Source organism: Kitasatospora sp. NPDC114501 (assembly GCF_055633695.1).
The window spans coordinates 616779-732121 of record NZ_JBVKDS010000001.1 but is presented as its reverse complement, the minus strand read 5'-3'; the positions used below and the strand labels follow the sequence as shown (position 1 = coordinate 732121).

100 protein-coding genes, 1 tRNA gene and 2 pseudogenes (1 of these 103 only partly in view) are annotated in these 115343 nt (G+C 72.6%); 33 read left to right on the top strand and 70 right to left on the bottom strand.

What is annotated here, in order from left to right:
* Positions 1–1607, top strand: the 3' portion of a protein-coding gene (hrpB, locus tag ACZ7RU_RS03400) for an ATP-dependent helicase HrpB (protein WP_470339252.1). Its footprint begins 904 nt before the window's first position; only the last 1607 of its 2511 coding nucleotides appear in the window; its start codon lies off the left edge, out of view; its stop codon occupies positions 1605–1607.
* A 61-nt stretch (positions 1608–1668) separates the two neighbouring features.
* On the opposite strand, the gene ACZ7RU_RS03395 is transcribed toward hrpB, so the two are convergent.
* Together ACZ7RU_RS03395 and ACZ7RU_RS03390 are read right to left on the bottom strand one after the other, a co-directional pair.
* Positions 1669–1872: a DUF397 domain-containing protein gene (locus ACZ7RU_RS03395; RefSeq protein ID WP_470339251.1), complete on the bottom strand. Its 204-nt coding sequence runs from the start codon at positions 1870–1872 to the stop codon at positions 1669–1671.
* On the bottom strand, positions 1865–2698 hold the full coding sequence (locus ACZ7RU_RS03390) for a helix-turn-helix domain-containing protein (RefSeq protein WP_470339250.1): 834 nt from the start codon (positions 2696–2698) through the stop codon (positions 1865–1867). The genes ACZ7RU_RS03395 and ACZ7RU_RS03390 overlap by 8 nt, the downstream gene beginning before the upstream one ends.
* 201 nt (positions 2699–2899) lie before the next feature.
* Between ACZ7RU_RS03390 and ACZ7RU_RS03385 the strand changes: the two genes are divergently transcribed.
* The 3 genes and pseudogenes from ACZ7RU_RS03385 (at position 2900) to ACZ7RU_RS03375 (ending at position 4543) form a co-directional block, all read left to right on the top strand.
* Positions 2900–3331, top strand: coding sequence for an ATP-binding protein (locus ACZ7RU_RS03385; protein ID WP_470339249.1), 432 nt, complete (start codon positions 2900–2902; stop codon positions 3329–3331).
* 16 nt (positions 3332–3347) lie between these two features.
* The gene (locus ACZ7RU_RS03380; protein WP_470339248.1) at positions 3348–4040 is read left to right on the top strand and encodes a hypothetical protein; all 693 of its coding nucleotides are present in this window, start codon (positions 3348–3350) and stop codon (positions 4038–4040) included.
* Between the two features lie 36 nt (positions 4041–4076).
* Positions 4077–4543 (top strand): annotated as a pseudogene (locus ACZ7RU_RS03375) (NADAR family protein).
* Between the two features lie 25 nt (positions 4544–4568).
* Here ACZ7RU_RS03375 and ACZ7RU_RS03370 read toward each other — a convergent pair.
* On the bottom strand, positions 4569–5558 hold the full coding sequence (locus ACZ7RU_RS03370) for a helix-turn-helix transcriptional regulator (protein WP_470339247.1): 990 nt from the start codon (positions 5556–5558) through the stop codon (positions 4569–4571).
* A gap of 91 nt (positions 5559–5649) precedes the next feature.
* Here ACZ7RU_RS03370 and ACZ7RU_RS03365 point away from each other — a divergent pair, with 91 nt between their 5' ends.
* The gene (locus ACZ7RU_RS03365; protein ID WP_470339246.1) at positions 5650–6048 is read left to right on the top strand and encodes a VOC family protein; all 399 of its coding nucleotides are present in this window, start codon (positions 5650–5652) and stop codon (positions 6046–6048) included.
* Positions 6049–6168: 120 nt separating this feature from the next.
* Here ACZ7RU_RS03365 and ACZ7RU_RS03360 read toward each other — a convergent pair whose 3' ends face one another.
* Complete coding sequence (locus ACZ7RU_RS03360; protein ID WP_470339245.1) at positions 6169–6948, bottom strand: GNAT family N-acetyltransferase; 780 nt, start codon at positions 6946–6948, stop codon at positions 6169–6171.
* Positions 6949–7079: 131 nt separating this feature from the next.
* Complete coding sequence (gene polA, locus ACZ7RU_RS03355) at positions 7080–9767, bottom strand: DNA polymerase I (protein WP_470339314.1); 2688 nt, start codon at positions 9765–9767, stop codon at positions 7080–7082.
* A 254-nt stretch (positions 9768–10021) separates the two neighbouring features.
* Between polA and ACZ7RU_RS03350 the strand changes: the two genes are divergently transcribed.
* The 6 genes from ACZ7RU_RS03350 (at position 10022) to ACZ7RU_RS03325 (ending at position 16874) form a co-directional block, all read left to right on the top strand.
* The gene (locus ACZ7RU_RS03350) at positions 10022–10498 is read left to right on the top strand and encodes a PaaI family thioesterase (RefSeq protein ID WP_470339244.1); all 477 of its coding nucleotides are present in this window, start codon (positions 10022–10024) and stop codon (positions 10496–10498) included.
* A gap of 603 nt (positions 10499–11101) precedes the next feature.
* Complete coding sequence (locus ACZ7RU_RS03345; protein ID WP_470339243.1) at positions 11102–12328, top strand: branched-chain amino acid ABC transporter substrate-binding protein; 1227 nt, start codon at positions 11102–11104, stop codon at positions 12326–12328.
* A 133-nt stretch (positions 12329–12461) separates the two neighbouring features.
* Positions 12462–13391: a branched-chain amino acid ABC transporter permease gene (locus tag ACZ7RU_RS03340; protein ID WP_470339242.1), complete on the top strand. Its 930-nt coding sequence runs from the start codon at positions 12462–12464 to the stop codon at positions 13389–13391.
* A gap of 5 nt (positions 13392–13396) precedes the next feature.
* Positions 13397–15331: a branched-chain amino acid ABC transporter permease gene (locus ACZ7RU_RS03335; protein WP_470339241.1), complete on the top strand. Its 1935-nt coding sequence runs from the start codon at positions 13397–13399 to the stop codon at positions 15329–15331.
* 8 nt (positions 15332–15339) lie between these two features.
* Positions 15340–16161: an ABC transporter ATP-binding protein gene (locus ACZ7RU_RS03330; RefSeq protein WP_470339313.1), complete on the top strand. Its 822-nt coding sequence runs from the start codon at positions 15340–15342 to the stop codon at positions 16159–16161.
* Complete coding sequence (locus tag ACZ7RU_RS03325) at positions 16158–16874, top strand: ABC transporter ATP-binding protein (RefSeq protein WP_470339240.1); 717 nt, start codon at positions 16158–16160, stop codon at positions 16872–16874. The genes ACZ7RU_RS03330 and ACZ7RU_RS03325 overlap by 4 nt, the downstream gene beginning before the upstream one ends.
* A 60-nt stretch (positions 16875–16934) precedes the next feature.
* Here the strand turns inward: ACZ7RU_RS03325 and ACZ7RU_RS03320 are convergent, their stop codons facing one another.
* A complete protein-coding gene (locus ACZ7RU_RS03320; RefSeq protein ID WP_470339312.1) occupies positions 16935–17549 on the bottom strand; it encodes an ANTAR domain-containing response regulator in 615 nt (204 codons plus the stop codon).
* A 138-nt stretch (positions 17550–17687) separates the two neighbouring features.
* On the opposite strand from ACZ7RU_RS03320, the gene ACZ7RU_RS03315 reads away from it, so the two are divergent.
* From ACZ7RU_RS03315 to ACZ7RU_RS03305, 3 genes and pseudogenes are all read left to right on the top strand, one after another.
* Positions 17688–17762, top strand: a tRNA-Leu gene (locus tag ACZ7RU_RS03315).
* A gap of 152 nt (positions 17763–17914) precedes the next feature.
* Positions 17915–18376: pseudogene (locus ACZ7RU_RS03310) on the top strand (helix-turn-helix domain-containing protein); the annotation flags it as partial.
* Between the two features lie 9 nt (positions 18377–18385).
* The gene (locus ACZ7RU_RS03305; RefSeq protein ID WP_470339239.1) at positions 18386–19159 is read left to right on the top strand and encodes a transcriptional regulator; all 774 of its coding nucleotides are present in this window, start codon (positions 18386–18388) and stop codon (positions 19157–19159) included.
* Positions 19160–19203: 44 nt separating this feature from the next.
* Here the strand turns inward: ACZ7RU_RS03305 and pyk are convergent, their stop codons facing one another.
* Entirely contained in the window at positions 19204–20634 is a 1431-nt protein-coding gene (pyk, locus tag ACZ7RU_RS03300) for a pyruvate kinase (protein ID WP_470339238.1), read from the bottom strand.
* 324 nt (positions 20635–20958) lie between these two features.
* On the opposite strand from pyk, the gene ACZ7RU_RS03295 reads away from it, so the two are divergent.
* The 4 genes from ACZ7RU_RS03295 to ACZ7RU_RS03280 all read left to right on the top strand — a co-directional run bounded on the left by ACZ7RU_RS03295 (position 20959) and on the right by ACZ7RU_RS03280 (position 26444).
* Positions 20959–22047 (top strand): substrate-binding domain-containing protein, encoded by a 1089-nt coding sequence (locus ACZ7RU_RS03295; protein ID WP_470339237.1) that lies wholly within the window; start codon positions 20959–20961, stop codon positions 22045–22047.
* The gene (locus ACZ7RU_RS03290; RefSeq protein ID WP_470339236.1) at positions 22044–23750 is read left to right on the top strand and encodes a VWA domain-containing protein; all 1707 of its coding nucleotides are present in this window, start codon (positions 22044–22046) and stop codon (positions 23748–23750) included. The genes ACZ7RU_RS03295 and ACZ7RU_RS03290 overlap by 4 nt, the downstream gene beginning before the upstream one ends.
* Entirely contained in the window at positions 23737–24378 is a 642-nt protein-coding gene (locus ACZ7RU_RS03285) for a hypothetical protein (RefSeq protein ID WP_470339235.1), read from the top strand. The genes ACZ7RU_RS03290 and ACZ7RU_RS03285 overlap by 14 nt, the downstream gene beginning before the upstream one ends.
* 236 nt (positions 24379–24614) lie before the next feature.
* Complete coding sequence (locus ACZ7RU_RS03280; protein WP_470339234.1) at positions 24615–26444, top strand: bifunctional metallophosphatase/5'-nucleotidase; 1830 nt, start codon at positions 24615–24617, stop codon at positions 26442–26444.
* 206 nt (positions 26445–26650) lie between these two features.
* Here the strand turns inward: ACZ7RU_RS03280 and ACZ7RU_RS03275 are convergent, their stop codons facing one another.
* The 21 genes from ACZ7RU_RS03275 to ACZ7RU_RS03175 all read right to left on the bottom strand — a co-directional run bounded on the left by ACZ7RU_RS03275 (position 26651) and on the right by ACZ7RU_RS03175 (position 48823).
* Entirely contained in the window at positions 26651–28108 is a 1458-nt protein-coding gene (locus ACZ7RU_RS03275; RefSeq protein ID WP_470339233.1) for an aldehyde dehydrogenase family protein, read from the bottom strand.
* 49 nt (positions 28109–28157) lie between these two features.
* Complete coding sequence (locus tag ACZ7RU_RS03270) at positions 28158–29024, bottom strand: helix-turn-helix domain-containing protein (RefSeq protein ID WP_470339232.1); 867 nt, start codon at positions 29022–29024, stop codon at positions 28158–28160.
* 274 nt (positions 29025–29298) lie between these two features.
* Positions 29299–30759, bottom strand: coding sequence for a glutamate synthase subunit beta (locus ACZ7RU_RS03265; protein ID WP_470339231.1), 1461 nt, complete (start codon positions 30757–30759; stop codon positions 29299–29301).
* Entirely contained in the window at positions 30752–35338 is a 4587-nt protein-coding gene (gene gltB / locus ACZ7RU_RS03260; RefSeq protein ID WP_470339311.1) for a glutamate synthase large subunit, read from the bottom strand. The genes ACZ7RU_RS03265 and gltB overlap by 8 nt, the downstream gene beginning before the upstream one ends.
* A gap of 417 nt (positions 35339–35755) precedes the next feature.
* Positions 35756–36493 carry a VIT1/CCC1 transporter family protein gene (locus ACZ7RU_RS03255; protein ID WP_470339230.1) on the bottom strand — a complete coding sequence of 246 codons (738 nt, stop codon included), beginning with the start codon at positions 36491–36493 and terminating at the stop codon, positions 35756–35758.
* Between the two features lie 146 nt (positions 36494–36639).
* Positions 36640–37605 carry a prolipoprotein diacylglyceryl transferase gene (gene lgt / locus ACZ7RU_RS03250; RefSeq protein ID WP_470339229.1) on the bottom strand — a complete coding sequence of 322 codons (966 nt, stop codon included), beginning with the start codon at positions 37603–37605 and terminating at the stop codon, positions 36640–36642.
* Between the two features lie 119 nt (positions 37606–37724).
* A complete protein-coding gene (locus tag ACZ7RU_RS03245) occupies positions 37725–38588 on the bottom strand; it encodes a DsbA family protein (RefSeq protein WP_470339228.1) in 864 nt (287 codons plus the stop codon).
* 51 nt (positions 38589–38639) lie between these two features.
* The gene (locus tag ACZ7RU_RS03240) at positions 38640–39152 is read right to left on the bottom strand and encodes a MauE/DoxX family redox-associated membrane protein (protein ID WP_470339227.1); all 513 of its coding nucleotides are present in this window, start codon (positions 39150–39152) and stop codon (positions 38640–38642) included.
* Positions 39153–39290: 138 nt separating this feature from the next.
* The gene (locus ACZ7RU_RS03235; protein ID WP_470339226.1) at positions 39291–39494 is read right to left on the bottom strand and encodes a hypothetical protein; all 204 of its coding nucleotides are present in this window, start codon (positions 39492–39494) and stop codon (positions 39291–39293) included.
* Positions 39495–39790: 296 nt separating this feature from the next.
* Entirely contained in the window at positions 39791–40600 is an 810-nt protein-coding gene (gene trpA / locus ACZ7RU_RS03230; protein ID WP_470339225.1) for a tryptophan synthase subunit alpha, read from the bottom strand.
* Between the two features lie 2 nt (positions 40601–40602).
* A complete protein-coding gene (gene trpB / locus ACZ7RU_RS03225) occupies positions 40603–41877 on the bottom strand; it encodes a tryptophan synthase subunit beta (RefSeq protein WP_470339224.1) in 1275 nt (424 codons plus the stop codon).
* 71 nt (positions 41878–41948) lie between these two features.
* Positions 41949–42098, bottom strand: a complete 150-nt coding sequence (trpM, locus tag ACZ7RU_RS03220; protein ID WP_188296911.1) for a tryptophan biosynthesis modulator TrpM — start codon at positions 42096–42098, stop codon at positions 41949–41951.
* A 9-nt stretch (positions 42099–42107) separates the two neighbouring features.
* Positions 42108–42914 (bottom strand): indole-3-glycerol phosphate synthase TrpC, encoded by an 807-nt coding sequence (gene trpC, locus ACZ7RU_RS03215; RefSeq protein WP_470339223.1) that lies wholly within the window; start codon positions 42912–42914, stop codon positions 42108–42110.
* 287 nt (positions 42915–43201) lie between these two features.
* Positions 43202–43642, bottom strand: coding sequence for a DUF2752 domain-containing protein (locus ACZ7RU_RS03210; RefSeq protein ID WP_470339222.1), 441 nt, complete (start codon positions 43640–43642; stop codon positions 43202–43204).
* A 100-nt stretch (positions 43643–43742) separates the two neighbouring features.
* Positions 43743–44003: an HGxxPAAW family protein gene (locus ACZ7RU_RS03205; protein ID WP_470339221.1), complete on the bottom strand. Its 261-nt coding sequence runs from the start codon at positions 44001–44003 to the stop codon at positions 43743–43745.
* A 136-nt stretch (positions 44004–44139) separates the two neighbouring features.
* The gene (locus ACZ7RU_RS03200) at positions 44140–44727 is read right to left on the bottom strand and encodes a TIGR02234 family membrane protein (protein WP_470339220.1); all 588 of its coding nucleotides are present in this window, start codon (positions 44725–44727) and stop codon (positions 44140–44142) included.
* A 69-nt stretch (positions 44728–44796) separates the two neighbouring features.
* The gene (locus ACZ7RU_RS03195; protein ID WP_470339219.1) at positions 44797–45333 is read right to left on the bottom strand and encodes a Uma2 family endonuclease; all 537 of its coding nucleotides are present in this window, start codon (positions 45331–45333) and stop codon (positions 44797–44799) included.
* Positions 45334–45353: 20 nt separating this feature from the next.
* Positions 45354–46877, bottom strand: coding sequence for an anthranilate synthase component I (locus ACZ7RU_RS03190; RefSeq protein WP_470339218.1), 1524 nt, complete (start codon positions 46875–46877; stop codon positions 45354–45356).
* Between the two features lie 38 nt (positions 46878–46915).
* Complete coding sequence (hisI, locus tag ACZ7RU_RS03185; protein ID WP_387749058.1) at positions 46916–47287, bottom strand: phosphoribosyl-AMP cyclohydrolase; 372 nt, start codon at positions 47285–47287, stop codon at positions 46916–46918.
* A 74-nt stretch (positions 47288–47361) separates the two neighbouring features.
* Positions 47362–47928 carry a hypothetical protein gene (locus ACZ7RU_RS03180; RefSeq protein ID WP_470339217.1) on the bottom strand — a complete coding sequence of 189 codons (567 nt, stop codon included), beginning with the start codon at positions 47926–47928 and terminating at the stop codon, positions 47362–47364.
* 226 nt (positions 47929–48154) lie between these two features.
* The gene (locus ACZ7RU_RS03175) at positions 48155–48823 is read right to left on the bottom strand and encodes a hypothetical protein (protein ID WP_470339216.1); all 669 of its coding nucleotides are present in this window, start codon (positions 48821–48823) and stop codon (positions 48155–48157) included.
* A gap of 112 nt (positions 48824–48935) precedes the next feature.
* Between ACZ7RU_RS03175 and ACZ7RU_RS03170 the strand changes: the two genes are divergently transcribed.
* The 3 genes from ACZ7RU_RS03170 to ACZ7RU_RS03160 all read left to right on the top strand — a co-directional run bounded on the left by ACZ7RU_RS03170 (position 48936) and on the right by ACZ7RU_RS03160 (position 51167).
* On the top strand, positions 48936–49589 hold the full coding sequence (locus tag ACZ7RU_RS03170) for a TetR/AcrR family transcriptional regulator (protein ID WP_401106954.1): 654 nt from the start codon (positions 48936–48938) through the stop codon (positions 49587–49589).
* 4 nt (positions 49590–49593) lie between these two features.
* Positions 49594–50238, top strand: a complete 645-nt coding sequence (locus ACZ7RU_RS03165; protein WP_470339215.1) for a TIGR03085 family metal-binding protein — start codon at positions 49594–49596, stop codon at positions 50236–50238.
* A 149-nt stretch (positions 50239–50387) separates the two neighbouring features.
* The gene (locus ACZ7RU_RS03160) at positions 50388–51167 is read left to right on the top strand and encodes a VOC family protein (RefSeq protein WP_470339214.1); all 780 of its coding nucleotides are present in this window, start codon (positions 50388–50390) and stop codon (positions 51165–51167) included.
* Positions 51168–51276: 109 nt separating this feature from the next.
* On the opposite strand, the gene hisF is transcribed toward ACZ7RU_RS03160, so the two are convergent.
* The 8 genes from hisF to hisD are packed head-to-tail and all read right to left on the bottom strand — an operon-like array spanning position 51277 to position 57132.
* On the bottom strand, positions 51277–52047 hold the full coding sequence (gene hisF, locus ACZ7RU_RS03155; RefSeq protein WP_470339213.1) for an imidazole glycerol phosphate synthase subunit HisF: 771 nt from the start codon (positions 52045–52047) through the stop codon (positions 51277–51279).
* Entirely contained in the window at positions 52044–52493 is a 450-nt protein-coding gene (locus tag ACZ7RU_RS03150; RefSeq protein ID WP_387749040.1) for a RidA family protein, read from the bottom strand. Before ACZ7RU_RS03150 ends, hisF begins: the two co-directional genes overlap by 4 nt.
* A complete protein-coding gene (gene priA / locus ACZ7RU_RS03145; RefSeq protein WP_387749303.1) occupies positions 52490–53215 on the bottom strand; it encodes a bifunctional 1-(5-phosphoribosyl)-5-((5-phosphoribosylamino)methylideneamino)imidazole-4-carboxamide isomerase/phosphoribosylanthranilate isomerase PriA in 726 nt (241 codons plus the stop codon). The genes ACZ7RU_RS03150 and priA overlap by 4 nt, the downstream gene beginning before the upstream one ends.
* 16 nt (positions 53216–53231) lie before the next feature.
* Positions 53232–53867, bottom strand: coding sequence for an imidazole glycerol phosphate synthase subunit HisH (hisH, locus tag ACZ7RU_RS03140; RefSeq protein WP_470339212.1), 636 nt, complete (start codon positions 53865–53867; stop codon positions 53232–53234).
* A 37-nt stretch (positions 53868–53904) separates the two neighbouring features.
* Positions 53905–54057 carry a hypothetical protein gene (locus ACZ7RU_RS03135; RefSeq protein WP_359908297.1) on the bottom strand — a complete coding sequence of 51 codons (153 nt, stop codon included), beginning with the start codon at positions 54055–54057 and terminating at the stop codon, positions 53905–53907.
* The gene (gene hisB / locus ACZ7RU_RS03130) at positions 54054–54647 is read right to left on the bottom strand and encodes an imidazoleglycerol-phosphate dehydratase HisB (RefSeq protein ID WP_049650368.1); all 594 of its coding nucleotides are present in this window, start codon (positions 54645–54647) and stop codon (positions 54054–54056) included. Before hisB ends, ACZ7RU_RS03135 begins: the two co-directional genes overlap by 4 nt.
* 5 nt (positions 54648–54652) lie before the next feature.
* Positions 54653–55801, bottom strand: coding sequence for a histidinol-phosphate transaminase (locus tag ACZ7RU_RS03125; RefSeq protein WP_470339211.1), 1149 nt, complete (start codon positions 55799–55801; stop codon positions 54653–54655).
* A 23-nt stretch (positions 55802–55824) separates the two neighbouring features.
* Positions 55825–57132, bottom strand: a complete 1308-nt coding sequence (gene hisD / locus ACZ7RU_RS03120; protein ID WP_470339210.1) for a histidinol dehydrogenase — start codon at positions 57130–57132, stop codon at positions 55825–55827.
* Positions 57133–57222: 90 nt separating this feature from the next.
* On the opposite strand from hisD, the gene ACZ7RU_RS03115 reads away from it, so the two are divergent.
* The 3 genes from ACZ7RU_RS03115 to ybaK all read left to right on the top strand — a co-directional run bounded on the left by ACZ7RU_RS03115 (position 57223) and on the right by ybaK (position 60129).
* A complete protein-coding gene (locus ACZ7RU_RS03115; protein ID WP_470339209.1) occupies positions 57223–58803 on the top strand; it encodes an oxidoreductase in 1581 nt (526 codons plus the stop codon).
* 88 nt (positions 58804–58891) lie between these two features.
* Positions 58892–59620 (top strand): LON peptidase substrate-binding domain-containing protein, encoded by a 729-nt coding sequence (locus ACZ7RU_RS03110; RefSeq protein ID WP_470339208.1) that lies wholly within the window; start codon positions 58892–58894, stop codon positions 59618–59620.
* A 14-nt stretch (positions 59621–59634) separates the two neighbouring features.
* On the top strand, positions 59635–60129 hold the full coding sequence (gene ybaK, locus ACZ7RU_RS03105; RefSeq protein ID WP_470339207.1) for a Cys-tRNA(Pro) deacylase: 495 nt from the start codon (positions 59635–59637) through the stop codon (positions 60127–60129).
* Between the two features lie 28 nt (positions 60130–60157).
* Here the strand turns inward: ybaK and ACZ7RU_RS03100 are convergent, their stop codons facing one another.
* The 6 genes from ACZ7RU_RS03100 to ACZ7RU_RS03075 form a co-directional block, all read right to left on the bottom strand.
* The gene (locus tag ACZ7RU_RS03100; RefSeq protein WP_470339206.1) at positions 60158–60895 is read right to left on the bottom strand and encodes a hypothetical protein; all 738 of its coding nucleotides are present in this window, start codon (positions 60893–60895) and stop codon (positions 60158–60160) included.
* A gap of 102 nt (positions 60896–60997) precedes the next feature.
* A complete protein-coding gene (locus tag ACZ7RU_RS03095; RefSeq protein ID WP_470339205.1) occupies positions 60998–61807 on the bottom strand; it encodes an ABC transporter permease in 810 nt (269 codons plus the stop codon).
* Positions 61804–62802, bottom strand: a complete 999-nt coding sequence (locus ACZ7RU_RS03090; RefSeq protein ID WP_470339204.1) for an ABC transporter ATP-binding protein — start codon at positions 62800–62802, stop codon at positions 61804–61806. Before ACZ7RU_RS03090 ends, ACZ7RU_RS03095 begins: the two co-directional genes overlap by 4 nt.
* A gap of 67 nt (positions 62803–62869) precedes the next feature.
* Positions 62870–64183 (bottom strand): NYN domain-containing protein, encoded by a 1314-nt coding sequence (locus tag ACZ7RU_RS03085; protein WP_470339203.1) that lies wholly within the window; start codon positions 64181–64183, stop codon positions 62870–62872.
* Positions 64184–64502: 319 nt separating this feature from the next.
* Positions 64503–65531, bottom strand: coding sequence for an aspartate-semialdehyde dehydrogenase (locus ACZ7RU_RS03080; protein ID WP_470339202.1), 1029 nt, complete (start codon positions 65529–65531; stop codon positions 64503–64505).
* A 114-nt stretch (positions 65532–65645) separates the two neighbouring features.
* Positions 65646–66533: a dihydrodipicolinate synthase family protein gene (locus ACZ7RU_RS03075; RefSeq protein ID WP_470339201.1), complete on the bottom strand. Its 888-nt coding sequence runs from the start codon at positions 66531–66533 to the stop codon at positions 65646–65648.
* Positions 66534–66649: 116 nt separating this feature from the next.
* On the opposite strand from ACZ7RU_RS03075, the gene ACZ7RU_RS03070 reads away from it, so the two are divergent.
* On the top strand, positions 66650–67537 hold the full coding sequence (locus ACZ7RU_RS03070) for a LysR family transcriptional regulator (protein ID WP_470339200.1): 888 nt from the start codon (positions 66650–66652) through the stop codon (positions 67535–67537).
* 56 nt (positions 67538–67593) lie between these two features.
* Here the strand turns inward: ACZ7RU_RS03070 and dnaE are convergent, their stop codons facing one another.
* Positions 67594–71127 carry a DNA polymerase III subunit alpha gene (gene dnaE / locus ACZ7RU_RS03065; RefSeq protein WP_470339199.1) on the bottom strand — a complete coding sequence of 1178 codons (3534 nt, stop codon included), beginning with the start codon at positions 71125–71127 and terminating at the stop codon, positions 67594–67596.
* A gap of 155 nt (positions 71128–71282) precedes the next feature.
* Positions 71283–72071 carry a hypothetical protein gene (locus ACZ7RU_RS03060; protein WP_470339198.1) on the bottom strand — a complete coding sequence of 263 codons (789 nt, stop codon included), beginning with the start codon at positions 72069–72071 and terminating at the stop codon, positions 71283–71285.
* Between the two features lie 162 nt (positions 72072–72233).
* Between ACZ7RU_RS03060 and ACZ7RU_RS03055 the strand changes: the two genes are divergently transcribed.
* On the top strand, positions 72234–72653 hold the full coding sequence (locus ACZ7RU_RS03055; protein WP_470339197.1) for an I66 family serine proteinase inhibitor: 420 nt from the start codon (positions 72234–72236) through the stop codon (positions 72651–72653).
* Between the two features lie 284 nt (positions 72654–72937).
* A complete protein-coding gene (locus ACZ7RU_RS03050) occupies positions 72938–73717 on the top strand; it encodes a VOC family protein (protein WP_470339196.1) in 780 nt (259 codons plus the stop codon).
* Positions 73718–73800: 83 nt separating this feature from the next.
* On the opposite strand, the gene ACZ7RU_RS03045 is transcribed toward ACZ7RU_RS03050, so the two are convergent.
* The 6 genes from ACZ7RU_RS03045 to ACZ7RU_RS03020 all read right to left on the bottom strand — a co-directional run bounded on the left by ACZ7RU_RS03045 (position 73801) and on the right by ACZ7RU_RS03020 (position 82343).
* Entirely contained in the window at positions 73801–74928 is a 1128-nt protein-coding gene (locus tag ACZ7RU_RS03045) for an MFS transporter (protein WP_470339195.1), read from the bottom strand.
* A gap of 115 nt (positions 74929–75043) precedes the next feature.
* Positions 75044–75769, bottom strand: a complete 726-nt coding sequence (locus ACZ7RU_RS03040; RefSeq protein WP_470339194.1) for an HAD family hydrolase — start codon at positions 75767–75769, stop codon at positions 75044–75046.
* Positions 75770–75905: 136 nt separating this feature from the next.
* The gene (locus ACZ7RU_RS03035) at positions 75906–77633 is read right to left on the bottom strand and encodes a carbamoyltransferase family protein (protein ID WP_470339193.1); all 1728 of its coding nucleotides are present in this window, start codon (positions 77631–77633) and stop codon (positions 75906–75908) included.
* 386 nt (positions 77634–78019) lie between these two features.
* Positions 78020–78598, bottom strand: coding sequence for a dienelactone hydrolase family protein (locus ACZ7RU_RS03030; protein WP_470339192.1), 579 nt, complete (start codon positions 78596–78598; stop codon positions 78020–78022).
* An 80-nt stretch (positions 78599–78678) separates the two neighbouring features.
* Positions 78679–79569, bottom strand: coding sequence for an ABC transporter permease (locus ACZ7RU_RS03025; RefSeq protein WP_470339191.1), 891 nt, complete (start codon positions 79567–79569; stop codon positions 78679–78681).
* The gene (locus tag ACZ7RU_RS03020; protein WP_470339190.1) at positions 79566–82343 is read right to left on the bottom strand and encodes an alpha/beta fold hydrolase; all 2778 of its coding nucleotides are present in this window, start codon (positions 82341–82343) and stop codon (positions 79566–79568) included. The genes ACZ7RU_RS03025 and ACZ7RU_RS03020 overlap by 4 nt, the downstream gene beginning before the upstream one ends.
* 96 nt (positions 82344–82439) lie before the next feature.
* Between ACZ7RU_RS03020 and ACZ7RU_RS03015 the strand changes: the two genes are divergently transcribed.
* A complete protein-coding gene (locus ACZ7RU_RS03015) occupies positions 82440–83459 on the top strand; it encodes a mechanosensitive ion channel family protein (protein WP_470339189.1) in 1020 nt (339 codons plus the stop codon).
* A gap of 68 nt (positions 83460–83527) precedes the next feature.
* On the opposite strand, the gene ACZ7RU_RS03010 is transcribed toward ACZ7RU_RS03015, so the two are convergent.
* The 4 genes from ACZ7RU_RS03010 to ACZ7RU_RS02995 form a co-directional block, all read right to left on the bottom strand.
* Positions 83528–83998 carry a GNAT family N-acetyltransferase gene (locus ACZ7RU_RS03010; protein WP_470339188.1) on the bottom strand — a complete coding sequence of 157 codons (471 nt, stop codon included), beginning with the start codon at positions 83996–83998 and terminating at the stop codon, positions 83528–83530.
* Between the two features lies 1 nt (position 83999).
* A complete protein-coding gene (locus ACZ7RU_RS03005; protein ID WP_470339187.1) occupies positions 84000–84938 on the bottom strand; it encodes an RluA family pseudouridine synthase in 939 nt (312 codons plus the stop codon).
* A gap of 74 nt (positions 84939–85012) precedes the next feature.
* A complete protein-coding gene (gene lspA / locus ACZ7RU_RS03000) occupies positions 85013–85615 on the bottom strand; it encodes a signal peptidase II (RefSeq protein WP_470339186.1) in 603 nt (200 codons plus the stop codon).
* A 241-nt stretch (positions 85616–85856) separates the two neighbouring features.
* Positions 85857–86321 carry a TraR/DksA family transcriptional regulator gene (locus ACZ7RU_RS02995; protein ID WP_470339185.1) on the bottom strand — a complete coding sequence of 155 codons (465 nt, stop codon included), beginning with the start codon at positions 86319–86321 and terminating at the stop codon, positions 85857–85859.
* A 665-nt stretch (positions 86322–86986) separates the two neighbouring features.
* Here ACZ7RU_RS02995 and ileS point away from each other — a divergent pair.
* A complete protein-coding gene (gene ileS / locus ACZ7RU_RS02990) occupies positions 86987–90172 on the top strand; it encodes an isoleucine--tRNA ligase (protein ID WP_470339184.1) in 3186 nt (1061 codons plus the stop codon).
* A gap of 237 nt (positions 90173–90409) precedes the next feature.
* Here the strand turns inward: ileS and ACZ7RU_RS02985 are convergent, their stop codons facing one another.
* From ACZ7RU_RS02985 to rsmH, 16 genes are all read right to left on the bottom strand, one after another.
* Complete coding sequence (locus ACZ7RU_RS02985; protein ID WP_470339183.1) at positions 90410–91768, bottom strand: DivIVA domain-containing protein; 1359 nt, start codon at positions 91766–91768, stop codon at positions 90410–90412.
* Positions 91769–91827: 59 nt separating this feature from the next.
* Positions 91828–92109, bottom strand: coding sequence for a YggT family protein (locus ACZ7RU_RS02980; protein WP_030060143.1), 282 nt, complete (start codon positions 92107–92109; stop codon positions 91828–91830).
* Between the two features lie 99 nt (positions 92110–92208).
* Positions 92209–92826: a cell division protein SepF gene (locus tag ACZ7RU_RS02975; RefSeq protein WP_224276937.1), complete on the bottom strand. Its 618-nt coding sequence runs from the start codon at positions 92824–92826 to the stop codon at positions 92209–92211.
* Positions 92827–93123: 297 nt separating this feature from the next.
* Complete coding sequence (locus tag ACZ7RU_RS02970; RefSeq protein ID WP_387748959.1) at positions 93124–93912, bottom strand: YggS family pyridoxal phosphate-dependent enzyme; 789 nt, start codon at positions 93910–93912, stop codon at positions 93124–93126.
* Complete coding sequence (gene pgeF, locus ACZ7RU_RS02965; protein WP_470339182.1) at positions 93912–94643, bottom strand: peptidoglycan editing factor PgeF; 732 nt, start codon at positions 94641–94643, stop codon at positions 93912–93914. The genes ACZ7RU_RS02970 and pgeF overlap by 1 nt, the downstream gene beginning before the upstream one ends.
* Positions 94640–95872, bottom strand: a complete 1233-nt coding sequence (gene ftsZ / locus ACZ7RU_RS02960; RefSeq protein ID WP_470339181.1) for a cell division protein FtsZ — start codon at positions 95870–95872, stop codon at positions 94640–94642. Before ftsZ ends, pgeF begins: the two co-directional genes overlap by 4 nt.
* 364 nt (positions 95873–96236) lie before the next feature.
* Complete coding sequence (locus ACZ7RU_RS02955) at positions 96237–97013, bottom strand: cell division protein FtsQ/DivIB (RefSeq protein WP_470339180.1); 777 nt, start codon at positions 97011–97013, stop codon at positions 96237–96239.
* Positions 97006–98112 (bottom strand): undecaprenyldiphospho-muramoylpentapeptide beta-N-acetylglucosaminyltransferase, encoded by a 1107-nt coding sequence (gene murG, locus ACZ7RU_RS02950; protein WP_470339179.1) that lies wholly within the window; start codon positions 98110–98112, stop codon positions 97006–97008. Before murG ends, ACZ7RU_RS02955 begins: the two co-directional genes overlap by 8 nt.
* A gap of 6 nt (positions 98113–98118) precedes the next feature.
* Positions 98119–99432, bottom strand: coding sequence for a putative lipid II flippase FtsW (gene ftsW / locus ACZ7RU_RS02945; RefSeq protein ID WP_470339178.1), 1314 nt, complete (start codon positions 99430–99432; stop codon positions 98119–98121).
* 116 nt (positions 99433–99548) lie between these two features.
* Positions 99549–101012 carry a UDP-N-acetylmuramoyl-L-alanine--D-glutamate ligase gene (gene murD, locus ACZ7RU_RS02940; RefSeq protein WP_470339177.1) on the bottom strand — a complete coding sequence of 488 codons (1464 nt, stop codon included), beginning with the start codon at positions 101010–101012 and terminating at the stop codon, positions 99549–99551.
* Positions 101009–102070, bottom strand: coding sequence for a phospho-N-acetylmuramoyl-pentapeptide-transferase (gene mraY, locus ACZ7RU_RS02935; protein ID WP_470339176.1), 1062 nt, complete (start codon positions 102068–102070; stop codon positions 101009–101011). The genes murD and mraY overlap by 4 nt, the downstream gene beginning before the upstream one ends.
* Positions 102070–103473 carry a UDP-N-acetylmuramoyl-tripeptide--D-alanyl-D-alanine ligase gene (locus ACZ7RU_RS02930; protein WP_470339175.1) on the bottom strand — a complete coding sequence of 468 codons (1404 nt, stop codon included), beginning with the start codon at positions 103471–103473 and terminating at the stop codon, positions 102070–102072. Before ACZ7RU_RS02930 ends, mraY begins: the two co-directional genes overlap by 1 nt.
* The gene (locus ACZ7RU_RS02925) at positions 103470–105035 is read right to left on the bottom strand and encodes a UDP-N-acetylmuramoyl-L-alanyl-D-glutamate--2,6-diaminopimelate ligase (RefSeq protein ID WP_470339174.1); all 1566 of its coding nucleotides are present in this window, start codon (positions 105033–105035) and stop codon (positions 103470–103472) included. The genes ACZ7RU_RS02930 and ACZ7RU_RS02925 overlap by 4 nt, the downstream gene beginning before the upstream one ends.
* 94 nt (positions 105036–105129) lie before the next feature.
* Complete coding sequence (locus ACZ7RU_RS02920) at positions 105130–107364, bottom strand: peptidoglycan D,D-transpeptidase FtsI family protein (RefSeq protein ID WP_470339173.1); 2235 nt, start codon at positions 107362–107364, stop codon at positions 105130–105132.
* Positions 107365–107437: 73 nt separating this feature from the next.
* On the bottom strand, positions 107438–107950 hold the full coding sequence (ftsL, locus tag ACZ7RU_RS02915) for a cell division protein FtsL (protein ID WP_470339172.1): 513 nt from the start codon (positions 107948–107950) through the stop codon (positions 107438–107440).
* Positions 107951–108106: 156 nt separating this feature from the next.
* On the bottom strand, positions 108107–109081 hold the full coding sequence (rsmH, locus tag ACZ7RU_RS02910) for a 16S rRNA (cytosine(1402)-N(4))-methyltransferase RsmH (RefSeq protein ID WP_470339171.1): 975 nt from the start codon (positions 109079–109081) through the stop codon (positions 108107–108109).
* A gap of 538 nt (positions 109082–109619) precedes the next feature.
* Between rsmH and ACZ7RU_RS02905 the strand changes: the two genes are divergently transcribed.
* The 4 genes from ACZ7RU_RS02905 (at position 109620) to ACZ7RU_RS02890 (ending at position 115223) form a co-directional block, all read left to right on the top strand.
* The gene (locus tag ACZ7RU_RS02905) at positions 109620–110162 is read left to right on the top strand and encodes a beta-class carbonic anhydrase (protein ID WP_470339170.1); all 543 of its coding nucleotides are present in this window, start codon (positions 109620–109622) and stop codon (positions 110160–110162) included.
* A 387-nt stretch (positions 110163–110549) separates the two neighbouring features.
* Positions 110550–111473, top strand: a complete 924-nt coding sequence (locus tag ACZ7RU_RS02900; RefSeq protein WP_470339310.1) for an AAA family ATPase — start codon at positions 110550–110552, stop codon at positions 111471–111473.
* A 1-nt stretch (position 111474) separates the two neighbouring features.
* The gene (locus tag ACZ7RU_RS02895; RefSeq protein WP_470339169.1) at positions 111475–112797 is read left to right on the top strand and encodes a DUF58 domain-containing protein; all 1323 of its coding nucleotides are present in this window, start codon (positions 111475–111477) and stop codon (positions 112795–112797) included.
* On the top strand, positions 112794–115223 hold the full coding sequence (locus tag ACZ7RU_RS02890) for a transglutaminase TgpA family protein (protein ID WP_470339168.1): 2430 nt from the start codon (positions 112794–112796) through the stop codon (positions 115221–115223). The genes ACZ7RU_RS02895 and ACZ7RU_RS02890 overlap by 4 nt, the downstream gene beginning before the upstream one ends.
* The last annotated feature ends 120 nt before the right edge of the window (positions 115224–115343 follow it).

The window sequence follows — 115343 nt, the reverse complement described above, 5'->3', positions numbered from 1 at the left end:
CCGGGCTCGCCCGGGAGCCGCGCACCGACCACGCCCGCGGGCTCGCCGGGCTGGTCACCGTCCGGGCCTCGCTCGCCGCCGCCCGCCAGCGGGCCGGCCGGGCCGGACGCGAGGCCCCCGGCACCGTCTACCGCTGCTGGAACGAGGCCGAGGACGCCCTCGCCGCCCGCTTCCCCACAGCGGAGATCGCGCTCGCCGACCTCACCTCCTTCGCCCTCCAGGCCGCCTGCTGGGGCGATCCGGACGCCACCGGCCTCGCCCTGCCCGACGCCCCGCCCGCCGGGGCGATGGCCGCCGCCCGGCAGACCCTGCTCGCCCTCGGCGCGGTCTCCCCGGACGGGCGGGCCACGGCGCGTGGCGTCCGGCTCGCCCGTACGGGGCTGCACCCCCGGCTGGGGCGCGCCCTGGTCGACGGCGCGGCGGCGGTCGGCGCGCGGCGGGCCGCCGAGGTGGTCGCGCTGCTCTCCGAGGAACCGCCCCGGGCGCTCGGCGACGACCTCGGCGCGGTCTGGCGCACGGTTCGGTCCTCCCGCGACCACTACGCCGGGCGCTGGCGCGACGAAGTCCGCCGGCTGCTGCGCGCCACCTCCGACGAGCCCGCCACCGACCTGCCCGACGCCGTCGCGGCCGGCCTCGTCGTCGCCCTCGCCTTCCCGGAGCGGATCGCCCGCGCCCGGGTCGAGCGGCCCGCCCCCGGCCAGCGCAGCCCGTACCTGATGGCCAGCGGGACGGCCGCCGAACTCGCGCCCGGCACGTCGCTGGGCGCCCTGCCCTGGCTCGCCGTCGCGGTCGCCGACCGCCCGGCGGGCTCGCACTCGGCCCGCGTCCTGCACGCCGCGGCGCTGGACGAGACGACGGCCCTGCTCGCCGGTGCGGCGCTGCTGACTTCTCGCGAGGAGGTCCACTGGGACACCCGGCGCGGGGAGGTCGTCTCCCGCCGGGTCGAGTCGCTGGGCGCCGTCGAACTCACCGAGAAGCCCCTCGACCGCCCTGACCCCCTGCTCGTCCGGGCGGCTCTGCTCGAAGGCCTCGCGCGCGAGGGCGTCAGCACGCTGCTGACGTTTTCCTCCAACCTGCGCGAACGTCTGGCCTTCCTCCGCTCCGCGATCGGGGATCCCTGGCCCGACGTCAGCGACGAGGCACTGCTCGAACGCGCCGACGAATGGCTGGAGCCCGAACTCTCCCGCGCCCGCCGCCGCGCCGACCTGGCCAGGATCGACACGACCGCCGCCCTCCAGAGGTTGCTCCCCTGGTCCACCGGTGAGGCGGGTCGGCTGGACGAGTTCGCCCCCGAGCGCATCACGGTGCCGTCGGGCTCGAGGGTCCGCGTCGACTACACCACCGAACGCCCGGTCCTGGCAGTCAAGTTGCAGGAGCTCTTCGGCTGGACAGCGACGCCCGCCCTGGCCGGAGGCCGCGTCCCGCTCACCATCCACCTGTTGTCCCCCGCCGGCCGCCCCGCCGCCGTCACCGGCGACCTGGAGAACTTCTGGCGCGACGGCTACCGCGCCGTCCGCGCAGAGCTGAGGGGACGCTACCCCCGCCACCCCTGGCCCGAGGATCCGACCACGGCCGAACCCACCCGCCGCACCAACGCCCGGAAGTAGCAGGAGAAGACCCCACTACCCATCTGCGGGTAGTGGGGTACCAGGCAGCTCGCAAGGTGCGTCAGACGTCGCCGAACTCGCCGGAGCGAACGGCGACGACGAAGCTCGACCACGCGTCGGCCGGGAAGGCCAGGGCGGGGCCTTCGGGGTCCTTGGAGTCTCGGACAGGGACCTGGCCGGAGGAACCGATTGCCACCTCAACGCACTGTCCCTGCTGGGCGCTGTACGAGCTCTTGCGCCAAGCGGCGCCGTGTAGGTCAGCCATGGTCAAAACCCTTCCGCACTTCTCGAATGAACTCGATGCTCGCTGCCCGGGACAACGCCTCAACCTGGAGGTGATCGTACTCACTGGCCCACGCGGCCAGTGTCTCCGGATCGCGTTCAAGGAAGCCCCGCTTCTGGGTCTCCCCGTAGCCAACCATGGCCCTGTTCGGCGTGGTCAGCAACGTAATTGGGTGGGCAAACGGCCTGAGCTCCCCCAGTGAGAACGGACTGACCTGAAGAAGCATGCGAGGTCGAGCCGCAACCGCCTCCAGATGCCGCAGTTGCTCGACCATGATCTCGCGGCTGCCGACGGACCGCCGCAACGCCCCTTCGTCTATGACCACATGGATGAGTGGTGCAGGATCACGTGCGAGAACTCGCTGTCTGTGGAGCAGCAGTTCGGTTCGCTCATCCGCCTGTTGCTGCGTTGAGGCACCACGATTGACCAACGCTCCCTGATAGGCACGGATGTACGCGGGAGTCTGCAGGAGACTCGGAATGATGTTGATCTCGAATAGCCGCATCGCCACGGCCTTCGACTCATCACGCAGATACTCCTCGAAGCCCTCGAACAGGATGCGCTGGCCGGACTTGCCCCACTCCGCCAGGAACTGCTGACCTGAGCCAAAGGCCCTGTCAAGTTCTGTTGCAATCCGCCGAGTTGCTTTTCTGCGGCCATTTTCCAGGGCAGAGATGTGTGACGACGTACACCCGATCAGCCCCGCCAGGTGCTCCTGCGTCCAGCCCCGCTGCTCACGCGACGTGCGGAGAAACGCCCCGAACTCGGCAGCAGGAGAGGCGTCCGGGTCAAGTTCACGCTTGTTCAAGGCGATTCGCCCTACCAATCAAACGGCACAGACAAGTTGAACAGCTCCGAAGTCTAGAGGACAGTGGACGCGCTGGGTAGTCGTATCACTACGGATCGGAGTGACGTCGTGACGCGCAAGCCCCTACCAGGCACCGCAGGTACCCCGCCTGACCGAGCCGGTCAAACCTCATCCCCCCTCCGCTCCCTTCGAGGTGCCCCCATGCTCACTGCCCGTCGCCCCCGCCCGTTCGTCGCGCGCCTCGACTCGCGGACCGAATCCACGCCCCTGGCCCGCTACATGCTCCGCGCCTACCTCTCCGGCCTCCCCGCCGGCGACCACTACCGCGACACGGCCGAACTCCTCCTCGGCGAACTGTTCGCCAACGCCGTCCAGCACTCCGACGCCCCCGACGACCGCCACATCGAGATCCGTTTCACCCTCACCCCCGACCACCTGCTGCGCCTCGAAGTCCACGACGCCGGCACCCGCCACCCCACACTCAACTCCCCCGCTCCCGACGACGAGCACGGGCGCGGCCTCCTCCTCGTCAACGAACTCGCCGAGCGCTGGGGCTGCGCCAACCGGCCCTGCGGCATCGGCAAACTCGTCTGGGCCCTCATCACCCCCACCCCCACCCTCGCCACCGCCTGAAAGCCGAACCGCCCCCATGCACCAGCCCTCCCTCACCACCCTCGCCCGCCACACCCTCTCCCGCGGCGCCACCCCCGCCACCACCTACGCCCTCATCGCCCGCCTCGGCCACCAGCCCCTCCCCTGCGCCCGAGCCGTCTGCCTCGCCCTCGACATCCCCCTCGCCGAGACCATCCGCCGCCTCGACGAGTGCTACGACGCCCTCCTCGCCGATCCCCGCCCCGGCTCCGAACACGACACCGGCGAACTCCTCGAAGCCCTCGGCGTCTTCGACATCCCCAAGCCCCTCACCGAAACCGAACTCGCCGTCGTCAGCCTCTTCCTGGTCGCCATCGACGCCATGGGCGGCATCCGCCCCGGCCACCAGCACGGCCTGAACCGCTGGTTCACCACCGGCAACCTCACCGCCGCCTACCTCTCCCTCACCGCCGCCCACCCCCTCCCCCGCACCGGCGACCCCACCACCTACTGGACCACCCTCACCACCGCCGGTGAACTCCTCACCGCCACCCCCAACCCCGACCCCCGCCTCAAGAACGCCCTCACCCACTGCCGCACCCAAGCCACCAAGCACCAGAAGTCGGCCCCACCGACTTCCTGCGCGCCCCCACCGCGTCACGGCGCCGAAGACCGCCTCCCGGCCCGGCCGGCGGGCGAGTCGAAGACCATGCGGGACACGAAACCGGTTGCGGGTGCGGCCCGGTCCTGAGACCGTGCGGGCTCACGCAACTGCGGCGAGGCTCGGATGACGATCTACTTCTACGGCGCGGACGAGGTCCCCTACGGCTGCTTCTCCAATTTCTCCGCGCACGGCCTGGAACTGGACGGGCACCTGTGGCCGACCTCGGAGCACTACTTCCAGGCCCAGAAGTTCATCGGCACCCGCCACGCCGATCTCGTTCGCCGGGCTCGCACGCCGCTGCGTGCCGCCGAGTTGGGTCGTGACCCGTCCAGGCCGCTGCGGCGGGACTGGGGCGCGTCAAGGACGACGTGATGCGCCGTGCCGTGGCGGCCAAGTTCCGGACCCACGCGGACATCCGCGACATCCTGTTGTCGACCGCCGACGAGGAGATCGTGGAGAACACCGGCACCGACCACTACTGGGGCCGCGGCAGGACCGGAACCGGCAGGAACATGCTCGGTCGGATCCTGATGCGCACCCGCAACCAGCTCCGCTCCGAAGCCCGAGGAGGGCACGGTCGCCTGGGGTAGCGCCCATGACGTCGGTTCCCCGCGGTCAGGCCCGGCGGGCGTGGGACGCGAGGCGGTCGGCGAGCGCCGTGACGAGGTCGCGCAGCTCATCGGGGCGCTCGATGACGAACGGCCGGTCGAGGGAGGCCAGCACCGGAGGCAGCCAGTCCAGACGCTCCGCCCACAGCTCGACGCGCAGCCAGCGCCCGGTCGCCCGGTCCTCGCCCGACTCGGGCGCGCACTCCTCCAGGCTCGCGACGCTCGCGGGGAGGTGGGCGCGGATCTGCGCGGCCGTTCCGTGGATCCGCAGGGTCACCTCGTGCCGGTACTCGGCCGTGGCGAACGCCGACAGCACCCGCTGCGCCGGACCGGGGCCGACCGGGGGCTCGAACGAGCCGGGCCGGGTCCGCGCGTCCGCGATGCGATCGAGCCGGAAGGTCCGGTCCTCACCGATCGCGGCGTCCTCGCCCGTGACGTACCACCGGCCCGCATGGGCGACGATCCCGTACGCGTGCAGCGTGCGTTCGCTGCGCCGTCCGTCGCGGTCGGTGTAGCGGATCGAGACCGGTCGGCGGTGGCGCACCGCGTCGGCGATGGTGAGCAGGACCTCGGCGTCCGGGGTGTCGAACTCGCCGGGCTGGTCCGTGAAGTCGAGAGCTTCCAGGAGGGTGTCCAGCCGACGGGCCAGGTGCCGGGGCAGCACCCGCCGGATCTTGGCCGCCGCCGTCTCACCCGCCGTGCGGTCGGTCGTCGTCAACCCCGCCCGGCGGCCGGCGACCAGACCGAGCAGTACGGCCAGCGCCTCGTCGTCGCTGAGCATGAGCGGAGGCAGGCGGTACCCGGGGGCGAGCCGGTACCCGCCGTAGCGGCCGCGCACCGACTCCACGGGGACGTCCAGGTCGATCAGCTGGTCCACGTACCGGCGCACGGTACGCCCTTCGACACCGAGCCGGTCGGCGAGTTCGGCCACGGTCCGGGTGCCGCCCGACTGCAACAGCTCCAGGAGGGTCAGCACGCGGGCGGCCGGTCGGGACATGTTCGCAGCCTAACGCGAATAGAGGACCGGTTCTGTCCACTATTTCTCCTAGCCTGCGACGCACACATCCGGCACGGCCAAGGAGATCCCCATGGACTTCGTCTCGATCCGCATCATCACCGGCGACGTGGCGCGCCTCGTCGAGTTCTACGAGCGAGCCACCGGGGCGCGGGCGGCGTGGGCCACCGAGGACTTCGCCGAACTCAGGGTCGGCGGCGCCACCCTCGCGATCGCCGGAACCCGTACCGTCCCGCTGTTCGCGCCGGGCTCCGCCCGCCCGGCGGCCAACCACAGCGTGATCACCGAGTTCCTCGTCGACGACGTGGACCGCGTCCACCGGAACCTGCGCGGCTTCGTCACCGACTTCGTCACCGAGCCCACCACGATGCCCTGGGGGAACCGGTCGCTGCTGTTCCGCGACCCCGACGGCAACCTGGTCAACTTCTTCACCCCCGTCACCCCGGCGGCCGTCGAGAAGTTCACACGCTGACGCCGCGCACACGGCGGCCCGCACGACGGCATCACCGTGCACAGGAAGTCGGCCCCGCCGACCTCCTGTGCGGTGCGAGTGCCGGGCCCGCGCATCACGACGGTGCGGGGCCGGCGGGCTTCAGTGCGACGCGGTCGGACGCGGGGCGGCCCACCAGGTCGAGGGCGCCGCGACCGTGTAACCCAGCGACTCGTACAGCGGCCTGCCCAGCTTCGAGGCGGTGAGGGTCGCCGGGAGGTCCGCCAGGTGGGCGAGGGCGCCGAGCATGACCGCCCGGCCCACGCCGCGCGAGCGGAACGCCGACGACGTACTGATCCAGTAGTGGCTGCCGACGCCGTCGGCCAGGACGCTGACGCCGGCACCCGCGGTCTCGCCGTCGATCGAGGCGATGAACACGTCCACGCCCGGCTCTTCGATCAGCGCCGCCGGGAAGAGTTCGCCGGGGCGGTAGGGCTCGAATCCGTCCAGCTCGAAGCCCTCGATCACGACCCGCTCGGCCGTCTGGAGGTCCTCGGGCCGCCGCACCCGGACCACGTCCAGCTCCGGTTCGCCGACGGGCCCGGGCAGGCGCAGCATGACCGGCATCTGCCAGCTGCGCATGCCCAGGTGGCTCAGGTCGGTGGAGCTGAACGGATCCTCGACGTTCACCGCCCCCGCGGCCCGGTGGACCAGCTCGGTCAACCCGGCCAGTTCGTCCGGGTCGAGGTCGGGCTCCTGGACGAGGATCCGCAGACCCGCCCGCTCGTCACCGTCGACCGCGACGAATCCGCGGCAGCGGATCACCTCGTGCCCGCGGCTTCGGCCGGTCGCGGCCCAGAAGGCGGCGGAGTTGCGGGCCTGGTTCTTCGGCGCCTCGGCCAGGGATACGGACTGGTCGGTCGCAGTGGCTCCTGTTGTCATTGGGCCTACGGTAGTACGGAATTGACCCGGCGTACGGGCCGATTTCCCTGCGAGCCGACCAGCCGCCCCGGGCCGGGACGGCAGCGGGCCCGAATGCTCCGCGCGTCCGGGCCCGTTCGACAGGAGTGCCGTCAGTGCGCGGCGGCCTCCCAGTTCGGGCCGACGCCGACCGAGACGTCCAGCGGGGCGCGCAGCGGGTAGGCGGCCGCCATCTGCTCGCGGACGAGGGCCTCGACCTGCTCGCGCTCGCCCGGGGCCAGCTCCAGCACGATTTCGTCGTGCACCTGGAGCAGCATCCGGGAGGTGAGGCCGGCCGCGCGCAGCGCCTCGTCCACCCGGAGCATGGCGATCTTGACGATGTCGGCGGCCGAGCCCTGGATCGGGGCGTTGAGGGCCATCCGCTCGGCCATCTCGCGGCGCTGGCGGTTGTCGCTGTTGAGGTCCGGCAGGTAGCGGCGGCGGCCGAGCAGCGTCTCGGTGTAGCCCGTCGCCCGGGCCTCGTCGACGACCCTGCGCAGGTAGTCCCGCACGCCGCCGAAGCGCTCGAAGTAGGTGTCCATCAGGCCCTGGGCCTCGGCCGGCTTGATGCCGAGCTGCTGCGAGAGCCCGTACGCGGACAGCCCGTACGCCAGGCCGTAGGACATCGCCTTGATCTTGCGGCGCATCTCGGCGTCCACCGCGGCGCGCGGCACCTCGAAGACCTGGGAGGCGACGGTGTTGTGCAGGTCCTCGCCGGTGGCGAAGGCCTCGATCAGCGCCTCGTCCCCGGAGAGGTGCGCCATGATCCGCAGTTCGATCTGCGAGTAGTCGGCGGTGAGCAGCGACTCGTAGCCCTCGCCGACGACGAAGGCGCGGCGGATGGCGCGGCCCTCCTCGGTGCGGACGGGGATGTTCTGCAGGTTCGGGTCCTGCGAGGAGAGCCGGCCGGTGGCGGCGACCATCTGGTTGAAGGTGGTGTGGATGCGGCCCTTGGGCGAGACGGTCTTGAGCAGGCCCTCGACGGTGGTGCGCAGCTTGGCCTGGTCACGGTGGCGCAGCAGGATGACCGGCAGCTCGTTGTCGGTCTGGGTGGCCAGCCAGGTGAGCGCGTCGGCGTCGGTGGTGTAGCCGGTCTTGATCTTCTTGGTCTTGGGGAGGGCGAGTTCGCCGAAGAGGATCTCCTGGAGCTGCTTGGGCGAGCCGAGGTTGAACTCGTGCCCGGCGGCGGCGTGCGCCTCCTCCACCACGCGCTGGATCTCGGCGGCGAACTGCGCCTCCAGGCCGGTGAGCCACTCGCGGTCGGCGGCGATGCCGTAGCGCTCCATCCGGGCCAGCAGGGCGGCGATGGGCAGTTCCATGTCGTGCAGCAGTTCGGCGGCGCCGACCTCGCCGAGGCGGGTGTCGAAGAGCGCGGCGAGGTCGAGCACGGCGCGGGCCTGGAGCATCAGCGACTGGGCGGCGGCCGTCTCGTCCTCCTCCGGCGCGTCGAAGGCGAGTTGGCCGCTCTCGGCGGCGGGGGCGGGGGTGAGCGAGCGGGCCAGGTACTCCTCGGCGAGCACCTCCAGGGTGAAGGTGCGGCGGCCGGGCTTCTCCAGGTAGGCGGCGAGCGCGGTGTCGGCGACGACGCCCTCGATCGTCCAGCCGCGCTCGGCGAAGGCGCGCATCACCTGCTTGGCGATGTGCAGGGCCTTGGGGGCGGTGGCGTCGGCGAGCCAGCGGGTGAAGGCCTGCTCGTCCTCCTCGGCGAGCAGCGCCGGGTCGAACCAGGCGGCGGACTCCCCGGCGGCGAGGGCGACTTCGGTGACCTCGCCGGCCCCGAGCGCCCACTGGTAGACGGCGGCGAGGGCGACGGTGGTCTTGCCGTCGGAGGCGTGCTCGGCCAGCCAGGCGGCCAGGGTGCCCGGGTCGGTGAGGAGTTCGCCGTCGACCTCGACGCCGGGGGCGAGCTCGGCCTCCGCCTCGGCCTCGCCGGCGGACGGGTCGATGCCGAAGACGCGGTCGCGGAAGTTGGCGTTGCGGAACTCCAGCGACTCCATCAGGGTGCCGACGGCGTCCTTGTCGAACGGCTTGCGGTCCAGGTCGGCGACGCCGAGTGGGAGTTGGACGTCGCGGACCAGCTCGGTGAGCACCCGGTTGCGCTTGACCGAGTCGAGGTGGTCGCGCAGCTTCTCGCCGATCTTGCCCTTCACCTCGTCGGCGCGGGAGACCAGTTCGTCGAAGGAGCCGAACTGGTTGACCCACTTGGCGGCGGTCTTCTCGCCGACGCCGGGGATGCCGGGCAGGTTGTCCGACGGGTCACCGCGCAGCGCGGCGAGGTCCGGGTACTGGCGCGGGGTGACGCCGTACTTCTCGGTGACCTTCTCCGGGGTGAAGCGGGTGAGCTCGGAGACGCCCTTGGTGGGGTAGAGCACGGTGACGTGGTCGGTGACCAGCTGGAGCGAGTCGCGGTCGCCGGTGACGATGTCGACGTCGTAGCCGGCCGCCTCGGCGGCGGTGGCCAGGGTGGCGATGATGTCGTCGGCCTCGAAGCCCTCGACCGTGAGCCGGGGGATGTTCATGGCGTCGAGCAGTTCGCCGATCAGGCCGACCTGGCTGCGGAACTCGTCCGGCGTCTTGGCGCGGTTGGCCTTGTAGTCGGGGAACTCGACGGAGCGGAAGGTCTGCCGGGAGAGGTCGAAGGCGACGGCGAGGTGGGTGGGCTGCTCGTCGCGCACGGTGTTGGCGAGCATCGAGGCGAAGCCGTAGACCGCGTTGGTGGGCTGGCCGGTGGAGGTGTTGAAGTTCTCCACGGGCAGGGCGTAGAAGGCCCGGTAGGCCATCGAGTGCCCGTCGAGCAGCATCAGCCGGGGCCGCGGGCCGGCCCCGCCGCCACCCGTCGCGCCCTTGTCCGTACTCTGCGTAGCCACGTCAACGTCCGTTCCTGCCGATTCCACTACCGGCCACCGATCCTATGGCCCGGCACCGACAAAAAGGACGCCGCGCCGGTCCCTCCGCAGCTGCTACCTGTGAGTAGGACGGTCGTACGATCACAGGCGACACCACGCCGGCGCCACCCGGCATTCCCCAGCTTTCCCCAGCGGCAGGAGTTCCCCCCATGACCGATGCGGCCCCCGACACCGCGCCCGACACCGCCCCCGTCCTGAACGTCCCGCAGGACGTGCTGGACCACTTCGCCAAGCTCGGCGTCAGCCCGGAGACCTTCTCCGGCGGCCACCTCGGCGAGAAGCTCGGCATCCGGATCGTCGAGGCCTCCGGCGACCGCGTGGTCGGCACCATGCCGGTGGAGGGCAACCAGCAGCCGTACGGGCTGCTGCACGGCGGCGCGTCGGCGGCGCTGGCCGAGACGCTGGGCTCGATCGGCGCGATGCTGCACGCCGGACCGGGCCGCTACGCGGTCGGCGTGGACCTCAACGCCACCCACCACCGCTCGGCCACCTCCGGCCTGGTGACCGGGGTGGCGACGGCCGTGTTCAAGGGCCGCACCGCCGCCACGTACGAGATCGCGGTCACCGACGACACCGGCCGGCGGATCACCAGCTGCCGGCTGACCTGCATGCTGCGCGACCTCTAGCCGCAGACACCTCCCCACTTCAACGTCCGTACTGCTTCTTCGAGTTCACCGCCGATATCACCAAGTCCCTTTTCTGCCCCCTTGTTTGACCCTCCGCCACCCTGGGCAGGCGTTGGTCTGGACAAGGGGGCTTTCGCATGTCCGGGCGCGGGCGATCCACATCCCACACATGTGACGCTACGTAACAAGTAGGAAATCCGATCAATTGCCGGTTCCGAGGCCTTCAGGTGCCACGGAACGACTTGGCAGCGCCCCTGACGTCCGCAATCCGGACGCTCAAGGCCGAAACCAGAGCATCGGACATGAGCGTCCGATAATCGACGCTGCCAGCTGCAACCCGCATTTCTGGGCCTTACATCCCCCTACCAGCAAGTAAACACCTGACATCGCGGGATGGATCGAGCCGGAACGACCACATGGTGAGACAAATGCTCCGTGTGCTCATAACAAGAGAATCACAGCCTGCCCTCAGCACTGCCAGAGCCGCCCAACGGCATCTAGAGTCACGGCCAGTCACCGCGCCATTCGATTGGGCCAGGCCCTCCGCGCACTCCGGCTCCCGCCATTCCGGCGCGGGCGCCTCCTGAACCGAAGGGGACCCTCGTGCGTCACCGTTCAGCAGTTGTCGTGAGCATTGCCGTGATCGGCGCCCTCAGCCTCACCGCCTGCGGCTCCCGCGGAGAGAAGAAGGGCGGCGACGGCGGCGGCAACTCCGCCTCCACCACCGTCGTCATCGGCGTCGACGCCCCGCTCACCGGCGACCTCTCCGCCCTCGGCCTCGGCATCCGCAACTCCGTCGACCTCGCCATCAAGAAGGCCAACGAGAGCAACGAGGTCCCCGGCGTCAAGTTCGAGATCAAGGCCCTGGACGACACCGGCAAGCCCGCCCCCGGCCAGCAGAACGCCACCCAGCTGGTCGGCGACTCCAAGGTCCTCGGCGTCGTGGGCCCGCTCAACTCCAGCGTGGCGCAGTCGATGCAGCAGATCTTCGACGACGCCAGCCTCGTCGAGATCTCCCCCGCCAACACCGGCGTCGCCCTCAGCCAGGGCGAGAAGTGGGCCAGCGGCGAGAAGAAGCGCCCCTTCACGTCCTACTTCCGCACCGCCACCACCGACGCCGTCCAGGGCCCGTTCGCCGCCCAGTTCCTCTACACCGACGCCAAGAAGACCAAGGTCTTCCTCATCGACGACCAGAAGACCTACGGCGCCGGCCTCGCCGGCACCTTCAAGGGCGAGTTCACCAGGCTCGGCGGCACCCTGGTCGGCGAGGAGCACGTCAACCCCGACGACCGCGACTTCGCCGCCATCGTCACCAAGGTCAAGAGCTCCGGCGCCGAGGCCGTCTACTACGGCGGCGAGTACCCCGCGGCCGGCCCGCTCTCCCTCCAGCTCAAGGAGGCCGGCGCCAACATCCCCCTGATGGGCGGCGACGGCATCCAGAGCGGCGACTTCATCAAGCTCAACCCCAAGAGCCAGGGCGACTACGCCACCGCCGTCGGCCTGCCGGTCGAAACCCTCGACACCGCCAAGAAGTTCATCGCCGACTACAAGACGGCCGGCTACAAGGACGCCTACGAGACCTACGGCGGCTACTCCTACGACAGCGCCTGGGCCATCATCCAGGGCGTCAAGCAGGCCGTGAAGGACAACAACGGCAAGGTCCCCGACCGCAAGGCCGTCCGCGACGCCGTCCAGAAGGTCACCTTCGACGGCGTGACCGGCAAGGTCTCCTTCGACGAGTTCGGCGACACCACCAACAAGCAGCTCACCGTCTACACCGTCAAGGACGGCAAGTGGGCCGTGGAGAAGTCCGGCACCTTCAAGGGCTGACGCTCAGTCACCACCACTGTCAGAAGCCCCACTTCACCACCACACCACGCGCGGGGGCGCCACGAGTGCCCCCGCGCGCACCCACATCCACCACCCACGCGGACACCCCCGAACGCACTACGGAGGCCCAGCGGTGCACGACCTACCGCAGCAGCTGGCCAACGGCCTGATCCTCGGCGCCCTCTACGGGCTCGTCGCGATCGGCTACACGATGGTCTACGGCATCGTCCAGCTCATCAACTTCGCCCACGGCGAGATCGTCATGGTCGGCGGCTTCGGCGCCCTGACCGCCTACCTCGCCCTCCCCGGCGGCACCACCCTGTGGCTGGCCCTGCCGCTCATGCTGATCGCCGGCATCCTGGTCTCCACCCTCACCGCCGTCGCCGCCGAACGCTTCGCCTACCGCCCCCTGCGCACCGCCCCCCGGCTGGCCCCGCTGATCACCGCCATCGGGCTCTCCATCCTCCTCCAGCAACTCGTCTTCTCCTTCTACCCGGACGCCAAGAAGGCCCGGGTCTTCCCCAAGCTCCCCGGCGACCCGTTCAGCCTCGGCTCCGTCACCATCCAGCGCAGCGACCTCTTCCTGATCATCGCCGCCCCGCTGTGCATGCTCGCCCTCGGCTGGTTCGTCACCCGCACCCGCTCCGGACGCGCCATGCAGGCCACCAGCCAGGACCCGGACACCGCCAAGCTGATGGGCATCGACACCGACCGCATCATCGTCATGGCCTTCGCCATCGGCGCCGCGTTCGCCGCCGTCGCCGCCGTCGCCTACGGGCTGCGCAGCGGCCAGGTCGACTTCCGGATGGGCTTCATCCTCGGCCTCAAGGCCTTCACCGCCGCCGTCCTCGGCGGCATCGGCAACATCTACGGAGCCATGCTCGGCGGCCTCGCCCTCGGCCTCGCCGAAGCCCTCGCCACCGGCTACGTCCAGCACCTGCCCGGCATGCACCTCTTCGGAGGCGGCGCCTGGAAGGACGTCTGGGCCTTCGTTCTCCTCATCCTCGTCCTCCTGATCCGGCCCCAGGGCCTGCTCGGCGAGCGCGTCGCGGACAGGGCGTGACCACCATGACCACCACCACCGAAACCACCCCGGTCATCCCGCTGCCGGCCCGCGCCGCCACGGCCGTCACCGCACTCGGCGCCCTCACCACCACGGCCTCCGCCGCCATGTCCTGGACCTGGACCTCCGAGTTCCCCGGCGACCTCACGTACTACGGCTCCCCGGCCGGCCTCCAGTGGCTCGCCCTCGCCGCCGGCCTGCTCACCCTGGTCCTGCTGCTCGCCGGCCAGGGCGTCCCCGGCCTGCGCTGGGCCGCCCCCGCCCGCAGCAACAACGCCGTCCTGTACGCCGCCACCGGCGCCCTCACCCTCGCCGTCTACTCGGTCACCTCGATCTCCGTCGAGCTCGACCCCGGCGGCCTCGCCAACCTCGAACCCGGCGGCTGGGTGCTCCTCGCAGGCGGCCTGATCAGCGTCCTCGGCGCCCTCGGCCTGCCGCTCGACCGCCGCACCGCCGTCCCGCTGCGGATCCTCGACAAGCGCCTCTTCGTGCTCGTCCCGGTCGCCCCCGCCGCCTGGTTCGCCGCCCACGCCATCCCCCAGGACAAGCCCGTCGCCCCGGTCATGACCGCCCTGGCCGGCGGCCTCGCCATCGCGGCCGGCGCCGTCCTGCTGCTCCAGCTCGGCCACCTCGCCAACAGCACGATCCGGCTGGGCCGGACCGACCGCCCGCTGGCCGCGCCGCGCCCCCTCCCCTCCTGGCTCGAGGTGCTGCTGATCGTCCTCGCCTTCGGGCTCGGACTGTTCGCGATCACCTTCGGCATCGACACCGAGTACGGCGAACTCTTCACCGGCTACCTGCTGTTCGCCGCCCTCGCCGTCCCCGCCCTGTCCAGGGCCGGCCTGCTCGCCCGGCTGCGCGCGCTGACCGTCAAGCACCGCCCGGTCACCACCGGCGCCGCCTTCGCCGCCGCCGCCAGCTTCCCGTTCACCCAGACCAGCGACCAGTACACCTCCGTCGCCACCAACATCCTGATCTTCGCCACCGTCGCCCTCGGCCTCAACATCGTCGTCGGCCTGGCCGGCCTGCTCGACCTCGGGTACGTCGCCTTCCTCGGCGTCGGCGCCTACGCCGCCGCCCTGGTCTCCGGCTCCCCCGCCTCCCCCATCCACGTCCAGTTCCCGTTCTGGGCCGCGATGCTCACCGGCGCCGTCGTCTCGATGGTCTTCGGCGTGCTGATCGGCGCTCCCACCCTGCGGCTGCGCGGCGACTACCTCGCCATCGTCACCCTCGGGTTCGGCGAGATCTTCCGCATCACCATGCTCAACCTCAACGGCACCACCGGACCCAAGGTCACCAACGGCTCCAACGGCATCCCGCGCATCCCGGACCTGCAGATCCTCGGCTTCGACCTCGGCAAGCCGCACACCGTGCTCGGCGTCGAACTCGGCCGCTTCTCCAACTACTACCTGCTGATGCTGCTGGTCACCGCCCTGGTCGTGCTGGTCTTCGCCCGGGTCGGCAACTCCCGCATCGGCCGCGCCTGGGTCGCCATCCGCGAGGACGAGACCGCCGCCGAGGCCATGGGCATCAACGGCTTCCGGCTCAAACTGCTCGCCTTCGCCCTCGGCGCCCTGCTGGCCGGCCTCGCCGGCACCGTCCAGGCCCACGTCAGCTACACCGTCACCCCCGACCAGTACACCTTCGCCGAGGCCCTCCCGCCGAACTCCGCCTTCCTGCTCGCCGCGGTCATCCTCGGCGGCATGGGCACCATCAGCGGCCCGCTGGCCGGCGCCACCCTGCTCTTCCTCATCCCGAAGAAGCTCGAGTTCCTCGCCGACTACCAGCTCCTCGCCTTCGGCGCCGCCCTCATCGTCCTGATGCGGGTGCGCCCCGAGGGCCTCATCCCCAACCGGCGCCAGCAGCTGGAGTTCCACGAGGCCGCCGTCCCGGCCCAGGCCTCCGGCGAGCCGACCGCACTCACCAAGGCAGGGGCGTGACCGACCCGATGACCACCACCGCCGTACCCCTGCTCGAAGTCACCGGCGTCACCATGCGCTTCGGCGGCCTCACCGCGGTCAACGACGTCTCCCTGACCGTCGGAGAGGGCGAGATCATCGGTCTCATCGGCCCCAACGGCGCCGGCAAGACCACCTTCTTCAACTGCCTCACCGGCCTGTACGTCCCCACCGAGGGCGCCGTCCGCTACCGCGACACCCTGCTGCCGCCCAAGCCCCACCTGGTCACCCAGGCCGGCATCGCCCGCACCTTCCAGAACATCCGGCTGTTCGCCAACATGACCGTCCTGGAGAACGTCCTGGTCGGCCGGCACACCCGCACCAGGGAAGGCATCTTCTCCGCCATCCTGCGCGGCCCCGGCTACCACCGCGCCGAGGCCGAGAGCCGCGAGAGGGCCATGGAACTCCTGGCGTTCACCGGCCTCGCCGACAAGGCCGACCACCTCGCCCGCAACCTCCCGTACGGCGAGCAGCGCAAGCTGGAGATCGCCCGCGCCCTCGCCTCCGAACCCGGCCTGCTGCTGCTCGACGAACCCACCGCCGGCATGAACCCCCAGGAGACCCGGGCCGCCGAGGAACTCGTCTTCGCGATCCGCGACAAGGGGATCTCCGTCCTCGTCATCGAGCACGACATGCGCTTCATCTTCAACCTCTGCGACCGCACCGCGGTGCTCGTCCAGGGCCAGAAGATCGTCGAGGGCGACCGCGAGACCGTCCAGAACGACGAACGCGTCATCACCGCCTACCTGGGCGCCCCGCTCGAAGGCACCAGCCCGGCCGTCCCGGAGAACGTTACGGAGACCGACCAGTGACAGCACTCCTCGAAGTCCAGGACCTCCGCGTCTCCTACGGCAAGATCGAAGCGGTCAAGGGCATCAGCTTCACCGTCGCCCAGGGCGAGGTCACCACCCTCATCGGCACCAACGGCGCCGGCAAGACCACCACCCTGCGCACCCTGTCCGGCCTGCTCAAGCCCACCGCCGGACGGATCACCTTCGACGGCCAGGACCTCTCGACCGTCCCCGCCCACAAGATCGTCGCCCTCGGCCTCGCCCACTCCCCCGAGGGACGGCACATCTTCCCCCGGATGACCATCGAGGAGAACCTCCTCCTCGGCGCCTTCCTGCGCACCGACGCGGCCGGCATCACCGCGGACGTCGAACGGGCCTACGGCCTGTTCCCCATCCTCGGCGAACGCCGCAAGCAGGCCGCCGGAACGCTCTCCGGCGGCGAGCAGCAGATGCTCGCGATGGGACGGGCCCTGATGTCCCAGCCCAAGCTGCTCATGCTGGACGAGCCCTCGATGGGCCTGTCCCCGCTGATGATGCAGAAGATCATGTCCACCATCGTGGAGCTGAAGGCCTCCGGTACGACCATCCTGCTGGTCGAGCAGAACGCCCAGGCGGCGCTCTCGCTCTCCGACCAGGGGTACGTCATGGAGACCGGCCGCATCGTCCTCTCCGGGACGGGAGCCGACCTCCTGCACGACGAGTCCGTCCGCAAGGCCTACCTCGGCGAGGACTGACGCCCGGACGCATGCGGAAGGGCCCGGCAGAAACGCTCTGCCGGGCCCTTCGCGCGTGCCCTACTCGGACTTGCCCTCTTCCGCCTTCTTGCGGTCCTGGGCCTCGCCCTCCTCGATGACCGCCTCGGCCACCGCCGCCATCGTCATCCGACGGTCCATCGACGTCTTCTGGATCCACCGGAAGGCCGCCGGCTCGTTCAGCCCGAACTTGGTCTGCAGAACGCCCTTCGCCCGGTCCACCAGCTTCCGGGTCTCCAGCCGCTGGCTGAGATCCCCGATCTCCTTCTCCAGCGCCCGCATCTCCGCGTACCGGGACACCGCCATCTCGATCGCCGGCACCAGGTCCGCCTTCGAGAACGGCTTCACGATGTACGCCATCGCCCCGGCGTCCCGCGCCCGGTCCACCAGCTCCCGCTGCGAGAAGGCCGTCAGCATCAGCACGGGGGCCAGGTGCTTCTCGTGGATCTGCTCGGCGGCCGACAGCCCGTCGAGGACCGGCATCTTCACGTCGAAGATCGCCAGGTCCGGCTTCAGCTCCTCCACGAGCCGCACCGCCGTCTCCCCGTCCCCGGCCTCACCGACGACGGTGTACCCCTCCTCCTCCAGCATCTCCTTCAGGTCGAGGCGGATCAGCGCCTCGTCCTCGGCGATCACAATCCGGGTGATCTGGGGCATGTCGGTCTCAAGCGGCTGCGCCTGCTCGTCGGCGGTGCTCACGGGGCTCCTAGTTCCGGCGGGGTACTGCATGCACGAGGGTACCTAGACACGGTATGTTTGAGACACGACGGCAAGGCAGTCGCCTTCAAATCGTAGGCCCCGATAGCCCAATTGGCATGAGGCAATGGTCTCAAACACCATACAGTGTGGGTTCGAATCCCACTCGGGGCACCTTTCCTTCAAATCGAAGGAGCTTGCCAGTCAGGCGATGGTTGGCGATCTTCATCGGTTCGAGTGAAGTTTCGAGCATCCGCCCAACGATGGCGAGCTTCTCGAGCACGCTCGGCCATATGCACAAACTCTCCGTGCGCGAACAAGCCGTCGAGGCGGCCATGAGGCAGGTCTTCCCCACTCTCACCCCTTGCCGCGTTCGACGCCCCGGCTCCCATAACCTCAAGGTGCACTCAGAACACCTACCGTGCTGCTTCCCCCAGCACGGCCCCGGCAAGAAGCACGAGCGCACCATAGCCCTGGAGCCCTGGCAGCAGGAGATCGTCGACGCCCACCCCTGGGAGTTCCTGCGCGGCCTGATCCACTCCGACGGCTGCCGCATCACCAACTGGGCCACCAAGATGGTCGGCGGCGTGGTCCGCCGCTACGAGTACCCGAGGTACTTCTTCGCCAACACCTCGACCGACAGCATCGGCCTCTTCACCGCCACCCTCGACGCCGTCGGCGTCCAGTGGAAGGCGTCGATCACCCGCTCCACCGGCCAGGTCAACGTCTCCGTCGCCCGCAAGGACTCCGTCGCCCTCATGGACGCCCACATCGGCCCCAAGAACTGACGACGCGGCATGTACGACCTCGCCACACGGCAACGCGCGCTCGGCCTCCACGCCTCCGGGCTCAGCTACAGCCAGGTCAGCCGCGCGACCGGCATCTCCCGGTTCGCGATCCGCGAGTGGGCATCGGGCGGTGCTCCCAGCCCGCGCATGACGGCGGAGTGCCCGGTCCGTGACGGCCGACTCGATCCCTCACGACCGCCTGCCGACTACACCTACCTGCTCGGCCTCTACCTCGGCGACGGCTGCATCAGCGAGGGCCGTCGCCAGGTCCACGCCCTTCGCATCGCCTGCTGCGACGCCTGGCCCGGCCTCATCGACGAGTGCGAGCGGGCCGTCTCCGCCGTCATGCCGCACAACAAGGTCAACCGGGTGCAGGCGCCCGGCTGCACGAGCGTCGTCAGCACCAGCAAGCACTGGCCCTGCCTCTTCCCCCAGCACGGCCCCGGCCCGAAGCACCTGCGGCCGATCTCCCTCACACCGTGGCAGCAGGAGATCGTGGACGCCCACCCCTGGGAGTTCCTGCGCGGCCTGATCCACTCCGACGGCTGCCGCGTCACCAACTGGACGACCCGCACGGTCGGCGGCGTCAAGAAGCGCTACGAATACCCGAGGTACTTCTTCACCAACACCTCGGCCGACATCATCGGCCTCTTCACCGCCACCCTCGACGCCGTCGGCGTCCAGTGGAAAAGCACCTCACGCTCCAACGGCGCCTTCAACATCTCCGTCGCCCGCAAGGACTCCGTCGCCCTCATGGACGCCCACATCGGCCCCAAGCACTGAGAGCGGCGCGCCCCCTGGACGGGGCCGCGCCGCCGAGGTGGCGCTCAGGCGTCCAACGTCCCCACGTGGTGGACGCGGACGAGGTTGGTGGAGCCGGCCAGGCCGGGCGGGGAGCCGGCGGTGATGACGACGATGTCGCCCTTCTGGCAGCGGCCGAGGGACAACAACGCCGCGTCGACCTGTTCGACCATCTGGTCGGTGGTCGGGGCGAACGGGCCGAGGAAGGTCTCCACGCCCCAGGTGAGGGCGAGTTGGGAGCGGACGGCCGGTTCGTAGGTGAAGGCGAGCACCGGGATGGGTGAGCGGTAGCGGGTGAGCCGGCGGGCGGTGTCGCCGGACTGGGTGAAGGCGATCAGGTACTTGGCGTGCAGGAAGTCGCCGATCTCGGCGGCCGCGCGGGCGACGGCGCCGCCCTGGGTCCGCGGCTTGCTGCCGGTGATCAGGGGCGGCAGTCCGGCGGCCAGGATGTCGTTCTCGGCGGCCTCGACGATCCGGGCCATGGTCTTGACCGTCTCGACCGGGTACTTGCCGACCGAGGTCTCCCCGGAGAGCATCACGGCGTCGGTGCCGTCCAGGACGGCGTTGGCGACGTCGGAGGCCTCGGCGCGGGTCGGGCGGGAGGTGTTGATCATCGAGTCGAGCATCTGGGTCGCCACGATGACCGGCTTGGCGTTGCGGCGGGCGAGCTTGATGGCGCGCTTCTGGACCAGCGGGACCTGTTCGAGGGGCATCTCCACGCCCAGGTCTCCGCGGGCCACCATGATCCCGTCGAAGGCGTCGACGACGGACTCCAGGTTCTCCACCGCCTGCGGCTTCTCGATCTTGGCGATGACCGGGACGTGCCGCCCCTCCTCCGCCATGATCCGGTGGACGTCCTCGACGTCGCGCCCGCTGCGGACGAACGAGAGCGCGACGAGGTCGGCGCCGGTCCGCAGCGCCCACCGCAGGTCGGCGACGTCCTTGTCGCTGAGCGCGGGGACGGAGACGGCGACGCCGGGGAGGTTGAGGCCCTTGTGGTCGGAGACGAGGCCGCCCTCGATGACCAGGCACCGCACGTGCGGCCCGTCGACGGCGACGACCTCCAGGGTGACCCGGCCGTCGTCGACCAGGATCCGCTCGCCGCGCCCGACGTCGCCGGCGAGCCCGGAGTAGGTGGTTCCGCAGCGGTCCTTGTCCCCCACGACGCCCTTGTCGGTGGAGATGGTGAACTCGTCGCCGCGTTCGAGAAGTACGGGCCCGTGGGCGAAGGTGTCGAGCCGGATCTTCGGGCCTTGAAGGTCGACGAGGACACCGACGCTGCGGCCGGTCTCGTCGGCGGCCTTGCGGACGCGGCGGTAGCGTTCCTCGTGCTCGGTGTGCGAGCCGTGACTGAGGTTCAGTCGGGCGATGTCCATCCCGGCGTCGACCAGGGACTTGATCTGGTCGTACGAGTCGGTGGCGGGCCCGAGGGTACAGACGATTTTTGCTCGGCGCATAGTGCTGAGACTAGGCATTACCGGCGCGTAACCACGACGCGGGTCCGGACTGCGGGATGACCGTTGCCCCAAGGCGAGTTGAACAATCTGACACATCCTCGGACCGCTGTGCGAGCGCCCCGCGCCACACCCGTCCCGCGCTCCTCCCGTACGCCTCCCGCGCCGCCCCCCGATGCGATTCCGTGAAGGGGTGTTCACCTCCGGTTCACCGCTGCTTCCGCCCCCGCTCCCCGCCCGGCGGGACGCTCGTCACCCACGGGTGACTGCCCGGGCTCGCCGGGCGACCACCCGGACGAAGTAGCGGACGAGGGGGAAGCGTTCGGCATGAAACGCGCACTGGGCGTGGTGGCGGCCCTGGCCCTGCTGGGCGGGGTGGCCTATGCACTGGTCCCCCCCGAGAAGGACTCCGACCTGGTCACGGTCACCGGCCTGATCGGGTCGGAGAAACGTGACTTCTTCGACCACCCGGACGTCAAGGCCGAGTTGAAGAGGCAGGGCCTGGTGGTCAAGGCGGAGCCGACCGGTTCCTGGACGATGGACGACCAGGCGAGGAACACCCCGAACCTGGACTTCGCCTTCCCGGCGAGCAGCGCGCCGGCGCTGGCCATCCAGCGGGACTGGGCGCAGAAGGACTCGCCGCGGGTGCAGTTCTACTCCCCGCTGGTGATCGTCACCCACCAGCCGGTGGCGGAGGTGCTGAAGGCCAACGACCTCGCCGGCATGAACGATTCGGGTGTCTGGACGTTCAACATGGACAAGTACGTGGAGGCCCTGAAGCAGGGCGGCCGGCAGTGGGAGACGCTGACGGACGCGTCCAGGCACCCGGAGCTGACCGGCACGATGTACGTGTCCACCACGGATCCGGAGAGCTCCTCCTCGGGCGCCCTGTACCTGGCGATCCTGTCCTACCTCGCGAACGGCAGGAAGGTGGTGTCCGACGACGCGGGTCTGAACGCCGTCAAGGGCGTCGTGTACGACGCGAACCGGTTCCAGGGGCTGCAGAAGGTCAGCAGTGACGGTCCGTTCCGCGAGTTCGGCGCGGGGGTCAACACGATGGTCTTCGCGTACGAGTCGCAGGCCGCCGCCCTGCCGATCCAGGGCAAGCAGATCGGCGACATGGTGGTGATGTACCCGAGCACCACGATCAAGACGGACCACACCCTGGTGGCCAGGACGCCCGGCGGCCAGAAGCTGGCCGACGCGCTGGTGAACAGCCCGGAGCTGCGCAGGCTGGAGGCCAGGTTCGGCCTGCACCCGGACGCCGAGCCGGACCTCTTCTGGAACGAGGTGAACGGGAAGCTGCCGAAGTTCGTCCCGGACGTGCGGGCCGCGGGGCTGGCCCTGGCCCCGGTGCCCTCGCTCGAGTACATGAAGAAGCTGACCACCGCGGCGAAGACCGGGAGCGTGAAGTGAACCTCCGCAACCTCCGCAGCCTTCCCGACCTCCCCGACCTCCGCAGCCTCCCCGACCTCCGCACCAAGCGCCGCGGCCGCCTCCTCGTGGCCCTGACGGCCGCGCTCGCGGCGGTGACCGCCTGCACCTCCGGCGGCGGCAAGGCCGGCCCCGGCCCCGACGACCCGCCCGCCGAGACGGCCCGTCCCGGGGTGCTGCGGGTCCTGGCCGGCAGTGAGCTCCAGGACCTGGCGCCGGTCCTGGAGGACGCCCGGAAGGCCACCGGGGTGACCGTGCAGTTCTCCTGGACGGGCTCCCTGGACGGCGCGGACACCGTCTCCTCGGGACGGGCCGACGGCAGGTACGACGCCGTGTGGTTCCCCTCCAACCAGTACCTGCGGCTCGATCCGGCCGGCCGGTCCAAGGTGGTCTCCGAGACCCCGGTGATGGTCTCGCCGGTGGCGATCGGGGTGCGTTCCTCGGCGCTGGGCGAACTCGGCTGGGGTGACGGCTCCAAGGTCAGCTGGGCGCAGGTCGGGGACGCGGCGGCGGCCGGAAAGCTGCCGTACGGGATGGCCGACCCGTCCCGTTCCAACTCGGGCTTCTCCACCCTCGTCGCGGTGGCCTCGGCCTTCTCCGGTGCGGGTGCGGCGCTGACCGACGCGGACGTGCAGAAGGCCAACCCCCAGCTGAAGCAGTTCTTCAAGGGCCAGAAGCTGACCTCCGGTTCGTCCGGCTGGCTGGCGCAGGCGTACACCCGGGCCGAGTCGGGCGTGGTGGGCGCGCTGGTGAACTACGAGTCGGTGCTGCTGTCGATGAACAGGACGCTGCCGGCGCAGCAGCAGCTGACGGTGGTGCGGCCGGTGGACGGCGTGGTGTCGGCGGACTACCCGCTGTCGCTGATGGCCTCCGCCGCGCCGGACCAGCGCGACGCCTTCCAGCGGCTGACCTCGTACCTGCTCAAGGAGGACGTGCAGAAGCGCATCTCCGACACCACGCTGCGCCGTCCCGCGACGGCGGGCGTCGCGCCGGCCGCCGGGCTGCCCGCCGACCGCCGCCGGGAGCTGCCGTTCCCGGGCACCAGGGCGGTCGCGGACGGCCTGCTGGCCGCGTACCAGAACGAGCTGCGCCGCCCGTCCCGGACGGTGTACGTGCTGGACACCTCCGGTTCGATGGAGGGGCCGCGGATCGCCGCGCTGAAGAGCGCGCTGGGCCGGCTGACGGGGACGGACGACACCCGCGGGGTGCGGCGTTTCCGGGACCGCGAGGAGATCACCCTGCTCTCCTTCGCCTCCTCGGTGAAGTGGACCAGGACGCACGTGGTGCCGGCCACCGGCAGCCAGCCGGGCCCGCAGGCGGAGCTGGCGTCGATCAACGCGGACGTGCAGTCGCTGGCCGCCTCGGGCGGGACGGCGGTGTACTCGTCGCTGGAGGAGGCGTACCGGGTGATCGAGCGCCAGCAGGCGGCGGCCGCCGACGACCGGTTCACCTCGATCGTGCTGATGACGGACGGGGAGAGCAACGCCGGTGCGACGGACGGCGACTTCAAGCGCTTCCACGAGGCGCTGCCGGCCGGGGAGAAGTCGATCCCGGTGTTCCCGATCAAGTTCGGGGAGGCGGCGGTGGGCCAGCTCCAGGGGATCGCGGACCTGAGCGGCGGCAAGCTGTTCGACGGGACGGGTTCGCTGGACGGGGTGTTCGAGGAGATCCGTGGCTACCAGTGACGGGTTCGGCTCCCGGGTGCTGCGTTACCTGGAGTCGGCCCGCAACCTGGTCGGCTGCGCGGGGGGCGCGGTCGGTCTGGGGCTGCACTTCGCCGGGCTGGGCGGGGCCTGGTGGCCGGCGGTGGTGGCGGGGCTGTACGGGGCGGGCGCGCTGCTGACGCCCGCCCCGGCGCCCGGCCGGGGGTCGGCGGGGGCGCCCGGGTCCGCGGTGTCCGGGCGGTCCTCGGAGGGGCTCTCGGAGCTCCTCCCGGAGGTCTCCGCAGAGCTGTCGACCCCGGCCCCCGCCCCCTCCCCCTCCCCCTCTCCGAGCCCGGCGCCCTCCCCGTCTCCGGCCCCGGCTCCCGGGCCGCCCCCGGCCCCCGCGCCCGACCCGGAGCTGGTGGCCCTGGCCGCCTACCTGGAGACCGTGCCGCTGCCGTCCTCGGCGGGGGTGGACGCCCTGCTGGCGGCGCTGCGCGCGGCCGGTCCGGGCCCGGTGGCGGAGCGGATCGTCCGGCACCGGCTGCCGGTCGCGGTGGCGGGCTACCTGCGGGCGCGGACCTGGCAGCCGTGGGCGGGGCCGGACGATCCGGATCCGGCGGTCCGGCTGGGCCGCGAGGTCGACCGGCTGGCGGCCGAGCTGTCCTGACCGGCCGTCCGCCCGAAGACCGGCTCTGGCACCCCGACCTCCCCCGTCCCCGTCACGACCGAGTCGCCAAGATCTCACCTCTCGGACAGGTCAGGGGGCTGTTCAGCACACCGGCGCGCACGGCACACTTCTACGCGCGTCCCTCTACGCGCGTCGACGCGTGGACGCACACTTTTGTCCACGAATATGCCAGTTGACGGTCGATCCGCCGTCGTTCCCACTCGGGAGAGTCGTCCATGCCCCTGAACCGCCGTGACTTCGTCACCCGGTCCGCCGCCACCGCCGCCGGCGCCGCCCTGGCCGGTGGCGCCGCCCTGGCCGCCGCCCCCTCCGCCGCGGCCGCCCAGCCGGACACGGCGGCCGCCAAGGGCCGGCAGCCGCACAAGCAGGCCTTCACCGTCATGGGCACCACCGACCTGCACGGCCGGGTGCTCAACTGGGACTACTTCACCGACGCCGAGTACACCGACAAGGGCCACAACGCGGTCGGCCTCGCCAAGATCTCCACGCTGGCCAACCAGGTGCGCGAGGAGAAGGGCTGGAACCGCTGCCTGCTGATCGACTCCGGTGACACCATCCAGGGCACCCAGCTGTCCTACTACTACGCCCGGATCGAGTCGATCGACACCGAGGCCGACACCGTGCCGGACCACCCGATGGCCGTCGCCATGAACCTCATGGAGTACGACGCCGCGGCGCTCGGCAACCACGAGTTCAACTACGGCATCCCGCTGCTGAAGGCCTACCAGGACCAGCTGGAGTTCCCGCTGCTGGGCGCCAACGCGCTGAACGCGAAGAACGAGAAGCCGGCCTTCAAGCCGTACGTGATCAAGGAGCTGCGCCTGGGCGGCGGCCGTCCGGTGAAGGTCGGCATCCTCGGCCTCACCAACCCGGGCATCGCGATCTGGGACAAGGCCAACGTCAGCGGCAGGATGGTCTTCCCGGGCATCGTCGAGACCGCCGCCACCTGGGTACCGCGGATGAAGGCGGCGGGCGCCGACGTCATCGTGGTCTCCTCGCACTCGGGCTGCGACGAGGCCACCACCTGGGGCGACCAGCTGCCCTGGGCGGAGAACGCCTCGGTCGCGCTGGCGGAGACCGTCCCGGACATCGACGCGGTGCTGGTGGGCCACGCCCACAAGGAGATCCCGCAGCGCCTGGTCGTCAACAAGAAGACCGGCCGGACGGTCGTGCTCTCCGAGCCGCTCTGCTACGGCCAGCGGCTGACCTGCTTCGACTTCGAGGTCGAGTTCGCGGGCGGCGCCTGGAAGGTCTCCTCGGTCTCGGCCCGGCTGCTGAACTCCAACACGGTGCCGGAGAACCCGGAGATCACCAACGCGATCGCCGAGCAGCACAAGAAGGTCGTCGCGTACGTCAACCAGCAGATCGGCACCAGCAGGATCGAGCTGTCGATCGCCGACGCCCGCTTCAAGGCCACCCCGATCATCGACCTGATCGGCCGGGTCCAGGCCGACGCCGTCAAGGCCGCGCTGGCGGGCGGACAGTACGCCAAGCTCCCGGTGCTGGCCCAGGCCGCCCCGTTCAACCGCACCGCGCTGATCCCGTCGGGCCAGGTCAAGCTGCGCGACGCCGCGGGCCTCTACATCTACGAGAACACCCTGGAGGCCCGCGTCCTGACGGGCGCCCAGCTCAAGGACTACCTCGAGTACTCGGTCAAGTACTACAACCAGCTCGCCCCGGGCGCCCCGGTCGACAAGGAGGCCCTGACCGGTGCCGAGGCCACCCCGGACTACAACTACGACTCGGTCTACGGCCTGAGCTACGACATCGACATCGCCCAGCCGAAGGGGCAGCGGATCGTCAACCTGTCCTTCCAGGGCAAGCCGATCGACCCGGCCGCCGAGTTCGTCCTCGCCGTCAACAACTACCGCGCCAACGGCGGCGGCAACTTCCCGCACGTCGCCAAGGCCAAGGTGGTCTGGTCGGACTCCGACGAGATCCGCAACACCATGATCGCCTGGGTGAAGGCCAAGGGCGTCATCGACCCCGCCGACTTCTTCACCGACTCCTGGCGCCTCGTCCGCGCCGGCCAGCCGGTCTTCTGACCCGCACGCCCCACCGGAAGGCCGTCGCCCCGCGGGCGACGGCCTTCCGGCCCGTCCGGTGGGAGAACGCCGGCATGGGCGAGTTCCAGATCTCCGATCGCCGTGCCCGGCTGCCGGCCTGCGCGCAGCGCCTGACGCCTCCGGCCGGGTGGAAGAACGGGCCTCCCGGCGGGCGCCGCCGGGAGGCCCGTGCGTTCGGCGGCCGGTCAGAAGGGGAAGACCGCGCGCTCGTGCTGGACGGAGATCCACTTCACGGTGGTGAAGGCGTCCACCGTGGACTCGCCGTTGAGGCGGCCGACGCCGGAGTTCTTCTCGCCGCCGAAGGGCACGCCCGGCTCGTCGGCGATGGTGCCGCCGTTGACGTGGATCATGCCGGTCTCGATCCGCTGGGCGAGCTTCACGCCGCGCTCGACGTTCGCGGTGTGCACCGCGCCGCTGAGCCCGAACGGCGTGTCGTTGGCGAGCCGCACGGCCTCGTCCTCGCCGTCGAAGGGCACCAGCAGCACGACCGGGCCGAACAGCTCGTTGCGCAGGATCGGCGCGTCCTCGGCCAGGCCGGTGAGCACCGTCGGCGCCATCAGGCTGCCGACCGTGGCGCCGCGCAGCAGCGCGGTGGCACCGGCCGCGACCGCCTGGTCGACCTGGGCGGAGAGGGCGTCGGCCTGGACGGAGTTGATCAGCGGGCCGATGTGGGTGGCCGGGTCCCTCGGGTCGCCGACGGTGAGCGAGGCGACCTTGGCGACGAACTTCTCGGTGAACTCGGCCTCGACGGCGCGGTCCACCAGCACCCGGTTGGCGGCCATGCAGACCTGCCCCTGGTGGATGAAGCGGCTGAACACCGCGGCGTCCACGGCGTGGTCCACGTCGGCGTCGTCCAGCACGATCAGCGCGCTGTTGCCGCCGAGTTCCAGGACCGTCCGCTTGAAGTGCGCGGCGGCGACGGTGGCGACGTGCCGGCCGACCTTGTCGGAGCCGGTGAAGGAGATCACCTTGGGCACCGGGTGCTCCAGGAAGCTGTCGCCGATCTCGGCGATGTCGGTGATCACCACGTTCAGCAGGCCGGGCGGCAGCCCCGCGTCCTCGAAGAGCTTCGCGATCAGCCCGCCGCCGACCACCGGGGTCTCCTGGTGCGGCTTGAGAACGACGCCGTTGCCGAGCGCGAGCGCCGGGGCGACGGCCTTGAGCGCCAGGAACAGCGGGAAGTTGAACGGGCTGATCACACCGACCACGCCGACCGGCAGCCGGTAGAGCCGGTTCTCCCGGCCCTGGGCGGGCGAGGCGAGCAGCCGGCCCTCGGAGGCCACCGACAGGTGCAGGCACTCCCGCAGCACGTCCCTGACCAGCGACAGCTCGAAGCCCGCCTTCAGCGCGGTGCCGCCGAGTTCGGCCATGATCGCGCCGACGATCTCCGGCTCGCGCTCGTCCAGCAGCCGCAGCGCGCGCTCGAAGACCAGCCGCCGCCGGTACGGGTTGGCGGCGGCCCACGCCTTCTGGGCGCGCGCGGCGGCGCGGTAGGCGAGGTCGACCTCGTCGACGGTGGCGACGGTGATGGTGGCGAGCTTGTCGCCGGTGTAGGGGTCGACGTCGACGATGTCCCAGGAGCCGCTGCCGCTGCGCCACTCGCCGTCGATGTACTGCAGCGCCAACTCGGAGAAGTACGACATCTGATCCCTCTCATGCACCGACCTGATGGGGAATCATCGTACTGACGTATTACAGCTCCTGGCGCACCGCGTACAGCAGATCGCGGGTCCGCTCCGGGCTCAGGCTGTCGGCGACCAGGTCGTCCATCGCCTGCCGGTACTCGGCCACCTCGGCGGGCTTGTCGAGGTAGAGCGCGGTGGTGAACTGCTCCAGGTACACCACGTCGGCCAACTCGGCCTCGGCGAAGCCCAGGACGGTGAAGGCACCGCTCTCCGCGCTCAGCCCGGCGTTGCCCAGCGGCAGCACCTGGAGCCGTACGTTGGGCAGTTCGCCGAGCTCCAGCAGCCGGTCCAGCTGGCCGCGCATCTGCTCGGGCCCGCCCCAGGGCCGGCGCAGCGCGGCCTCGTCCAGTACCGCGACCAGCTGCGGCGCCCGGCCGTCGGTCAGCAGGGCCTGCCGCCTGAGCCGGACCTCGACCCGGCGCTCGATCTCCTCCGGCCCGTTGGCGTGGCAGCCGGCGGTGACCACGGCCCGGGCGTAGTCGGCGGTCTGGAGCAGCCCGTGGACGAACTGGATCTCGTAGCTGCGGATCTCGGCGGCGGCCTCCTCCAGGCCCAGGTAGTGCTGGAACCAGCCGGGCAGCACGTCCCCGTACTCGTGCCACCAGGAGCCGGCGTTGGCGTCGCGCAGCAGCCCGAGGACGGCGGCGCGCTCCTGCTCGGCGTCGACGCCGTACAGGGTCAGCAGGTCGGCGACGTCGCGCTCCTTGAAGCCGACCCGGCCGAGCTCCATCCGGCTGATCTTGGATTCGGAGGCCCGGATCGAGTACCCGGCCTCCTCCCGGCTGACGCCTCTGGCCTCGCGGAGCTTGCGCAGTTGGGTGCCGAGCAGCAGCCGCCGTACGGTGGCGCCCCCGCCTGCCTGAGTCGTGCCCATCGACGTCATCCTCCGCACTCGCCCAGCCCCCCGGCCGTCGGCGGCAGTCTGCCACCTGGCACCGACGAACAACAGCCCACTGCTTGCCCGGGTGCTCCTGGCGCCGCCGGCCCCGCGGGGGAACGCGACGGCGCCCGCCCTCCAACTGGTCGGGGAAGAGGGCAGGCGCCAGGAGACCGCATGGGCCCGGCGACTCTGACGGGGCAGCGGGTTGAGCTCCCGGCGATGCGGCGCCGGGGGTTCGGGGTGGGCCGGTCGGAGCCGCCCGGGGCCGTCAGACCACCAGGGGGCGGTCCGTGGGCCGGATCGGCGCGGGAAGCGGGGTCTTGCCACCGAGGTACTTGTCCACCGCCGCGGCGGCCGAACGGCCCTCCGCGATGGCCCAGACGATCAGCGACTGGCCTCGGCCGGCGTCTCCGCAGACGTACACGCCATCGACATTGGTGGCGAACCGGCCGTCGCGGCCAATGTTACCGCGCGCGTCGAGGTCCACTCCCAGCTGCTCGACCAGCCCGTTCCGCACGTCGGTCCCGGTGAAGCCCATGGCCAGGGTGACCAGCTGGGCCGGGATGGCCCGCTCGGTGCCCGGCACCGGCTCGAACCGGCCGTCCCGGAACTCCACCTCGACGAGGTGCAGTTCCTGGACGTTGCCGTCCTCGTCGCCGCTGAAGTGGGTGGTGCTGACGGAGTAGATCCGCTCGCCGCCCTCCTCGTGCGCGGAGGTGACCTTGTACGTCATCGGCATGGTCGGCCAGGGCTGGTTCCCGGGCCGGTCCTCGCCGGGCCGCGGCATGATCTCCAGCTGGGTGACGGAGGCCGCTCCCTGGCGGTGGGCGGTGCCGACGCAGTCCGCGCCGGTGTCGCCGCCGCCGATCACGACCACGTGCTTGCCCTCGGCGCTGATCGGGGACGCCACGAAGTCGCCCTCCTGCACCTTGTTGGCCAGCGGCAGGTACTCCATGGCCTGGTGGACGCCCTTGAGCTCGCGCCCGGGCACCGGCAGGTCGCGGGCGGTGGTGGCGCCGGCCGCGAGCACCACGGCGTCGAAGCGCTCGCGCAGCTGCTGCCCGGTGATGTCCTCGCCGACGTGCACGCCGGTGCGGAACCGGGTGCCCTCCGCCCGCATCTGCTCGATGCGGCGGTTGATGTGGCGCTTCTCCATCTTGAACTCGGGGATGCCGTAGCGCAGCAGTCCGCCGATCCGGTCGGCCCGCTCGTACACGACGACGGTGTGCCCGGCCCGGGTGAGCTGCTGGGCGGCGGCGAGGCCGGCCGGGCCGGAGCCGACCACGGCGACCGTCTTGCCGGACAGCCGCTCGGGCACCTGCGGGGTGACCCCGCCGCGGTCCCAGGCCTTGTCGATGATGGTGACCTCGACGTTCTTGATGGTCACCGCGTCCTGGTTGATGCCGAGGACGCACGCGGACTCGCACGGAGCCGGGCACAGGCGGCCGGTGAACTCCGGGAAGTTGTTGGTGGCGTGCAGCCGCTCGATCGCGCCGACGAAGTCGTCCCGGTAGGCCAGGTCGTTCCACTCGGGGATGAGGTTCCCGAGCGGGCAGCCGTTGTGGCAGAACGGGATGCCGCAGTCCATGCAGCGGCCGGCCTGCTTGGTGATGATCGGCAGGAGGCTGCGCTCGACGTAGACCTCGTTCCAGTCCTTGATCCGGACGTCGACCGGGCGGCGCTCCGCCAGCTGCTTGGGCGTGGTCAGGAAGCCCTTGGGGTCAGCCATTAGCCGCCTCCATCATCTTCGCGGTGGTCTCGGCCTCGGAGAGGCCATCGCGCTCAGCGGCGTCCTTGGCGGCGAGCACTGCCTTGTAGTCGGTCGGCATGATCTTGGAGAAGCGGGAGACCCCGCTGCCCCAGTCCGCCAGGAGTTCGGCGGCGACGGTGGAGCCGGTCTCCTCGTAGTGCTGCTGCACGGTGTCGCGCAGCCAGTCGCGGTCGGCGGCGGTGGGGGCCTCGATGCCCACCATGCCGTCGTTGACGTTGGCGGGGCGCAGGTCCAGGACGTACGCGATGCCGCCGGACATGCCCGCCGCGAGGTTGCGTCCGGTCTCGCCGAGGACGACGACCCGGCCGCCGGTCATGTACTCCAGGCCGTGGTCGCCCACGCCCTCGACCACCAGGGTGGCCCCGGAGTTGCGGACGGCGAAGCGCTCGCCGGCCTTGCCGCGCAGGTGGATCCGGCCCGAGGTGGCGCCGTAGCCGATGGTGTTGCCGGCGATGACGTGGTTCTGCGCGTCGTTGCCGATGGCCGCCGCCTCCCGGGCGGGGCGGACGACGACCACGCCGCCCGAGAGGCCCTTGCCGACGTAGTCGTTGGCGTCGCCCTCCAGGCGCAGGGTCACGCCGCGCGGCAGGAAGGCGCCGAAGGACTGCCCGGCGGAGCCGGTGAAGGTGACGTCGATGGTCCCCTCCGGCAGGCCCTCGCCGCGGTACCGCTTGGTCACCTCGTGGCCGAGCATGGTGCCGACGGTGCGGTTGACGTTGCGGATCGGCAGCTGGATGCGGACGGCGTCGCCGCGCTCCAGCGCGTCCTCGGCCAGCTCGATCAGCTGGTTGTCCAGGGCCTTGTCCAGCGCGTGGTCCTGGGTAGTGGTGCGGTGCCGGGCGGCCCCCTCGGGGAGCGCCGGCACGTGGAACAGCGGGGCGAGGTCGAGCCCGGCCGCCTTCCAGTGGTCGATCGCGGCCCGGGCGTCGATGTGCTCGGCGCGGCCGACGGCCTCCTCGATCGAGCGGAAGCCCAGCGAGGCGAGGATCTCCCGGACCTCCTCGGCGATGAACTCGAAGAAGTTGACGACGAATTCGGGCTTGCCGGAGAAGCGCTCGCGCAGCACCGGGTTCTGGGTGGCGACGCCGACCGGGCAGGTGTCCAGGTGGCAGACGCGCATCATGATGCAGCCGGAGACGACCAGCGGGGCGGTGGCGAAGCCGAACTCCTCGGCGCCGAGCAGCGCGGCGATCACCACGTCGCGGCCGGTCTTCAGCTGGCCGTCGGTCTGGACGACGATGCGGTCGCGCAGCCCGTTGAGCAGCAGGGTCTGCTGGGTCTCGGCGAGGCCGAGCTCCCAGGGGCCGCCGGCGTGCTTCAGGGAGGTGAGCGGCGAGGCGCCGGTGCCGCCGTCGTGCCCGGAGACGAGGACGACGTCCGCGTGGGCCTTGGAGACGCCCGCGGCGACCGTTCCGACGCCGACCTCGGAGACCAGCTTCACGTGGATGCGGGCCGCCGGGTTGGCGTTCTTGAGGTCGTGGATGAGCTGGGCGAGGTCCTCGATCGAGTAGATGTCGTGGTGCGGCGGCGGGGAGATCAGGCCGACGCCCGGGGTGGAGTGCCGGGTCCTGGCGACCCACGGGTACACCTTGTGGCCGGGCAGCTGGCCGCCCTCGCCGGGCTTGGCGCCCTGGGCCATCTTGATCTGGATGTCGTCGGCGTTGACCAGGTACTCGGAGGTGACGCCGAACCGGCCGGAGGCGACCTGCTTGATCGCCGAGCGGCGCTCGGGGTCGTACAGGCGGTCCGGGTCCTCGCCGCCCTCGCCGGTGTTGGACTTGCCGCCGAGGCGGTTCATCGCGATGGCGAGGGTCTCGTGCGCCTCGCGGGAGATCGAGCCGTACGACATGGCGCCGGTGGAGAAGCGCCGGACGATCTCGGAGACCGGCTCGACCTCCTCGACCGGGATGGGCTCGCGTCCGAGGCCGTCCAGCTGGAACAGGCCGCGCAGCGTCATCAGCCGCTCGGACTGCTCGTTCACCCGGTCGGTGTACTGCTTGAAGATGTCGTAGCGGCGGTTGCGGGTGGAGTGCTGGAGCCGGAAGACGGTGTCCGGGTCGAACAGGTGCGGCTCGCCCTCGCGGCGCCACTGGTACTCGCCGCCTATGTCCAGCGCGCGGTGCGCGGCCGGGATGCCGGAGGCCGGGTACGCCTTGGCGTGCCGGGCGGCGGTCTCGCGGGCGATCTCCTCCAGGCCGATGCCGCCGAGCTTGGTGGTGGTGCCGGCGAAGTAGCCGTCGACCAGGTCCTGGGAGAGGCCGATGGCCTCGAAGACCTGGGCGCCGCGGTAGGAGGCGACGGTCGAGATGCCCATCTTGGACATGACCTTGAGCACGCCCTTGCCGAGCGCCTTGATCAGGTTCTTGATGGCCTTCTCGGCCTCGACGCCCTCGATGAAGACGCCCTGGGCGACCAGGTCCTCGACCGACTCCATCGCCAGGTACGGGTTGACCGCCCCGGCGCCGTAGCCGACCAGCAGCGCGACGTGGTGCACCTCGCGGACGTCGCCGGCCTCGACCAGCAGCGACACCTGGGTGCGCTGCTTGGTGCGGATCAGGTGGTGGTGGATGGCGGAGGTCAGCAGCAGCGAGGGGATCGGCGCGTGTTCGGCGTCCGAGTGGCGGTCGGAGAGCACGATGATCCGGGCGCCGTCGGCGATCGCCGCGTCGGCCTCGGCGGCGATCTCGGCCAGCCGGGAGGCCAGGCCCTCGCCGCCGGAGGCGACCTTGTAGAGGCCGGAGAGCGTGACGGCCTTCAGGCCGGGCTGGTCGCCGTCGGCGTTGATGTGGACGAGCTTGGCCAGCTCGTCGTTGTCGATCACCGGGAAGGTGATGCCGACGGAGCGGCAGGAGGCGGCCTCGGCGGCCAGCAGGTTGCCCTCCGGGCCGAGGTTGGACAGCAGCGAGGTGACGAGTTCCTCGCGGATGGCGTCCAGCGGCGGGTTGGTGACCTGGGCGAAGAGCTGCACGAAGTAGTCGAACAGCAGGCGCGGCTTCTCGCTCAGCGCGGCGATCGGCGAGTCGGTGCCCATCGAGCCGAGCGCCTCGGCGCCGGTGCGCGCCATCGGGGCGAGGATGACCCGCAGCTCCTCCTCGGTGTAGCCGAAGGTCTGCTGGCGGCGGGTGACGGAGGCGTGGGTGTGCGCGATGTGCTCGCGCTCGGGCAGCTTGGCGAGCTGGATCTGCCCGCCGTCCACCCACTCCTGGTACGGGTGCTCGGCGGCGAGGGCGGACTTGATCTCCTCGTCCTCGACGATCCGGCCCTCGACGGTGTCCACCAGGAACATCCGGCCGGGCTGGAGGCGGCCCTTCCTGGCGACCTTCTCCTGGTCGATGTCGAGCACGCCGACCTCGGAGGAGAGGACGACCAGGCCGTCCTCGGTGATCCAGTACCGGGCCGGGCGCAGGCCGTTGCGGTCGAGCACGGCGCCGATCTGGGTGCCGTCGGTGAAGGTGACGCAGGCCGGGCCGTCCCAGGGCTCCATCAGGTTGGAGTGGTACTGGTAGAAGGCGCGGCGGGCCGGGCTCATGGTGGCGTGGTTCTCCCACGCCTCCGGGATCATCATCAGCACCGAGTGCGGCAGCGAGCGGCCGCCGAGGTGGAGCAGCTCCAGGACCTCGTCGAAGGAGGCGGAGTCGGAGTGGTCCGGGGTGCAGATCGGGAAGATCCGGCTCAGGTCGCCGGGGATGAGGTCGGTGGCGAGCTGGGACTCGCGGGCGGTCATCCAGTTGCGGTTGCCCTTGACCGTGTTGATCTCGCCGTTGTGCGCGACGAAGCGGTACGGGTGGGCGAGCGGCCAGCTCGGGAAGGTGTTGGTGGAGAACCGGGAGTGCACCAGGCCGAGCGCGGACGCGTAGGTGCGGTCCGACAGGTCGGGGAAGAAGGGCTCCAGCTGGCCGGTGGTCAGCATGCCCTTGTAGACGATGGTGCGCGCGGACAGCGACGGGAAGTACACCCCGGCCTCGCGCTCGGACCGCTTGCGGACCACGAAGGCGATCCGGTCCAGCTCGATGCCGGCCCTGCCGTCCTGCGCGAGGAAGAGCTGCCGGAACCGCGGCATCACGCTGCGGGCGGTGGCGCCGAGCAGGTCCGGGGTGACCGGGACGTCGCGCCAGCCGAGGACGGTCAGGCCCTCCTCGGCCGCGATGCCCTCGATCCGCGCGACGGCGGCGGCGTCCTGCTCGTCCTCGTCGGGGAGGAAGGCGATGCCGACGGCGTAGGACCCGGCCGCCGGGAGTTCGAAGGCGACCTTCCCGCGCAGGAAGGCGTCCGGGATCTGGGTCAGGATGCCCGCGCCGTCGCCGGAGTCCGGCTCGGCGCCGGTGGCGCCGCGGTGCTCCAGGTTGCGCAGGACGGTCAGCGCCTGCTCGACGATGGTGTGGTCGGCGATGCCGGTCAGCGTGGCGACGAAACCGACGCCACAGGCGTCGTGCTCGTTCCGCGGGTCGTACAGGCCCTGAGCAGCAGGTCGCGCATCCGGCACGAGCGCGTACGGCTGGCGGGCGGCGCCGGCCTGGGGCTCGTTGGCGGAGTGCATGGATGCAGACAGCATCGGCTCTCCCGTCGTCGTCTTTCGGCAAGTTGGTGCAAGTAGGGACGACGTTGGCCCTGATGCGATGGTGCGTGTCGTGCAAGTTACATGATGCCCGTGATCCCGAGAAGCGGAATGTCCCGTCCACATGGCGGGACGGCGCGCAGGTCAGGGGGTGCGGGAAGAGGACGTGCCACAGTGCACGTCCCGACGATTGTGCCCAACGGTCCACGGCCTGAAACAGGGGCGAAACCGGATCGCCACAGAAGCCGATCATGGGCGCCTGGGAATCCATCCTGGGAGCCCGCCCACGGATGCGAATCCGCGGCACGGGGGCCCGGATGATGAGACAGTGCCAGGCGTCGCCGGACGCCCATGTGTGAAACGTCACTCACTGAACGGCATAACCATGCATGATCGCGGTCAGCCGATCTGCCCGCCGATCAGCCACCCCAGCAGGTAGGTCACCCCGGCCGCCGCACCGCCCAGCACCAGCTGCCGCAGCCCGCTGAACCACCAGCTGCGCGCCGTCACCCGGGCCACCACCGCGCCGCACAGGAACAGTCCGGCCCCCGCCAGCAGCAGGGCGGGCAGCAGCGTGGTCGCCCCCAGCAGGTACGGCAGCAGCGGCAGCAGCGCACCGAGCGCGAAGCACAGGAACGAGGAGCCGGCCGCCACCAGCGGCGAGGGCAGGTCGGTCGGGTCGACGCCCAGCTCCTCACGGGCGTGCACCTCCAGGGCCAGCTCCGGGTCGGCGGACAGCTGCCGGGCCACCTCGTGGGCCAGCTCCGGATCCACCCCGCGCGAGACGTACAGCTGGGCCAGTTCGGCCAGCTCGCCGTGCGGGTTGCGGCTCAGCTCCAGCCGCTCGACCTCGATCTCGGCCTGCACCAGTTCCCGCTGCGAGGCCACCGAGGTGTACTCCCCCGCCGCCATCGAGCAGGCGCCGGCCGCCAGGCCCGCCAGCCCGGTCAGGATCACCGTCCCGTTGGACACCGCGCCGCCGACCACCCCGGTCATCAGCGCGAAGTTGGACACCAGCCCGTCCACCGCGCCGAACACGGCCGGCCGCAGCCAGCCGCCGTTGACGTCCCGGTGGTGGTCGGCCGCGGGTATCCGGGGCTGGTGTCCGGCATCCGCTCCCACAGTGGTCGCGCTCATCGTCGTTCCCCTCCGTCGTCGTTCGTCAGCCCCGAACGTAGCCCGTCTGACCTGGGCACTTCCAGCAAAGTAAGGCTGTCCGAACACCACTGGGGCCACCCTTCGCAACGCTCGCGAAGGGTGGCCCCAGCCGGGAAAGTCCCTGGTCAGATCGGGTTCTCGGCCTTTTCCCCGGCCTTCCTGTCCGCCTTCTCCTCGGCCTTCTCCTCGACGTCCTTGTCCGCCTCGTCCCCGGCCTTCCGGTCGGCCGGCCCCTCGGCCTGGGCGTCCTCCGCCAGGTGCGCGGCCGGGTCGATGCTCGCCGGGTCCTCCCGCCCGGGCCGCGTCCTGCCCACGATCACGAAGTACGCGACGGCGGCGACGAACACCCCGATGGACACCCAGTCGTTCAGCCGCAGGCCGAAGTAGACGTGCGCCTCGTCGATCCGCAGCCACTCGGTCCAGAACCGGCCCACCGTGTACGCGGCCACGTACAGCGCGAACGCCCGGCCGTGGCCCAGCTTGAACCGGCGGTCCGCCCAGATCACCAGCAGCGCGACACCGACGCACCACAGCGACTCGTACAGGAAGGTCGGGTGGTAGACGCCCTTCACGACCTCGCCGCCGGGCAGCGTCTTGTCGATCTCCAGGCCCCACGGCAGGGTGGTCTCCCGGCCGTACAGCTCCTGGTTGAAGTAGTTGCCCCAGCGGCCCAGCGCCTGCGCCAGCGCGATGCCCGGCGCGATGGCGTCGGCGTACGCGGGCAGCGGCACGCCCCGGCGGCGGGCGCCGATCCAGGCGCCGACCGCGCCCAGCGCGACCGCGCCCCAGATGCCGAGGCCGCCCTCCCAGATCTTGAGGGCGTCCCAGGGGTTCTTCCCGTCGGCGAAGTACAGGCGGCCGCCGTCGGTGATCACGTGGTACAGGCGGCCGCCGACCAGGCCGAACGGCACGGCCCACACGGCGATGTCACCGACGGTGTGTTTGGCACCGCCCCGGGCGACCCAGCGCTTGCTGCCGAGCCAGACGGCAACGACGACACCGAGGATGATGCAGAAGGCGTAGGCGCGCAGCGGGATCGGTCCGAGGTACAGGACGCCCCGCGACGGGCTGGGAATGTAGGCGATATCCATGGCAGTTCCGACGCTACAGGGTCCGACGGCCCGCTCGGGCAGCCTCGTGGTCACAGAAACCGAACAACGGGCGGCGCCGCCCCCTCCGGACGGGGAGGGGGCGGCGCGGCGCAGCGGGCTCAGCCGGCCGTCGGCGACGGGTTGTTGGCCTCCGAAGCGGTGCTGGTCGGCGCCGGGGTCTGCCCGTGGGAACCCGCCGTGCCCAGCTGCTTGCCCTGGTTCGCGGCGTCCACCCACTTCACCAGGTTCGCCGGGGTGATCTCCTCGCTGCCGTTCTTCGGGTAGATCGGCTGGCCGTTGAGCAGCACGGTGGGGGTGGACTTGAAGCTGGACTTGTCGAAGTCCTGCTGCACCGCGGACACCCACCCGCCGAACCTGTTGTCCTTGACGCAGGACTGGAACCCGGGCGTGTCCAGGCCGTTGACCTGCTTGGCCAGGCTGAGCAGGACAGCCTTGTCACCGAAGGCGTCGTTGGTCTCGTCCGGCTGGTTGCGGTACAGCACGTCGTGGAAGTCCCGGAAGTGTCCGGCGTCCTGGGCGCAGGCCAGCGCGTTGGCGCCGGTCCTGGAGCCCTTGCCGGTGACCGCCCGGTCGATGAACGACACGATGTGGTAGTTCGTGTAGATCTTCCCGGCGTCCTCCAGCTGGTCGACGGTCGCCGAGAACTCGCGCTCGAAGGTGCCACAGGCGGGGCAGCGCGGGTCCTCGTAGATGGTGAGGACGGAGGGCGCGTCGCCGGCGCCGACGGGGATGACCAGGTTCTTGTCGCCGATCGTCCCGGCCGGGGCGGCGGTCGGCGTCTCCGGCTTGGAGCGCTGGTTCTGCACCACGACGCCGACGATCGCCGCCGCGGCGATCACCGCGAGCACCGAACCGCCCACGATCAGCTTCTTCCTGCGCCGGGAGGAGGCCTCGTCGGCCGCCCGCTGCTCCATCATCCGCTCGCGGGCGGTGCGCTTGCCTTCTCGGTTCTTATCGCTCATTGCCTTGACATCCACGGTCGGGGGCCTTCGTCGGGTGCAGGGATGTGGGGGTCAGCTCGCCAGCAGGCCGTCTGCCGACAGCCGGGTGCGCGGCCGCCACAGCAGCCACCCGGCCAGCAACAGGAACCCGGTGTCGCGCAGGATCTCCTGGAGGTACTTCGTCTGGGACTCGTCGACGTGTCCGCCGCCGCCGAAGCAGCCGCAGTCGATCGAGATGCCGCGCGCCCAGGCGGAGGCGATCCCGGCGATGAACACCAGCAGCAGCAGCGCGGAGACCCCGGCCACCAGCCGGACGCCGAGGCCCAGCACCAGCAGCAGGGCCAGTGCCAGCTCCAGGAACGGCAGGCCGTAGCCGATCGGTTTGACCAGCCCCTCGGGGAGGATCTCGTAGGCCCGTACGGCCTGCGCGGCCTCCGCCGGATCGGAGACCTTCGCCAGCCCGGCCCACCCCCAGACGACCGCGAGTGCGAGCCGGACCACCGTGCCGAGCCACTCACTCCAGACCGGCACCGGGCGCCGCGCCGGCGGCGGCGCGGGCGCGGAGCCACCGGGCTGCGCGGCCATCAGGGAACCCCCCTCGGGAAACTCGTTCACTCCCTGAGGAACCGTCCGGGGCGGGGGGCGGTTCTTCCGCATTCGGGAATTAAGCCGGATGAGTGACGCTCCGTCCGAATGAACCGCCCCGAACCGAACACCCGGGCGTCAGCGGCACCCCGCCGGCCATCCCGCCTCGAACAGATCGGGGTGCCGGGCCGCCTCCGCGCACGCCACCGCCTCCCGTTCCGCCCGCTCGGCCCCCCGCTTGGCCAGCGCCTGCCCCACCTCGACGTGCACTCCGACCGCACCGCCGAGCACCACCACGGCCGCCGCCGCCCGCAGCAGAACGGCCCGCTGGAGACTCCGCACCGGCTCACCCCTTCCGCTCGGTTCCGTAACCGTTCGTGCACTCCTCCCTCCACTCAACGTCCGCCAACCCCCTCTGATGCGTGTCCCCACCCCTTGTTCACCCGTTCGGGTCCGCATCCCCGTCGGCGCGCACACCGGAGCCGCGCGCCCGCGCCCGCGCCCCGCTGAAGAACGGCGGCCGCGGAAGAGCGAGTGGCACGGAGCGACGGCCACGGATACGCGCTGGCTCCGGAAACGCGACGGCCCCCCACTCCCCGAGGAGTGAGGGGCCGTCGGTCAGACGGTCCTACCGCGCGTCAGCGCCTGCGCACGCCAGCGGCCAGCTCCCCGGCCAGGGCCCGCACGGCGTCCAGCGCCGCGGCCTCGTCCTCGCCCGCGGCCAGGATCCGCTTCACGAACGCCGACCCCACGATCACGCCGTCCGCGAACCGGGCGACCTCCGCCGCCTGCACCGCGTCCGAGACGCCGAGCCCGACGCAGACCGGCAGGTCCGTGGTGGCCCGGGTCCGGGCGACCAGGTCCTCGGCCATCGACCCGACGGCCGACCGCGTCCCGGTCACGCCCATCACCGCGGCCGCGTACACGAACCCGCTGCCCGCCGCCGTGACCTCCGCGAGGCGCGCGTCCTTGCTGCTCGGGGCGACCACGAACACGGTGTCCAGACCGTGCTCGTCCGCCGCCTTGCGCCACTCCTCGGACTCCTCCACCGGCAGGTCCGGCAGGATGCACCCGGCCCCGCCCGCGGCCGCCAGGTCCGCCGCGAACCGCGCCACGCCGTAGCGGTCGACCGGGTTCCAGTACGTCATCACCAGCACCGCGGCCTCCGGGTGCGCCGAGGCGACCTCCTGGACGGTCCGCAGCACGTCCTTGATCCGCACACCGCCCCGCAGCGCGATGTCGTCGGCGGTCTGGATGACCGCGCCGTCCAGGACCGGGTCGGAGTGCGGCAGGCCGATCTCGACCACGTCGCAGCCGCCCTCGATCAGCGCCTCGACCGCCCGGATGCCGCCGTCCACGGTCGGGAACCCGGCCGGCAGGTAGCCGATCAGCGCGGCCCGGTCCTCGGCCTTCGCGGCCGCCAGTACACCGGTCAGCTTGGAAGTCATGATCACTTACCCCCCTCGGCGGCGCCGTCGCCGGAGCCCTCGCCCGAACCGCCGGTCCGCTCGTCGTACAGCCCGAAGTACTCGGCCGCGGTGTGCATGTCCTTGTCGCCGCGTCCCGACAGCGAGACCAGGATGGTCGCCTCCGGCCCGAGCTCGCGCCCCAGCTCCAGCGCCCCGGCGAGCGCGTGGGCGCTCTCGATGGCCGGGATGATCCCCTCGGTACGGGACAGCAGCCGCAGCGCCTGCATCGCGGCGTCGTCGGTGACCGGCCGGTACTCCGCCCGCCCGGTGTCCTTCAGCCAGGCGTGCTCCGGCCCGACCCCCGGGTAGTCCAGCCCCGCCGAGATCGAGTGCGACTCGATGGTCTGGCCGTCCTCGTCCTGGAGGACGTACGTCCGGGAGCCGTGCAGCACCCCCGGGTCGCCCTTGGTCAGGGTGGCCGCGTGCCGGGGCGTCTCGGCGCCCTCGCCGGCCGCCTCGCAGCCGACCAGCCGCACCCCGGCGTCCGGGATGAACTCGTGGAAGATCCCCATCGCGTTGGAGCCGCCGCCCACGCAGGCCACCACCGCGTCGGGCAGCCGCCCGGTCCGGTCGAGCACCTGCTGGCGCGCCTCGACGCCGATGACCCGGTGGAAGTCCCGGACCATCATCGGGAACGGGTGCGGCCCGGCGACGGTGCCGAACAGGTAGTGGGTGGAGTCGACGTTGGCGACCCAGTCCCGGAACGCCTCGTTGATGGCGTCCTTGAGCGTCCGGCTGCCGGACTTGACGGCCACCACCTCGGCGCCGAGCATCCGCATCCGGGCGACGTTGAGCGCCTGGCGCTCGGTGTCGACCTCGCCCATGTAGATGGTGCAGTCGAAGCCGAACAGCGCGCAGGCGGTCGCGGTGGCCACGCCGTGCTGGCCGGCGCCGGTCTCGGCGATGATCCGGGTCTTGCCCATCCGCCTGGTGAGCAGCGCCTGGCCCAGCACGTTGTTGATCTTGTGCGAGCCGGTGTGGTTGAGGTCCTCGCGCTTGAGCAGGACGCGCGCGCCGCCCGCCTCCGCGGAGAAGCGGTGCACGTCGGTCAGCGGGCTCGGGCGCCCGGTGTAGTCCTTGAGCAGGCCGTCGAGCTCGGCGGCGAAGGCCGGGTCGGCCTTGGCCTTCTCGTACTCCTCGGCGACCTGCTCGACCGCGGCGACCAGCGCCTCGGGGATGAAGCGGCCGCCGTACGCGCCGAAGTAGCCGCGTGCGTCCGGCACCTGGGCGCCGGGCAGGTAGTCCTTTTCGGACATGGTGGTATCCCTTGAACGGAGATGGACAACGGTGACGTCCGACCCGGCCGGGCTCGGCCGGGTGGCCGGCTTCAGCCGGACGTCACGCGCCATCGCCGCCCCGGCACCTGCCCGGGCTCGCACCCGATGACGTACCGCACCCGACGCCCCAGCACCCGGCGTGCGGGCGCGCGGCAGCCGCGCGGGCGGCAACCGGGGGCGAGTCGGGCGGCGATCTTCATCGGGTGGCGTCAGTCCTTGTGCCGGATGGCGGGGTGGGCCCCGGCGGCGACCAGGTCGGCGACCGCGGCGCGCGGGTCCCTGCCGGTCACCAGGGTCTCGCCGACCAGCACCGCGTCGGCACCCAGGTTGGCGTAGTTGATCACGTCCAGCGGGCCGCGCACGCCGGACTCGGCGATCTTGACGACGTCGTCCGGGATCGCGTGGGCGACGTTCTCGAAGGTGTTGCGGTCCACCTCGAGCGTCTTGAGGTTGCGGGCGTTGACGCCGATGATCCGGGCGCCGGCGTCCACCGCGCGCTTGATCTCCTCCTCGTCGTGCACCTCCACCAGCGGGGTGAGGCCGATCGACTCGGCGCGCTCGATCAGCGACACCAGGGCCGACTGGTCGAGGGCCGCGACGATCAGCAACGCGAGGTCGGCGCCGTGCGCACGGGCCTCCCACAGCTGGTAGGCGGTGACGATGAAGTCCTTGCGCAGCAGCGGGGTGTCCACCGCGGCGCGGACGGCGTCCAGGTCGGCCAGCGAACCGCCGAAGCGGCGCTGCTCGGTCAGCACGCTGATCGCGGCGGCACCGCCGGCCGCGTAGTCGACCGCCAGGGCGGCCGGATCGGCGATCGAGGCCAGGGCGCCCTTGGACGGGCTGGAGCGCTTCACCTCGCAGATCACCCGGACCCCGTCGCCCTTGAGGGCGGTGACGCCGTCCTTGGCCTCCGGGGCCTTGGCGGCGAGCTCCTTGAGCTCGTCCAGGGAGACCCGGGCCTGCCGCTCGGCGAGGTCCTCGCGGACCCCTTCGATGATCGAGTCGAGCACACTCACTCAGGAGCCCCCATCTTTTCTGCCAGTCGGTCGGCGCGAGTCGGCGGGCGACAGCCCACCGGCCCTTCGATGGTATCGGCACCCGGGGGCGGGGGGCGCACCGGTTCGAACCGCGTCCCATGGACCGGACGTCCGACCCGGCGGTCCCCAGCTGCGGCTTCGTCGGCGCCACGGCGGTTTTCGGACGGTCTTCGCGCCGGTTTTCGGCCGGTCTCCGGGCCGCCGGACGCGGCGGGCCGACCGGGCAGCGGGGATCGGCGGCCCGGGAAGCGGGTCCGGCGGCCGGATCAGACCAGCGGCGGTGCCAGCCCCGCGCCGATCGACGAGTTGCGCACCACGGTGAACACCAGCACCAGCAAGGCGATCAGCGCCCAGCGCCGCCCCCCGACGGTGATCCTGGGCGGCGCCCCGCCGGTCAGCGCGGCCCAGCCCCAGCGCAGCCAGAGCACCGCCAGCACGCCGAACAGCAGGACGGCGACGGCGTTGTCGTGCAGGGCCCCGGTGAGGTCCCCGTGGGTCAGCGCGTGGATGCAGCGCAGCCCCCCGCAGCCGGGACACCACCAGCCGGTGGCGGTCAGGAACGGGCACTCCGGGTAGTGCCCGGGGGTGTTCGGGTCCACCACGGCGACGTACGCGGCGGGGACGGCCACCGCCGCCAGCGCGGTCAGCGGCGGCCTCAGCCGACGCAGCACGGGCGACGGGGCGGAGGCGGTGGGGGCGGAGGTCACGCCCCGATTCTGCCCGGGCCGGGCCCGGACACGACGAAACGGCGGGCGTGGCGCGCCCGCCGTTCCATGTACGACAAACGGGTGGTGCGACGAGCCGTCGTCAGGCGGTGACGGCGGCGGCCTCACGGGCCGCGGTCTGCTCCTCGGCCGACTTGTAGACGTTGGTGCTGGCCTGCTTGCCCATGCCCGCCAGGGACATGGCCTTGCCGACCACACCGCCGGCCAGGACGACCGCCAGGCCGACCCAGACGAGCAGCACCGACGGCAGGATCATCGCGACGCCCGCGACACCGAAACCGACGAAGGAGATGACGACGCCGGTCCAGGCGGCGGGGGTGTGGCCGTGTGCTGCTGCTGCCATCTGAATGCTGCTCCTTGGCTCTCGGGGCCCGGCCGGGCCTGCGGGGCCGCCGGCGGGTTGACGGGTTCCATTGTGCCGGGCCACACACCGGGGGCCCAAAGCGGGTGGCGGGTCTATCGCGTCACATGCGCGCAGCTCACACCGCGGTGGGGTCCTCGCCGCGGTCCAGCGCCTTCCACAGGTCGCCCGGGGTGTCGGCCTTCGCCGGGATCCTGCGGGTCGGCGCCTCGTAGCGGCTGCCCATGGCCGGCCAGCCCCGGCCGTAGCGCAGGGTGAGCAGCCCGGCCACGGCGAGCAGCACCGCGCCGACCAGCGCGACCCAGGGCCAGCCGGTGTGCGAGACCTCGGTGGCCGCCGAGCCGGTCAGCGCCAGCTTGCGGGCGGCCTCGGCGTCCAGCGCGGCGGTGTCGCCCGCTCCGGCCACAGAGGCGGCGGCCGCGCCGAGCCCGGCCAGCAGGGTCAGCGCGCCGACGGCGAGCCGGCCGGCGCCGCGTACGGCGAACACCGCGACGGCCGCGGCGAGGCCCACCAGGGCCAGCCCGCCGGGCAGTTCGGAGATCTTCCCGCCGGTGACGGAGACGTCCAGGGTGCCGGCCCGGCCCTCGGCCCAGGTCCGCCCGACCGCGGTCAGCACCAGCACGGCGCTCAGCACGGTCAGCAGCAGCATCACGCCGAGGGTGCGGCGGCCGGGGGTGGCGGGGGCGGGGGTCTGCTCAGCGGTCACCCGTCCACTATCCCCCGGCCGACGCCGGGGTCCGTACCCGGGGTGGGGCGGGTCGCGTCGCGGGGTGGGTCAGGGGGCGGGTCGCGGGGTGGGTCGCGGGGTGGGGAACTCGTCCGTGCGCAGCACCACGGTGCGGCCGCCGAGCGGCAGGAACAGGTCGTTGCCGAACGGCACCCGTTCGGCCTCCCGGTAGACCCCCTCCGGGGACGGCGCGGTGTGCACGGTGCAGACCGCCGCCGCCGGATCGACCACCACGTACAGCGGAACACCGCCGCACGCGTACGCCCTCGCCGCCTCCGCCAGGCCCGGCCGGGCCAGTTCCAGCACCGCCTCGACCCCGGCCGCGCCGAACCGGCCCCGGACGCCCCGCACCGCGTCCCGGGCGAGCACGGCCAGGTCCGGGGCGAGCACCACGGGGAAGTCGGCCGAGGAGTCGGCCGGGAAGTCGGCCGGGAAGTCGATCGCCACCCCGGACAGCACCCGGCCGTGGCCCGCCGGCTGCTCGCCGAGCTGTCCGGCCGCGCCGAGCACGACCGCCCAGCGCAGCTCGTCGTACGGCACCTCGGCCGTCTCGCGGGCCTCGGGCACGTCGGGGACCTCGGGCATCCCGGCCGCCTCCTCGCGCCTCAGGACAGTTCCGGCCTCCGCAGCGTATTGGCGGTGGCGACGGCCCGCAGCACGGCGGCCGCCTTGTTGCGGCACTCGGTGTCCTCGCCGTGCGGGTCGGAGTCGGCCACCACGCCCGCGCCGGCCTGCACGTACGCGGTGCCGTCGCGCAGCACCGCGGTGCGGATGGCGATCGCGGTGTCCGAGTCCCCGGCGAAGTCCAGGTAGCCGACGCAGCCGCCGTACAGGCCGCGCCGGGTGGGCTCCAGCTCCTCGATGATCCGCATCGCCCGGGGCTTGGGCGCGCCGGAGAGGGTGCCGGCCGGGAAGCAGGCGGTCAGCACGTCGAAGGCGGTGCGCCCGGGCGCGACCCTGCCGGTCACCGTCGACACGATGTGCATCACGTGGCTGTAGCGCTCGATCTGCATGAAGTCGACCACCTCGACGCTGCCCGGCTCGCAGACCCGGCCGAGGTCGTTGCGGCCCAGGTCCACCAGCATCAGGTGCTCGGCCCGCTCCTTGGGGTCGGCGAGCAGCTCGGCGGCCAGCTCCGCGTCCTCGTGCGGGGTGGCGCCCCGGTGCCGGGTGCCGGCGATCGGGTGCAGCATCGCCTCGCCCCCGGTCACCTTGACCAGGGCCTCCGGGCTGGAGCCGACCACGTCGAAGCCGCCCTCGGCGCCGCCGTCCGGCCCGGGGAAGCGGAACAGGTACATGTACGGGCTGGGGTTGGTGGTGCGCAGCACCCGGTAGACGTCCAGCGCCGAGGCCGGGCAGGGCGCCTCGAAGCGCTGCGAGGGCACCACCTGGAAGGCCTCGCCGGCCCGGATCCGCTCCTTGATCTCCTCCACCGCGGCCCGGTACGGCTCGCCGCCGAACGGCGAGTGCACCTCGCCGGGGCCGGCCGGGGAGAAGGTGGCCAGGCCCGGGTCGACCGGCTTGAACAGCTCGGCCTCCATCGCGTCCAGCCGGGCCACCGCGTCCGCCCAGGCCTCGTCCACGCCGCTGGCCAGGTCGTTGTGGTTGACGGCGTTGGCGATCAGCAGCACCGTGCCGTCGACGTGGTCGAGCACGGCGAGGTCGGTGGCGAGCAGCATGGTCAGCTCGGGCAGGCCCAGGTCGTCCGGGTTGAGGTCGGGCAGCTTCTCCAGCCGGCGGACGATGTCGTAGCCGAGGTAGCCGACCAGGCCGCCGGTGAGCGGGGGCAGGCCGTCGTCCTCCTGCCGCGGGGTGTGCAGCGCCTGGAGGGCGGCGCGCAGCACCTCCAGCGGGTCGCCGGTGGTGGGGATGCCGACCGGCGGGGTGCCGAGCCAGCGGGCCCCGCCGTCCGGGCCGACGGTGAGCGCGGCGGCGCTGCGCACCCCGACGAAGGAGTAGCGCGACCAGCTGCGGCCCTGCTCGGCGGACTCCAGCAGGAAGGTGCCGGGCCGCTCCTCGGCGAGGCTGCGGTAGAGGCCGATCGGGGTGAGGCCGTCCGCGAGGAGCCTGCGGGTGACCGGGATGACCCGGGTGTCGACGGCGAGCTTGCGGAAGGCTTCGAGATCCATGACGGGCGGCACCTTCTGGAGTTGTGGACGGGGTGGGATCAGGACAGTGGGAGCACGTCGGCGTCGAAGCAGGTGCGGTCGCCGGTGTGGCAGGCCGCGCCGCTCTGGTCGACCTTGACCAGCAGGGTGTCGCCGTCGCAGTCCAGGGCCACCGACTTGACCGCCTGGACGTGGCCCGAGGTGTCGCCCTTCACCCAGTACTCACGGCGGCTGCGGCTCCAGTAGGTGCAGCGGCCCGTGGTGAGGGTGCGGTGCAGCGCCTCGTCGTCCATCCATCCCAGCATCAGCACCTCGCCGGTGTCGTACTGCTGGGCGATGGCCGGGAGCAGCCCGTCCTCGGTGCGCTTGAGCCGCGCGGCGATCTCGGGCGCGAGGGCGGTGCTGCCGGGAGTGGCGGGTGTCGTGGACATGGACCCCATTGTGTCAGCCCGCCCCACCACCCCGGTGGGGTGGCACCGCCCCGTACCGGGCGCCACCGGGGTCCTTACGGGTGCAGCTGCCCGGTGAGCTTGGGGGCGCCCTGCTTGTTGCCGGCGGTCAGGGTGCAGGTGTAGTCGCGCCAGCCCTGCTGGTAGTTGGCCATCGCCGGGCCGAACTGACGGCCGTAGTACGTCTTTCCGTCACCCTGGCGGGCCTTGGCGGCGGCTTCGGCCTCCTTGCAGCCGTCCCGCATGGCGAGGGCGAGCGGGATGTCGCCGGTGATGCCGTCGGCCAGCTTGAGGTCGGCGATCACCTCACCGTCGTGGTCGCCGGCGCAGGGGCGCTCCTCCGGCTTGGTGATCACCGGGCTCAGCTGCGGGTGGTCGAAGCAGGCGCCGACCGGGAAGAAGGCGTACGGCGGCTGCGGCGTGGGCGTCGGGGTGGGTGTCGGCGTCGGGGTGACCGTTGCCGTGGGGGTGGGCGGCGGCGCGGCGGCGGGCTTCTCGTCGTCCGGCCACAGCACCGCGGTGGCCACCACCGCGAGCAGGACGACCAGCACGGCGGCAACGGTGAGGACCAGGCCCCGGGACGGGCTGGACCCGCCTGCGGGCGGCGGCTGCTCGGAGGTCATGGCCACGAGGATGGCCCACCCGACCCCCACCTGACAGCCGCTTCGCCGAACTCGCCCCCAACGGGCGGCCGCCCGGACGTGGAGCGGCGCCACCGGGCACGTCCCGAGAAGAACAGAAGCTGTTCAGATGGACGGGATTTCAGTGCGGGTTCTCGGCATTCCGAGAACCCGCACCGCAGTCGGCCCTGCCATGGACCACGGGAGACGGCCGCCGTGGCGCCGTGGGTCAGGCCGCGCGGTCGGAGGCCGGGCGGCGCAGCCGGCGGCGGACCGCCCACACCGCCGCGGCGAGGACGAAGCCGTAGACGGACACCAGTCCGTGGCCGTTCTCCTGGGCGAGCCACATCGCGAGGCCCAGGGCGGGGACGCCGGCCGCCAGGGCGATCTCCTTGGGGAGGCGGGTGCGGGTGAGGAAGGCGAGGGCGAGGGAGGCGCCGAGGAAGTAGGTGGCGCCGGAGCTGCCGGCGAAGTTGCGCGGGTCGGTGCTGGGGCCGCCGCCGAAGCCGAGCAGGGTGTCGATGCGGCCGGGCAGCAGGATGCCGGCGAGGAAGAAGCCGAGGGTGAGCGGGCCGCCCCAGTACCACTGGGCCAGCGCGGCGACGGCGGCGAGGCTGACGAGGTTCCACAGGCCGCCGAAGAGGCCGCCGTTCTGCATGAACACCGAGGTGAACTCGCGCCACCAGCCGGACTTCGACGGGTCGCCGTCGAGGGCGTCCATCGCACCGGACCAGACGAGCTGGAGCAGCACGCCGCCGACGGCCAGCGCGGTCAGGGCGATCGCCGCCCACGGCAGCGGCCGTCCGCGCAGGGTGTCGCGACCCACCACGCCGAGCCCGCAGTTGACCATCATGACCATCAGCGCGGCCGTGGTCACGTTGAAGACGATCGCCTCCACGTCTGGCCCCTCCCCCCGGTTCCGGTGCTGCTTCCAACACCGTTCGAAAACTTGCTGGCGCAAAGCTAGCACAACTTTCGAACGGTGTTTGAAAACGCGGTACGGTGAATCCATGAAGCTCACCAAGGACCGCATCGTCGACGCGGGCATGGCCGTCTTCGCCGAGGTCGGTTACCAGAACCTGTCCATGCGCCAGGTCGCCGAGCGCCTCAACGCCCGCGCGGGCAGCCTCTACTACCACGTACGCGGCAAGGACGAGCTGCTCGCCCTGATGGCCGACCGGGTCTGCCGCCGGGCGTACGACGCCGGCACCGAGGCCCTGGACGCCCTCCCGGCCACCGCCACCTGGCAGGACCGCATCCGGACCCAGGCCACCGCCCTGCGGCTGAGCATCAAGCAGCACCCCGGCGGCGCCCAACTCCTCGCCGAGAGCCCCGGCATGCTCAGCACCGGCGCCCTCTCCCTGATGGAACGCCTGCTGCGCACCCTCCTCGACGCCGGTCTGCCCGCCGACCACTGCGGCGTCGCCGCCGACACCCTGCTCAGCCACGTCACCGGCTTCGTCCTCCAGGAGCAGAACCAGCCGGCGGCGCCGCCGGCCGTCACCGCCGAGCGCTACGCCGAACTGCGCGAACGGTTCCCCCTGGTCATGGGCCCGTTGATGCCCCGCCTGAGCCAGGACGAGAAGTTCGCACGAAGCGTCCACCTGCTCTGCGCCGGCTTCGCCGCCGCCTTCGGCGGGTGCGGGACCGAGCCCCTAGGCTGACGTCATGTCGAACCACGCCCTCGCCGAACGCCACCGGCTCGCCCGACTCCTGACCGCCGCCGGGCCGGACGCCCCCACGCTCTGCGCCGGTTGGACCACCCGGGACCTCGCCGCCCACCTGGTGGTCCGTGAGCGCCGCCCCGACGCGGCGGCCGGGATCCGGGTCGGGGCGCTGGCCGGGTGGACGCGGCGGGTGCAGGACGGGTACGCGGAGCGGCCGTACGAGGAGCTGGTGCGGCTGTTCCGGGCCGGGCCGCCGGTCTACTCCCCGTTCGCCCTGCCCGGCGCCGACGAGGCGGCGAACACCGTCGAGTACTTCGTCCACGCCGAGGACGTCCTGCGCGCGGCCGAGGACTGGACCGCGCAGCCCGTTCCGCCCGGCCGGGCCGAGGCCCTCTGGCGGCGCCTCCCGCTCATCGCCCGGCTGGAGGCCGGCCGGCGCTCCCCCGTCCGGCTGTCCCTCACCCACCCCGACGGCCGTTCCATCACCGTCGGCCCCGCGGGCGCCGCCACCGTCCGCCTCACCGGCGAGCCCGCCGAGCTCGTCCTGTTCGCCTACGGCCGCGGGGAACGGACCACCCTCACCGTCGACGGCGCCCCGGACGCCGTCGAGGCCCTGCGCCACGTCCTGCCGCTGCCCTCGGAGTAGCGCGCCCGACAGCTGCGGCGCCCCACTGCCGGGCGGCTCTCCGGCTGCGGATGTCGGTGCCCGGGTGCAGACTCGCAGGTGGCCGGGAGGGGGCGTGCGCGCGCCCGACGGAAACCGTCCCGGCCACTCTCCGTCGAAGGGCCACCGGCATGATCACCACCGACTTCCCCATCGGCTCGCCCTGCTGGATCGACCTGGGCAGCCCGGACATCCCCGCCAGCGCCGCGTTCTACGACCAGGTGTTCGGCTGGACCTTCCAGGAGGTCCCGGGGACCGGCGGCTACGGGTTCGTCCAGCTGAACGGCAGGACCGTCGGCGCGATCGGTTCGCTCAACGAGGGGGACCCGTCCACCTGGACGACGTACTTCCGCAGCGCGGACGCGGACGCCACCGCCAACGCCGTCCAGCAGGCCGGCGGCAAGGTCCTGGTCGAGCCCATGGACGTCATGCAGGAGGGCCGGCTGGCCCAGTTCTCGGACCCGCAGGGCGCCCGGTTCGCGATCTGGCAGTCCGGCAACACCAAGGGGCTGGACCTCGTCTCCGACGAGGGCGCGCTGGTCTGGGCCGAGCTGCACACCTCCGACCAGGACGGCGCCTTCACCTTCTACCGGCAGCTGTTCGGCTGGCGGGTGGAGAACTTCGAGCCGTCGCCGGGCATGAACTACCGGGTGGTCTCCACCGCCGAGGGCGACCAGCAGGCCACCAGCTTCGGCGGCATCGCCCCGACCATGTCCCCCGAGCAGCCGCCCGCCTGGACGCCCTACTTCGCCACCGAGGACGTCGACGGGGTGATCGCCAGGGCGACGGCGGCCGGCGGCACAGTGCTGATGCCGGCCTCGGACGTGGAGAACGTCGGGCGCCTCGCCTGGCTGGCGGACCCGAACGGCGCCCCCTTCGCCCTGATCAAGGGCGAGCCCCGGGAGTCGTGAGCCCCGGGAGTCCTGAGCACACGACGAGGGCCCGCTGCACACCGGTGCGACGGGCCCTCCCACGTACAGGACGTCCGGACGGAACGTCCGGACCGGAACTACGGACCGATCACCGCACCGGGTGCCCGGCCTCCCGCAGCGCGCCCTTGACCTCGCCGATCCGCAGGTCCCCGAAGTGGAACACGCTGGCCGCCAACACCGCGTCCGCGCCCGCCTCGACGGCCGGCGCGAAGTCCGCGAGCTTGCCCGCCCCGCCGGAGGCGATCACCGGCACCGAGACGGCCTCGCGCACGGCCCGGATCATGTCCAGGTCGTAGCCGTCCTTGGTGCCGTCCGCGTCCATCGAGTTGAGCAGGATCTCGCCGGCCCCCAACTCGGCGGCGCGGCCCGCCCATTCGACGGCGTCGAGCCCGGTGCCCCGGCGCCCGCCGTGGGTGGTGACCTCGAATCCGGACGCGGTCTCGACACCGGCGGGGCAGCGCCGGGCGTCCACCGACAGCACCAGCACCTGCCGCCCGAACCGCTGGGCGATCTCCCGGACCAGCTCCGGCCGGGCGATCGCCGCGGTGTTGACGCCGACCTTGTCGGCGCCGGCCCGCAGCAGCTTGTCGACGTCGTCGACGGCGCGGATGCCGCCGCCCACCGTCAGCGGGATGAAGACCTGCTCGGCGGTCCGGCGGACCACGTCGTAGGTGGTCTCCCGGTCGCCGGAGGAGGCGGTGATGTCGAGGAAGGTCAGCTCGTCGGCGCCCTCGGCGTCGTAGAGCTTGGCCATCTCGACCGGGTCGCCGGCGTCGCGCAGGTTCTGGAAGTTGACGCCCTTGACCACCCGCCCGGCGTCCACGTCGAGGCAGGGGATGACACGTACTGCGAGGGTCACGGCTGTTCGCCTTCCAGGGGTCCCTGGGCTTCCAGGGTCTTTGCCAGCCCGGATCGGTACGCGTCGAGCTCGATCTCGACCATCATCCGGGAGTCGATCAGTCCCTCGACCACCACCATGGTGGCCACCGGGCGTGCGGCGTCGAAGAGTTCGCGGTGGGCGCGGCCCACCTCCTCGGCGTCGCGGACGTGGGTGATGTACATCCGGGTGCGGACCACGTCGTCGGTGGTCAGACCGTACGCGGCCAGGGCCTTGAGCCCGACGCCGAACGCGGCGAGGGTCTGCCGGTACGGATCGCCCTCGTGCTCGATCCGGCCGTCCACCCAGGCGGTGGAGCCGGCCACGTGCACGTGGTCGCCCGCGGCGACCGCCCGGGAGTAGCCGAACTCGTCCTCCCAGGGGGAGAATCCGCCGACCCTGCCACGTACGATCCGACCGTCCGTCATCCTGAAACCGCCTCCAGGGCCTCTTCGAGGGTGAACTTCTGCTCGTAGAGTGCCTTGCCCACGATGGCGCCCTCGACACCCTCGCCGACCAGCGTGGCGATGGCGCGCAGGTCGTCGAGCGAGGAGACGCCGCCGGAGGCGACCACGGGCCGGTCCGTCGCGGCGCAGACGTCGCGCAGCAGCTGGAGGTTGGGGCCGGTCAGGGTGCCGTCCCGGTTGACGTCGGTGACGACGTAGCGGGCGCAGCCCTCCCGGTTGAGGCGCTCCAGCACGTCGAAGAGCTGGCCGCCGTCGCGGGTCCAGCCGCGGCCGCGCAGGGTGGTGCCGACGACGTCGAGGCCGACGGCGATCCGGTCGCCGTGCTCGGCGATCGCCTTGGCGACCCACTCGGGGGCCTCCAGGGCGGCGGTGCCGAGGTTGACCCGGGTGCAGCCGGTGGCGAGCGCGCGGGCGAGCGACTCGTCGTCGCGGATGCCGCCGGACAGCTCGACCTTGACGTCCAGCTGTCCGGTGACCTCGCGCAGCAGCTCGTAGTTGGAGCCGGTGCCGAAGGCGGCGTCCAGGTCGACCAGGTGCAGCCACTCGGCGCCGGCGTTCTGCCAGGCGAGGGCGGCGGCCAGCGGCTCGCCGAAGGAGGTCTCGGTGCCGGAGGCGCCCTTGACCAGGCGGACGGCCTGACCGTCCCGGACGTCGACGGCGGGCAGCAGTTCGAGGCTCATCAGATCAACTCTCAGACGGTCAGAGGGTGTCGACCCAGTTGGTCAACAGGGCGGCGCCGGCGTCGCCGGACTTCTCGGGGTGGAACTGGGTGGCCCACAGCGGGCCGTTCTCGACGGCCGCGACGAACGGCTGCCCGTGGGTGGCCCAGGTGACCAGCGGCGGGTTGATCCGCGCGCTGTGGACCTCCAGCTCCCAGTGCCGCACCCCGTAGGAGTGCACGAAGTAGAAGCGGGTCTCCGGGTCGAGGCCGGCGAACATCCGGCTGCCCTCGGGCGCGTCCACGGTGTTCCAGCCCATGTGCGGGACGACGGGGGCCTCCAGCGGCTCCACGGTGCCCGGCCACTCGTCGCAGCCGGCCGTCTCCACGCCGTGCTCGACCCCCTTCTCGAAGAGGATCTGCATGCCGACGCAGATGCCCATGACCGGTCGGCCCCCGGCGAGCCGGCGGCCGATGATCCAGTCGCCGCGGACAGACTTGAGCCCGCGCATGCAGGCCTCGAAGGCGCCCACGCCGGGGACGAGCAGGCCGTCCGCGGCCATCGCGGTGTCGTAGTCGGAGCTGACCGTGACGTCCGCGCCGGTCCGCTCCAGGGCGCGCTGCGCCGAGCGGAGGTTGCCGGAGCCGTAGTCGAGGACGACGACGTTCTTGCCCATGTTCAGGTGTCCAGTCTCTCTACGGGGCCAAGCGGGTCTACAGGCGCAGGAGGCCGGAGGCCAGGCACATCACGGAGCCGAAGGCGAGCACCAGGATGACGCTCTTCGAGTGCTTCTGCTTCCAGAAGGAGATGACTCCGCCGGCCAGGAAGAGGCCGACGAAGATGAGGATCATCGCGGTGTTGCTCACAGCGCACCCTTGGTCGACGGAAGGATTCCGGCCGCGCGCGGGTCGCGCTCGGCGGCGTAGCGCAGCGCCCGGGCCAGCGCCTTGAACTGGCATTCCACGATGTGGTGCGCGTTGCGCCCGTACGGCACGTGGACGTGCAGCGCGATCTGCGCCTGGGCCACGAAGGACTCCAGGATGTGCCGGGTCATCGTGGTGTCGTACGAGCCGATCATCGGCGCGATGCCCTCGGGCTCGGTGTGCACCAGGTACGGCCGGCCGGAGAGGTCCACGGTGACCTGGGCGAGCGACTCGTCCAGCGGCACCGTGCAGTTGCCGAAGCGGTAGATGCCCACCTTGTCGCCGAGCGCCTGCTTGAAGGCGGCGCCGAGCGCGAGGGCGGTGTCCTCGATGGTGTGGTGGGTGTCGATGTGCAGGTCGCCGTCGGTCTTGACGGTGAGGTCGAACAGGCCGTGCCGGCCGAGCTGGTCGAGCATGTGGTCGTAGAAGCCGACACCCGTGGAGATGTCGGTCCTCCCGGTGCCGTCGAGGTCTATCTCGACCAGGACCGAGGTCTCCTTGGTGGTGCGCTCGACGCGTCCGATGCGGGACATGGGGGTTACAGCTCCTTGATCACTGTGCGGACGGCGTCCAGGAAGGCGTCGTTCTCGGCGGGCGTGCCGGCGGTGACGCGCAGCCACCCGGGGACGCCGTTGTCGCGGACCAGGACGCCCTGGTCGAGGATCGCCCGCCACACCGCGTGGGTGTCGGCGAAGCGGCCGAACTGGACGAAGTTGGCGTCCGAGTCGGTGACCTCCAGGCCCATCCCGCGCAGCGCGCCGACCAGCCGGTCGCGCTCCTCCTTGAGCCGCCCGACGTACCCGAGCAGGGTGTCGGTGTGCTCCAGGCAGGCCAGCGCGGTGGCCTGGGTGACGGCCGACAGGTGGTACGGCAGGCGCACCAGCTGCACCGCGTCCACCACGGCCGGGTCGGCGGCCAGGTAGCCCAGGCGCAGCCCGGCCGCGCCGAAGGCCTTGGACATGGTGCGGCTGACCACCAGGTTGGGCCGGCCCTCGATCAGCGGCAGCAGCGAGGGGCGGTGCGAGAACTCGACGTACGCCTCGTCCACCACCACCAGACTGGGCCGGGCGGCCTGCGCGGCCCCGTACAGCCGCAGCACGGTGTCGGCGTCCGCGGCGGTGCCGGTCGGGTTGTTGGGCGAGCAGACGAAGACCACGTTCGGCCGGTGCTCCGCGATGGCGGCGACGGCGGCGTCCACGTCGATGGTGAAGTCGTCGTTGCGCGGGCCGGAGATCCAGGCGGTGCCGGTGCCCCGGGAGATCAGCGCGTGCATCGAGTACGAGGGCTCGAAGCCGAGCGCGCTGCGGCCGGGGCCGCCGAAGGTCTGCAGCAGCTGCTGGAGCACCTCGTTGGAGCCGTTGGCCGCCCACACCTGCGCGCGCCGGACCGGGAAGCCGGTGGTCCTGCCCAGGTACGCGGCGAGGCCCTCGCGCAGCTCGACCGCGTCCCGGTCGGGGTAGCGGTTCAGCCCGCGGGCGGCCTCGGCGACGCGCTCGGCGATCCGGGCCACCAGCTCCTCGGGCAGCGGGTACGGGTTCTCGTTGGTGTTCAGCTGGACGGGCACGTCCAGCTGCGGCGCGCCGTAGGGGGACTGGCCGCGCAGCTCGTCCCGGACGGGGAGGTCGTCGATACGGATCGCGGGGGTCCCGGTCGCGGGAGCCGGAGCCGGAGCCGGAGCCGGAGCCACAGGAGTCTCAGAGGTCTCAGGAGTCACGAGCCCGGCACCGTCCAGTCGAAGCGGGCCCTGATCGCGTCCCCGTGCCCCGGCAGGTCCTCCGCGTTCGCGAGGGTGACGACGTGCGCGGCGACGCCCGCCAGCGCGTCCCGGTCGTACTCGACGACCTGGACGCCGCGCAGGAAGGTCTGCACCGACAGCCCGGAGGAGTGGCAGGCGCAGCCGCCGGTCGGCAGCACGTGGTTGGAGCCGGCCGCGTAGTCGCCCAGCGAGACCGGGGTCCAGCGGCCGATGAAGATCGCGCCGGCGTTGACGACCTTCGCCGCGACCGCGTGCGGGTCGCGGGTCTGGATCTCCAGGTGCTCGGCGGCGTACGCGTTGACCACGGCGAGGCCCTGCTCCAGGTCGTCGACCAGGATGATGCCGGACTGCCGGCCGCCCAGGGCCTCGGCGACCCGCTCGGCGTGCTTGGTCCTGGCGACCTGCTCGGCCAGCTCGGCCTCGACCGCGTCGGCCAGCGCCGGGGAGTCGGTGACCAGCACGGAGCCGGAGGTCGGGCCGTGCTCGGCCTGGCTGATCAGGTCCGCGGCGACGTCGGACGGCAGGGCGCTGTCGTCGGCGAGGACGGCGATCTCGGTCGGGCCGGCCTCGGAGTCGATGCCGATCCGGCCGGCGAAGTAGCGCTTGGCGGCGGCCACGTAGATGTTGCCGGGGCCGGTCACCATGTCGACCGGCTCGCACTCCTCGGTGCCGAGGGCGAACATCGCGACCGCCTGGGCGCCGCCGACGGAGTAGACCTCGTCCACGCCGAGCAGGGCGCAGGCCGCCAGGATGGTCGGGTGGACCCGGCCCCCGAACTCCCTCTGCGGCGGCGAGGAGACCGCGATGCCCCGGACGCCCGCCTCCTGGGCCGGCACCACGTTCATCACCACGGAGGACGGGTAGACCGCCAGCCCGCCCGGCACGTACAGGCCGACCCGCTCGACCGGCACCCAGCGCTGGGTGACCGTGCCGCCCGGCACCACCTGGGTGGTGTGCCCGGTGCGGCGCTGGTCCGCGTGCACGGCGCGGGCCCGGCGGATCGACTCCTCCAGGGCGGCCCGGACCTTCGGGTCCAGCGTCTCCAACGCCGCGGTCAGCTGCTCGGCCGGGACCCGGGTCGACTCCAGCCGGACGCCGTCGAAGCGTTCGGTGATCTCGATCAGCGCCGCGACCCCGCGATGGCGTACGTCCTCGGCGATCGGCCGCACCTTCTCCAGGGCGGCCGCCACGTCGAACTCGGCACGGGGCAGCAGGTCACGCGGGTCGTCCAGCGAGCCGCGGAGGTCGATTCGAGAGATCACGCCACCCAGTGTAAGGAGTGGCCGGAACCGCTGGCCCCGCATTTCAGTCCGTGATACGAAAGGCGAGACGACCGGGGGGCGGGGGAAACCATGGCGGAGCATGCTCCGGAGGGCTGGAACGGGGCCGAGCAGAGGCTCTGGGAGGCCTACCGCCAGGGTGACGTCCTGGACCTGCGGACGGGCGAGGCGGGGGCCGACGACGCCTTCGGCGACGCCGTCTGGGGCCCCGAGCGCACCGTCCGCGCCGAGGTGCTCGCCCACCTGCTGCTGGCCGGCCCCGGACCCGCGCCCGGCAAGGTCGCCTCGCTGCGGCTCAGCGGCGTGCGGGTGACCGGCGCGCTCAAGCTGGCCGGAGCCACCATCGACCGCTACGTCGAGGTCCACGACTGCCGCTTCGACCAGAAGATCCTGATCTCCGAGGCCGCGGCCTCGACGCTGCGCTTCGTGGGCTGCCTGATCCCCCGGCTGGAGGCCTCCCGGCTCTCCACCACCGGCGACCTCCACCTGGCCCGCTGCCGCGTCCCCGACGGCATCCGGCTCACCGACGCCAGGATCGGCACCGACCTGCTGCTCAACCAGTCGGTGGTCGGCGGCGACCGCTACGCCCGCGCCGTGTCCGCCGACGGGATCACCGTCAACCAGGACTTCGAGGCCGAACGCCTGGAGACGGACGGCGAGTTGAGCATCCGCACGGCCCGGATAGGCGGCCGGCTCTCGCTGCGCGGCGCCCAGCTGCGCGCCGTCCCGGAGAAGAACCGCATCTGCTTCAACGCCGTCCGCGTCAGCGTCGGCCACACCCTCTACCTGACCGGCTCCGCCGACGGCGGCTGGACCGGCTCCCGCGGCTACTACGGCTCCGGCTACGGCCAGGTCCCGCCGCCCGACGGCCCCGTCACCCCGTTCCGCGCCTTCGGCCGGGTCCGGCTGTCCGACTCCCGCTTCGAAGCCGCCTGCCTGATCTCCGGCGAATTCCACCTGGAGGGTGACGACGAGCTCGCGCTGAGCCGCATCCAGACCCCCGAGCTGCGCTTCTCCTGCAAGTTCCGCCCCACCGGCACGGTCTCGCTCTCCCGCGCCCGGGTCGGCAACCTGGTCGACGACCCGGACGCCTGGCCGCTCGGCAGGCACCTGCGGCTCACCGGCTTCGTCTACGAGAACCTGCGCCCGATCAGGGCCTTCACCGTCCAGCAGCGGATCGCCTGGCTGGAGGGCTCCTCGGTGGACTTCCAGCCGGAGTCCTACGAGCAGCTCGCCGCCGCCCTGCGCCGCGACGGCGCCGACGACGACGCCCGCGAGGTGCTCTACGCCAAGCAGCGCCGGCGCCGCCGCACCCTGCCGCTGCCGGCCCGGGTCTGGGGCGCGGTCCAGGACGCCACCGTCGGCTACGGCTACCGGCCCGGCCGGGCGGGCCTGTGGCTGCTGCTCGCCTGGATCCTCGGCAGCCTCTGGTTCGCCACCCACCCGCTGCAACCGCTCAAGGCCGACGAGCGCCCGCACTGGAACCCGGTGCTGTACACCCTCAACCAGCTGCTGCCGATCGTGGACCTCAACCAGGGCGGCTGGAACCCCGGCGGCCTCACCCAGTGGATCTCCGCCGGGCTGGTCGTGATCGGCTGGCTGCTCGCCTCCACGGTCGTCGCCGGCGCCACGCGGATGCTGCAACGCGGATAGCGGCGCCACACGGGTGCCGCAGCGCGGACGGCGTCGATCGTTGCGGGCGGGCGACAACCGCCGGGCCCGGGGAACTACGCTGTCCGCCGTGACAGAACGGCTGCCGCTCTTCCCGCTGAACACCGTGCTCTACCCGGGCCTGGTGCTGCCCCTGAACGTCTTCGAGGAGCGCTACCGCCGTCTCGTCGCCGATCTGCTCGAACAGTCCGAGGACACCCCCCGGCGGTTCGGCGTGCTCGCGATCAAGGACGGCCGGGAGGTCGCCCCGGTCCGGCCCGAGGAGGGCCCGGCCGGTCCGCTGGACGGCCTCGGCACGGTCACCGGGGACCCCCTGGAGGCGCTCTTCCCGGTCGGCTGCGTCGCCGACGTCGCGTCCGTCCAGCACCAGCCGGACGGACGCTACGAGCTGCTGGTCACCGGCACCACCCGGTTCCGGCTGCGCTCGGTGGACGTCTCCGGCCCGTACCTGACCGGCGAGACCGAGCCGATCGACGAGCTCCCCGGCGAGGGCGCGGGCGCGCTGGCCTCCGAGGTCGAGCGGGCGTTCCGGGTCTACCAGAAGCGCCTGGCCGGCGCCCGCGAGGCCAGCACCGTCGGCCACCAGGAACTCCCGGACGACCCCCAGGTGCTCTCCTACCTGGTCGCCGCCGCCTCGGTGTTCGAGACCCCGGTCAAGCAGCGGCTGCTCGCCTGCCCGGACAACGCCCAGCGGCTGCGCGCCGAACTCGACCTGCTGCGCCGCGAGACCGCCGTCCTCAGCTGGCTGCCCTCGCTGCCCGCCGTCGACCTCACCCGCCAGTCCTTCAGCCCCAACTGACCGAGGACCCCCGCATGGCCAAGAAGACGAAGAAGGGCGGCCAGGGCACCCCCGCCACCGTCGCCCTGGAAGCCGCCGCCGTCCCGTTCACCGTGCACGCCTACGACCACGACCCGGCCGCCGCCTCCTACGGCGGCGAGGCCGCCGAAGCCCTCGGCATCACCCCCGACCGGGTCTTCAAGACCCTCGTCGCCGACGTGGACGGCACCCTCACCGTCGGCGTGGTCCCGGTCGCCGGCCAGCTCGACCTCAAGGCCCTGGCGGCCGCCGTCGGCGGCAAGCGCGCCGCCATGGCCGACCCGGCCGCCGCCGAGCGCAGCAGCGGCTACGTCCGCGGCGGCATCTCACCGCTGGGCCAGCGCCGCCCGCTGCGCACCGTCGTCGACGCCAGCGCGCTCGGCCACCCCACCGTCTACGTCTCGGCGGGCCGCCGCGGCCTGGAGGTCGAACTCGCCCCCGCCGACCTCGTCGCCCTCACCCGCGCCCACACCGCCGCCATCGCCCGCTGAGCCGGGCGGGCGGCGCCGCACACCGCGGTCAGTGCCCGCCGTCGCCCGCCGGGCCGCTCGCCGGCCCGGCCCACGGACCGACCGGGGCCTCCGCCGGCGGCGCCCCCGCCGGAGCCCCCCAGTACGGCGGCGGGTCCTCCTCCCGCTTCCCGAACGCCGCCGAGAGCAGCAGCAGCAGCACCATCGCCGTCATCGGCCAGACCAGCAGCGCCCCCAGCGCCCCCAGGTCGATGCCCGCGTCGAAGTGCCCGCCGTCGCCGACCCGCCGGGCCTCGCCGATCAGGTCGCCGTTCGGCCCCAGCCACCGCCCGATCCGCCAGGCCCCGATCGATCCGAGCAGCCCGCCGACGGCCAGGCCCAGCGCGACCGAGATGCCGCCGCCACGCCGCCGGGTCACCAGGAAGGCCCCGAGCGCGGTCACCAGCCCGGCGCCCAGGCAGACCAGCACGAACACCGCGTCGGCCCCGGCCCGCTGCTCCCCCTCGGGGTCGGCGTAGAGGATGCGGTCCCCGTCCACCACCAGCGGCACCTTGGGCGCCAGCCAGGCCCACAGCCCGGCCACCATCAGCCCGGCCACCAGACAGGCGACCACGACCCCGGCCCCCACCCGCACCTCCGGCAGCAGCCGCTGCCCCAGCGGGGTGGCCGTGCCCTGCCCGAGGGCGGTGGCCCCGTGCGGCGGCGGCGCGAACGGGTCGGACGCTGCGTCCGGTACCGCCCGCACATCGGCGGCGGCGGGATCCGGAGGTGTGTTCGGTACGGTCACAGGCCCCATCGTTTCACGACGGCCACCCGGACGACCCACCACCGTCCCCACCGGGCCGGGGCCCGACCGTGACGCAGCGGCTCGACCGTGACGGACCGGGCCCTACCGCGAGACCGCCCGCCGGTACGCCCAGGTGGCGAGGGCCAGCGAGGCCACGCCCACCCCCGCGCAGACCGCCAGGTCCCCGAGCACCACCGCCCAGTCCGGGTCCGGCGTGAACGTCCGGGCGAAGGCGTCCACCCCGTACGTGGACGGCAGCAGGTCCCGCAGCCACCGCACCGGCTGCGGCAGGTGGTCCACCGGCAGCACGCCCAGCAGCAGCGCGGCCGACATCCCGAGCTGTCCGAGCATCGTCGCGATCTCCTGGCGCGGCGCGAGCAGCCCGCAGGCCGCCCCCAACCCCGCCAGCGCGGCCCCGGCCAGCGGCACGACCGCCAGCAGCACCCACAGCTGGCCGAGCGGCAGCCCGAACATCACCGCCCCGAACGCCGCCGTGGCGAGCGACCCCGGCAGGGTGAAGGAGGCGTACGCGGCGGCCGCCCCCAGCACCACCGAGGCGGCCGGCACCGGCAGCGTCGCGTAGTGGTCGAGCCCGCCGGTGGCCCGTAGCTTCCCGAAGTACTGGGCGAGCAGGTTCAGCGCGACGAACGCCACCACCAGCACGCTCGACCCGGCGACCACCGACCGCGCCGCCGAGGACTGCCCGGCGTCCACCACGCCCCGCATCATCACCAGGATGCCCACGGACTGGAAGGTGGCCACGAACAGCAGCGGGATGCGCGCCACCCGCGCCCGGGCGAGCTGCGCCCGGTAGACGGCCGCGAGCGCCGGCAGCAGCCGGGCCGCGGGGGCGAGCGGGGCGGGGGCGGCCGTGGACCGGTCGGTCCGCGGGGGCACCGAGAGCAGCGTCACTTGGCCAGTCCTCCGTGGCGGCCGCCCAGCTTGAGGTACGCGTCCTCAAGGCTCGGGGTGGCGAGGGTGAAGTCGTCGAGTGCGGCGAAGGCCGGGCCGGTGGTGACGGCGGCGACCAGCTCGCGGGCCTGCTCGGGGGTGGTGCGGACGGTCCAGCGGCGGCCGGTGCACTCGGCCCGCTCGCGCAGCGCGGCGACGGCGGGCACACCGAGCGGCGGCTCGTCCCGCCAGACCAGGTCGAGCCGGACGTCACCGTCCACCAGCGCCTTGAGGCCGCCGGGCGTGTCGCAGGCGATCACCCGGCCGTCGTCCACCACGGCGACCCGGTCGAGCACCGTCTCCGCCTCGATGACGTTGTGGGTGACCAGCAGCACCGTCGTCCCGTGCTCGGCGCGGCGCCGGTCCACGGCGCGCCACACGGCCCGCCGGGCGACCGGGTCCATGCCGGTGGTGGGCTCGTCCAGGACGAGCAGCGGCCGCTCCCCCACCAGGGTGGCCGCGAAGCAGGCGAGCCGCCGCTGTCCGCCGGACAGCTTGGCGAGCGGCCGGGTGGCGATCGGCTCCAGCCCGAGCTCGGCGAGCACGTCCCCGGCCGCGCCGCGGGCCTGCGACCGGGTGAGGCCGCGCAGCCGTCCGGTGGTCTCGGCGGCGAGCGCCACGGTCAGCTCGTCCAGCGCGGTGGACTCCTGCCCGAGGTAGCCGAGCAGCCGGGCGGCCCGCTCGGGGTGCCGGACGATGTCGTGGCCGAGGAGTTCGACGGATCCCGAGTCGGGGCGCAGCAGTCCGGTGAGCTGGCGCACCAGCGTCGACTTCCCGGCTCCGTTGGGCCCGAGCAGCCCGAAGACCTCGCCCTGGCGGACGGTGAGGCTGATCCCGTCGTTGGCCCGGATCTCGGTGGCGGCGGCGCCGCGCCCGCTGCGGTAGGTCCTGACCAGGTCGCGCACGGCAACGCACGGCAGGGGTTCCTCGGGTGCTCGCCCGGCCGTCTCGTTCACGACCGAAGACTCTACGCGCTCATACGGGCGAACCGGACAACGGGGCCCTGTCCGCGCCCGGTCCGGCTCAGTCGTCGACGACCATCGACCCGCCCGGGACCCGCGCGGCCAGCTCCTTCCAGAACCCGGCCCGGATGGCGTAGCGGTCGTGCTCGTCGATCTGGTCGTCCTTGTGCGCCAGCAGTCCGAAGCGGGCGGCATAGCGCAGCAGTTCGCCGTCCACCCGGTGCGGGATGCGCGGGTAGTCGGGCCAGAGCACGGTGAGCTTCTCGGCGTCGCCGACGCGATCGCTCCAGCGGCGGGCGAAGACCTGCCCGACCTCGTGGGCGTCGCCGCCGATGGTGGTGATGTCCTCCTCGCGGTCGGCCCAGCGCTGCTCGGCGGTGGTGAGCTGGGCGAGCGTGGGCAGGCTGTCGCCGGCGGTGACGGCGGGCTCGGGGGCGGGCCGGTCCACCCAGCCGCGGTCGGAGGACCAGCGCAGCACCGGCCCGGCCTGCGCGACGGCCCCGTGCCCGTTGGCCGCGTGCCCGTTCGTGCCGTGGCCGTTGGCGCCGTTCGCCACCGGGGTGATCGGGGTGACGGAGGGGACCCGCCCGGCCAGGTCCTTGGGCGTCGGTACGACCTTGAGCGCGGCCGCGGCCGGCTGCGGCCGTCCGTTGACGGCGGGGGCGGCGCCCGCCGACGCCGTGGCCGCGGCAGCCGCCGTGGCCGCCGCCGGACGGACCACCGGCGGCACCACGGCGGGCAGCCCGGTGGGCGGCGCGGTCGGCGGGGCGGCGAGGATCTTGGCGATCTCCTGCCGGGCCCCCGGGGCAGGGAAGACGCTGGCGTGGTCCCGCAGCGAGAAGGACCCCTCGATCCACTCCCGGTCCAGCACCCGCCGCTCGTCCGCCTCGCCGACCAGGTCCTCGGACTGGTTGAAGTCGCCGTCGGCCGCCTGCAGGGCCCACAGGTGGACGGCCACCCCGTGTTCCTTGGCGGTCATCATGCCGGGCAGCAGGTCCCCGTCGCCGGTGATCAGCACGACGTCGGCGCAGGCCCGGTTGCGGGCGAGTTCGGAGAGTTCGGCGTGCATGGCGGCGTCCACGCCCTTCTGCACCCAGCGGCCCTCGGCCCGGGTGAGCGCGCCGAGCCGTACGGTGACCCGGGGCAGCACCCGCAGCCGCCGGTGCTCGGGCATCGGGCGCCGGTCGGGCGCGGCGTCGAACCAGTAGATCCGCAGCAGCGGCAGCCCGGTCTCGGCCTCGGCGCGCTCGCGCAGCGCGCTGATCAGGGCCGTGTGGTCCACGGTGACTCTGGACCGGGACGGATCCCCCGCGAGCAGGCTGGCGGCGGCGCCCAGCAGGTATCCGGCGTCCACCAGGACGACACAGCGGTCCATCGCGCACCTCTTTTCGCTCGCCCTCGGAATCGGTCGGGTGGGTCCATTCGGGCACGGGCGCTCGCCCGTCGTCCGGGCGTGCCGAGGTGAGGGGCCCCCGTCGTCGCCTGATCGTTGGGTCACCTTTTACCCGCGGTTCGCCTGCCGAACCTCGCCGGTTGTCCCGGTACCGCAACAGCAGCCCCGGCGCGGAGCGGACGAAAGCGGGGGCGGGCCCCGTACAACGACGGGGCCCGCCCGAGGTCACGCGGCGGTGTTCCGACCGGCGTACACCGGTGCCGGGCCGGGGTCCGTCGGCCCTGGCGACAGGGGTGGGCGCTCAGCCCCCGAGCTCGGCGGCGACCAGCTCGGCCAGCTGGACGGCGTTCAGCGCGGCGCCCTTGCGCAGGTTGTCGTTCGAGACGAACAGCGACAGGCCGTTGTCCACCGTCTCGTCCGCCCGGACGCGGCCGACGTAGCTCGGGTCGCGGCCGGCGGCCTGGAGCGGGGTGGGGATGTCGGACAGCTCGACGCCGGGGGCGCCGCTGAGCAGCTCGACGGCGCGCTCGGGGCTGATCGGGCGCTCGAAGCGGGCGTTGATCTGCAGCGAGTGGCCGGAGAAGACCGGCACGCGCACGCAGGTGCCGGAGACCTTCAGCTCGGGGATGCCGAGGATCTTGCGGCTCTCGTGGCGGAGCTTCTGCTCCTCGTCGGTCTCGTTGGAGCCGTCGTCCACGATGGCGCCGGCCAGCGGCACCACGTTGAAGGCGATCGGCCGCTGGTAGACCTTGGGCTCCGGGAACTCGACGGCGCCGCCGTCGTGGGCGAGCGCGGCGGCACCGTCCACGACCTTGGCGGCCTGGTCCCGGAGCTCGGCGACGCCGGCCACACCGCTGCCGGAGACGGCCTGGTAGGTGGAGACGACGAGCGCGGCCAGGCCGGCCTCCTCGTGCAGCGGGCGCAGCACGGGCATGGCGGCCATGGTGGTGCAGTTCGGGTTGGCGATGATGCCCTTGGGGCGGTCCGCGACGGCCTCCGGGTTGACCTCGGAGACGACCAGCGGGACCTCGGGGTCGCGGCGCCAGGCGGAGGAGTTGTCGATCACGACGGCACCGGCCGCGGCGACCTTGGGGGCCAGGGCCTTGGAGGTCGAGCCGCCGGCCGAGAAGATCACGATGTCCAGGCCGGTGTAGTCGGCCGTGGCCGCGTCCTCGACGGTGACCTCGGTGCCCTGCCAGGGCAGCGTGCGCCCGGCCGAACGGGCCGAGGCGAACAGCCGCAGCTGCTCCACCGGGAAGTTCCGCTCCGCCAGGATCTCGCGGACCACGCCGCCGACCTGGCCGGTGGCACCGACAATGCCGATCTTCATCTCCGACTACTCCTCTGAATGGTGCTGTTCACAGCCGCACTCTGCCCATCATGCCTTGTCACGCGGGTGGGGCGGCCGGGTGTTCCACGGTGTGAGAGGCCGCCCGGACGGCCCCTACTGGTCCAGACCACTGGCGAGGGCCAGCGCGGCGCGGACCTCCGCCTCCCCGGCCGGCAGCAGCGGCAGCCGCACGTCCGGGGTCGGGATGCGGCCCTGGGCGTGCAGCACGCCCTTGGTGACCGACGGGTTCGGCGCCGTGAAGGCGGACAGCGCCAGCCCGGTCAGCCGGTGCCCGAGTGCCCGCGCCCGGGCCGCGTCCCCGGCCTGCCAGGCCTCGGCCAGCTCGACGAACCGGGCGGTCGCCAGGTGGGCGGAGGCGAGGATGCCGCCGGCCGCGCCGAGCGCCAGCATCGGTGACAGGTAGGCGTCCTCCCCGGTGAGGAACGCGAACCCCTCGGGGGTGTCGGCGAGCAGCTCGGCGGCCGTCTGGTCCAGCCCGCCGGTCGCGTACTTGACGCCCACCACGCCGTCGATCGCGGCGAGTTCGCGCAGCGCGGCGGTGGAGAGCTGCTGCCCGGTGCGGTACGGGATGTGGTAGACGAGCAGCGGCAGCGGGCTGCTCGCGGCCAGCGCCCGGAAGTGCGCGACCGTCCCGGCCTCGCCGGCCCGGACGAAGGACGGCGTGGTGACCAGTGCCGCCGCCCGCGGCACCCGCGCGCCGAGCACGGCCAGCGCCTCGCCGACGGCCCGGGTGTCGCCGCCGGAGGCGCCGACGATCAGCCGCGCCCCGCGCGCGGCGCAGGCGGCCGCGGCGACGTCCACCACCGCGTCCTTCTCCTCGGCGCTCAGCGCGGCCGGCTCGCCGGTGGTGCCGAGCGCGCACAGCCCGGCCACCCCCGCGTCCAGGACCTCGTACGCGAGCTTCTCCAACGCGTCCAGCGCGACCGAGCCGTCGGCGGCGAAGGGGGTGATCAGGGGGACGTGGATGCCCTTGAGTTCCATGCCCACGATCCTGCGGCGCACTGATCGCCCAGGTCCAGTTCAGGTTTCCGACGCTTCTCGTAAGCTGAGCCGATGCTCGGCGGGGAAGGGCCCGGAACAGGCCGTAGTCTGAGCTGATGCTGGACGTCCGACGCCTGCGCCTGCTGCGCGAACTCGCCCACCTCGGCACCATCGCGGCCGTCGCCGAGGCGCTCTCCTTCAGCCCCTCGGCGGTGTCCCAGCAGCTGTCCGTCCTGGAGAAGGAGGCGGGCGTCCCGCTGCTGGAGCGCACCGGGCGGCGGGTCACCCTCACCCCGGCCGGGCGCAACCTGGTCCGGCACGCCGAGGCCGTGCTCGCCCTGCTGGAGCAGGCCGGCGCCGAACTCGCCCACGCCAAGCGGGGGTTGGCCGGTCCACTGCGGATCGGCACCTACCCCTCGGCGGCCCGGGCGATCATCCCGGCGGTGCTCGCCGAGCTGGCCGGCTGGCACCCGGGGCTGGAGCCGATGGTCACCGAGGTGGACCCGGCGGCCGTCGGCGCGGCGCTGCGGGCGGGCGAGCTGGACGTGGCGCTGGTGCACGAGTACGACCTCGTCCCGACCGACCCGGAGCCGGGCCTCGCGGTGACCCGCCCGGTCTTCACCGAGCCCATGTACCTGGCCGCCCGCACCCCGGGCACCGTCGCCGAGCAGCGCGGCGCGCCGTGGATCATGTCCCCGCCGGACACGCTCTGCCACACCATGGCCGTCCGCGCCTGCGAGGCGGCGGGCTTCGCGCCCCGCATCCGGCACCAGATCGACGACTTCACCACCGTGCTGGCCCTGGTGGCGGCCGGCCAGGGCGTCGCCCTGGTCCCCCATCTGGGCACGGCCGGCTCCCCGCCCGGCGTCGTCCTCACCCGTCTGCCGATGTACCGCCGCACCCGCGCCGCGTTCCGCGCCGGCGCCGGCTCCCACCCGGCCATCTCCGCCTTCGTCTCGGCCCTGCACACGGCCGTCCCCCCGGGGCTGGGCGGCGGCGCCTGAGACTCCCCGTACGCGAAAGGCCCGGGGTTTGGTCACCCCGGGCCTCCACCGTCGCTCTAGCCCGCCAGGCAGCTCGGCCCGAGCAGCTGCTTCAGGTCCCCGAACAGCGCCGGGTCCGACTTCACCCGGTGCCGGTCCAGCCGCAGCACCGTGGTCTTGTTGCGGCTCTCCAACCGCACCCGCACCTCGGTGGTGCCGCGGTGGCTGCCCAGCACCTCGCCGAGCCGGGCCACCAGCGGCGGGGTGACCTTCCCGCTCGGGATGTTGATGGTGATCGGCGCCTCGGCGTGCGCGTTCGACAGGTCGGGGACGGACAGCTCCATGCCCATCAGCCGCGGCACGTCCTCCCGCTTGTCCAGCTTGCCGCGCACGAAGACGACGGCGTCCTCGACCAGTTGGGACGACACCAGCTGGTAGCTGGCCGGGAAGAACATGCAGTCGATCGAGCCCGCCAGGTCCTCGACGGTCGCGATGGCCCAGGCGTTGCCCTGCTTGGTCATCTTCCGCTGGAGGCCCGAGATGATGCCGCCGATGGTGACGATCGTCCCGTCCGGCCGCTCCGCGAGGTCGGCCACCGCGCAGTCCGCCTTGTCGGCGAGCACGTGCTCGATGCCGTGCAGCGGGTGCGAGGAGACGTACAGGCCGAGCATCTCCCGCTCCTGGGTGAGCAGGAAGGACTTCTCCCACTCCTCCTCGGAGAAGACGACGTCCAGCCCGAAGCTCGGCTCGTCCGCGGTGGCGTCGCCGCCGAAGAGGTCGAACTGCCCCTCGGCCTCCTTGCGCTTCACGCCGACGACGTTGTCGATCATCGGCTCGAACTGCGCGCTGAGGCCCTTGCGGGTGTGCCCGAGCGAGTCGAAGGCGCCGGCCTTGATCAGCGATTCGACGGTCCGCTTGTTGCAGACCACCGACTCCACCTTGTCCAGGAAGTCGGGGAAGGACGTGAACTTCCCCTTCGCCTTCCGGGTGCGGATCATCGACTCGACCACCGGGCCGCCGACGTTGCGGATGGCGGTCAGGCCGAAGCGGACCAGGGTGTCACCGTGCGGGGTGAAGTCCGAGTCCGACTCGTTGACGTCCGGCGGCAGCACCTGGATGCCCATCTTGCGGCACTCGTTGAGGTAGACCGCGGACTTGTCCTTGTCGTCCTTGACGGAGGTGAGCAGGCCGGACATGTACTCGGCCGGGTAGTTGGCCTTGAGGTAGGCGGTCCAGTACGAGACCAGCCCGTAGCCGGCGGTGTGCGCTTTGTTGAACGCGTAGCCGGAGAAGGGGACGAGGACGTCCCACACGGCCTGGATGGCCGCGTCGGAGTAGCCGCGCTCGCGGCAGCCCTTCTGGAAGGGGACGAACTCCGCCTCCAGGATCTCCTTCTTCTTCTTGCCCATGGCCCGGCGCAGCAGGTCCGCCTGGCCGAGCGAGTAGCCGGCCAGGATCTGCGCGGCCTTCTGCACCTGCTCCTGGTAGACGATCAGGCCGTACGTCGGCCGGAGCACCTCCTCCAGGGGCTCCTCCAGCTCCGGGTGGATCGGGGTGATCTCCTGCTGGCCGTTCTTGCGCAGGGCGTAGTTGGTGTGGGAGTTGACGCCCATCGGGCCCGGGCGGTACAGCGCCAGAACGGCGGAGATGTCCTCGAAGTTGTCGGGCTTCATCAGCCGCAGCAGCGAGCGCATGGGGCCGCCGTCGAGCTGGAAGACGCCGAGCGTGTCGCCGCGGGCGAGGAGTTCGTAGGTCGGCTTGTCGTCCAGGGGCAGATCAAGCAGGTTGATCTTGATGCCCTTGTTCTTCTCGATCGCCTTGACGGCGTCGTCCATGATCGTCAGGTTGCGCAGGCCGAGGAAGTCCATCTTGAGAAGGCCGAGGCCCTCACAGGTGGGGTAGTCGAACTGCGTGATGGTGACGCCGTCGGTGTGCCGGGTCCAGACCGGGATGTGGTCGGTCAGCGGCTCGGCGGACATGATGACGCCGGCGGCGTGCACACCGGGCTGGCGGATCAGGCCCTCGATGCCACGCGCGGTGTCGATGACCTTCCGGACGTCCGGGTCGGTCTCGTACAGCCCGCGGATCTCGCCGGCCTCGCTGTAGCGCGGGTGCGAGGGGTCGGTGATGCCGGAGAGCGGGATGCCCTTGCCCATGACGTCCGGCGGCATCGCCTTGGTGATCCGGTCGCCCATCGCGTACGGGTAGCCGAGGACCCGGGAGGAGTCCTTGATGGCGGCCTTCGCCTTGATGGTGCCGTACGTGACGATCATGGCGACCTTGTCGGATCCCCACTTCTCGGTCACGTAGCGGATCACGTCACCGCGCCGGCGCTCGTCGAAGTCGATGTCGACGTCGGGCATGGAGATGCGCTCGGGGTTGAGGAAGCGCTCGAAGATCAGGCCGTGCGGGATGGGGTCGAGGTCGGTGATGCCCATCGCGTACGCGACCAGCGAGCCGGCCGCCGAACCACGGCCGGGGCCCACCGCGATGCCCTGGCTCTTGGCCCACATGATGAAGTCCGCGACCACGAGGAAGTACGCCGGGAACCCCATCTGGATGATGGTGTCCATCTCGTACTCGGCGAGCTTCTTGTGCTCCTCGTCGTACCCGCCCGGGAAGCGCCAGTCCATGCCCTCCCAGACCTTGGACCTGAAGAAGTCCGCCTCGGACTCGAAGCCCTCCGGGATGGGGAAGCGGGGCATCAGGTTCTTGAACTTGAACATGCCCTCGGTGTCGACCCGGGAGGCGACCAGCAGCTGGCTGTTGCGGCAGCCCTCCTGCCAGGCGTCCGAGGAGTCCAGGGCGTACATCTCGGCGGCGGACTTGATGTAGTAGCCGGTGCCGTCGAAGCGGAAGCGGTCCGGGTCGGAGAGGTTCTTGCCGGTCTGCACGCAGAGCAGCAGGTCGTGCGCGCCGGCGTCGGCCTCGGTGGTGTAGTGCGAGTCGTTGGTGACGACCGGCGGGATGTTCAGCTTCCTGCTGATCTCCAGCAGCCCGTCGCGGACCCGCTTCTCGATGTCCAGGCCGTGGTCCATCAGCTCCAGGAAGTAGTTCTCCTTGCCGAAGATCTCCTGGTAGTCGGCCGCGGACTTCAGGGCCTCGTCGAACTGGCCGAGGCGCAGCCGGGTCTGCACCTCGCCGGAGGGGCAGCCGGTGGTGGCCATCAGGCCGCCGGACAGCTCGGAGATCAGCTCCTTGTCCATCCGGGGCCACTTCACCAGCCAGCCCTCGGAGTACGAGCGCGAGGTCAGCTTGAAGAGGTTGTGCAGACCCTCCTTGTTGCGGGCCCAGATGGTCTTGTGGGTGTACGCGCCGGACGCCGAGACGTCGTCCCGCTTCTGGTGCGGCTGGCCCCACAGGATGCGCTTGGTGTTGGAGCGGGACTCCGGGGCGACGTACGCCTCGATGCCGATGACGGGCGTGATGCCGGCGGCGGTGGCCTGCTTGTGGAACTCGGCGGCGCCGTACATGTTGCCGTGGTCGGTCATGGCCACGTGGGTCTGCCCGAGGCGCTCGACCTCCTTGAACATCTGCTTCAGCCGGGCGGCACCGTCCAGCATCGAGTACTCGGTGTGGACGTGCAGATGCGCGAACGGCTGGTCGCTCAAGGCGGGGCCTCCGGAGGCTCTGGTGCTGGTCTGGTGGGCCGGCGAACGTGCGGGTCACAGGGATGCCCTGGAAATGGATGTGGCCCGGAGCGCCGCTCGGGGCCCGGACCATCACTCACACGTTCACCCGTCTACTCTAGCCCCCTTCGAACGGCTCACCCGTCCGCCGGGAGGGGTGCCAAGGCCGCCCCGGCGAGTCGCGCTCGGGCGGCCTCGCGGACCTCCGGCCACTCCATCGGATCGTCCCGGAGGTACGCCAGTCGGGCCCGCACGTCGGGCCGGTCGGGGGCGTGCGCCACCCCGAGGAGCCGGGCTCGCGCCTCGCAGTCCCACAGTGACTCGGTGCGCGCCTCGGCCGTCCCGGCGGAGCCGAGCGCGGCGAGTGCCGCCAGGTGGTCGGGGCGCTCGGACGAGTGCGGGGTCCACAGCCAGAACCGGCGCAGCAGGGAGACCGCCTCGGCCGTACCGGCCCCGGCCCCGAACAGCGCCGGCCCACGCGCGAGGGCGGCCGGGCCGCACCAGGCGCGGTCCACCCAGTGCCGCTCCAGCTCCGCGACCAGGGCCGGCAGGTCGCCGGGCTCCCCGTCCGGGGCCGGGCCCACCCGCCCCGTCGGGCAGTGCGGAGCCGGCACGGGCCCCTCCGGGGCGCCGGACGCCAGCAGCTCCAGGACGCCGGCGGCCCGGTCGCGGGTGTCCTCGTCCCCGGCCAGGAGTTCCTCCACGGGGCCGAGCGGCAGCTCCAGGTCCCGGATCAGTCGGGCCAGGTACAGGTGCCGGTCGTCGGTCCGCGCGTCCCACCGCCACTCCCACCGGACGCAGCCGTACACGAGGTCGGCGGCCGCGGACGGGTCCTCCGCCGCCATCCGCGCACCCAGGCCCCGGCCGCGCTGGAGCAGGCCGGGAAGGGTGTGCGCCGGGGCGTGCTCGAATCTCCGCTGTGTCACGGGAGCCATCGTGCCCCAGCCGCCGGCGCGCGGGCGGCGAGGGGGTGGGCGCCGGGGGGCGTAGCTCGTTCAGGTGACGGCCCGCCGAAGGCCCTCCCCCGGCTTCCTCCGAGCACGTACAACTGTCCTGCACCTCGCCCACACCGCGGAGGAATGACAGCCATGGCCCAGCTGGAGTCCGGCCTGTACACCATCCGGAACGGCGACGCCAGGCTCGGCCGAGCCCGTCACGAAGCCCTGGACCTCTCCCCCAAAGCCGTCTTCGCCGACACCGACGACCAGGACGCCGTCTGGGTCGTCGAGGCCTGTCCCGACAACCGCTACCGGCTCTACGCCAAGGGCGCCCCGACGGCCGTGGAGGACCTCGAGCCGGCCGGCCCGCTGATCTCCCTCCTCCTCGACCAGGGCGACGCCACCGACTGGGAACTGATCCCCGTCGACGGCGCCCCGTCCACCTACCGGATCAAGTCCCCCCAGGGCTCCTCGTGGACCGTCCTCGAACCCGGCCGGCAGAGCCAGATCGAGGTCATCCCCGTCCTCGAAGGCTCCACCGCCTTCACCTTCGAGAAGATCGACGTCTGACCCGAGCCGCGGCCCCTCACCCGGCCGCCCTGCGGCAGGACCGCTCGGGAACTCCCCCGTCAGCAGCAGGACTTCGCCGGCGAGGATCCGCTCGCTCAGCCGGAACGCACGGTGTCGACCCGGCCGTCACGCGAACGGCCCAACCCGTACGCCACCGGGCAGGCCCCGCCGCCCGGCCCGCCCCGGTGGACGGTGGTGCGTCGAGTGGCGAACCGCCGCGCACGAGGCGATGGTGACCGGCAGAGCCCCCTCACCGCGGGGACCCCTCACCAGAAAGGGCGAGCATGCCCGAGGTCACCTCCCCGTACGCGACCGGCACCCCGTGCTGGGTCGACCTGACGGCCAAGGACCAGCAGGCCGCACTGGACTTCTACCGCGACCTCCTCGGCTGGCAGGGCGAGCCGGGCCCGGCCGAGTTCGGCAGCTACGCCGTCTGCGAGCTCAACGGCAGGGCCGTGGCCGGCATCGGCCCGACGACGACCCCCGAAGGGACGCCGGAGCCGCCGACCGTCTGGACCGGCTACCTGGCCACCACCGACGCCCAGGCCACCCAGGACGCGATCGTCGCGGCCGGCGGCAGCCTGCTCGCGCCGGTCACGGACGTCGGCAACCTGGGCCGGATGCTGATCGCCGCCGACCCGCAGGGCGCGGTGTTCGGGGTCTGGCAGCCGGGCGAGTTCTCCGGCGCCAAGGTCGTCAACGAGGCCGGCGCGCTGACCTGGAACGAGCTGCACACCAGCGACATCCCGGCCGCCACCGCCTTCTACGGCGAGGCGTTCGGCATCGAGATCGAGCCGCTGGACGGCGCGGACTCCTACTGGGAGCTGCGCGTCGGCGGCCGCGCGGTCGGCGGCGCCACCCTGCTCGCCAACGACCCGCCCGGCACCCCGGCGCACTGGCTGACCTACTTCGCGGTCGACGACGTGGACTCCACCGTGGACGCCCTGGTCCGGAGCGGCGGCACCGTCCTCGTCCCGCCCTTCGACATGACGGCCGGCCGGATGACCGTGGTCGCCGACCCGCAGGGCGCCCCCTTCGCCATGATCAGGCCCATGCCGATGTAGCCCGCCCGCCTCCGCCCGCCGAAGCCTGTTCGACGACGCCGGCCCCGCGTGGGAAGTCGGCCGGGCCGACTTCCCACGCACGCTCACCGCCGTACGGCCCGCAGCCACCCCGCGAGCCCGAGGCAGAGCAGGCACGCCCCGGCCAGCACCAGCGGGATCACCGCCGGCCCGCCCGACCCGCTGAGCGCCCCCACCACCGCCGGTACGACGGCGTTGCCGAGCATGCAGCAGAGCGTCAGCACCGAGGTCGCCTGCTGCGGCACCTCCGCCACGCCCGAGACCCAGGCGATCAGCGTCGGCAGCACCGGCGCCAGCGCCAGCCCGACCAGCGGGTAGGCCGCCACCGCGAGGTGCGGCACGGCGGCGAGCGCCAGCGCGCCGAGCGCGGCCGCCAGGTAGGCCGGCAGCGCGGTGCGGCCCGGTACCCGCCGGGTCAGCTGCGGGATCACCAGGCGGCCGACGGCCAGCCCGGCCCAGAACCCCGAGGCCGCGGTGGTCGCCGCCTGGGTGCTCCAGCCGTCGCGCTCCAGCTGGGTCGACTGCCAGGTGCCGATGCTGGTCTCCAGGCCCGCGTACACCAGGCCCACCAGCAGGAACGGCAGGAAGGCCGCGACGGCCCCGAGCCGTCGGCCGTCGGCCCCGGCGCGGGGGGCGGCCTCCGTCCGGGGCGCCGCCGCGAGCACCGCCCCCGCCCGTCCGACCAGGAAGCACGGCAGCGCGCACACCGCCGCCGCCAGCGCCAGCAGCCGGATGTCCGTTCGGCCCAGGGCCCCGGCGGCGAGCGGGCCCAGCATCGCGCCGATCCCGAACACCGCGTTCAGCCGGTTGACCATCACCACGCTGTCCCCGGCGAAGCCGCGCGCGAACGCCGTGTTGAGGGTGAGCGCCAGCCCGCCGTACCCGACGCCGGTCACCGCCGCGCAGCCGAGGTAACCGGCCCAGCCGGGGCTGGCCGCCATCCCGGCCGCGCCCGCCGCGAAGACCGCGAGCAGGACGGGCGGCGCCGCCCGGACGTTCAGCCGCCGCCCGAGCAGCCCGATGCCGAGGGTCGCCGCGAGCGCGCCGAGGTTGTAGGCGGAGACCACCCGTCCCACCTCGTGCTCGGCGCCGAACCGTTCCCGCAGGAAGGGCAGCGAGGCGCCGAGCGAGGCGGTGAGCACGCCCAGGACGAGGAAGACGCCGAACGCCGAGAGCGCCGCCGATCTCGCCATCACCGGCGCGTCCGGCACCCCCGGCCCCGCGTCCGACGGCGCACCCGGACCCCCGCCCGACCGCACCGCGTCCGACGGCGCGCCCGGCGGCAGGTCCGCCGCCGCCCGCCCCGCCTCAGCCACCGTGCGGCCCCGCCGTGAGCACCACCGAGACCAGACCGTCCGGGTCGGTCAGCACGAGCGGCCCCGCGGCACCGGCCCGGCCCACCGCCAGCGCGGTGAAGTCCGGCACCGCCACCACCGCGCCCGCCTCCACCAGGGCCGGCCCGCCGATGCCGACGCACACCGCCCCGGCCCCGACCGCCGAGCGGACCCCGCTGACCGAGTCCTCGAAGACCAGCGTGCGCTGCGGCCGGATCCCGAGCCCCCGGCAGGCCGCCAGGTACGGGTCCGGGTGCGGCTTGCCCCGCTCGACGTCGTCCCGGGTGACGCGCACCCCGAAGACGTCGAGCAGCCCGAGCCCGCCGAGCGCGTTCTCGATCTTCCGCGGCCAGCTGCTGGTGGCCAGCCCGATCGGCACGCCCGCCCGCCGCAGCCGGGTGGCCAGCCCGTCGGCGCCGGGGATCACCGGGTACGGGGCCTCCTCCTCGACGGTGTCCACCTCGGCCCAGATCGCCCTGCGGTCGGCCTCCGAGCGGTCCGGGAAGATCAGCCGGACGGTCTGGTCGCCGGTCCGCCCGTGGACGTAGTCCTCCAGCTCCGGGTCCGTCAGGACCCGGCCGTGGCGCCGGGCCACCGACCGCCACGCCTCCTCGATCACCGGCCTGGAGTCGATCAGGACCCCGTCCATGTCGAAGACGACGGCCTCGACCTCGTACCGCGTTCCGGCTTGCGGCTGCATCGGTCTCCTCACTCGGCGCTCGCACCATACGATCTGACGATGGTTCACACTTTCCCGGCCAACGGGCCGGGCGGTCAATTGGACTAGACCTCAATCGACGGTCCGGCTCCCTCGCCCGCCCGGCCCGAACCCCCGGTCAGACCGCCTGCCGCGCCATGAAACCGTCGGCGGAGTCCTTCCAGACCAGGTACACGTCGTCCACCAGCAGCAGGTCGACCACCCCGTCGAACACCGGGTCGAGCGCGTCGCGGTGCGACCCGACGATCGGCTCCTCGTGCTTGTTGAACGAGGTGTTCACCAGCGCCGCCTGCCCGCTGCGCTCGTACCAGGCCATCAGCAGGCCGTGCAGGAACGGGTCGTCCTGGGCCCGGACGATCTGCGGCCGGGCGGTGTTGTCGACGTGCACCACCGCCGGGCAGGCCTTGGCGAAGGTCTCGTGGCAGTCGTAGGTGATCGTCATGAACAGCGCCGACGGCTGCTCGGGGGCCCAGCCCCGGTAGCAGTCGGCCGCCAGGTCCTCGGCGGTGATCGGCGCGAACGGCATGAACTCGGTACGGTTCAGGCGCTTGTTGAGCCAGTCGTTCATGGTCACGTCGGCGGTGCCGTAGATGACGCTGCGCCGTCCGAGCGCGCGCGGGCCGAACTCCATCCGGCCGCGGTAGGTGCCGATGACCTGGTCCGCCTCCAGCGCGGCGAGCAGCACCTCGCGCATGGACTCGCCGATCCGCCGGTAGCGCAGCCCGGGGTAGTCGCGCAGGATCTCCTCCAGCAGGCCCTCGGAGATCGCCGCGTCCGGCCCGAGCGCCATCGAGGGCACCCGCGGGCGCTCGCCGGTCTCCCGGTGGGCCACCACCACGGCGGCCTGGAGCGGCAGCCCGCCGTCGCCCATCGGCGGCAGCACGTAGATGTTCCGCACGCCCTCGGTCTCGAAGATCCGCTGGTTCAGCTTGACGTTGGCGAAGACCCCGCCGGACAGGCAGACGTTGCCGCCGGGCACCCGGCCGATGTGCCGCGCCACCACGGCGGTCAGCAGGTTCTCCACGTGCCGCTGGGCGGCCGCCGCGACGTCGGCCGGCTCGTGGGTCGCGATCTCGCGCAGCAGCTCCTCGGAGTAGCCCTCGTAGGACGGCTGGTACCAGTCGCCGCAGCGGGCGCGGATCGCCCCGTCCTCCTCGACGTCGATCATCCGCCGCATCAGCGGGAGCAGCTTGTCCGGGTCGCCGTTGGCCGCCAGGCCGGTGATCTTGCCCTCGTGCCGGTTGGGGCGGAAGCCGAGCAGCTTGGTGATCCGGCCGTAGAAGTAGCCGAGGCTGTCGATCGAGGTCTCGCGCTGGAGCACCTCCTCGCCGCCGGGGTGGTAGTGGGTGACGGTCAGGGACTGGAAGTCCCCGCGGCCGTCGCACGTGACGACGAGCGCCTCGTCGAACGGGGAGCACAGGAAGGCGCCCAGGCCGTGCGACTCGTGGTGGTCGACGTGAACCACCTTGGCGCGCAGTCCGTTGTCCTCCACGAAGGCGTCGAACTCGGCACGCTTCGCCCGGTCGTTGCGAATTTCGTCGGATATCCGCTTGCGCAGGTGGGGAAGCGCTTCGGGGCGGCGCAGGGCCTCCTCCGAAATCCGGTCCACATAGAGCAGCAGGTGCTTTTCGGCGTCGAATCCGGCCTGCCAGCCGTAGGCCACCCGGTCGACTTCGGAAAGGGTGACCCCGGCCTCCTTCAGAACGTAGTCGATGGACCGCTCCGGCCAGGTCCGATGGTCCTTGACCCGGGTTAAACGCTCCTCGCTGACGGCCGCGAGGACCGTCCCGTCCTGGACCAGGCAGGCGCCGGCCAGGTCGTTGTTGGTGATTCCGAGAACAAGCATGTGCCGCTCCAAGCTGGTGTCGCGGGAAATGGCATGACGGCATTTCCACGGATTCGGCGAGCAAGTGAGGGTTGGAGTGCACAGCGATGCTATGAAGGCAATTCACGGTAGATCAACAAGGCCCTGGGAATTCCGGCCGCCCGAGCAGGCCTGCGGACCGTTACGCCGGGAAGGCCGCACGGTTAACGGAGACTCTCCTTCCGGGCATCGGCGCTGGCCGAGCGGCGAAGGGCGCCGGAGAGGTCTGGACCACTAGGGTCATGATCACGCTGAGTAGCTGTCTGGAAACAGTCCTTCCCGCCGGGAGCGCCGGAAACCCGGGGCCGTGGTGCGGGCGGCGAGCGCCGGGCGGGGCCGGGAGCCCGGCCCCGCCCGGCGCCGCGGCGTCAGCCGTCCAGTTCCGCGAGGAAGTCCAGCGACGCCGCCCAGGCCCGCTCCGCCGCCTCCTCGTCGTAGTCCGGCAGCTCCGGGTCGGTGAACAGGTGCCCGGCACCCCGGTAGCGGTGCACCTCCACCTCCGCGCCGGCCCGCCGCATCCGCAGGTACCAGGCGTTCAGCCAGTCCTCGGGCTCGAACGGGTCCGGCTCAGCGATGTGCAGCTGCACCGGGATCTCGGTGGCCGCGTCCTCCCGCAGGTCCGAGGTGCCGTGCAGGAGCAGCAGTCCGCGCGCCTTCTCGTCGGCCAGCGCCAGGTTCTGCGCCACCGCGCCGCCGAGCGAGAAGCCGGCGTACACCAGCCCGCCCTCGGACACCGGCGCGACCGCCCCCACCGCCCGCCGCAGCAGCTCGTCGCGGCCGCCGAGTTCCTCCTGGAACTCCTGCGCCTCCTCGACGGACTCGAAGGTCCGCCCGTCGAACAGGTCGGGCGTGTGCACGGTGTGCCCGGCGGCGCGCAGCCGGTCGGCGGCGGCGCGCACGGCGGGGCGCAGCCCGTAGGCGGAGTGGAAGAGGACGATCTGGGCCACGGTTCGGGTCCTTCACCAGGGGGGTCAGCTACCCGTCCATGATCCCGCATCCCCCACCGGGCCCCCTGCTCCGCGTCCGGCTACGACACCACGTCCTTGCGCGCGAAGCCGCGAAACGCCAGCGCCAGCAGCACCACCGCGTACGAGAGCGACAGCGACACCCCCTGGACCATGCCGCCCCACTCCAACTGCGGTTGCAGGGCGTCCGCCCAGGAGTACTGCCAGTGCGCCGGCAGCCACTCCCGCAGGTCGCCCAGCGCGGTGACGGCGTCCAGCACCCCGGTGATGATCGAGGCGAACACCGCGCCGCCGACCGCGCCCAGCGGCGCGTCCGTGGCCGTGGAGAGCCAGAACGCCAGCGCCGCGATCACGATCTCGGCGAGGAACACGAAGGCCACCGCGATGGCGATCCGGGGCAGCGCCTGCCCGGCCGGGAGGCTGACCCCGGCGGGCAGCTTGAGGTCCCCCCAGCCGTACGCCGCCGTCCCGACGACCAGCCCGATCGCGGGCAGCATCACCACCGCCACCGCCGAGAACAGCAGCCCGACCGCGAACTTGCGGGCCAGCAGCCGGGCCCGGGGCACCGGCGCGGCCAGCAGGTAGCGCAGCGAGGACCAGCTGGCCTCGGAGGCGACGGTGTCCCCGCAGAACAGCGCGACCGGGATGACCAGCATGAAGCCGGTGCCGACGAACAGCATGGTGACCGCGAAGTTGGCCCCCGAGGCGGTGGCCAGCTCGATGAAGGTGGTCCGGTCCGGACGGCCCGGGGCGCCGCCGATCTGGAACGCGGCCAGGATGACGAACGGCATGGCGGCCAGCACCCCGCCGATCACCAGCGTGCGGCGCCGGCGCAGCTGCCGCATCGCCTCCACCCGCAGCGGCAGTGTCCGGCTCGCCCGGTACCCCTCGGCGTGGTCCCTCGACTCGCCCGGGTCCTGCGACCCGGCGCGGTCCGTCGCGACGACGCTCACGCTCCACCTCCGATCAACGACAGGAACGCGTCCTCCAGCCGCCGCTGCGGCCCGGCGCTCTCCACCGGCACCTCCAGCCGCACCAGTTCGGCCAGCAGCTCACTGGCCGCGAGTCCGTCCAGGCGCACCAGCAGTCCGCCCTCGACGGCCTCCACCGAACCGACCCCGGCCAGCGCGCCGACCTTCTCGACCACCGGCACCGGGTCGTACGGGCCGGCGACGCCGATCATCAGCAGCTCGCCGGCGCCCACGATGTCCCCGACCGGGCCGGCCGTGACCAGCCGCCCGCGGTCCATCACCACCAGGTCCGTACAACTCTGCTCGACCTCGGACAGCAGGTGGCTCGACACGATCACGGTCCGCCCGCCGGCCGCGTACCGGATCATCACCTCGCGCATCTCTCGGATCTGCGGCGGGTCCAGCCCGTTGGTCGGCTCGTCCAGGATCAACAGGTCCGGCATCCCGAGCATCGCCTGCGCGATGGCCAGCCGCTGCCGCATGCCCTGCGAGTACGTGCGCACCGCGCGGTCCAGTGCCTCGCCGAGCCCGGCGATCGCCAGCGCCTCGTCGAAGCGCGCGTCCGCCTCCGGCCGTCCGGTCGCCTGCCAGTACAGCCGCAGGTTGGCCCGCCCGGTGAGGTGCGGCAGGAAGCCCGCTCCCTCCACGAACGCCCCGACCCGCGACAGCACCGGCGCGCCGGGCCGCACCAGGTGCCCGAAGATCCGGATCTCCCCGGCGTCCGGCCGGATCAGCCCCATCAGCATCCGCAGCGTGGTGGTCTTGCCCGCGCCGTTCGGCCCGAGCAGTCCGAGCACCTGCCCCTGCTCCACCCGGAAGCCCAGCTCCCGTACGGCGTAGCGGTCCTGGGCGCCCTTGTAGCGCTTGCTCAGCCCGCTGATCCGCAGCGGTACCGCGGCCAGTTCCGGGTCGAAGTCGGGCCCGTCGGCGGCCCGCCGGCGCCGCAGCCGCGGCGCCAGCACCAGGGCGGCGGCGGCCGACACGGCGACCACCGGCAGCAGCCAGGTGCGCGCGGGCAGCGGCGCCGACTCGGTGACCAGTTCCTCGACGGTCGGCACGGTGATCGCCCCGGCCGGCGCCACCCGGTAGGTGGCCGGCTCGACCGGCGAGGCGTACGCGAGGTCGGTGCTCGCCAGCACCAGCCGCACCCGGTGTCCGGCCGGGAAGGTGTGGTCCACGGTCGGCAGCGCCACCGTGACGGTCCGCCCGGCGTCCGCGCCGGTGACCCGCAGCGGGGCGGCGAGCTGCTGCGGCAACACCGCCTTGCCGTCCGGTCCGACGTCGTACAGCTTGGCGAACAGCACCGCGTCCGGCCGGTCCGCCGTCACCCGCACCGGCACGGTCGGCTGCCCGGTCAGGTGCAGCGGCGAGTCCAGCGGCGCCGAGTCGAAGGCGGCGTTCTGCCCGGGGAAGTCCAGCGACAGCCCGGCGCCCAGCGACGCCGCCTGGCTGAGCACGCCGACGCCCGGCAGGGTCGAGATCCCGGGCGGGGCGCCGCCGGGCGGGTTGGCGAGGGTCTGCTCACCGCCCGTCAGCTCGACGGTCCGCGCGCCGGTCCCGCCCAGTCCCGGGTACCGGTCGGCACTGGCCCCGCGCAGCACGGCCTGGAAGCCGGTCGAGTCCACCCCGCCGGTGCGGGTGACCCGGAACGCGGCGCCGGTGTCGTTGCCGCGCCCCTTCAGATGGTGGTCGAACCACGCCGTCACCCGGTCGTCGACCCGCGCGGAGGTGTCCGTCCCGCCGTCGTGGCCGCCGGCGAACCAGTCCACCGCCACCGGCGCGCCGTTGGCGGCCACCGCCTGGGCGATTCGGTCCCCCTGGTCCAGCGGGAACAGCGAGTCCTGCTGCCCCTGCACCACCAGCGTGGGCGCCTTGAGCCGCTCCGCCACCGAGGACGGGCTGGAGCGCTCCAGCAGCGCGACGGCCTCCGGATCGGCGTGCCCGGCGGTGGCCACCCGGTCGTACATCTGGCAGAGCGACTCCAGGAACCGCCCGCAGCCGACCGGCCCGTCGGCCTTCGGCCCCGGCCCGCCGTTCTCCCGCGGCGCCCCGCCGGACGGCCCGAGCTCCCCGGCCGAGCCGGTGGTGAAGAAGATCCCGGCCCACAGCTTCTTGAACACGCCGTCCGCGGCGCCCGAGCCCCGCACGCCCTGCGGGAACAGCGCGTCGGCCAGGTTCCACCAGGTGATCTGGGTGGCCACCGCGTCGATCCGGGGGTCGTAGGCGGAGGCCAGCAGCGAGACCGCCCCGCCGTACGAGGCGCCGGTGATGCCGACCTTCGGGTCGCCGGCCGCGTCCAGCCGCACCTCGGGCCGCTGGGCCAGCCAGTCCACCAGGTGCTTGACGTCCTCGACCTCGCGGTCCGGCGCGTTCAGCCCGATCCGGCCGCCCGAGTGCCCGAAGCCGCGTGCCGACCAGGTCAGCACCGCGTACCCCTGCCGGGCCAGCTGCTCGGCGCGCTCGCGCTCGCCCTCCTTGGAGCCGCCGAAGCCGTGCGCCAGCAGCACCGCCGGGCGCGGACCGCCGCTGCCGCTGGTGAAGAAGGAGGTGTCCAGCTGGACCTGCTGCGCGCTGCCGGGAGTCTCCGGCATGCTGAGGAAACGGTCCTCCTGCCGGACCGCCTGCTCACCGCCGGACGCCACCGTCGCGGTACCGGCCGCGGCGACCGCCACCAGGGCCACCGCCCCGGCCAGCAGCCTGCGTCCGACCGATGTTCCCCGGGCGCGCCAGCGACGCCATGCCCCACCGAACTCCATGGCCGCTGATCGTATCGGCCGTCCGGGTAGGCGTCCGATAAAGCCGCCACACCATTTGTCCGTTTCACCCCGGTATGTCCGAGTATCGTACGGCGCATGCCCTGGCCGCTGATCTCGCTGCTCGCCACCGTCGCCGCCACCCTGGCGATCGGCTGGGTCGTCGACCAGGCCCTTCAGCGGATCGCCGCCCGCCGGCCCTCGGCACCGCTCTGGCCGCTGCTCCGCCGCTGCCGGATCCCGCTCCAACTCACCGTCGTGTCAGCCCTGTTGCTCGCCGCCAAGCCGCTCCAGCGGACCTTCCGCCTCAAGCACGACGACGGCGCGCACCACCTGCTCCTGCTGTTCCTGCTCGCCGCGCTGGGCTGGCTCACCGTCCGGGTGGTGGCCGCCGTCCTGGAGGCCCTGCTCAGCCGCTACGGGACCCGGGTCGACGACCCGGCCCGGGTCCAGCGGGTGCACACCCAGATCAGCATGCTGCGCCGGGTGGTCAACGCGCTGATCGTCGTGGTCACCGCGGCCGTGATGCTGCTGACCTTCTCCGCCATGCGCACCATCGGCGCCAGCCTGCTCGCCTCGGCGGGCATCATCGGCATCGTGGCCGGCATCGCCGCCCAGAGCACCCTGGGAAACTTCTTCGCCGGCCTCCAGATCGCCTTCGGCGACACCGTCCGGATCGGCGACACCGTGGTGGTGGACGGCCAGCAGGGCACCGTCGAGGAGATCACCCTCACCTACCTGGTGGTCCGGCTCTGGGACTACCGCCGGCTGATCGTCCCCGTCTCGTACTTCGTCAGCAGGCCCTTCGAGAACTGGACCCGCCGCGACCCCGGCCTGCTCGCCGCCGTCCTGCTCCACCTCGACCACACCACCCCGGTGGACGAGCTGCGCGCCGCCCTCCGCGTCCGGCTCGACCGGCACCCGCTCTGGGACGGCGCCGAGTGGGCCCTCCAGGTCACCGACACCACGCCCAGCACCATCGTCGTCCGCGCCACCATGACCGCCCGCACCCCCGACGACGCCGCCCAGCTCCGCTTCGACATCCGCGAACAGCTCATCGCCCACCTGCGCGACGAGCACCCCCACGCCCTGCCCCGCCTCCGCACCACCGACACCTGACCGGCGCCCGCCCGGGACGCAGACGTTCCCCGCACCCCGACCGGGGCACGGGGAACCGCGCCGAACGCCTACAGCACCCGGGTCATCGTCCGGTGCGGAATCCCCGCATCGTCGTACACCGGGCCCTCCGCCACGTACCCCAGCCGCTCGTAGAACCCGAGCGCCTGCACCTGCGCGTGCAGCTCGACCTCCACGGCCCCGCGCGCGGCCCCCGCGGCCTCGACCGCCCGGACCAGCTCGGCGCCCAGCCCCGTCCCCCGGGCCGCCGCGACCACCGCGAGCCGTCCGAGCAGCACCCGCCCCTCGACGCCCCCGGTGAGCCGGCGCGCCTGCTCCCCGAAGATCAGCCGCGCGGTCCCGACGGCCCTGCCGTCAGGACCGATCGCCAGCAGGTGCTCGGAGGTCCGGTCGAGGTCGTCCCACTCCTCGTCCTCGGGGATCCCCTGCTCCACGATGAACACCTCGCGCCGCACGCCGTGCACCAGCGCCAGGTCCGCCTCGCCCTCGGCGACGCGGACCGTCACCCCCGCCACGGTCATGTCAGCTCTCCGCCGCGATGACGTCCAGCGCCTTGCGCAGGTCGTCCGAGTACTCGCTGGAGAACTCGACCCACTGCCCGTCCGCCGGGTGCTCGAAGCCGAGCGACACCGCGTGCAGCCACTGCCGGGTCAGCCCCAGCCGCTTGGCCAGCGTCGGGTCGGCGCCGTACGTCAGGTCGCCCACGCAGGGGTGGCGCAGCGCGGACATGTGGACGCGGATCTGGTGGGTGCGCCCGGTCTCCAGCTTGATCGCCAGCAGCGACGCGGCCCGGTACGCCTCGATCAGGTCGTAGTGGGTGATGGACGCCTTGCCGTCCTGGGTGACGGCCCACTTCCAGTCCGAGCTGGGGTGCCGGCCGATCGGCGCGTCCACCGTCCCGCTCATCGGGTCCGGGTGGCCCTGCACCAGCGTGTGGTACCGCTTCTCGGTGATCCGGTCGTGGAACTGCCGCTTGAGGTCGGTGTAGGCGCGCTCGGACTTGGCGACCACCATCAGCCCGGAGGTGCCGACGTCCAGCCGGTGCACGATGCCCTGGCGCTCGGCGGCGCCCGAGGTGGAGATCCGGTACCCGGCCGCGGCCAGTCCGCCGATCACGGTGGGGCCGGTCCAGCCCGGGCTGGGGTGCGCGGCGACGCCGACCGGCTTGTCGACCAGCACGATGTCCTCGTCGTCGTGCACGATCCGCATGCCCTCGACCGCCTCGGCGACGATCCGCACGGGGGCGGCCGGGGCGGGGATCTCGACCTCCAGCCAGGAACCGGCGGTGACCCGGTCCGACTTGCCGGCCACGGCGCCGTCGAGCGTCACCTTGCCGTCGGCGGCCAGCTCGGCGGCCTTGGTCCGGGAGAAGCCGAACATCCGGGCCAGGGCGGCGTCGAGGCGCTCGCCCTCCAGGCCGTCGGGTACGGGGAGGCTGCGGATCTGCGCTGCGGTACTCACCCGTACGAGTATGCCGGAAACGCGGCCCTCCCCCGCCCGCCGGTGGCCCGGCCGCCTCCGGGCCCGGTCCCGGCCTACTTCCCGGCCCGCTCCGCCTTGTCGGCCTTCTCGGCCTGCTGGTGGACGGTGCCGTCCGGGTTGCTGCCCCGGAAGGAGAGCAGGACCACCAGGATCCCGCCGCAGACGATCGCCGAGTCCGCGAGGTTGAAGACCGCGAAGTGCTGGACGGAGATGAAGTCCACCACGTGCCCGCGGAAGACGCCGGGCGAGCGGAACAGCCGGTCGGTGAGGTTGCCGAGCGCCCCGCCGAGCAGCAGCCCGAGCGCGATCGCCCAGGGCAGGCTGTACAGCCGGCGGGCGATCCGCCAGATCACCACGATGACGGCGGAGGCGATCATCGTGAAGACGACGGTCAGCGCCTGCCCCATCCCGAAGGCCGCGCCCGAGTTGCGGATCACCTGGAAGGTGACCACGTCCCCGACCACCTTGATCGCCGCGTGGTTCTCCAGCCGGGCGACCACCAGCAGCTTGCTGCCGAGGTCGATCAGGAAGGCGAGCACCGCGACGACCAGCAGCACGCCGACCCGGCGCGGACCCCTGGGCCGCTCGGCCTCCGCCTCGTCCACGGACGCGGGCGAGGGCGCGGACGCCCGGGTCGGCTCGGTCGGCTCGGCCACGGGCACCTCCACGGCATCGGCGGGGGACGGGACGGCGTCGTCCCGGGTGTGGGGGGAACCTTGCGTACTGATGATCCGCTCCGCTGCCGATGGAGCTCCCCCGGTCCGCAGGAGGGGGAGGGTGGTGGGCCGGTGACTACCTGCCCGCGTTCGCGAACGCGTCAGGCGACGTTACTCGGGCGACGATACGGGGTCGAGCGTACGGCAAGCCCGACCCCCCGCGTCGCTCCGGCCGCCCGGGTCAGCGGCGTTCCTGCTTGGCCTTGCACTGCACGCAGAGCGTCGCCCGGGGGAAGGCCTGCATCCGGGCCTTGCCGATGGCCTGCCCGCAGGACTCGCAGGTGCCGAACCCGACGCCCTCCAGCCGCTCCAGCGCGCGCTCGGTCTGGGCCAGGCTGTCCCGCGCGTTGTTGGCCAGCGCCAGCTCGCTCTCCCGCGAGATGTTCTTCGTACCGGCGTCCACCTGGTCGTCGCCGGCTCCGTCGTTGGAGTCGCGCATCAGGCCGGAGATGGCCGCCTCGGCGGCGTCGATCTCGTTGCGGAGCCGTTCCAGGTCGCTGATCAGCTCGTCGTGCAGCTCGTGGACCTCCTCGGTGGTCCACGGATCCTCGCCGGGCCGTACCGGCAGCGTGGCCGGGTCCACCGACTCGGCGCCGCGCGGTGCGGTGACGGTGTCGGTGCTGCTCTTGGATGCGGTAGTGGTCACGGTCCCCTCCCCTGGGTCGACCGCCACGGCCTTGCGTGCCCGCTTGGTGGCGGTGCCCGCGCCGGTTCCCTTCTCAGCCATGGCTTTCGACCCCATCTACGAACGAATCGAGCCGCCGGTTCCCGGCGGCTTCCAGTGCCGGAACGATAATCCCGATCAAAACCGGTCACAACCTGACATACCGACGCCTCATGACGATCCCACCCAGGCAGCCGCCCCAACCGTCCGCCCCGTGTGCTCATGGATTTGTGCCCAGATCGACTCCGGCTAACCTCCGCCGCCGAACGCCCCCGGGCCACCCGCAACGAGCAGCCGCCCCGAGCACCCGCGGACCGCCCGCCGGAAACGGTTTGGACAAACCGACTCACCCGGCCGATACACTGGCCCTGCAAGGCGCAGATGGGACGAGTACCGACGTACGCAGCCACCAGCGACCCGGGGACGGTGCGAGCCCGGGGGTGTGCACGGCGGGAAGATCACCCCGGAGCCGCCGGAAGAACGGCCGCCGCGATGCCGCGGTGGCCCACTAGACCCGGCAGCAAGCCCAAACAAGAGGGCCGCGAACGCAGCACCGCGGCCAAGGAGGGTGGTACCGCGGGGCGGTTCAGGCCGTCTCGTCCCTCCGGAGGATCCAGTCCCAGCATCCGCCGGAGGTAGACGCCGCGATGGCCAGCTCCCAACCCGCCACCCACCACCACCCTTCCGACGACGCACTGCGTGCGACCCCCCTTTACCACCCCGTCCCCGCGCAGGTGGATCTGCCTGCCCTGGAGCACCGGATCCTGTCGTTCTGGCAGGACAACAAGATCTTCCAGCGCAGCCTGGAGCAGTCCGAGGGCCGCCCCGAGTGGGTGTTCTACGAGGGCCCGCCCACCGCCAACGGCATGCCGGGCGCCCACCACATCGAGGCCCGCGTCTTCAAGGACGTCTTCCCGCGCTTCCGGACCATGAAGGGCTACCACGTCGCCCGCAAGGCCGGCTGGGACTGCCACGGCCTGCCGGTCGAGCTCGCCGTCGAGAAGGAGCTGGGCTTCTCCGGCAAGCAGGACATCGAGGCGTACGGCATCGCCGAGTTCAACGCCAGGTGCCGCGACTCGGTGACCCGCCACACCGACGCCTTCGCCGAGCTGACCACCCGGATGGGCTACTGGGTCGACCTCGACGAGGCCTACCGCACGATGGACCCGTCGTACGTCCAGTCCGTCTGGTGGTCGCTCAAGCAGATCTTCGACAAGGGCCTGCTGGTCCAGGACCACCGGGTCGCCCCCTGGTGCCCGCGCTGCGGCACCGGCCTCTCGGACCACGAGCTGGCCCAGGGCTACGAGACCGTGGTCGACCCCTCGGTCTTCGTCCGCTTCCCGCTGACCAGCGGCCCGCTGGCCGGCCAGGCCTCCCTGCTGGTCTGGACCACCACCCCGTGGACCCTGGTCTCCAACACCGCCGCCGCCGTCCACCCGGAGGTCACCTACGTGGTGGCCACCGACGGCGACGAGAAGCTCGTCGTCGCCGAGCCGCTGGTCGCCAAGGCGCTCGGCGAGGGCTGGGAGACCACCGGCGAGTCCTTCACCGGTGCCGAGATGGAGCGCTGGGCCTATCGCCGCCCCTTCGACCTGGTCGAGATCGAGAACGCCCACTACGTCCTCACCGCCGACTACGTCACCACCGAGGACGGCACCGGCATCGTCCACCAGTCCCCCGCCTTCGGCGCGGACGACCTCGCGACCTGCCGCAGGTACGGCCTGCCGGTGGTCAACCCGGTGCTCGGCGACGGCACCTTCGCCCCCGAGGTCCCGCTGGTCGGCGGCCAGTTCTTCAAGAAGGCCGACGAGGCCCTGGTCGCGGACCTCAAGGAGCGCGGCCTGCTCTTCCGCCACCTGCCGTACGAGCACAGCTACCCGCACTGCTGGCGCTGCCACACCGCGCTGCTCTACTACGCGCAGCCGTCCTGGTACATCCGGACCACCGCCGTCAAGGACGCGATGATCCGCGAGAACGAGGCCACCAACTGGTTCCCGGACACGGTCAAGCACGGCCGCTTCGGCGACTGGCTGAACAACAACATCGACTGGGCGCTCAGCCGCAACCGCTACTGGGGCACCCCGCTGCCGATCTGGCGCTGCGAGGAGGGCCACCTCACCTGCGTCGGCTCGCTGGCCGAGCTGTCCGAGCTCACCGGCACCGACCAGAGCGGCCTCGACCCGCACCGCCCGTACATCGACGCGGTGACCTTCGACTGCCGCGACTGCGGCGGCACCGCCACCCGCGTGCCCGAGGTCATCGACGCCTGGTACGACTCGGGCTCGATGCCCTTCGCCCAGTACGGCTACCCGTACCAGAACAAGGAGCTGTTCGAGAAGCGCTACCCGGCGCAGTTCATCTCCGAGGCGATCGACCAGACCCGCGGCTGGTTCTACACGCTGATGGCGGTCGGCACCCTGGTGTTCGACCGGAACAGCTACGAGAACGTCGTCTGCCTGGGCCACATCCTGGCCGAGGACGGCCGCAAGATGTCCAAGCACCTGGGCAACATCCTCCAGCCGATCCCGCTGATGGACCAGCACGGCGCCGACGCCGTCCGCTGGTTCATGGCGGCCGGCGGTTCGCCCTGGTCGGCCCGCCGGGTCGGCCACGGCACCATCCAGGAGGTGGTCCGCAAGACCCTCCTCACCTACTGGAACACCGTCGCCTTCCAGGCCCTGTACGCCCGCACCTCGAACTGGGCGCCCTCGGCGAACGACCCGGCCCCGGCCGACCGTCCGCAGCTGGACCGCTGGGTGCTCTCCGAGCTGAACACCCTGGTCCGCGAGGTCGACGCGGCCTACGAGGCGTACGACACCCAGCGCGCCGGCAAGCTGCTGTCCGGCTTCGTCGACGACCTGTCCAACTGGTACGTCCGCCGCGGCCGCCGCCGCTTCTGGCAGGGCGACGCCGCCGCGCTCGCCACCCTGCACGAGGCGCTGGAGACGGTCACCCGTCTGATGGCCCCGCTCACCCCGTTCATCACCGAGCGGGTCTGGCAGGACCTGGTCGTCCCGGTCGCCCCGGAGGCCCCGGCCTCGGTGCACCTGGCCACCTGGCCGGAGGCCGACGAGTCGCTGATCGACACCGAGCTCTCCCGGCACATGGCGCTGGTCCGCCGCCTGGTCGAGCTGGGCCGGGCCACCCGCGCCGAGTCCGGCGTGAAGACCCGTCAGCCGCTGTCGCGCGCGCTGGTCGCCGCCCAGGGCTGGGAGGAGCTGCCCGCCGATCTGCGCGCGCAGATCGCCGAGGAGCTCAACGTCTCCACCCTGGAGTCGCTGGCGGAGGTCGGCGGCTCGCTGGTCGACACCAGCGCCAAGGCCAACTTCCGCGCGCTGGGCAAGCGTTTCGGCAAGGGCGTGCAGGACGTCGCCAAGGCGGTCGCCGCCACCGACGCCGCCCGCCTGGCCGCCGAACTGCGCGCCACCGGCGAGACCTCGGTCGAGCTGGACGGTGGAACGGTCACCCTCTCCCCGGACGAGGTGATCATCACCGAGACCCCGCGCGAGGGCTGGGCCGTCGCCAACGAGTCCGGCGCCACCGTCGCCCTCGACCTGGCCATCACCCCGGAGCTCAAGCGCCTCGGCATCGCCCGCGACGCCATCCGCCAGATCCAGGAGGCCCGCAAGAACTCCGGCCTGGACGTCTCCGACCGCATCGTCCTGCGCTGGCGCGCCACCTCGGAGGAGACCGCCGAGGCCATCGCCGAGCACGGCCCGCTCGTCGCCGAGGAGGTCCTCGCGACCGACTTCGCCGCCGGTGCGGCCGACTGGGACTCCGAGACCTTCGCCGACGACTCCCTCGGCCTCGCGTTCCAGCTCCGCAAGGCCTGACGCTCCGCGACGAAGCCGCCGTCACCCCGGGGTGACGGCGGCTTCGTCGTACCCACCCACGCCCCGCATCCGCCCCGACTCCCGTGCGCTCCCTCCCGGTTCCCCGCGCCCCGCGCTCCCGCCCCGAGCGCGCCCCTCGCCCTCCTGCACGCCCCCTGTCCCCGGGACGCAGAAGGGCGCCCCCTCCCCGACCCGTGGGTCGGAAAGGGGGCGCCCTCAAAAGGCCGTGCTACGACCTCAGTTGTCGCCGTCCTCGTCGATCAGGAAGCCCCGCATCGGCGCCGGAGCCTGCTGCATCGGCTGCGGCGGCTGCGGACGGACCGCCGCCATCGGCTGGGTCATCCCGGCCGGCTGCATCTGCGGAGCACCGCTGTTGCCGCCGGTCGACTGCCCGCCGAAGCTCGGCGCCGAGGAGTTGCCGCCGAAGGAGCCGTTCCCGCCGAACGACGGCGAGTTGCCACCGAAGGACGGCTGGTTGCCACCGAAGCTCGGCGCGCCACCGCTCATCGCACCGGCACCGGCCGGAGCCATCGACGAGGCCGCCGGAGGCAGCGACGCGGTGGCGGGGATCCGCGGCGGGGCGAGCGAGTCGTCGGCCTGCGACTCCAGCTGACGCAGCTGGGTCTCCAGGTACGACTTCAGACGCGTGCGGTACTCACGCTCGAACGCCCGCAGGTCCTCGACCTTGCGCTCCAGCGTGGCCCGCGCCGACTCCAGGGAGCCCATCGCGACCCGGTGCTTCTCCTGCGCGTCCCGCTCCAGCGCGTCGGCCTTCGCACGGGCGTCGCGCTCCAGGCCCTCGGCCCGGCTGCGCGCCTCGCCGACGATCTTGTTGGCCTCGGAGCGGGCCTCGGAGATCGCCTGGTCGGCGGTCTGCTGGGCGAGCGCGAGCACCCGGGCGGCGCTGTCGCCACCGGGGCCCTGCTGCTGCATCGGGGCGCCCATCGGGCCGCCCATCTGCTGCGGGCCGCCCATCGGGCCACCCATCGGCTGCATCTGCTGCTGGCCCATGCCCTGGCCCATCGGGTTGCCCATCTGCTGCGGGCCACCGGGGCCGCCCATGGGCTGGAGCATCTGACCGCCCATCGGCTGGACCAGCTGCTGCTGGCCGCCCATGGTCTGGTTCATCTGCTGCTGCTGGTGCTGCTGCTGGCCGCCGGCGGGAAGCTGCGGGGCGGAGCCGGCGGGCAGGCCGAGGGGCTGATTGCCCATCTGCTGCTGCGGGCCGCCGGGGCCCATCTGCTGCTGCGGACCACCCGGACCCATCTGCTGCGGACCGCCGGGACCCATCTGCTGCGGGCCGCCCGGACCCTGCTGGCCGGGGACCGGAGGACCGGATATGGCGGCCGGCACGGGGGCGCCGCCCTGGCGGGGGGCGTCCTGCTGCGGCTCCTTGCGCAGGTTGGCCTGGTTCTGCGCGGCGGCACGAGTCGCGGCGGCCAGCTTGGCGCGCAGGTCCTCGTTCTCCCGGAGGAGGCGGGTCAGCTCCGCCTCGACCTCGTCGAGGAAGGCATCGACCTCGTCCTCGTCATAGCCTTCACGCAGGCGGACGGTCGTGAACTGCTTGTTCCGAACGTCCTCGGGGGTCAATGGCATCTCTTCACCTCAACGTGATCGTCGGCACACCGGCATCCTGTCGCATCGCTCACCTACGACTAGGGGTGCACAAGCGAGATCAGGACATACACAATGATCATCAGTACGAAGAAGGACAGGTCGAGCGCCACGCCCCCGAAACGCAACGGCGGAATGAGTCGCCGAAGAAGCTTGAGCGGCGGATCCGTGACAGTGTACGTGGCCTCCAGGACCAGGACCATGGCCTTGCCGGGCCGCCACGAACGCGCGAACTGGAAGACCCAGTCCATGACCAGTCGTACGAGCAGGAACACCAGGAAGACGGTCAGGGCGTAGTAGAGCACCGCCCACACGATGTCCATCGCGTTTCCCTCTCCCCGGTCCCGATCCCTCGGGCCTGCCGCTCGTCACCTGTCGCTAAACCACTGTTGATCAGATCCACACGTAAAGTCGTGGCCGGGTCAGCTCTGGTTGAAGAACCCACCCTCGGCGATCCGAGCCTTGTCCTCCGCCGTGACATCGACGTTAGCAGGCGACAGCAGGAACACCTTCTGTGTCACGCGCTCGATACTGCCGTGCAGACCGAAGACGAGTCCAGCGGCGAAGTCTACGAGGCGCTTCGCGTCGGTGTCGTCCATCTCGGTCAGATTCATGATCACAGGGGTCCCGCCGCGGAACTGTTCCCCGATGGTACGGGCCTCGTTGTAGGTCCGGGGGTGCAGCGTGGTGATGCGGTAGGGCTCTCGTTCGTTCACGACCTTGGGCATGATCACCGGTGCGCTCTTCTCCAGGTTGTGGCGACGTTCGGGTGTGATGGACGACACGGGGGCCATCCGCGGAGTCTCCTGCCGGATCGGCACCGCCGCGGGCACCGGCTGCGGGGTGATGGAGGAGACCGGGGCGGGCGCGGCGGCCGCGGGAGCCGGTGCCGGCCGGGGGATGTCCTCGGTCCGCTGGCCCGTCCGGATCGGTTCGGGATCCGCGTCGTAGTCGTCGTCGGGGTCGTACCCCTGGCCGTCGTACGTCTCGTCCTCCACGAGGCCGAGGTAGACCGCCATCTTGCGCATTGCGCCGGCCATGCTCCTGTCTCCTCCGCTCATAGCCACCTCGCTGACGCTCGGTGGCGGCTTCGCGATGCGCGCGCCTTCTGGTGGTCGCTCGCTTCGCTCGCTCCGTACGGACCGGCTCCGGCCCGGGCCGTACGGCCCCGCCTGCGGATTCCGTGGCCCTTCCACGACGGCGTGTCAGCCCGACGGCCGGTCAGAGTGCGTGGAGCGGGGGCCGCGGAGCTGCGATCCACGGTTCGCTAGCGCTCCGAAGAGCTGCTAGATTCTGTCCTATTTTGTCCTGCTGTCTGATCTACTTACCCGGTGACGTTACCTGAGGGGTGACCTCACTCCGAGTACCGCCGTTCCGACGCGCACATGTGTCGCTCCGGCGGCAATCGCCTGCTCAAGGTCGCCGCTCATCCCTGCGGAGACCATGGTGGCAGCCGGATGGTCCGCCCGTACGGCGGATGCGATTTCCGCCAGCCGATCGAAGGCGCGGGCCGGGTCCCCGGCCAGCGGACCGGCCAGCGGAGCGACGGTCATCACACCGTCCAGTCGCAGCCCGGGCGTGTCGGCGATCGCGTCGGCCAGTTGCGCGACGTCCTCCGGCGCGACCCCCGCCCGGTGCTCACCCTCCCCGTACGCCTTGTCCAGCGCCACCTGCACCAGGCAGCCCAGCTCCGGACGCTCCGCCTTGAGCACCGCCGCGGAGAGCGAGCCGACCAGCCGGAGCCGGTCCACCGAGTGCACGTGGTTCGCGTAACGGACGACCGAGCGGACCTTGTTGGTCTGCAGCTGGCCGACGAAGTGCCAGTCAAGAGGAAGGTTTCTGCACTGCTCCGCCTTGGGCGCGGCGTCCTGGTCGCGGTTCTCCGCGACGTCCGTCACGCCGAGCCCGGCCAGCAGCGCGGTGTCCTCGGCGGGGTAGGTCTTGGTGACGACGACCAGGGTGACCTCGCTCCGGGCGCGCCCGGCGGCCGCGCAGGCGTCCGCGATCCGGCGCTCGACCACGTCGAGGTTGGTGCCGAGTTCCTCGTACCGGGCCCGCTGGCCCTCCGTCAGCGCCGCGGTGAACCCGGCGCTACCGGGGAACGGTCCGTAGATGTCGTTCGTCATCAGTGATCAGAGCCCAACCAGACGTAGCTCGCGAGCCGGCCGGTGCGCTGCTCGCGGCGATAGGAGTAGTGATCGGCGGATTCGAGGGTGCAGACCGGTGACCGCGTCACCTCGCTGACCCCGGCCGCGGCCAGCTGGGCCGCGACTCCCTCCGGCACGTCCAGGGCCGGAGTCCCCCAGGAGGTCTCGGCGAAGGCCTCCGGCACCACCGCGGCGACCTCGGCGCGCAGTTCGGCCGGCACCTCGTAGCAGCGGCCGCAGACCGCGGGCCCCGTGGCGGCGGTGATCCGCCCGGGCTCCGCGCCCAGTGCGACCATCGCCCGGACGACCGCGGGCACCACCCCGGCCGCCAGCCCGGGCCGGCCCGCGTGGGCGGCGCCCACCACCCCCGCCACCGGATCGGCCAGCAGCACCGGGGTGCAGTCGGCGGTCAGCACCGCCAGCGCGAGCGGCCGGTCGGAGACCACCGCGTCCACCGCGGGTGCCTCCCCGAGCGGCTGGCGCTCGGTCACCACGGCGACCTCGGCGCCGTGCACCTGGTTCATCCACACCACGTCGGCCGGGTCGAGCCCCAGCCGCCGGGCGGCCAGCGCCCGGTTCTCCCGCACGGCCCCGGGGTCGTCCCCCACCGCGCCGCCGAGGTTGAGCTCCCCGTACGGCGAAGTGCTCACCCCGCCCCACCGGGAGGTGAAGGCGAAGTGAGCACCCGCGCGGATCGAGTGATCGATCACTTAAGGAAGTCCGGGACGTCGAGCTCCTCGGCCGGGCTCTCCACGAACGGCTGCCGGGCCGGCTGCACCTGCGGCGGCACCGGGGCGGCGGCGGTCGTGGGGGCCGGGGTCTCGGCGGTCCGGCTCGGCGCGGCGGACGAGGACTCGCCCTCCGAACGCGACGTCACCGAGCCGATGGTCCCGTACGGGCGGCCGGCCGGGCGCTCCGGGGCGGTCGGCGGGGTGGCCGGGCGGTCCGAGGTGGTGGACTTGACCACCGGGTCGCGGACGATCGCCGGCGGCTGCCCGCCGTCGAAGCCGGCCGCGATGACGGTGACCCGGACCTCGTCGCCGAGCGCGTCGTCGATGACCGCACCGAAGATGATGTTCGCCTCGGGGTGGGCCGCCTCGCTGACCAGCTGGGCCGACTCGTTGATCTCGAACAGGCCGAGGTCGGAACCGCCCGAGATGGACAGCAGCACGCCGCGGGCGCCGTCGATCGAGGCCTCCAGCAGCGGCGAGGAGATCGCCATCACGGCGGCGGCCTTGGCGCGGTCCTCACCGCGGGCCGAGCCGATGCCCATGAGCGCCGAACCGGCGTCCGACATGACGGACTTGACGTCGGCGAAGTCGAGGTTGATCAGACCCGGGGTGGTGATCAGGTCGGTGATGCCCTGGACACCGGAGAGCAGGACCTGGTCGGCCGAGCGGAACGCGTCGAGGACGCTGACCTGGCGGTCCGAGATGGACAGCAGCCGGTCGTTGGGGATCACGATGAGGGTGTCGACCTCTTCGCGCAGGGAGGCGATGCCGTCCTCGGCCTGGTTGGCCCGGCGCCGTCCCTCGAAGGTGAACGGACGGGTGACCACGCCGATGGTCAGGGCGCCCAGCGAGCGCGCGATGTTGGCGACGACGGGCGCGCCGCCCGTGCCCGTGCCACCGCCCTCGCCGGCGGTCACGAAGACCATGTCGGCCCCCTTGAGGACCTCCTCGATCTCCTCGCGGTGGTCCTCGGCGGCCTTGCGGCCGACCTCGGGGTTGGCGCCGGCGCCCAGGCCCCGGGTGAGTTCACGGCCCACATCGAGCTTGACGTCGGCGTCGCTCATCAGGAGGGCCTGCGCATCGGTGTTGATCGCGATGAACTCGACGCCCTTGAGACCGACCTCGATCATCCGGTTGATGGCGTTGACACCACCGCCGCCGATTCCGACGACCTTGATGACTGCGAGGTAGTTCTGCGGTGCTGCCACGTCGAAGGCCTCTCGCCTCGAATTTCCGGGTCGGTGCGACCCGGAGCGGGGCCGTACCGACGGATGTCGATGGGTAGGGAGCCTGGTTTCTGACTGAATGTCCGAAATGCCGACCGCCGACCCCAACCCTAAACTTGACCTTTAGGGTTAGTTCTGTGTCTCCGTCACATCACCAGGAAACACAGTCTGGTGACACAGGACACTAGGTGGCTCCAGGCACGTGTTTCAACGAACACGCCGAGCTTCCCTTTTTCTTTTGAGCCTATGTGATCATCGGCCGGCTTAGGAAACCGGGGGTGACCACCAAGAGTCGGGCCGACACTCCAAGGCGTCAACCCCTCCCTCAGCCAGAGAACCTACCGGATCATCCGGACACCGCCGGCGCCTCCGGCGCCGTCACATCGAAGTTGGTGCCCTTCTGGTTCATCAGCGCGACCAGCACCCGGGCCTTCCGGTCGATCTGCTCCGGACTCCCCCAACGCACCGTCACACCCCCGCTGAGCTGCAACTCGATGTCGTCGTACGAGTGCACCAGCACCGAGCCGGCCCGCTTGGCGACCTCCGGCGGCAGCCCGGCGGCCACCGCCACCGCGCCCTGCACCAGCTGCGGACGGGAGATCACCCCGTCCACGTCGTTCGCCTGCTGACTGAGTCGCAGCTCGACCACCGGGACGCCCTCCGGCGGGGCCGGTTCGGTGGCGAAGCTCACGCCCCCGGCATCCACCTGGGTGAACTGGCCGTCCTCCCCCTTGACGGCGGCCACCGCCTTGCGCTGGACGACCTTCACCCGCAGGGTGTGCGGCCAGCCCCGCCAGACCTCGGCCGCGGCCACCCGGGGGATGCCCTCCACCCGGTGCCGGACCTCGTCCAGGTCCACGCGCGCCAGCGGCCCGTGGCCGAGCCCGCCGACCGCCTCGCGGACCTGGTCCGCCGTCAGCTTGTCGTCGCTCGTCCCCTGGACGGCGACACTGCGCACGTCCAGGACCGAGGAGAGGAACACCAGCCAGGCCAGCCCGCCGAGCACCATGGCGCCGAACACGCCCAGCACCACGATGCCCCGCCGGGAGAGCCGGAGGCGGGGAGCGGACTCCTCCTCCTCCAGCTCCTCCTCCAGCGGGTCGGCGAGCCGGCCGTCAGCCACGGCGGCGGCCGCCGCGGTGGGCCTGGATCGCCTCGTAGACCATGCCGACCAGCAGGTCGTCGGCGTCGCGCCGGCCGAACTCGGCGGCCGCCCGGCTCATGTCCCAGAGCCGCTGCGGGTCGGTGAGCACTGGCAGCACGTTCTGGAGCACCCAGTCCGGGGTCAGCTCGGCGTCGTCCACCAGCAGACCGCCGCCGGCCTTGACCATCGGCTGGGCGTTCAGCCGCTGCTCGCCGTTGCCGATCGGCAGCGGGACGAAGGCGGCGGGCAGGCCGACGGCCGCCAGCTCGGCCACCGTCATGGCGCCGGCCCGGCAGAGCATCATGTCGGCCGCCGCGTAGGCGAGGTCCATCCGGTCCAGGTACGGCACCGGGCGGTACGGCGGCATCCCGGGGACGTCCGCCACCTGCGGCAGCTCGTTCTTCGGGCCGACCGCGTGCAGGATCTGCACGCCGTACTGCTGGAGCCGCGGGGCGATCGCGGTGACCGTCTCGTTGAGCCGGCGCGCGCCCTGGGAGCCGCCGGACACCAACAGGGTGGGCAGCCGCTGGTCGAGGCCGAAGTACTGACGGGCCTCGGGGCGGGCGGCCCCCCGGTCCAGGGTGGCGATGGTCCGGCGCAGCGGGATGCCGATGTACCGGGAGTCGCGCAGCTTGCTGTCCGGCGTCGAGACCGCCACGAAGTCGCTGTAGCGGGCGCCGATCTTGTTGGCCAGGCCCGGGCGGGCGTTCGCCTCGTGCACCACGATCGGCACCCCGGCCCGCTTGGCGGCCAGGTAGGCGGGCATCGCGACGTAGCCGCCGAAGCCGACCACGGCGTCCGCGTTGACCCGCTCGATGATCTCCTGGGCGGCCCGGACGGTACCGCGCAGCCGGCCGGGGACGGTGATCAGCTCCGGAGTGGGCTTGCGGGGCAGCGGGACGGCCGGGATGAGCTCCAGCTGGTAGCCGCGCTCGGGCACCAGTCGGGTCTCCAGTCCGCGCTCGGTGCCCAGGGCGGTGATCCCGACGGACGGGTCGTGCCTGCGGAGGGCATCCGCGAGGGCCATGGCCGGCTCGATGTGACCGGCGGTCCCCCCGCCGGCGAGTACGACATGCACCGAAATTCACCGCTCCCTGCGTGCCGGCCCCGGGGCCGGGCGCGCTGTGGTTCGTCGTCGTGGCAGCACCCGGGCCAGTTGTCTCCTGATCCGGGAGTTCTTGCTCCGGGCGGCCAGGGCCGCCTTCGCGCCCGAGGTGCTGCGTGCCAGGCACAGCAGCACTCCGACCGCGGACATGGCCGACAGCATGGCGGAACCGCCGTAGGAGAACAGCGGGAGCGGGACGCCCGCGATGGGCAGCAGTCCCAGCGCCGACCCCAGGTTGATCATGGCCTGCGCCATGATCCAGGTGGTGGCGGCTCCCGCGGCGTACCTGACGAAGGGGTCCTTCGTACCGATGGCCACACGGATACCCGCGTAGCCTAGTGCCGCGAAGAGACCGAGGACCGACAGCGTCCCCACCAGACCGAGTTCCTCACCGGTCGCGGCGAAGATGAAGTCGGTGTGCGCCTCGGGCAGCTGGCCCCATTTCTCCACGCCGGCGCCGAGGCCGGTGCCGAAGCCGCCGCCGTTGGCGAACGCGAAGACGCCGTGCAGGGCCTGGAAGCAGGCGCCCTCCGGGTCGATCTTGGAGACGCCGATGCAGCTCAGCCGCTCCGCCCGGTGCGGGACGGTGACCACCAGGGCGGTGCAGACCACCACCGCCACCCCGAGGGTGGCCACGAACAGCCGCAGCGGCGCGCCGACCATCCAGAGCAGCGCGAACACCATGGCCACCAGGATCATCGAGGTGCCCATGTCGCCGCCGAACATGATCAGCGCGAGCAGCAGCAGGGCCCCCGGCACCAGCGGCACCAGCAGGTGCTTCCAGGAGTTGAGGGTGCCGGCCTTCTGCTTGCGGGCGAGCAGGTCGGCGCCCCAGAGCACCAGCGCGAGCTTGGCGAACTCCGAGGGCTGGAACTGGAAGAAGCCGAAGTCCAGCCAGTTCTGGTTGCCGTTGATCCGCACCCCGATGCCGGGGATGGCGACCAGGGTGAGGGCGCCGATCACCCCGATCATCACCGGGTAGGTGATCACCCGCAGCACCGCCACCGGGACGGAGGCGAAGCCGATCAGCAGGACCAGGCCGAGGATGGCCGCGATCAGCTGCTTGAGGAAGTAGTACTGCGCCGTGTGGTGCTGGTTCAGGGCGAGGATCTGCGAGGCCGAGAAGACCATCATCAGGCCGAGCACGACCAGCAGCAGGGTGCTGCCGACGACCAGCAGGTACGGGGTGAGCGGCCGGTCCAGCCAGTACCGGACCCGGGCCCGGAAGGCCTGGACCCGGGCCAGCGGACCGGCCGACTTGTACTTGGTCGTGGTGGCGGAGATCACCCTCATCGGCTCCGCGGCGTCCCGCTTCACAACGCCGGAATCCGCTCTGCCCTGCCCCGCCACCGCTCCCCGCTCTCCCTGTCCACGGCTCGTTCGCCTCCGGGCCGCTGTGACCCGACGGCTTACTCCCCGGGGCCCGCCAGCTCCCGGACGGCCGCCGCGAAGAGGTCGCCGCGCTCGCCGTAGTTGGTGAACATGTCCATCGAGGCGCAGGCCGGTGCCAGCAGCACCGTGTCACCCGATCGGGCGAGCGACTCGGCCGTTCGAACGACCTCGGCCATCGCCACCGCGCCAGTCTGGCCCTCGGCCGCCTCGATCACCGGCACATCCGGAGCGTGTCGCTCCAGCGCCTCCCGGATCACCGCGCGGTCCTGGCCGATCAGCACCACCGCGCGCAGCCGCTCGGCCGCGCCCTGCACCAGGTCGTCGAAGGTCGCGCCCTTGGCCAGGCCCCCGGCGATCCAGACGATCGGCCGGTAGGCGGCCAGCGAGGCGGCCGCCGCGTGGGTGTTGGTGGCCTTGGAGTCGTCGATGTACGTGACCTCGCGGACCACGCCGACCTCGGCGATCCGGTGGGCGTCCGGGCGGAAGGCCCGCAGGCCCTCCCGGACGGCCTTCGGCTCGACGCCGTACGCCCGGGCCAGCGCCGCCGCGGCGAGCGCGTTGGCGATGTTGTGCGGGGCCGGCGGGTTCACGTCCGAGACGGCGCCCAGCTCGGCCGCGTTCTTGGCCCGGTCCTCGACGAAGGCGCGGTCCACCAGCAGTCCGTCCACCACGCCGAAGTTCGACGGGCCGGGTGCGCCGAGGCCGAAGCCGATCGCCCGGCAGCCCTCCTCGACGTCGGCCTCGCGGACCAGCACCTCGGTGGCCGGGTCGGCCAGGTTGTACACGCAGGCGACCACGTTGCCCTCGTAGATCCGGCCCTTGTCGGCGGCGTACGCCTCCATCGAGCCGTGCCAGTCGAGGTGGTCCGGCGCCAGGTTGAGCACCGCCGCCGAGTACGGGCGCAGCGAGGGCGCCCAGTGCAGCTGGTAGCTGGAGAGCTCGACGGCGAGCACGTCGTACGGCTCCTCGGCGAGCACCGCGTCCAGCACCGAGACCCCGACGTTGCCGACCGCGGCGGTGCGCCGGCCTGCGGCGGTGAGGATCGAGGCGAGCATCTGGACGGTGGTGGTCTTGCCGTTGGTGCCGGTGACGGCCAGCCAGGGGGCGGGCTCGCCGGTGCCGGGCAGCGGCCTGCGCAGCCGCCAGGCCAGCTCGACGTCGCCCCAGACCGGCACCCCGGCCGCCTCGGCGGCGGCGAACAGCGCGCTGTCCGGCGCCCAGCCGGGCGAGGTGACGACCAGTTCGGTGCCTTCGGGCAGGCTCGCGCCGTCGCCGAGCCGCACGGTGACGCCCAGCGCCTCCAGCTCGGCGGCCCGGGCGGCCAGGCCGGCCCCGCTGCCGCCGTCCACGACGGTGACCCGGGCGCCGAGGCCGTGCAGGACGCGCGCGGCGCTGATGCCCGAGACGCCCAGGCCGGCGACGGCGACCGGCAGGCCGTCGAAGTCCGGGTTGGCCGGGCCGGTCAGGTCGGGGTCGGTCATCCGGTCACCCATCCCGCGTAGAACAGGCCGAGGCCGACGGCGACGCAGAGGCCCTGGATGATCCAGAACCTGACCACGATCAGGACCTCGGTCCAGCCCTTGAGTTCGAAGTGGTGCTGCAACGGCGCCATCTTGAAGACGCGCTTGCCGGTCATCCGGAAGGAGCCGACCTGGATGATCACCGAGAGGGTGATGATCACGTAGAGGCCGCCCAGCAGGGCGAGCAGCAGCTCGGTGCGGGAGCAGATCGCCAGACCGGCCAGGGCGCCGCCGAGGGCGAGCGAGCCGGTGTCACCCATGAAGATCTTGGCGGGCGAGGTGTTCCACCACAGGAAGCCGAAGCAGGAGCCCATCAGGGCGGAGGCCACGACGGCGAGGTCCAGCGGGTCGCGGATGTCGTAGCAGTTGGCGGTCGCGGTGACGGCGTAGGCGCAGCTCTGGGTGTGCTCCCAGAGGCCGATGAAGGTGTAGGCGCCGAAGACCATCACCGAGGCACCGGTGGCGAGGCCGTCCAGACCGTCCGTCAGGTTCACGCCGTTCGACATCGCGGCGATCATGAAGTACGCGAAGATGACGAACAGGACCGGGCCGATCGCCCACTTGAAGTCCCGGACGAAGGACAGGCTCTGGGACGCCGGGTTGAGCCCGCGGTCGTCCGGGAACTGCATCGCCAGGACGGCGAACCCGAGGCCGACGATCGACTGGCCGGCCAGCTTCGCCTTGGCCCGCAGGCCTAGCGAGCGGCGCTTGACCACCTTGATGTAGTCGTCCAGGAAGCCGACCAGGCCGAGGCCCGCGGTCAGGAAGAGCACCAGCAGCCCGGAGGCGGTCGGGCTCTCGCCCGTTATCGCCTTCGTGGCGAAGTACGCGATCAGGGTCGCCAGGATGAAGGCGATGCCGCCCATGGTGGGCGTGCCCTTCTTGCTGTGGTGCGCCTTGGGGCCGTCGTCCCGGATGTACTGGCCGTAGCCGTGCTTCGCGAGCAGCTTGATCAGCGCCGGGGTGCCGAGCAGCGACAGGATGAGACCGATCATCCCGGAGAACAGGATCTGCTTCATTATTCGGCCACACCGTCCGCCAGGAGGGCCTCGGCCACCTTCTCCAGCCCCACCGAACGGGAAGCCTTCACCAGGACCACATCCCCCGGCCGAAGCTGACTGCGCAGCAGCTCGACCGCCGCGTCCGCGTCGGACACCAGCACCGACTCCTCACCCCACGAACCTTCGTTCCTCGCGCCGAGTTCCATGCAGGCCGCCTCGCGTCCGCCGACCGCCACCAGCTTGGTGACGTCCAGCCGGACGGCGAGCCGCCCGATGGCGTCGTGCTCGGCCAGGCTCTCCTCGCCGAGCTCCCGCATCTCGCCGAGCACCGCCCAGGTGCGGCGGCGCTCCGGGCCCCGGCCCCCCATCGACACCAGCGCCCGCAGCGCGGCCCGCATCGAGTCGGGGTTCGCGTTGTAGGCGTCGTTCACGACGGTGACACCATCGGCCCGGTCGACGACCTCCATGCGCCAGCGGGACAGCGCACCCGCTTCGCCCAGGGCTGCCGCGGTGTCGTCGACGGACATCCCGAGCTCCACCGCCACCGCGGCGGCGGCGAGGGCGTTCGAGACGTGGTGCTCACCGTACAGGCGCAGCTGCACGGGCGCGGAACCGGCCGGGGTGGTGAGCGTGAACGACGGCCGCCCGGTGGCGTCCAGGCGAACGTCGGTGGCCCGTACGTGGGCGTCCGGGGATTCCCCGAACAGGACCACCTTCGCCTTGGTCCGGGAGGCCATCGCGCGCACCAGCCGGTCGTCCGCGTTGAGGACGGCGGCGCCGTCGGCGGGCAGGGCCTCGACCAGTTCGCCCTTGGCCTCGGCGATCGCCTCCTGGGAGCCGAACTCGCCGAGGTGGGCGGTGCCGACGTTGAGGACCAGGCCGATCCGGGGCGGGGTGATCGAGGTGAGGTACTCGATGTCGCCCTTGTGCCGGGCGCCCATCTCGATGACCAGGTGCCGGGTGCCGTCCTCGACCCGCAGCGCGGTCATCGGGTGGCCGATCTCGTTGTTGAGCGAGCCGGGCGGGTAGACGGTCTCGCCGAGCCGCTGGAGCAGCTGGGCGATCAGGTCCTTGGTGCTGGTCTTGCCGGCCGAGCCGGTCAGCGCGACCACGGTGGTGCCCTCGGCACGGGAGACCACGGCGCGGGCCAGCCTGCCGAGCGCCTCCACCACACTGTCGACCAGGACGGCGGGCACGCCGACCGGGCGGGAGGCCAGCACCGCGACGGCGCCGTCCTCGACCGCCCTGGCCGCGTAGTCGTGGCCGTCCACGTGCTCGCCGACGAAGGCCGCGAACAGGCCGCCCGGGCTCACCTTCCGCGAGTCGATCTCGACCGGGCCGGTGACCAGGGCGTCCGGGTCGGCGCCGTCCAGGGTGCCTCCGACGGCGGCGGCCACCTCGGCGAGGGTCAGTGCGATCACTGCTGCTCTACTCCTCGGTCGCCCCGCGCGGCCGTGGTCTGCGCGATGGATTCGCGCAGCACCTCCCGGTCGTCGAAGGGGCGGATCTCGTCTCGTACGTACTGGCCGAGCTCGTGGCCCTTGCCGGCCACCAGCACGGTGTCCCCCGCCTGGGCGCGGGCGACGGCGAGGCCGATCGCCTCGGCCCGGTCGGGGACGACCAGGACGGCCCCGCGCTCGGCCTCGGGCACCGCGGCGGCGCTGGTCAGCATGGTGGCGAGGATCGCCAACGGGTCCTCGCTGCGCGGGTTGTCGCTGGTCAGCAGGGCGGTGTCGGCGAGGCGGGCGGCGATGTCGCCCATCGGGCCGCGCTTGTGGGGGTCGCGGTCGCCGCCGCAGCCGACCACGACGTGCAGCCGGCCCTCGGTGACCTCGCGCAGCGAGGCGAGGACGGCCCTGAGGGCGTCCGGCTTGTGCGCGTAGTCGACGACGGCGACGAACGGCTGTCCGGCGTCCACCCGCTCCAGCCGGCCCGGCACGCCGGGGACGGCGGCGACACCGGCCACGACGCGCTCCAGCGGCAGCCCGGCGGCGACCAGCACGGTGATCGCGGCGAGCGCGTTGGCGACGTTGAACGGACCGGGCAGCGGCACGGAGGCGTCGGCCTCGGCGCCGTCCGGGCCCAGCACCCTGAAGGTGGAGCCGACCGGCCCGAGCCGGACGTCCACGGCCCGCCAGTCGGCCTCGGCGGCGCCGGTGGCGGAGAAGGTGGTCACCGGGATCTTGGCCTCGGCGGCGAGCCGGCGGCCGTACTCGTCGTCCAGGTTGACCACGCCGTGGCGGGACTTGCCGGGCTGGAAGAGCCGGGCCTTCGCCTGGAAGTAGTCCTCCATGTCCGGGTGGAAGTCGAGGTGCTCGGGGGTCAGGTTGTTGAACAGCGCGACGTCGTAGGCGACCCCGTCGGTGCGGCCGAAGACCAGGGCGTGGCTGGAGACCTCCATGGTCACCGCGTCGGCGCCGCGCTCGGCCATCACGCCGAGGATCGCGTGCAGGTCGGTGGCCTCGGGGGTGGTGCGCTCGCTCTTGATCCGCTCCTCGCCGACCCGCATCTCGACGGTGCCGATCACGCCCGGGCCGCGCCCGGCGCCGCGCAGGCCGCCCTCGACCAGGTACGAGGTGGTGGTCTTGCCGTTGGTGCCGGTGAGCCCGATCATCAGCAGCCGCCGGGAGGGACGGCCGTAGACGACCGCGGCCAGCTCGCCCATGACGGCCCGCGGCCGGTCGACGACCAGCAGCGGCAGGCCGGTACCGGCCGCCAGCTCGGCGCCGGCCGGGTCGGTGAGCACCGCCACCGCGCCGGACTCCGCGGCCTTGGCGGCGAAGGCCGCGCCGTGGTGGTTGGCGCCCGGGAAGGCCACGTACACGTCGCCCGGACGGACCGCGCGGGAGTCGTGGGTGACGCCGCTGACGGCGCCGCCCTCGACGGGCGGCAGGCCCAGTTCGGCGGCCAGCTCGGCGAGCGGCAGGGCGGTGGTCCCGGTCGGGCGGGGCGGACTCACGGTGGTTTGATCGGGTTTCGGCACGGCGCGAAGGCTATCCGCCGAAGGGTGTCCAGGGCCAAACCGGCCCCGCGCCGCGCCGTGCTCCGGCCCCGCCGGTTCATTGCTCATCGCTCGCTCACGGCTTCCAGTCGACGGTCAGGTTGGGAGCCGGGCTGCCGCTCGGCGGGACCTGCATGGTCTTCAGGGTGAACTCCATCACCTGCTTGAACACCGGGCCGCACAGCTGGCCGCCGAAGTGGCCGTTGACCGGGCCCTGGAGGGTGCAGGAGACGGTGTAGCGGGGGGCGTCGGCGGGGGCGAAGCCGATGAAGGAGGCGGTGTAGCCGTCGTAGCCGACGCCGTTGGCGGCGCCGCGGTTCGCGGTGCCGGTCTTGCCGGCGACCCGGTAGCCGGGGATGGCGGCCTTGCCGCCGGTGCCCTGCTCGTCGTCGACGACCGACTCCAGCATCGAGGTGAGCGTCCTGGCCGTCTCCGGGCTGACCACCTGGGTCTGCTCCCCCGGCCTGCTCGGCTTGTACCTGCCGTCGGGGTCGGTGACGCCCTGGACGATGCTGGGCGCGACCCGCACCCCGCCGTTGGCGATGGTCGAGTAGACCGACGTGGCCTGTAGCGCGTTCATCTGCATCGGGCCCTGGCCGAAGGAGATGTTGTACTTCTCCGAGGCGACCAGGTCCTCCGGCTTCTTGAGCTTCCCGGCGGTCTCCCCGGGGAAGCCCAGGCCGGTCGGCTCGGCCACGCCGAACTTGCGCAGGTAGCCGTCCAGGACCTTGTTGGCCTCCACCTGGTCGCCGCCGCCGAGGGTCTCCACCGCCTCGATGGTGCCGATGTTGGAGGACTTGGCCAGCACCCCGGCCAGCGTCAGGTACCAGGTGTCGTGGTCGACGTCGTCCTTGAACTGCTGCCCGGCCCGGACCAGCCGGTTGGGCACGGTGACCTTGGTGTCCCAGGTGGCCTTGCCGGAGTCCAGGACGGCGGCCATGCTCATCAGCTTGGCGGTGCTGCCCGGCTCGTACGCGTCGGCCAGGGCGGGGTTGCCCAGGTTGGCCTGCTTGGACAGGCTCAGGTCGTTCGGGTTGAAGCCGGGCGCGGTGGCCATCGCGAGGACCTGACCGGTCTTCACGTCCTGGACCACCACGTAGCCCTTCTCCGCTCCGGAGTTGGCGACCTGGTCGGTGATCGCCCGCTGGGCGGCCCACTGGATGTCCCGGTTGATGGTCAGCTTGACGTCGCTGCCCGGCACGGCCGGCTCCATCGAGCCGCCGGCGGTGGGCACCAGCCGCCCGCCCGACTGGGCGTAGCTGCTGTGGCCGTCCTTGCCGGCCAGCAGCTTCTGGTACTGGAGCTCCAGGCCGCCGGCGCCCTCGCCCTCGGCGTTGACGAAGCCGACCAGGTTGGCGGCCAGCCCGTCCGCCGGGTAGATCCGCTTCTGGGTCTCCCGGTTGAACACCCCGGCCAGCGGGTTGGCGCACTCGTTGTCCACCCGGGTGCGCCCGCCCTGGTCGGCGGGCTTGCCGAGCAGCTTCTTCTGGGCCTGGCAGGCCCGCGAGCCGGCCTGCTTCTCCAGGCCCGACTTGAGGTCGCTGATCTGCTTCTTGGCGGCCGGGGTCTGCTGGGCCGCGAGCCGCTTGTAACGGCTCTTGGGGGTGTGGAGGTCGGCGGCGATCCTCTCCCTGGGCACGCCGAGGATCGGCGACAGCAGCGCGGCCGCCTGCTCCGGCGCGTCCGGGATGCCGGTCGCCTCCGGGGTGAACATCGCCGGGTCGGCGGTGATGTCGTACGCGTCCACGGTGGCCGCCAGCGCGACGCCGTCGGAGGACGTTATCGAGCCGCGTTCGGCGGTGATCGGGATGTTCAGGTAGCGGTTGGTGTTGGCGTCGGCGGCCAGCGCGTCGGCGTCCACCAGCTGGAGCTGCACCAGGCGGCCCGCGAAGACGGAGAGCACCAGCGACAGCACCACGCCGATCACCCGCAGCCGGCGCCTGGGGTCGGCCAGCTTGAGCGCCCTGGGGCGCAGCGGCGGACGGCTCTTCGGGCGCACCGGCGCCTGGCCGCGGGCCGGCGGGCGTCCCTCGGGGCGGCGCTGCTGCGGCGCCCGCGGGGTGCGGCCGGCGGAGGCCGACCTGGCGGGCTGGGCCTTGGCCGACTGGCTGCGGGCGGGCTGGCCCTTCGCGGGCTGGGCCTTGGCAGGCTGGCTCTTGGCCGGTTGCCCCTTGGCGGGCTGGCCCTTCGCGGGCTGGCTGCGGCCGGAGGCGGACTGCGCGCGCGGCGCGGCGCCCCGGGGCACCGGACGGCGGCCGTTGCCGCCGCCGGACCCGCTGGAACCTCCGGAGGGCTGACGTGGAGTGCTCATGCGACCACCTCGCCGCGCTCGGCGGGCGCTTCGCACACCGCGCACCCTCTGCTGGTCGGCTCGTTCCACCCGCTCATCGGGCCGCACCCCCGCTCGGCTTGGCGGCCGCGGCGGGCGAGACCGGGTTGAGCTGGATCACCGAGTCACCGGCGGAGGCCGCCGGGGTCGGCGCCGGCGGCGGTGCGGCCGGCGACGGGGCGCCGCCCGGCTGGGGCGCGGTCGGCGACGGCCCGGCGGCGGGCTGGGCCGCGCCGGACTGGGCCCTGGTCGGCCACGGCTCGGCCGTGGAGCGCTTGACCGGCGGGCTGTCCTGCGCCGGGCCCGGGGTGCCGACCACCTTGCCGCCGTTCGGGACGTCCAGGAAGGCCATCCCGCCGGCCGGGACCATGCCCAGCTCGGCGGCGCGCCTGGCCAGCGCGTCCGGCGCCGAGCTCTGGTCGATCTCGTGCTGGAGGCCCTGCTGCTCGTCGGTCGCCACGGTGGTCTGCTTCTGCAGTCGGGACAGCTCGAAGGAGCCCTCGTTGAGCGCGGTGTTCAGCGCGAGCAGGCCGAGCAGCCCGGCCGCCAGCAGCACCACGATGAGCACCGCGAACGGGGTACGCCCCCGTACCGGACGCTTGCCCGGCCGGACCGTGATCCGCGCCCTGCCCTGCCCGGGGAGTCCTCCCCGCCCCGCCCGGACCTCACCGGCCACCGGCCCCACCGCTCTCCTCCGCCCTTCGGACCCCGCCGGGCCGGTTCGTCAGCTCCGCTTGCTTCGGTCCCTGATCCTCTCCGCCACCCGCAGCCGTACGGGCGCGGCGCGCCGGTTCTCCTCGATCTCCTCCTCGGTGGCCAGCTCGGCACCGCGGGTGATCAGTTTGAGCCAGGGCTGGTGCTCCTCCGGGATGAACGGCAGCCCCGGCGGAGCGGTGTTGGTCGCACCGGCGGCGAGGTACTGCTTGACCAGCCGGTCCTCCAGGGACTGGTAGGACATCACCACGATCCGGCCGCCGACCGCGAGGACGTCCAGCGCCCCCGGGATCGCCCGGTCCAGGACCTCCAGCTCGCCGTTGACCTCGATCCGCAGCGCCTGGAACGTCCGCTTGGCCGGGTTCCCGCCGGTCCGACGGGTCGCCGCCGGAATGGCGTTGCGCACCAACTCGACCAGACGCGCGCTGTTGGTGAACGGTTCCTTCTCCCGTTCCCGCAGGATCACCGAGGCGATCTTCCCGGCGAACCGCTCCTCGCCGTACACCTTGAGGATCCGGGCCAGGGCGCCGTGGCTGTAGGTGTTCAGCACCTCCGCCGCGCTGATCCCCCGGGTCTGGTCCATCCGCATGTCCAGCGGCGCGTCCTGGGCGTACGCGAAGCCGCGGTCCGCCTCGTCCAGCTGCATCGAGGAGACGCCGAGGTCGAACAGGACGCCGTCCACCCGGTCGATGCCCAGGCGCTCCAGCACCTCGGGGATCTCGTCGTAGACGGCGTGCACCAGGGTGGCCCGGTCGCCGAACGGGGCCAGCCGCTCGCCGGACAGCTTCAGCGCCGCCGGGTCGCGGTCCACCGCGACCAGCCGGACCTCCGGGAACCGGGTCAGCAGCGCCTCGCTGTGCCCGCCGAGGCCGAGGGTGGCGTCCACCACGACGGCGCCGGGGCGCGAGATCGCCGGGGCCAGCGCGTCCACGCACCGCTGGAGCATCACCGGAACGTGCTTGGGGCCCGGTTCGTTGGTGGTCATGCGCGGTGGCGCCCTTCCTCGGTGCGGAGCAGCCCGACGTCCGGGAGCTGCGACCATTCTCGCCCACCGTGCCCCGGCACGACGAAGCGGCCCGTGGTCCCCGCCCGCTCGAGGGGAAGGTCGTGACCGCCCGGCGCCGGGGAAGGTGCGCCAGGTGGGCACGGAGCGGGTGGAGGCCACGGACCGCGTCGACCGGCCGCACCGGCCGGGAAGGCCCGGTTGACGGGCCCCGGCGGGTGTGCTCCACTGCGCCGCAAACTCTATCGCGCGGACCCTGCCAGTCAATGGTCCGCTCCGGCGCACCACCCGGGCGGCGGTACGGATCACCGCAGGTCGCGGCCGTCGGCGCGGTACGGCGGCGGTACGGATCGGGGGCCTTCGGCGACGGGCGCGCGCCCCCTGGCCCGCCACCGCGTGCGGCCGCTCCGGGACCAGCCCGGACAAACCCTCCCGTTGTGGCTATGCACTCGATCACAGCGCCCTGTTCTGTAGCTCTCCGCCCCACCGCGCGGGCCGGATCCGCACTAACGTCGCCACCATGACAGTGACACCCGACCGGCCCTCGCCGAACGCCGCTGCCGAACCTGCCAGACCCACCGTCATCGACCGCTTCGTCACGGCCAACCGCGCCTACGCGGTGACCTTCCGGGACGGCGGCATGGACGCCCGCCCGGTGCAGAAGATCGCCGTGGTGGCCTGCATGGACGCCCGCCTGGACCTGTTCGCGGCGCTCGGCCTCGAACTCGGCGACGCCCACGTCATCCGCAACGCCGGCGGCGTCGTCACCGACGACACCATCCGGTCCCTGACCATCAGCCAGCGCGCCCTCGGCACCCGGTCGATCGCGCTGATCCACCACACCGGCTGCGGCCTGCTCGGGCTCACCGAGGACTTCCGCCGCGAGCTGGAACTGGAGGTCGGCCAGCGCCCGCAGTGGGCGGTGGAGGCCTTCGTCGACCTGGACGGCGACGTCCGCCAGTCCATGCAGCGCGTCCGCACCTCCCCCTTCCTGCTGCACACCGACGACGTCCGCGGCTTCGTCTTCGACGTCCACACCGGTCTGCTGCGCGAGATCGACTGAGCCCTCCCACCCGACCCCCGCCCGGCCGACGGCGTCCGGGCGTCCGGGCATTCGGGTGCCGCCGCATGGTGACTTCCGGTCGTCGCACGAGGGAGAATGCGCCTGCCGGTCGGACCCCGAACCACCTGGGGCGGCCAGGCCGCAGGCCGCCTTCCCGGCGCCGGATCCCCTCGGAACCGCCCCCGGGACGGCCGCGTCAAGCATGGGGTGGGGTCCGGCCTCGGGACGGGGCGGGCACAGGGTGCCAGGGAGCGTAAACGGGTGACGAGCTACAAGGACCAGGCCGGACTCGGGAGTCCCGCGGGGGGCGGGCAGCAGGGGGCGAACGGGTACCGGCCGGTCGGGCTCCCCGAGCTCGCCGCGGTCGTCGACCGCGTCCGCGGCAACATCGAGAGCGTGATCGAGGGCAAGCCGGAGGCCGTCCGGATCGCCCTGACCGTCCTGCTCGCCGAGGGCCACCTGCTGCTGGAGGACGTGCCCGGCGTCGGCAAGACCATGCTGGCCAAGGCGCTCGCCCGCTCGCTCGACTGCACCGTGCGCCGCATCCAGTTCACGCCCGACCTGCTGCCCTCGGACGTCACCGGCACCAACATCTACGACCAGCAGCGGCACGACTTCGAGTTCCGTCCGGGCGCGATCTTCGCCCAGGTCGTGGTCGGCGACGAGATCAACCGCGCCTCGCCCAAGACCCAGTCGGCACTGCTGGAGTCGATGGAGGAGCGCCAGGTCACCATCGACGGCACCAGCTACGAGCTGCCCTCGCCGTTCATGGTCGTGGCCACCCAGAACCCGGTCGAGATGGAGGGCACCTACCCGCTCCCGGAGGCCCAGCGCGACCGCTTCATGGCCCGGATCTCGATCGGCTACCCCAGCCCCGAGGCCGAGCTCGCGATGCTGGACGTGCACGGCGGCGCCAGCCCGCTGGAGGACCTCCAGCCGGTCGCGCACGCCTCCGACATCCTCAAGCTGATCGACCTGGTCCGCACCGTGCACATCGCCGACCCGGTCCGCCGCTACGCCGTCGACCTGGTCGGCGCCACCCGCACCAGCCCCGAGCTGCGCCTGGGCGCCTCGCCGCGCGCGACCCTGCACCTGGTCCGGGCCGCCCGCGCCGCCGCCGCGCTGGACGGCCGCGACTACGTCACCCCGGACGACATCCAGCGCCTCGCCGTCCCGGTCCTGGCGCACCGTCTGATGCCGACCGCCGAGACGCAGCTCAGCCGCCGCACCTCCGAGCAGATCGTGGCCGACCTGGTCGCCCGGCTGCCGCTGCCGCGCCCGCAGGGCGGCCCGGCCGTCCGGAGGGGCTGAGGTGGCCGAGTCCGACTCCGCATCGGGGCTGCGGGCCGGGTTCCGCGGTCTCACCACCCGGGGGCGGTCCTTCCTCGCCGCCGGGTTCACCGCGGTGGTCTGTTCCTACCTGCTCGACCAGGACGCCCTGCTGCGCGTCGGCGTCCTGCTCGCCGCGCTGCCGCTGGTCGCCGTGGTGGTGGTCGCCAACACCCGCTACCGGGTGGCCAGCGGACGCCGGCTCAGCCCCCGCCGGGCGGTCGCCGGCCAGGAGGCCCGGGTCCACCTGCGGGTCGACAACGTCTCCCGGGTGCCCACCGGGGTGCTGCTGCTGGAGGACAAGGTCCCGTACGTGCTCGGGCCGCGCCCGCGCTTCGTGCTGGACCGGGTCGAGCCGCGCGGCCACCGCGAGGTCTCCTACCGGGTCCGCTCCGACCTGCGCGGCCGCTACCCGCTCGGGCCGCTCCAGCTGCGGCTGTCCGACCCCTTCGGGATGTGCGAGGTCACCCGCGCCTTCACCGCCTCCGACGTCCTCACCGTCGTCCCCCAGGTCCAGGCGCTCCAGTCGGTCCGGCTCAGCGGCGAGTGGATCGGCCAGGGCGAGAGCCACAGCCGCACCCTGGCGCTGGCCGGCGACGACGACGTGATCCTGCGCGAGTACCGGCCCGGCGACGACCTGCGCCGGGTGCACTGGCGCTCCACCGCCCGGTACGGCGAACTGATGGTGCGCCGCGAGGAGCAGCCGCAGCAGGCCCGGGCCAGCGTCGTGCTGGACACCCGGGAGATCGCCCACCGGGGCAGCGGCCCCGCCTCCTCCTTCGAGTGGGCGGTCAGCTGCGCCGCCTCCGTCGCCGTGCACCTGCTGGAGCGCGGCTACCAGACCCGGCTGCTCACCGACACCGGGCAGTCGGTGCCCGGGCCGGGCGCGGGCGGCGGCCACGGCACCGCCGACGCCTCCGGACTGATCCTGGACGCCCTCGCCGTCGCCGACCTCTCCGACGGCGGCACCCTCTCCCGCGCCGAGGACCCGCTGCGCACCGGCGGCGAGGGCCTGCTGATCGCGGTCCTCGGCGAGCTGGACGACGCCCAGGCCACCCGGCTGGGCCGGCTGCGCAGCCGCGCCGGCGGGGCGATCGCCTTCCTGCTGGACACCGGCACCTGGGCCGGCCTGCGGATGCTCGCCCCGGACACCGGCGGCGACGACTTCCAGGCCCGGGTCCGGCAGCTGCGCGAGTCCGGCTGGACGGTGATCCCGGTCCGCGCCGGGGACTCCGTACCGGACCTGTGGCGGGCCGCCGACGGCAGCAGGACCACCGCCCCCTACCGAGAAGAGGCCGGCGCGTGACCACCCGGGCCAAACTGACCGTCTACTCGGCGCTGGCCACCGCCCTCGCCTCGCTGTGCATGATGCCGCTGCTCACCAACCGGAGCTGGCTGACCCACGCCGCCCTGGTGATCACCGTGATCGCCGCGCTCGGCGCCGGCCTGCGCCGCTCCCCGCTGTACCGCTGGACGGTGCCGGTCGGGCAGCTGCTGGCGCTGCTCCTGCTGATGCTGCTCGGCTTCGCCGGCTCCGGCGGGGTGCTGCCCGGGCCGGCCACGATGCGGGTCCTGGACCACGTCTTCGCCTCCGGCCTGGACGACATACAGCAGTACGCCATCCCGGCTCCGCCCACCCCCGGACTGCGGCTGATCCTGGTCTCGGCGATCGGTCTGATCGCCGTCGCGGTCGACACCGTCGCGGTGACCTACCGGCGCTCGGCGCTGGCCGGCCTGCCGCTGCTGGCGCTGTACTCGGTCGGCAACGCCCTGGCCGGGGAACACGGCAGCTGGGTCTGGTTCGCCACCGCCGCGGCCGGCTACCTGCTGCTGCTGTTCGCCGAGGGCCAGGACCGGGTCTCCCGCTGGGGCCGGGTGTTCCACGGCGGCGCCCGCGGCTCCGCGGAGTCCGCCCGGGTCAGCCCGGGCGGGCGGCAGGTCGGCGTGCTGGCCCTGGCGGTGGCGCTGCTGCTGCCGGTGGTCCTGCCGCACTGGAGCTTCGGGCTGCTGCACTCCGGGCCCGCCGGAGCGAACGGCAAGGGCTCCGGCGGGAGCCTGGCGACCAGCCTCGACCCGCTGGTCAGCCTGGAGGCCGCGATCACCAAGCCCACCGACGCGGAACTGCTCACCTACACCCTGGACAGCCCGCTGGCCGACCAGATCTACCTGCGGACCGGCTCGCTCGACCAGTTCGACGGCACCAACTGGAAGCTCGGCAGCACCACGGTCAGCGACCTCCCGGCGACCCTGCCCACCCCCGAGGGCCTGCGCAACGCCCAGGTCCCCCGGATCGAGGGCGACTTCCAGGTCAGCGACCGGCTGGAGGGCAGCTGGCTGCCGATGCCGTACCCGGCCGCCGCCGTCCAGCTCCCCAACCGGGGCGACTGGAAGCTCGATCCGCTGACCCGTACCGTCCTGCCGGCCAACGACAAGGCGATCCGGGGACTGCGCTACCACGTCAGCGCCCTGGACCTGCGGCCCACCGCCGCCGAGCTGCGCCTCGCGGCCACCGCGCCGCAGGACATCAGGGACCGCTACACCGCCGTCCCGTCCGACCTGCCCGCCGTGGTCGCCGAGAAGGCCAGGGCCGTCACCGCCGGCGCGCAGAACGACTACGACCGGGCGACGGCGCTGGTCGACTGGTTCACCGGGCCGGGCTTCACGTACGACACCACGGTCAGCGGCGGCACCGGCAGCAACGCCATCTCCGTCTTCCTGCGCGACCGCCGGGGCTTCTGCGTGCACTACGCCTCCACCATGGCGGCGATGGCCCGGGCGCTGAAGATCCCGGCCCGGGTGGCCGTGGGCTTCACCCCCGGCGACAACAAGGGCGGCGACGTCTACTCGGTGACCGGCCGGATGTACCACGCCTGGCCCGAGCTGTACTTCGCGAACTACGGCTGGCTGCGTTTCGAGCCGACCCCGAGCCGCGGCGTCCCGGCCCGCTACACCGAGCCGGCCAGCGCCCCGACCAGCGCGCCGACCCAGCAGGCGACCGCCGCCCCGCAGCCCACCGCGGCCGCCCCGGCGCCGAGCGCCGCCCCGGACTGCACCGCCAAGCAGCGCCAGCTCGGTGAGTGCGGCACCAAGGACAAGGCCGTCGCCGAGGCCGCCGAGGAGTCCTGGCTGCTCTCCGGCCAGGTGCTCGGCACCCTGGCCGCGGTGCTCGCGCTGTTCGCACTGCTGCTCGTCCCGATGCTCTGGCGCACCGCCGTGCGCCGTCGCCGGCTGGGCGGCGGCGGGCGGCGCGGGCCCGGCGGGGGCCGTCCGGCGGAGCTGACCGACGCCCAGGTGCTGGCCGCCTGGGACGAGCTGATCGACTCCGCCTGGGACCTCGGAATTCCCCCGGACGAGTCACGCACCCCCCGTTCGGCGGCCCGCCGGATCACCGAGGAGGCGCGGCTGGACGAGGACTCGGCGGCGGCCACCGGCCGGCTCGCGCTGGCCACCGAGCGGGTGCTCTACGCCCCGCCCGGGCAGCCGTCCCCGGAGCCGCTGGCCGCCGACGTCCGCACCGTGCGGCGCGGGCTGCGGGCGACCGCCGGCCGGGCCGGGCGGACCAGGGCGCTGCTGCTGCCGCCGTCCTCGGCGCAGCTGTGGTGGCGGATCTCCGACGCGGTGCGGGCGGCCCGTACGGCGGTGGGCACCGCGGCCGGCCGGGCGGTCGGGACGGTCTCCGCGCCGGTGCGGCGGGTCCTCAGCCGGCGCAAGCGGTCCACCCCGGAGTCCTGATCCGGACACGGAGCCGGGGCGGGGAGGCGAGCGACCGCCCGCCCCGGGCCCATCCGTGGGTGGGCAGGCTGGCCCAAAGACCCCGGTTTGCTCGTCCCTGTGGGGCTGTCAGCGCTTTTC

Excerpts from the sequence above, each read along its gene's own strand:
- ACZ7RU_RS03395 (WP_470339251.1), bottom strand. The coding sequence starts at position 1,872 with ATGGCTGACCTACACGGCGCCGCTTGGCGCAAGAGCTCGTACAGCGCC.
- ACZ7RU_RS03385 (WP_470339249.1), top strand. The coding sequence starts at position 2,900 with ATGCTCACTGCCCGTCGCCCCCGCCCGTTCGTCGCGCGCCTCGACTCG.
- ACZ7RU_RS03380 (WP_470339248.1), top strand. The coding sequence starts at position 3,348 with ATGCACCAGCCCTCCCTCACCACCCTCGCCCGCCACACCCTCTCCCGC.
- ACZ7RU_RS03370 (WP_470339247.1), bottom strand. The coding sequence starts at position 5,558 with ATGTCCCGACCGGCCGCCCGCGTGCTGACCCTCCTGGAGCTGTTGCAG.
- ACZ7RU_RS03365 (WP_470339246.1), top strand. The coding sequence starts at position 5,650 with ATGGACTTCGTCTCGATCCGCATCATCACCGGCGACGTGGCGCGCCTC.
- ACZ7RU_RS03360 (WP_470339245.1), bottom strand. The coding sequence starts at position 6,948 with ATGACAACAGGAGCCACTGCGACCGACCAGTCCGTATCCCTGGCCGAG.
- polA (WP_470339314.1), bottom strand. The coding sequence starts at position 9,767 with ATGCTGCTCGACGGGCACTCGATGGCCTACCGGGCCTTCTACGCCCTG.
- ACZ7RU_RS03350 (WP_470339244.1), top strand. The coding sequence starts at position 10,022 with ATGACCGATGCGGCCCCCGACACCGCGCCCGACACCGCCCCCGTCCTG.
- ACZ7RU_RS03335 (WP_470339241.1), top strand. The coding sequence starts at position 13,397 with ATGACCACCACCACCGAAACCACCCCGGTCATCCCGCTGCCGGCCCGC.
- ACZ7RU_RS03330 (WP_470339313.1), top strand. The coding sequence starts at position 15,340 with ATGACCACCACCGCCGTACCCCTGCTCGAAGTCACCGGCGTCACCATG.
- ACZ7RU_RS03320 (WP_470339312.1), bottom strand. The coding sequence starts at position 17,549 with ATGCCCCAGATCACCCGGATTGTGATCGCCGAGGACGAGGCGCTGATC.
- ACZ7RU_RS03305 (WP_470339239.1), top strand. The coding sequence starts at position 18,386 with ATGTACGACCTCGCCACACGGCAACGCGCGCTCGGCCTCCACGCCTCC.
- pyk (WP_470339238.1), bottom strand. The coding sequence starts at position 20,634 with ATGCGCCGAGCAAAAATCGTCTGTACCCTCGGGCCCGCCACCGACTCG.
- ACZ7RU_RS03295 (WP_470339237.1), top strand. The coding sequence starts at position 20,959 with ATGAAACGCGCACTGGGCGTGGTGGCGGCCCTGGCCCTGCTGGGCGGG.
- ACZ7RU_RS03280 (WP_470339234.1), top strand. The coding sequence starts at position 24,615 with ATGCCCCTGAACCGCCGTGACTTCGTCACCCGGTCCGCCGCCACCGCC.
- ACZ7RU_RS03275 (WP_470339233.1), bottom strand. The coding sequence starts at position 28,108 with ATGTCGTACTTCTCCGAGTTGGCGCTGCAGTACATCGACGGCGAGTGG.
- ACZ7RU_RS03270 (WP_470339232.1), bottom strand. The coding sequence starts at position 29,024 with ATGGGCACGACTCAGGCAGGCGGGGGCGCCACCGTACGGCGGCTGCTG.
- ACZ7RU_RS03265 (WP_470339231.1), bottom strand. The coding sequence starts at position 30,759 with ATGGCTGACCCCAAGGGCTTCCTGACCACGCCCAAGCAGCTGGCGGAG.
- gltB (WP_470339311.1), bottom strand. The coding sequence starts at position 35,338 with ATGCACTCCGCCAACGAGCCCCAGGCCGGCGCCGCCCGCCAGCCGTAC.
- ACZ7RU_RS03255 (WP_470339230.1), bottom strand. The coding sequence starts at position 36,493 with ATGAGCGCGACCACTGTGGGAGCGGATGCCGGACACCAGCCCCGGATA.
- lgt (WP_470339229.1), bottom strand. The coding sequence starts at position 37,605 with ATGGATATCGCCTACATTCCCAGCCCGTCGCGGGGCGTCCTGTACCTC.
- ACZ7RU_RS03245 (WP_470339228.1), bottom strand. The coding sequence starts at position 38,588 with ATGAGCGATAAGAACCGAGAAGGCAAGCGCACCGCCCGCGAGCGGATG.
- ACZ7RU_RS03240 (WP_470339227.1), bottom strand. The coding sequence starts at position 39,152 with ATGGCCGCGCAGCCCGGTGGCTCCGCGCCCGCGCCGCCGCCGGCGCGG.
- trpA (WP_470339225.1), bottom strand. The coding sequence starts at position 40,600 with ATGACTTCCAAGCTGACCGGTGTACTGGCGGCCGCGAAGGCCGAGGAC.
- trpB (WP_470339224.1), bottom strand. The coding sequence starts at position 41,877 with ATGTCCGAAAAGGACTACCTGCCCGGCGCCCAGGTGCCGGACGCACGC.
- trpM (WP_188296911.1), bottom strand. The coding sequence starts at position 42,098 with ATGAAGATCGCCGCCCGACTCGCCCCCGGTTGCCGCCCGCGCGGCTGC.
- ACZ7RU_RS03205 (WP_470339221.1), bottom strand. The coding sequence starts at position 44,003 with ATGGCAGCAGCAGCACACGGCCACACCCCCGCCGCCTGGACCGGCGTC.
- ACZ7RU_RS03195 (WP_470339219.1), bottom strand. The coding sequence starts at position 45,333 with ATGCCCGAGGTCCCCGACGTGCCCGAGGCCCGCGAGACGGCCGAGGTG.
- ACZ7RU_RS03190 (WP_470339218.1), bottom strand. The coding sequence starts at position 46,877 with ATGGATCTCGAAGCCTTCCGCAAGCTCGCCGTCGACACCCGGGTCATC.
- hisI (WP_387749058.1), bottom strand. The coding sequence starts at position 47,287 with ATGTCCACGACACCCGCCACTCCCGGCAGCACCGCCCTCGCGCCCGAG.
- ACZ7RU_RS03180 (WP_470339217.1), bottom strand. The coding sequence starts at position 47,928 with ATGACCTCCGAGCAGCCGCCGCCCGCAGGCGGGTCCAGCCCGTCCCGG.
- ACZ7RU_RS03170 (WP_401106954.1), top strand. The coding sequence starts at position 48,936 with ATGAAGCTCACCAAGGACCGCATCGTCGACGCGGGCATGGCCGTCTTC.
- ACZ7RU_RS03165 (WP_470339215.1), top strand. The coding sequence starts at position 49,594 with ATGTCGAACCACGCCCTCGCCGAACGCCACCGGCTCGCCCGACTCCTG.
- ACZ7RU_RS03160 (WP_470339214.1), top strand. The coding sequence starts at position 50,388 with ATGATCACCACCGACTTCCCCATCGGCTCGCCCTGCTGGATCGACCTG.
- ACZ7RU_RS03150 (WP_387749040.1), bottom strand. The coding sequence starts at position 52,493 with ATGACGGACGGTCGGATCGTACGTGGCAGGGTCGGCGGATTCTCCCCC.
- hisH (WP_470339212.1), bottom strand. The coding sequence starts at position 53,867 with ATGGGCAAGAACGTCGTCGTCCTCGACTACGGCTCCGGCAACCTCCGC.
- hisB (WP_049650368.1), bottom strand. The coding sequence starts at position 54,647 with ATGTCCCGCATCGGACGCGTCGAGCGCACCACCAAGGAGACCTCGGTC.
- ACZ7RU_RS03115 (WP_470339209.1), top strand. The coding sequence starts at position 57,223 with ATGGCGGAGCATGCTCCGGAGGGCTGGAACGGGGCCGAGCAGAGGCTC.
- ybaK (WP_470339207.1), top strand. The coding sequence starts at position 59,635 with ATGGCCAAGAAGACGAAGAAGGGCGGCCAGGGCACCCCCGCCACCGTC.
- ACZ7RU_RS03085 (WP_470339203.1), bottom strand. The coding sequence starts at position 64,183 with ATGGACCGCTGTGTCGTCCTGGTGGACGCCGGATACCTGCTGGGCGCC.
- ACZ7RU_RS03080 (WP_470339202.1), bottom strand. The coding sequence starts at position 65,531 with ATGAAGATCGGCATTGTCGGTGCCACCGGCCAGGTCGGCGGCGTGGTC.
- ACZ7RU_RS03075 (WP_470339201.1), bottom strand. The coding sequence starts at position 66,533 with ATGGAACTCAAGGGCATCCACGTCCCCCTGATCACCCCCTTCGCCGCC.
- ACZ7RU_RS03070 (WP_470339200.1), top strand. The coding sequence starts at position 66,650 with ATGCTGGACGTCCGACGCCTGCGCCTGCTGCGCGAACTCGCCCACCTC.
- ACZ7RU_RS03055 (WP_470339197.1), top strand. The coding sequence starts at position 72,234 with ATGGCCCAGCTGGAGTCCGGCCTGTACACCATCCGGAACGGCGACGCC.
- ACZ7RU_RS03050 (WP_470339196.1), top strand. The coding sequence starts at position 72,938 with ATGCCCGAGGTCACCTCCCCGTACGCGACCGGCACCCCGTGCTGGGTC.
- ACZ7RU_RS03045 (WP_470339195.1), bottom strand. The coding sequence starts at position 74,928 with ATGGCGAGATCGGCGGCGCTCTCGGCGTTCGGCGTCTTCCTCGTCCTG.
- ACZ7RU_RS03040 (WP_470339194.1), bottom strand. The coding sequence starts at position 75,769 with ATGCAGCCGCAAGCCGGAACGCGGTACGAGGTCGAGGCCGTCGTCTTC.
- ACZ7RU_RS03035 (WP_470339193.1), bottom strand. The coding sequence starts at position 77,633 with ATGCTTGTTCTCGGAATCACCAACAACGACCTGGCCGGCGCCTGCCTG.
- ACZ7RU_RS03020 (WP_470339190.1), bottom strand. The coding sequence starts at position 82,343 with ATGGAGTTCGGTGGGGCATGGCGTCGCTGGCGCGCCCGGGGAACATCG.
- ACZ7RU_RS03015 (WP_470339189.1), top strand. The coding sequence starts at position 82,440 with ATGCCCTGGCCGCTGATCTCGCTGCTCGCCACCGTCGCCGCCACCCTG.
- ACZ7RU_RS03010 (WP_470339188.1), bottom strand. The coding sequence starts at position 83,998 with ATGACCGTGGCGGGGGTGACGGTCCGCGTCGCCGAGGGCGAGGCGGAC.
- ileS (WP_470339184.1), top strand. The coding sequence starts at position 86,987 with ATGGCCAGCTCCCAACCCGCCACCCACCACCACCCTTCCGACGACGCA.
- ACZ7RU_RS02985 (WP_470339183.1), bottom strand. The coding sequence starts at position 91,768 with ATGCCATTGACCCCCGAGGACGTTCGGAACAAGCAGTTCACGACCGTC.
- ACZ7RU_RS02980 (WP_030060143.1), bottom strand. The coding sequence starts at position 92,109 with ATGGACATCGTGTGGGCGGTGCTCTACTACGCCCTGACCGTCTTCCTG.
- ACZ7RU_RS02975 (WP_224276937.1), bottom strand. The coding sequence starts at position 92,826 with ATGGCCGGCGCAATGCGCAAGATGGCGGTCTACCTCGGCCTCGTGGAG.
- ACZ7RU_RS02970 (WP_387748959.1), bottom strand. The coding sequence starts at position 93,912 with ATGACGAACGACATCTACGGACCGTTCCCCGGTAGCGCCGGGTTCACC.
- ftsW (WP_470339178.1), bottom strand. The coding sequence starts at position 99,432 with ATGAGGGTGATCTCCGCCACCACGACCAAGTACAAGTCGGCCGGTCCG.
- murD (WP_470339177.1), bottom strand. The coding sequence starts at position 101,012 with ATGACCGACCCCGACCTGACCGGCCCGGCCAACCCGGACTTCGACGGC.
- mraY (WP_470339176.1), bottom strand. The coding sequence starts at position 102,070 with ATGAAGCAGATCCTGTTCTCCGGGATGATCGGTCTCATCCTGTCGCTG.
- ACZ7RU_RS02920 (WP_470339173.1), bottom strand. The coding sequence starts at position 107,364 with ATGAGCACTCCACGTCAGCCCTCCGGAGGTTCCAGCGGGTCCGGCGGC.
- rsmH (WP_470339171.1), bottom strand. The coding sequence starts at position 109,081 with ATGACCACCAACGAACCGGGCCCCAAGCACGTTCCGGTGATGCTCCAG.
- ACZ7RU_RS02905 (WP_470339170.1), top strand. The coding sequence starts at position 109,620 with ATGACAGTGACACCCGACCGGCCCTCGCCGAACGCCGCTGCCGAACCT.